Origin of the sequence: Micromonospora sp. NPDC050784 (genome assembly GCF_044456765.1) — a bacterium.
GTDB lineage: Bacteria > Actinomycetota > Actinomycetes > Mycobacteriales > Micromonosporaceae > Micromonospora > Micromonospora foliorum.
The window spans coordinates 1-108689 of sequence record NZ_JBITGG010000025.1 but is presented as its reverse complement, the minus strand read 5'-3'; the positions used below and the strand labels follow the sequence as shown (position 1 = coordinate 108689).

Sequence of the window (108689 nt, the reverse complement as noted above, 5' to 3'; positions counted from 1 at the left end):
CCAACATCGCCGGCACCAGCACCGACACCGACGGCACCACCCACTCCTACGAGGGCGGGCACTACATCAGCGTCGTCGGCTACCGCGACAACGGCGACACGGTGAAGATCGCCGACTCCGCCGACCCGAACACCGCCTCCTACTGGATCAGCACCGAGCACCTCGCGGACTGGATCGCCACCCGCGGGTACGCCACCAGCTGACCCACACCGCACCGCGACGAAGGGCCGGACCCCACCAGGGTCCGGCCCTTCGGCATGACCGGGTCGTTGTCCACCCGCCCTCGGCAGGCTCGAACGACGTCGAGGGGCCAACCGAGCTGGCCATGCCACCCGACCCCGGCAAGCCACCCACCGAACCGAAACACCCGACCAGAGCGGGCTACCGCGCGGACCATGTCACGGGTCCTTTGGAGCTGATGTCGTAGACGAATCAGGGGCATGGCCGACCGAGCCGAGCGGGTGATTCGTTCGCGACATCAGCTCGAAAGGGCGCCGAACTCAGATGCTCAGCCTCCGCGCCGAGGCCGCGTTCGGAAGGGATGTCCGCGGGGCATCTCTGCGCGACCGGCCAAGGGCTCAGCCGCCGGAGTCGTCCATCTCGGCACCCTCGGGGACCGTGTCGTCGTCTCGGCTGGCCAGCCAGCCCTCCGGCAGGGCGACCTTGCCGGGCGAGTTGGTACGACCGCGCGGCTGACCCAGGGCGGTCACCGGGAACGGCTCCGCCGGGTCGAGTTTGCCGAGCAGGTCATCGAGCTGCGCCAGGCTTTCGATCATCGCCAGCGAGCGGCGCAGCTCGCCGCCGACCGGGAAGCCCTTGAGGTACCAGGCGACGTGCTTGCGGAAGTCGGTGCAGCCGTCCCGTTCGCCTCGGGCCGGGTTGCGGGCACCGGCCGAGAACTGGTCGACCAGCAGCTCGGCGTGCCGGCGCATGGTCAGCGCCACCTCGCCGAGGGTGGGCAGCCGCCGCTCCGGCCGACCGTTGAAGGCGGCCTCCAGGTCGGCGAAGAGCCACGGTCGGCCCAGGCAGCCGCGCCCGACGACCACGCCGTCGACGCCGGTGTGGGCCACCATGCGCAGCGCGTCGTCGGCCTCCCAGATGTCGCCGTTGCCGAGCACCGGCACGTCGAGGGCCTGCTTCAGCGTGGCGATCGCGTCCCAGTCGGCGGTGCCCGAGTAGCGCTGCGAGGCCGTGCGCCCGTGCAGGGCCACCGCGGCCACGCCGGCCTCCTGGGCGGCGAGCCCGGCTTCGACGTACGTCAGGTGGTCGTCGTCGATGCCCTTGCGCATCTTGACCGTGACCGGCACCCCGGACGGTGACGCGGCGGCCACCGCAGCCCGCACGAGTCGCGCGAAGAGCCGGCGCCGCCACGGTAGCGCCGCGCCGCCGCCACGCCGGGTGACCTTGGGTACGGGGCAGCCGAAGTTGAGGTCGATGTGATCGGCCAGGTTGCGTTCGACGACGATCCGCACGGCGGCGGCCGTGATCTCCGGATCGGTGCCGTAGAGCTGGAGGCTGCGGGGCTTCTCGTCGTCACCGAACGCGATCATGCGCAGCGTCTTCGGGTTGCGCTCGACCAGCGCCCGAGTGGTGATCATCTCGCAGACGTAGATGCCGCCGCCCTGCTCGCGGCAGAGCCGACGGAACCCGATGTTGGTGATCCCGGCCATCGGCGCGAGCACGACCGGCGGCCACACCTGGTGCTGGCCGAGAGTCAGCGGGCGCAACGCGGGCACGGTCGAGGCAGTCACCGGACAAGTGTACGGGGCCCCGACCGGCGCTTATCGCGTCGGCCGAGGCCCCGTGCGCGGAGTCTCAGCAGCCGGGGAGACGCTCGATCAGGTAGCGCTCGACCTGGTCCAGGGAGACGCGCTCCTGGGCCATGGTGTCCCGGTTGCGCACCGTCACCGCGTTGTCGTCCAGGGTGTCGAAGTCGACGGTGACGCAGAAGGGGGTGCCGATCTCGTCCTGCCGGCGGTAGCGACGCCCGATCGCCTGCGAGTCGTCGAACTCCACCACCCAGCGCTTGCGCAGCAGCGTCGCGAGGTCCTTGGCCTTGGGCGACAGCGCCTCGTTGCGGGACAGCGGCAGCACCGCCACCTTGACCGGGGCGAGCCGCGGGTCGAACCGCATCACGGTGCGCTTGTCCACGCCGCCCTTGGTGTTCGGCGCCTCGTCCTCGTCGTACGCCTCCAACAGGAAGGCGAGCACCGCGCGGGTCAGACCCGCGGCCGGCTCGATGACGTACGGCATCCAGCGCTCACTCTTGCTCTGGTCGAAGTACGACAGGTCGACGCCGGAGTGCTTGCTGTGCGTGGAGAGGTCGAAGTCGGTGCGGTTGGCGACACCCTCCAGCTCGGCGAACTCGGTGCCGCCGAACTGGAAGCGGTACTCGATGTCCACCGTCCGCTTCGAGTAGTGCGACAGCTTCTCCTTGGGGTGCTCGTAGAGACGCAGATTGTCCGCCGAGAGGCCGAGGTCGAGGTACCAGTTCCAGCGCTCCTGGAGCCAGTACTCGTGCCACTGCTCGTCGGTGCCCGGCTCGACGAAGAACTCCATCTCCATCTGCTCGAACTCGCGGGTCCGGAAGATGAAGTTGCCCGGGGTGATCTCGTTGCGAAACGACTTGCCGGTCTGCGCGATGCCGAACGGCGGCTTCTTGCGGGCGACCGTCTCGACGTTCTTGTAGTTGACGAAGATGCCCTGCGCGGTCTCCGGGCGCAGGTAGTGCAGCCCCTCGTCGCTCTCCACCGGGCCCAGGTAGGTCTTCATCAGGCCGTTGAACATCTTCGGCTCGGTGAAGGTGCCCTTGTTGCCGCAGTTGGGGCAGTTCAGCTCCGCCAGGGAGGTCAGCGGCTTGCCGTGCTTCTCGGCGTACGCCTCTTCCAGGTGGTCCGCCCGGAACCGCTTGTGACAGAACTGGCACTCGGTGAGCGGGTCGACGAACTCGGCGATGTGGCCGGACGCCTCCCACACCTTGCGGGCCAGGATTACCGCGGAGTCCAGGCCGACGACGTCGTCGCGCTGCTGGACCATGGTTTTCCACCACTGCCGGCGGACGTTCTCCTTGAGCTCCACGCCGAGCGGGCCGTAGTCCCACGCCGATCGGGTGCCCCCGTAGATCTCACTGGAGGGGAAGACGAAGCCTCGGCGCTTGGCGAGGCTGACGACGGCGTCGATACGGTCGGCTGGCATGTTTCCTCCTACGCCGGCTGGCGGTCGGCGGGGGCGAGATGTGGATGGAACGGTCGGTTCGGGGACAACGGTACGACCACCGTCCCCCCGAGCCCAGCAGAATACCGGGGGCGGGTCAGCTGACCTCGCAGACCTCCACGCCCCCGGTCTGCCCGTCCTGCCCGAGGCTGACCTGCTGCCGCTCCCGGTCGCCGCCGGCGAGCGTCACGTCGACCGGCACGGTCAGGTCGGTCTGGTCCACCTCGCCCACCCGGAACGCGGTCACCTGGGGTTCGGCGGCGGCGCGCCGCTCGAACTCCGGCCGGGACTCACGCCGCTGCGCGTCGTCGCAGAGCTGGTCGTACGCCCGCCCGTAGTTCCGCTCGACCAGCGCCTGGTAGTAGTCGCTGGTCACGGTGCGGGCCTGTTCCCGGATCGCCTGGACTCCGCTGACGGCCAGGCCGACGACGGCGGTGCCACCCCCGCCGCAGCAGAGCACCAGGGCGAGCGCGCCGACGCCGAGGCCGATCCAGAGCCGGTTCCGGCGGCCCTCGGTGGGCGGCGCGGCGAACGGCGGAGCCACGCCGGGACCGGGTGGCGGGGCGGGTGCGGTCATAGGAGCAGCGTAGTGTCCGCCGGCTCAGCGGTAAGGACCCGCAGCCCGATCACTCTCGGCGACGACCACGGCCCCGCCGGGGGCGGCGGTGGCCAGCGCCTCGTAGGCGGACGGCTCGTCGACGGACTCGGCAAGCAGCGGGATGGCGCTGACCTTGACCTCGAAGGCGCCCAGCGCCCGCCGGTACGTGCCGACCGACTCCCATTCGGTGACCAGTGACCAGTGCCGGGGGTCGTCGAGCGCCCGGACCAGTTGGCCGCGCAGGTAGCCGGGTCGGGCGGCCAGCGCGGTGAGGGCGGCGTGCGCCCGTTCGGTGAAGCCGTCGGCGGTATCGACGTCGACCACGAACCGGTTGGTCACCAGCACCGGGGGTTCCTCCTCGTAGAGTCTGTGGGATGCAGCGTACGCAGCGCCCTCTGCTCGCCCGGTTGGCCGGGGCGAACCCGACGTCGGTGTTCCTGCTCACCCTTGTGGTGGTGCTGGTGGCGTTCTTCACGCCCGGGGTGATCGGCGGGCTGTTGACGCTCGCGCTCGCCGGGGTCCTGATCGCCCTGTTGGCGACGACCTGGGCGGTTCAGGCGCCGCAGACCCGGCTGATCCGACTGGTGATGCTGACCCTGCTGGTGACGGTGGGCCTCGCGAAGCTCCTCTGACATGCAATCATGCGTTTTTGACAATCATTATCGTTGCCACGGACAGTTGACGACATGACCAACCGCGCCACGTACCGTGTCCTGGCCGCCGCGACCGCCCTGCTCGCCCTGGGTGCCGGGGCCGGCTGCTCCACAGGTGGTGCCGCCGGCGCCGACCCTCAGCGAGTCGACGTGGTGGCCGCGTTCTACCCCCTGCAGTTCCTGGCCGAGCGGATCGGCGGCGACGCGGTCCGGGTGACCAACCTGGCCAAGCCCGGCGCCGAGCCGCACGACCTGGAGCTCAACCCGAGCCAGGTCGGTGAGGTCAGCGACGCGGAGCTGATCGTCTACCTCAAGGGGTTCCAGCCAGCCGTGGACGACGCCGTGGCCCAGAACGGCGGCGACCGGGCGTTCGACGTGACCAGCGTGCAGCCGCTGCTGGACGCGTCCGCTGGCGGGCACGACCATGAGGGCGAGGAGGGGCACGCCGAGGAGAGCGGCGGCAAGGACCCGCACGTCTGGCTCGACCCGACCCGGCTGGCCGGCATCGGCGACCAGCTCGCCCAGCGGCTGGGCAAGGCCGACCCGGACCACGCCGCCGACTACACCTCCCGGGCCGCGGCCCTGCGCGCCGACCTGACGACCCTGGACGGCGAGTTCAAGAACGGTCTGGCGACCTGCCAGCGGCGGGAGATCGTCACCAGCCACGCCGCGTTCGGCTACCTCGCCGACCGCTACCAGCTCGACCAGGTCGGCATCACCGGGCTGAGCCCGGACGTCGAGCCCTCGCCGCAGCGCCTCGCGCACGTGATCGAGGAGGCGAAGGAGCACCAGGCCAGCACGATCTTCTTCGAGACCCTGGTCAGCCCGAAGGTGGCCGAGACCATCGCCGGTCAGGTCGGCGCGAAGACCGCCGTGCTCGACCCGATCGAAGGGCTCGCCGCCGGCAGCAACGGGGACTACCTTTCGGTGATGCGCACCAACCTGCGGACCCTGCAGACGGCCTTGAGCTGCTCGTGACCTCACCTGTCATCACCGTCGAGCACGGGGTGGTCGGCTACGACGGCCGCCCCGTGCTCCGGGACATCTCGCTCACCGTGACCGCCGGCGAGGTGGTCGCGATTCTCGGCGCCAACGGCTCTGGCAAGTCCACCCTGATCCGCGCCGTGCTCGGCCTGGTGCCGATCAGCGCCGGCTCGGTCGCCCTCTTCGACCGACCGTTGCGCCGGTTCCGGCAGTGGGCACGCATCGGGTACGTCCCGCAGCGCCTGGGCGCCGGCGGCGGCGTGCCGGCCACCGTCCGCGAGGTGGTGGCCTCCGGACGGCTGGCCCGTCGGGGGGTGCTGCGTCCTCCGGGTCGAGCCGACCGGTCCGCCGTCGACGCCGCGCTGCGGGCGGTCGGGCTCGCCGACCGGGCCGGTGACCCGGTGTCCACGCTCTCCGGCGGCCAGCAGCAGCGCACCCTGATCGCCCGCGCCCTGGCCGGCCAACCGGAGCTGCTGGTTCTCGACGAACCCACCGCCGGGGTGGACGCGGCCAGCCAGGAGGCGTTCGCCGGTGCGCTGCGCGACTTCGTCGCCGACGGTGGAACGGTGCTGCTCGTCGCCCACGAACTGGGCCCGCTGCGACCGGTGATCAGCCGGGCCGTCGTCGTCCACGAGGGCCGCATCGTTCACGACGGCGCGGTACCGGACCCGGCCGGCCATCACGCGGAGCCCGACCACGACCACGTGCACCCGCACTGCTACGACGAGCCCGCCGGGCTGTGGAGCAACTGACCCATGGAACTCTTCCAGTACCCCTACATGCAGCGTGCCCTGATCGGGGCGCTGGTGATCGGCCTCGCTGCGCCGGCGCTCGGCATCTACCTGGTGCAGCGCCGGCTGGCGTTGATCGGCGACGGGGTGGGGCACGTGGCACTGACCGGTGTCGGGGCGGGGCTACTGCTCAACCGCTCACCGGTGCTGGTCGCGGTGATCGCCGCCACCATCGGCGCGATCGCCATCGAGATCGTCCGGGCCCGCGGGCGTACCTCCGGTGACCTGGCCCTGGCCCTGCTCTTCTACGGCGGCATCGCGGGCGGCGTACTCCTGGTCGGCCTCTCCGACGCGACCAGCGCGAACCTCAACGCCTACCTGTTCGGGTCGCTGACCACCATCTCGCCCGCCGACCTGACCACCATCGCGGTGCTCGGCGCGGCGATCCTGGTCACGATGATCGCGTTGCGGCCGGCGCTCTTCGCGGTCAGTCACGACGAGGAGTACGCCCGGGTCTCCGGCCTGCCGGTCCGCACGCTGAACCTGCTGATCGCGGTCGCCACCGCGGTCACCGTGACCATCGCCATGCGGGCTGTCGGAGTGCTGCTGATCAGCGCGTTGATGGTGGTGCCGGTCGCCACCGCCCAGCAGGTCACCCGGGGCTTCCGCAGCACGATGGCCGCCGCCATGGCGCTCGGGTTGTTCGCCGCCGGCACGGGTGTCTGGGTGGCGGCCACGGCGGACACCGCGCCGGGCGCCTCGGTGGTGCTGGTGGCGATCGCCTCGTTCCTGGTGGTGGCCGTGGCCGGCGCTGCCTGGCGGGTCGTACGCCGCCGGACGACGCCGACCGCCGCACCGACACCGGAACCCCACGAGGTCGTGCTGAGCTGAGCCTGATCAGCGGGACGTCGGTGGTATTGGTTACCGTTGCAGAATGACCAGCGCGACGGGCTACGACGGGTTCGACGGGGCCAGCGAGTTGCTCCGCGCCCTGTCCGCGCCCATTCGGCTGGCCATCGTCAGTGAGCTGGCCGGCGGCGAGCGGTGCGTGCACGAGTTGGTGGAGAAGCTCGGCGCGGCGCAACCGTTGGTCTCCCAGCACCTGCGGGTGTTGCGCGGGGCGGGCGTGGTGCGCGGCTCCCGCCGGGGCCGGGAGATCGCCTACAGCCTGGTCGACGAGCACGTCGCGCACATCGTGGCGGACGCGGTCAGCCACGCCGGGGAGGGATCATGAGCGAGAGCAGCGCCGCGGTGCGCAACACCCGGCAGCGCTCGGCGGTGAGCGCGCTGCTGGGCGAGATGGAAGGCTTCCACAGCGCTCAGGACCTCCACGCGATGCTGCGGCAGCGCGGCGAACGGGTCGGCCTCACCACCGTCTACCGCACCCTGCAGGGGCTCGCCGACGCCGGTGAGATCGACGTGATGCGTCCGCCAGGCGGCGAGCACCTCTACCGCCGGTGCAGCGAAGGGCACCACCACCACCTGGTCTGCCGGGTGTGCGGGCGTACGGTCGAGGTGGCCGGCCCGGCCGTGGAGAGCTGGGCCGATCGGGTCGCCGCGCAGCACGGCTACGCCGACGTCAGCCACACCCTGGAGATCTTCGGCACCTGCCCGACCTGCCCGCGCTGACCAACCGCGCCCGTCGGTGGCTCCCCGGGCTCACTTCGCGGCTATTCCGAGCGGGGCGTTCGTGGCACGCTGGCCGGCGTGAAAATCTATGCCGATCGGTTTCCGACCGCCGCCCGTCAGTTGCTCACCGACCTGCTCGTCGTCGCCTGGGTGTACGCGGCGATCCGCGGCGCGCTGTGGCTGCACGACCTGGTGCAGAAGCTCGCCGTACCGGGGCAGAAGTTGGAGGGCGCCGGCAGTGGGCTCGCCGACAACCTCGCCGACGCCGGCAGCAAGGTCCGTCGGGTGCCGCTGGTCGGTGACGAGCTGACCGCGCCGTTTCGGCAGGCCGCCGACGCCGCCCGAGGGCTCGCCGACGCCGGCCGCGACCAGCAGCACCTGGTCGACCAGTTGGCCCTCGCCCTCGCCATCGCGGTGCTGATCTTCCCGCTCGGCATCGTGCTGTTCGGTTGGCTGCCGCTGCGGGTCCGCTGGATGCGCCGGGCCGGATCCGCGGCGAAGCTGGCCGCCGGGCCGGCCGGCCGGGACCTGCTCGCCCTGCGCGCGCTGGCCACCCAACCACTGGGCCAGCTGACCCGGATCGGCCCGGACGTCGCCGAGGCGTGGCGGCGCGGTGACGACGCGACAGTAGACGCCCTGGCGGCCCTGGAGCTGCGCCAACTCGGCCTCCGTAACCGGGCCCGCTGAGGTCGCTCGTCGGCGGCCGACCCCCGTCGATCAAGGAGTTGTGGTGCCCGGTTTGGAGTTTGGCGGGCGCTTTGTGACCCACCACAACTCCATGATCGACCAGGCAGGGGGTGGATTGACGAACAGCCGTTCGGCCGGGCGCGGGTTCAGCCTGACGAGGGTGTCGTTAAGGTCGTCGGGTGTTCTACTTCCTCGTCGTCATCGCCGTCCTGCTGCTCGGCTACGCCGCCGTCCTGGTCTCCTTCGTACGCCGGGGCAAGAAGATCCCACCCGCGGCGTACCTGGCCCTGGCCGGGCTCAACGGCCTGATCCTGGCGGGAGTGCTGGCCTGGGCGGTCTCCCGCTGACCGACGCCGCTGACCGCGCCGCCGTCGTTCGCACGGCGGCGCCGGCACGGCGGCCAGGCCCGCGTGGCGAGCCGGCACGGCGACCAGCCCCCGCGCGGCGGCGGCCGGGCCGGGTTAGGGCTTTGGGGGGATGCGGCGGCGGACGTCCTCGGCGGTGGACGGGCCGGGCGACCAGCGGGCCACCCAGGGCAGCTCGTCGGACGGGGTGAGCACGCCCTCCTCCAGGCCCGCGTACCGGCCGGCGAGGATGCGCTTCGCGGCGGCGGTGTCGACCGAGTCGGTGTTGTCCCAGAGTGCGGCGAACAGGGCGTCCACCCGCACCCGCGCCTGCCGGCAGAACAGGTCGGCCAGCTCGACGTTCTCCGGCTGGCTGTCCCGTTCGGCGGTGGCCCGCACGCAGACCGCGGACATCGCGAACAACTCGGCCCCGATGTCGACGATCCGGCCGAGGAACGCCTGCTTGCGCTCCATCTTTCCCTGCCAGCGGGACATCGCGTAGAACGTCGAGCGGGCCAGCTTGCGTGACGAGCGTTCCACCTGGCGCAGGTGGGCGGCGAGCGGGCCGAACTCGGCGTACGCCGAAGGGCTTTGACCCCGGCCCACGGCGAGGGTCGGTAGCCACTTCGCGTAGAAGGCCCCCGCTCGCGCGCCGGCTCGGGCCTTGCGGCCCAGCCCCGCGTCCGGGTCGATGATGTCGCCGGCCACCGACAGGTGGGCGTCGACCGCCTCCCGCGCGATCAGCAGGTGCATGATCTCGGTGGAGCCCTCGAAGATCCGGTTGATCCGCAGGTCGCGCAGCATCTGCTCGACGGCGGCCGGGCGTTCGCCGCGGGCGGCCAGTGACTCGGCCGTCTCGTAGCCACGCCCGCCGCGGACCTGGATCAACTCGTCGGCGATCTTCCAGGCCATCTCGCTGGCGTACAGCTTGACCAGTGCCGCCTCGATCCGGATGTCGTTGCGGTCGTCGTCGGCGAGCAGGCAGCAGAGGTCGAGCATGGTCTCCATGCCGTATGTGGTGGCGGCGATGAAGGAGAGCTTCTGTGCGACAGCCTCGTGCTCCCCCACCGGCCGTCCCCACTGGACCCGGTCGGCGGCCCACCCCCGGGCCACGTTCAACGCCCACTTGCCGGCGCCCACGCACATGGCCGGCAGTGAGAGCCGGCCGGTGTTCAGGGTGGTCAGGGCGATCTTCAGCCCCTTGCCCTCGCCGCCGATGACGTTCTCGGCGGGAACGAACACGTCGTGGAAGCGGGTCAGGCTGTTCTCCAGGCCGCGCAGGCCGACGAACTCGTTGCGCCGCTCGACCGTGATGCCGGGGCTGTCGCCGTCCACCACGAACGCGGTGATCCCGCCGCGACGTCCCTCCGTGGCCGGCACCCGGGCCATCACCACGAGCAGGGTGGCCACGATGCCGTTGGTGGCCCAGAGCTTCACCCCGTTGAGCCGGTAACCCGTGCCGTCCTCGGTCGGCTCGGCGATGGTGGCCAGCCGGGCCGGGTCCGAGCCGACGTCGGGCTCGGTGAGCAGGAACGCGGACACCTCACCGGCGGCGAGCCGGGGCAGGAAGCGTTGCTTCTGCTCGGCGGTGCCGAACATCTTCAGCGGCTGCGGCACACCGATCGACTGGTGTGCCGAGAGCAGCGCGCCGATGGCCGGGCTGACCGAGCCGGCCAGCATGAGCGCCCGGCAGTAGTGCAGGTTGCTCAGCCCGAGCCCGCCGTACTTCCGGTCGATCTTCATGCCGAACGCGCCGAGGTCGGCCAGGCCGTGGAACACCGAGTCGGGTATGGACGCGTCCCGTTCGATGGCCGCGCCGTCCACCTCGGAGGTCAGGAAGGCGCGGAACCGACCAAGGAACTCCTCCGCGCGAGCCACGTCGTCCGGATCCGATTGGGGCCACGGGTCGATCAGGTCGAGCCGGAACCGGCCGAGGAACAGCTCCTTGCCGAAGCTGGGCCGGTCCCAGGTGGACTCGCGGGCGGCCTCGGCGACCTGCCGGGCCTCCTTCTCGGTGACCTGCCCGGCTTCCGCGGGCAGTGGCGCGGCGGCGCCGGCGGTGGTTTCGGAGTCGGGGCCGTCCGGTGCCGGTCGGCCGTCCTGCGTCGTGGTCACGGCTGCCCCCTCGAAGCTCGGTGCGGCTGCGTCGACGTGCGCGACTACCGTCACGCTACCCCCGGTTGTTACCCAGGGGTAGCGCTGCGTGAAGATCGGCGCGGTCAGCGACCGCTGATCGTGTCCGGGTCGTCGTCATCGTCGTCGATGTCGTCCTCACCCCAGTTGCGGCGGGCGAACGGCAGGGCCACCCAGAACATGAGGAACCAGATTCCGGTGAGGGCGCTGAGCACGAACGCGATCGGCCGGTCCAGCACGAAGTCGGTGATCAGCAGCACCGCGCTGACCATCGCGATCAGCATGAAGGCGAGGCCGCCGGTGGCCATCCGGTGGGCGAAGCGGACCAGCTCCGGTTTGCGCCCCTGCCGGAACAGCGCCCGGTGGAACGCCACCGGCGAGATGATCAGTGCGGTGGCGGCGGCGGCCGCGAGCAGCGCCACGATGTAGACGTCCCGCTGGAACTCCGTGGTCTCGGTGAACCCGTTACTGAACGGCAGGGTGAGCAGGAAGGCGAAGAGGATCTGCACGCCGGTCTGGGCGACCCGCAACTCCTGCAGCAGGTCGGCGAAGTTGCGCTGCCAGCGCTGCTTCTCGGTCTCCTTGGACACGCGCTACCTCCGGTGAGACGCTACTGCCGGCGGTCCCGGCCGCCGGCAGCAACGCCAATGCCCCACCCGACGGAGCGCGAAACAGGTTCACGACATCTGCCGTTCATCTCGGTGACGCACGTCGGCCACCGGCACCATGTCAGGACCCGCGTCGGATGCGGCCCGCGTACCGCGCTTCCAGCTCGTTGTTGTGCGCGTCGCCGTCCGGGATGTTCGCCGACAGGTAGACCGGGGGCCGCTCCCCCGCCGCCAGCAACCGCGCCACCACCTCCACGGTCACCTGCTGCGCCAGCAGGGCCGCGGTGATCGAGGAGACCGCGCCGACCGCGCCGCCGCCGGGCAGGGGCAGCGTCGCGTCGCCGTACGGCGCCCCGTTGTCGAGCACCACGTCGGCGATGTCGCTCAGCTTGCGCCCGGACGGGTGCCGGGAGGTCATCCGGCCGGAGTGCTGCGCCGAGGTGATCGCCACCAGCCCGTGACCGCGCTCCTTCACCAGCGTGGCGAACTCCACCATCGCGCCGTTGACCCCGGAGTTCGAGGCGAGCACGAAGACGTCGGTGGGGCGCACCGGGGCCAGCTCGTAGAGGCGGTGCGCGACGGACGGGTCCCGTTCCAGCAGCGGGCCGAGCCGTTCGGCCGGTTCGCCGCCGAGCAGCACCAGGTCGCGCAGCGCGATCCGGTTGGTCGGCACCAGCCCGCCCGCCCGTCCGGCGATCTCCATGGCGAGGGCCTCCGAGTGCCCGGTGCCGAACGCGTGCACCACGCCGTCGGCGCGGACGGCCTCGGCGATCAGGTCGGCGGCCCGCGCCACCGCCTCCCGCTGGCTGGCGGCCACCCGGCCGATCGTCTCGGTCACCACGGCCAGGTAGTCCTGGGCACTCACCGTCATACGTCCTCCGTCGTTCGATTGGGAGCCAGCCAGCCCGTTGGCGTCCACCACCACTCAGGCCGTTCCGCCGACTCGGGCCAGGATCGCCTCGGCGAGCGGGGCCGGCGCCGCGTCCGGGATCCAGTGACTCACCCCGGGCAGCTGTACGAAGCGGTAGTCCCCGGTGACGTTCGCCTCGCACGCCTCGGCGGCGGTCCGGCCGATGGCGACGTCCCGGTCACTCCAGACGTACGTGGTGGGCACCGCGACCGGGCCGACGCCGGCCAGGTCGGCGCGGGACATCGCCCGGTACCAGTTCAGCGCGGCGGTGAGCGCCCCCGGCTCGCGCATCGGGTCGGCGTACCGGTTCACCCGGGCCGTGTCGCCCACCCCGCCGAGCAGCTTGCGCAGCGCGGTGGCGTGCCACGCCAGCAGCACCTTCTCCGCCTTCTCCGGCTTGCGGAACAGCGCGATGTACGACGAGCGGGCCTTCTGCTGGGCGTCGGTGCTCAGGGCGTGCGCCATGGCCGCCGGATGCGGCACGGACACCGCCGTCAGCGTGCGGACCCGCTCGGGGTGCCGGGCGGCGACCGCCCAGGCCACGATCGCGCCCCAGTCGTGGCCGACCAGGTGCACGGCATCCAGCCCGAGCGCGTCGAGCACCGCCACCACGTCGGTGACGAGCTCGGGGATCCGGTAGTCGGCCACCACCGTGGGCCGGGCGCCCGGTGAGTAACCGCGCTGGTCCAGCGCGTACGTGCGCAGCCCACCCGTCTGCAGCGTCGGCACCACGTCGTCCCACTCGCCGCTGTGCTGGGGGAAACCGTGCAGCAGCAGGACGGGTGCGCCGTCCGTCGGACCGTCGACGGTCACCTCGAACGTGAAGCCTCGCGCGTCAACCCGCATGATCGGAAGCGTACCCAGCCGGCGGCGGGCCGGCCTCTCCCGCAGGTCAGGCGGATGCCCTGCTGGGCCCGCGCCCCAGGTCGGTGTTAGCGTCAGCGAGACAACTTCATATCCGACAGGGGAGCGCACAGCGCTGAGAGTGCGGGCACGCCCGCAGACCCTCGAACCTGATCTGGGTAATGCCAGCGCAGGGAGTTCGGTCGACCTCCAGCCGCGCCGCAGTCCGGTGCCACCGGACGCGGCGTGCGTCTTCTCCTGGTTCGCACTCACGAACTGGGAGCAACACATGAAATCCACCACCGACACACACCGTTGGCGCACCATCGACATCGTGGTCGCCTCGGTGATCGCGGTCGCCTTCGGCGTCATCTTCTGGGCCTGGGGCCTGGTCTGGAGCGCCACCGAGGGCGCGTTCGCCTTCTTCCCGCCGGCGCAGACGCTGCTCTACGGCGTCTGGCTGATGCCGGCGGTGATCGGTGGGCTGGTCATCCGTAAGCCCGGCGCCGCGCTCTACTGCGAGACGGTGGCCGCGGTCCTGTCCGCGCTGCTGGGCAGCCAGTGGGCCGGCACGGTGATCCCGCAGGGCATCGTGCAGGGCATCGGCGCCGAGCTGGCCTTCGCCGCCTTCCGGTACCGGTCGTTCCGGCTGCCGACCGCGGTGTTCGCCGGCGCGCTGACCGGCCTGAGCGCGGCGCTGTTCGACTTCTTCGTCTGGAACGTCGACTACGCGCTGACCGACTACCGCATCCCGTACGCGCTGCTCACCATCGTCAGCGCCACCGTGATCGCCGGCGTGGGCGGCTGGCTGCTCACGAAGGCCCTGGCCAACACCGGCGTCCTGGACCGCTTCCCGGCAGGCCGAAACCGAGCCCTGATCTGACCCCCTGGACGATGATGTTGATCAAGAGGTTTGCGTCAACAGGAGGCGATCTCCTGACGCAAACCTCTTGATCAACCGGGGATAGGCGCGGGCGCGCGGCCCGGAGGGGGTGGGTTTGGTGGGCGGGGTACTGCTGCGGGGGTTCGGGTGGCGGCACGCTGGACGGCGCGCTTGGGCGGTGCGCGGGGTTGACCTGCGGGTTGAGGCTGGGGAGCGGGTTCTGCTGCTCGGGCCCTCCGGGGCCGGGAAGAGCACCCTGCTCAGCGCGCTGGCCGGGCTGCTTCCCGAGGACTCCGGCGAGCAGGAGGGCACCGTCGAGATCGACGGGCTCGACCCGCGCAAGGGGCGGGAACGGGTCGGCATCGTCTTCCAGGACCCGGAGACCCAACTGGTGATGGCGCGCTGCGGCGACGACGTCGCGTTCGGGCTGGAGAACCGGGGCGTGCCGGCCGACGAGATCTGGCCCAGGGTGGACGAGGCGCTGCACCGGGTCGGCTTCCCGTACTCCCGGGACCGCCACACCGCGGCGCTCTCCGGCGGCGAGCAGCAACGCCTCGCCCTGGCCGGCGCGCTGGCCCTGCGCCCCGCCCTGCTGCTGCTCGACGAGCCGACCGCCAACCTCGACCCGGCCGGGGCCGACCTGGTCCGGCACGCGGTGGCCGGCGCGTTGGACTCCGACACCACGCTGATCCTGGTCGAGCACCGGGTGGCCGAGGCGCTGCCGCTGGTCGACCGGGTGGTCGTCCTGGAACCGGGTGGCGGCGTCCGCGCCGACGGCACACCCGAGGCGGTTTTCGCCGCCCACGGTGCCGCCCTGGCCGCCGAGGGGGTGTGGGTGCCCGGTCACCCCATCGCGCCCCGGGCGGCCACCGCCGGCCCCGGGGAGCTGTTGCTCACCGCCGATCGGCTCGGCCTGCCGCCCCGGCTGGGCTCCACCGACCTGGCGGTACACGCCGGTGAGGCACTCGCCATCCGCGGACCCAACGGCGCCGGCAAGTCCACCCTGGCGTTGCTGCTCGGCGGTCTGCTCCGGCCGGGCAGCGGGCGGGTCACCGCGTCCGCCGAGTTGGCCGGCGCGGACCACCGCACTCCCCCACACCGGTGGCGGGCGCCCGCGCTGGCCCGGCGGATCGGGTCGGTCTTCCAGGATCCGGAGCACCAGTTCGTCACCAGCACGGTCTTCGACGAGTTGGCGCTCGGCCCGCGCCGCACCGGCCAACCCGAGGCGGCCGTCAAGGAGACAGTGGCCGGGCTGCTGGAACGGCTGCGGCTGGCCCGGCTCGCCGCCGCCAACCCGTACACCCTCTCAGGTGGTGAGGCGCGGCGGCTGAGCGTGGCGACCGCCCTGGCCACCGCGCCACGCCTGCTGATCTGCGACGAACCCACCTTCGGCCAGGACCGGCGGACCTGGCGAGAGTTGGTCGACCTCTTCGCCGACCTACGCGACGCCGGGCACGGCGTGGTCACGGTCACCCACGACGCGGACTTCGTGGCCGCGCTGGCCGACCGCACCGTCACCCTGCACCGCGCCCCGGACGACCAGCGATGATCAGCATCGAGCCGGTCGCCGCGCCGGACGCGCCGTTGGCCCGCCGCAACCCGGTGGCGAAGGTCGCCGCCGCACTGGTCTTCTCGTTCACCCTGCTGGCGACCCTGGACCCGGTGGCCCCGGCGATCGCCATCGCCCTCGAACTGGCCGTCCTGCCGCTGTTCGGCATCCGCTACCGCGTGCTGGCCCGCAGGGCCTGGCCACTGCTGCTCAGCGCCGCCGGCATCCTGGTCACCCTGGTGCTGTTCGCGGCCGACCGGTCCGGCCGGGTCCTGCTCGACGCGGGACCGGTGCTGGTGAGCACCGGCGTGCTGCTCACCGCGCTCGGCCTGGTGCTGCGGGTGTTCGCGGTGGCGCTGCCCGGTGTGATCGTCTTCGCGACCACCGACCCCACCGACCTGGCCGACGCGTTGATCCAGAACGCGAAGGCGCCGGCCCGGTTCGCCATCGGGGCGCTGGCCGCGTTCCGGCTGGTGCCGCTGCTCGGCCAGGAGTGGCAGATGATCAGCATGGCTCGCCGCGCACGGGGCGTCGACGCGGGCCGCAACCCGGTGGCGAAGCTGCGGCTCTTCGCCTCCACCGCGTTCGCGCTGCTGGTGGGGGCGATCCGTCGCGGCACCCGACTGGCGGTGGCGATGGACGCGCGTGGCTTCGACGCCGGCACACCCCGCACCGTCGCCCGCCGGCAGCACTTCACCCGCGCCGACGCGTTCCTCATCGCCGGGTCCGTGGTACTGGCCGGAGCCGCCCTCACCACGAGCGTCCTCCTGGGCACCTTCCGCCCCCTGATCAGCTGACCCAGCCCGCCGCGCACGGCGCACCGCGCACCGCCAAGATCCGCACAACATCAGGGATGTAGTGGTCTCCCTGGCGACGGAGGCCACTACTTCCCTGATGTTGCTGTCACCGCCCAGCGCCCAGCGCCCAGTCGCACCCCGTCGATCTTGCGGTTTCTGTCGCCGATTCAACCTGAATGTCGGTGATGCGAGGACAGAAAGTGCAAGATCGACGGGCCGGGGCCGGGGCGGGGCGGGTGGGGGCTGGCTCACGCGGGCCGGGGCGGGACGGGACGGGGTGGCTCGGTCAGCTGCGGCGGAAGGCGTAGCGGCGGGCCTGCCCGGCCTGTTGGCTGCGGCCGCCGGAGCGGTTGCCGCCGCCCTGCGGTGGCCCGGCCGTCGGCGCCTTCGGTCGGCCGGTCGGCTTCGGCAGATCGCCCATCGAAGGCGCGTCGACAACCGCTGGCACATCGACCGCTGCCGGCATCGCCACCTCGTCCGGGACGGCCGCAGGCAGCGCCGGCTCCACCAGTGCCGCAGGCAGCGCCGGCTCCACCAGCGCCGCAGGCAGCGCCGGCTCGGCCCGCAGTGCCGGCTCGACGAGCACCGCCGGCAGGGCTGGGTTGACCGCGAGGTCGAGGGTGGGTGGGAGCGGGCCGTGGTCGGCCGCCGGGTCGACGCCGAGCGGAGCCGTTCTCGGGGTACGGGTCTTCTTCGGGTTACGCCTGGCAGGCATCCGGGCCTCCTTCAGTGCCGACCGGCACGGCCGGTCCCGCGCTGCGGCGGTCGGTCGGATCGGCTGGTGACCGCCGTTGCGCGACGGTCGAGTGGGGAAGGGACTGCTCACCGGGGTCAGCCAGGGCCTTCGCCGCCGAACGGCGGGAGGGAGTGCGGGACGCCCGGGAGCGCACGGACCGCGACGCGGGACGGCGGGCCGGCTCGGAAGTGGGGCGTCAGTTACGCATGTTCGTAACCTAGCCACCGCCCGACCGACGCGCATCCGTTTTTACTGGCACGATCGGCACATGCTGATCGCGTTCTCGATCACCCCGCTCGGCGGTGACGACTCCGTGGGTGACCTGGTCGCCGAGGCGGTACGGGTGGTCCGTGCGTCCGGCCTGCCCAACCGGACCGATGCCATGTTCACCACAGTCGAGGGCGAGTGGGACGAGGTGATGGCGGTGGTGAAGCGGGCGGTCGACGTGGTCGCCGCGCAGGCGCCCCGGGTGAGTGTGGTGCTCAAGGCGGACGTCCGGCCCGGGGTGACCGACGCGCTGACCGGGAAGATCGCCCGAATCGAAGCCCGTCTCGCCGAAGGCTGACGCGGGCGGTACGGGATGACGACAGGTTTCCCTGCGCCGGGCTCACCGACCACTGCCGAGGGCCCGAGCCGTCACCGGCAACGTCCACATCACGTGCAGTAACGGGACGTCGGTCACTGGTCCGTATCGGCTCACATCACGGTAAGTTTCCAAACGCTGATAGTGGTGTGACGAGAGGTGGCGGCACGAATGGCTGATCAGGCGAGGGCACAAATCGGTGTGACCGGGCTGGCGGTGATGGGCCGCAACGTGGCCCGCAACCTGGCCCGCAACGGCTTCACGGTGGCAGTGCACAACCGCTCGCCGGAGCGCACCCGCAGCCTGGTCGCCGAGCACGGCGACGAGGGCACGTTCGTGCCGGGCGAGACGATGGCCGATTTCGTGGCGTCACTGGAACGACCCCGCGCGGTCATCGTCATGGTCAAGGCCGGCGCGCCGACCGACGCGGTGATCGACGAGTTGGTGCCGCTGCTCGACGAGGGCGACATCATCGTCGACTGCGGCAACGCCCACTTCGCCGACACCCGCCGTCGCGAGGAGGCGCTGCGGGCGCAGGGGCTGCACTTCAGCGGCACCGGCGTCTCCGGCGGCGAGGAGGGCGCGCTGCGCGGGCCGAGCATCATGCCGGGTGGCTCCGCCGAGTCGTACGCGAAGCTCGGGCCGATGTTCGAGAAGATCGCCGCCCAGGTGGACGGCGTGCCGTGCTGCACGCACGTCGGGCCGGACGGCGCCGGGCACTTCGTCAAGATGGTGCACAACGGCATCGAGTACGCCGACATGCAGCTCATCGCGGAGGCGTACGACCTGCTCCGGGCCGGCCTGGACGCGACGCCGGCCGAGATCGCGGAGATCTTCCGCGAGTGGAACAACGGCGAGCTGGAGTCGTTCCTCATCGAGATCACCGCGGACGTGCTCGCGCACACCGACGCGGCGACCGGCCGGTCCTTCGTGGACATCGTGCAGGACCGGGCCGAGCAGAAGGGCACCGGCCGGTGGACCGTGCAGAGTGCCCTGGACCTGGGCATCCCGATCACCGGGATCGCCGAGGCGACCTTCGCCCGCTCGCTCTCCGGGCACGTCGACCAGCGCGAGGCGGCCCGCCGGGCGTTCCCCGACGCGGGTGAGAAGTGGCAGGTCACCGACCGGGAGACGTTCGTCGAGGACGTCCGCCGGGCACTGCTCGCTTCCAAGATCGTCGCGTACGCGCAGGGCTTCGACCACATCCGCGCGGGGAGCCAGGAATACAACTGGGACATCGACCTGGGTGGCACCGCGACGATCTGGCGGGGCGGCTGCATCATCCGGGCCCGCTTCCTCAACCGGATCCGCGAGGCGTACGACGAGCAGCCGGACCTGCCGACGTTGCTGGTGGCGCCGTACTTCGCCGAGGCGGTCAGCGCTGGCGTGCCGAGCTGGCGTCGGGTGGTGGCCGATGCGACCCGGGCCGGGGTGCCGACGCCCGCGTTCTCGTCGTCGCTGGCGTACTTCGACGCGTTGCGCGCGGAGCGGCTGCCGGCCGCGCTGATCCAGGGTCTGCGGGACAACTTCGGCGCGCACACCTACCAGCGGGTGGACCGCGAGGGCTCGTTCCACACCACCTGGGCCGCCGACCGCACCGAGTCCCCGGCGTAGCCGGGGCGGCGCCCTGCGCGCCGCCGTGATCGTGCTCGATCCCTGATGTAGTGGTCTCCCCGGCGGGGAGGCCACTACATCCATGTTCGGGCGAAATCATGGGGAAGGCCTCGCGGGTGGCGGTCAGGCGACCGTGGCGTGCATCTCCCAGACAAGGATCTCGGCCGGTTCGTCGGCGGTGACCCGCCGGCCGCCGGTCATCGTGAGCCGGGCGGCGTCGCCGCTGCCGAGCGGGCCGCTGCCCTCCAGGGTCACCGTGCCGTCGGGCACGTAGACGTGCACGTAGGGCGCGTCGGGGATGGTGACCTCGTCGCCGGGGGCGAGACGGGCGGCGTGCAGGGTCGCGTACCGGTTGCGGATCCGGATCGCCGACGCGCCGTCGTAGCGGTCCATCCCGGAGGCGATCGGCACCAGGCCCCCGCGGAGCAGCTCGTCCTCGATCTCCAACTGCTCGTAGCCGGGGTCGACGCCCTGCTCGTCGGGGAGCACCCACATCTGCACGAAGTGCACCGGGTCGCTGTGCGGCTCCTGGTCGTTGAGCCGCCAGGCGTCGTTCTTCTCCGAGTGCAGGATGCCGGTGCCGGCGCTCATCCGCTGGGCCAGCCCCGGGTAGATCACCCCGGAGTGCCCGGTGGAGTCCTGGTGCACCAGGGAACCGCGCAGCACCCAGGTCACGATCTCCATGTCCTGGTGTGGGTGGGTCTCGAAGCCGGCCCCCGGTCGGACCACGTCGTCGTTGTTGACCAGCAGCAGGCCGTGGTGGGTGTTGGCCGGGTCGTAGTGCCGGGAGAACGAGAAGGAGTGCTTGGAGTCCAGCCAGGAGATCCGGGTGGCGAAGCGGTCATCGGCACGACGGATGTCGACCGCGGGCGCGGGAGCGGTCACCACGCACGCTGCCCGGCGTCGGGGGTGGATGGCGCCCAGGTCAGGGCCGGCTCACCGGTGGCCAGTTCGGCGATCTCACCGGTCCGCAGCTGCGGTGTGTGGCCGAACTCGGCGCAGTGCTGCTCGGCGATCTCGGCACAGATCTCGGCCACCTGCTCGCAGATCGGGTCACCCAGATCGGCGGCGTTCAACGCCATGATCATCTTGAATCGGAGATCCCGCATTTCCCCCCCAACCGCCGTCGTCCCACCACCTCCGGACCCTACCCGCCGCCCTCGCGCAGCACCCCGAAACGACCGCACCCCAACCCACCTCGGCACGACCCGCGCCAACCCCAACCAAGCACCGCAACCCCCGGCCTGCGCATCCCACCCCCGGCCTGCGCATCCCACCCCCGGCCTGCTCCCACCCCCGGCCGCGCCGATCATGGAGTTGTGGTGGTGAACACAAGCCGCAAAAGCTGCTGATCCGGCCACCACAACTCCATGATCGACCGGGGCGGGGGCGGCGGGGTGGGGGTGGGGCAGGGCGGGGCGGGGGCGGGGGCGGGGCAGGGCGGGGTGGGGGATGTGACGGCGCCGCCCACACCGGGGGGTGCGGGCGGCGCCGGGGAGAGCTGGGGGTTGGTCAGAAGAAGCGGCGGCGCTTGGCCTTCTGCGGACGCATCAGGTCGGCACCCTTGGTCAGCAATCGGGTCGCCCCGGAGGGACCACGCCGGGCCTCCAGGGTGTGGCTGAGCCGACGGGCGCCGGCCGCGGCCAGCGGCACCGCGATCGCCATCACCGCCCACTGGGCAATGCGCTTCTGGATCATGTGGGTTCACCTCCGTCAGTGGCTTCTGACGTCTCTGATACCCAGAGTGACGGGCGGGTAAGCGCGTCGGCTCAGATAACCGGGGCGACCGGGTTGGGCAGCGCGCCACCGAAGCGGCGGTCCCGCTGGGCGTACAGCTCGCACGCGTACCAGAGGTGACGGCGGTCGAAGTCCGGCCAGAGCGTGTCCAGGAAGACCAACTCGGCGTACGCGGTCTGCCAGAGCAGGAAGTTGGAGATCCGCTCCTCCCCGGAGGGACGCAGGAACAGGTCCACCTCCGGGATCTCCGGGTGGTAGAGGTACTTCGCCACGGTCTTCTCGGTGACCTTCGCCGGGTCCAGCCGGCCGGCCGCCACGTCCCGTGCGATCGCGGCGGCGGCGTCACCGATCTCGGCCTGCCCGCCGTAGTTGACGCAGAACTGCAGGGTCAGCGTCGAGTTGTCACGGGACATCTCCTCGGCGGTCTGCAACTCGGAGATGACGCTCTTCCACAGCCGACCGGGCCGGCCCGACCACACCACCCGTACGCCGAGGTCGACCAGCTGGTCACGGCGGCGACGGATCACGTCCCGGTTGAACCCCATCAGGAACCGGACCTCGTCGGGCGAGCGCCGCCAGTTCTCGGTGGAGAACGCGTACGCCGACAGGTACGGGATGCCCATCTCGATGGCGCCCTCGATGGTGTCGAAGAGGCTGTGCTCCCCCGCCTCGTGCCCCTTGGTGCGGGGCAGCCCGCGGTCCTTGGCCCAGCGGCCGTTGCCGTCCATCACCACCGCCACGTGCCTCGGCACCGCGTCGGTGGGCAGCGCCGGCGGTCGGGCCCCGGACGGGTGTGGCACCGGCGGCGTCGGCTCGCGCCGGCCGGCCTTCTTCGATCGGATCACTCGGTCACTCCCTGTTCGCGCCGTCCGCCCCGGCCTCGACGTCGCCACGTGGCCGGAGCACCACGGCCCCGGTGCCTTCCGGCGGCGAGGCCGCGCCGGCCGCCGAGGAACCCCGGTCGACCAGCGGCAGCGAGCGTAGCGCGCGCTCCAGGTGCCACTGCAGGTGAGCCGCGACCAGCCCACTGCACTCCCGACGTACGGCGGCGTCGGTGGCGTCGGCGACCACCCAGTCGCCGGTGGTCAGCGCGGACATCAGATCGATGGTGGCCGGCGCGGGATGCGCCGCCCCGGGTGGCCGACAATCCGGGCAGACCGCGCCGCCGGCCGGCACCGAGAACGCCCGGTGCCGCCCGGGTGTGCCGCAGACCGCGCAGGCGACCAGCGCCGGTGCCCAGCCGGCCAGGGACATCCCGCGCAGCAGGTACGCGTCGAGCACCAGGGTGGTGGCGTGCTCGCCCCGGGACAGCGCCTTCAGCGCGCCGATGGTGAGCTGGAACAGCCGCAGCGACGGCTCCCGTTCCACCGGGGTCAGCCGCTCGGCGGTCTCGGCGATCGCGCTGGCCGCCGTGTAGCGCGGATAGTCACCGAGGAACCGTTTGCCGTACAGGTCGATGCCCTCGACCTGGCTGACGGTGTGCAGTGAGCTGCCGTGGTTGCCCTTCGGGTCACCGGCGAGTTGGAGGTCGACGTGCCCGAACGGCTCCAGTCGGGCGCCGAACTTGCTGGTGGTGCGGCGGATCCCTCGCGCCACCGCGCGCAGCCGGCCGTGCCGACGGGTGAGCAGGGTGATGATCCGGTCGGACTCGCCGAGCTTCTGCACACGCAGGACCACCGCGTCGTCGCGGTAGAGCTGTCGGCGATACCCGGCCATCGGGCCATTCTCCCTCGGGGTGTGAAATCAGGGTTGGTTCGGGGTGCAAGCGCGGATGAACCCCGATGCGGCCGACTCGTGCTCGGTCGTAGCGTGCTGGTCATGGCACTGCAGCTGACCACCACCCCGCGCCGTCGTCGCGTCGTCGCTCCCGTCGCGCTCGGGCTCGCCACCACCCTCATCGTGCTCGCCGGGTGCGACAACCTGGCCATGCGCCGGCTCGACTACGACGACACCGAGGCGGTGAAGGTCACCACCATCCGGGTGTTGCCGGGCTCCGGTGACGTGATCGTCCGCGGCAGTGGCACCGCCGCCGAGGCGCGGATCAAGCGGGTGGTGCGCTACCAGGGCGGTGAGCCAAAGGCCCGGTACGAGATCAAGGGCAGCGAGTTGGTGCTGGACACCGACTGTGGTGACCGGTGCAGCGTCTCCTACGAGGTGGCCGTACCGGAGGGCGTGACCCTTCAGGGCGAGTCCGGTTCCGGGGACGTCGAGCTGAGCCGCGTCGGCGCGGTGGAGCTGCGGCTGGGTTCCGGCGACGTTCGGATCACCGGCGCATCCGGTGCGGTCGGGGTGGAGACCGGCTCCGGGAACATCGAGGTGAGCGAGGCCAACGGGGCGATCCGCCTGCGCACGGGCTCCGGGGACATCATGGCGCGCCGCCTCGGTGGCGCGGCGGACGCCGAAGCCGGTTCCGGCGACGTCACCGTCGAGCTGGACAAGCCCGCCTCGGCCCGGGCGCACGCCTCCAGCGGCGACGTCACGATGCTCGTACCGGCGGGCAGGTATCAGGTGCGCTCCAGCACCGGTTCCGGCGACGCACGGATCACCGTCGCGCACGACCCCGCCGCGACCGATGTGCTCGACGGTTCGGCCGGCAGCGGCGACGTCACGATCAGCCAGCGCTGACGTCGCTCCGTGCCACCGCGGCCCGCTGCCGTGGCACCACCCGCCCGAGCGCCCCGATCGGCTCCCCGTCGGGATGGCCGCGCCGCTCGGTGTCGGGCCGGCCGACCGGCTCGGCGGCCCGGACCGGGCCACCCCGGCCGGTGCCCGGCCCAGCACGATCAGGATGAACGCGGCCGACCAGAGGGCGTTGCCCAGCGGGTTGTCGTTCAGGTCGTACCCTCGCGGGCCGGGATGCCCGACGATCCAGGCGCCGCCGCCCACGGCGAGGGCGAGCGCCACCGGGTACAGCAGCCGCCCGGCAAGTCGGCGCAGCATCCCGGCGTGGTGGGCGAAGCCGAGCAGCCAGGCGCCGAAGTAGAGCCCGAACTCGCGCAGCACCGGCGGCGCCGGGTAGATCCCCACCTCGATCGTCACCAGCAGGAGGTACGGGGCGAGCAGGGTCAGCAACGGGGCACGCCGGAACAGCCAGTACGCGACCGGCGAGGCGAGCACGAACCAGAGGTAGTCGCGCAGGTACCAGATGATGCTCAGCGCCAGTGCGCCCCAGTGGTTGGCCGGCGGGTCGGCGATCGGGAACAGCCACAGCAGCACCCGGGGGCTCACCGTCAACCCGGTGAACAGCATGGCCGGTACGAAGACCACCGCGAGGACCCACAGCGACGGCAACAGCCGACGTAGCCGACGCCCGACCGCCGCCGGTCCGGAGCGGGTCAGCGACGCGGCCATCAGCGAGCCCGCCAGCGCGAACATCACCGACATGGCGGGGAAGACGAGGGTGAGGGTCGCCCATCCGGTGACGTGGTAGACCACCACTCGAACGATGGCCAGGGAACGGAGGAGATCGAGGTACCTGTTGCGCATCAGCCTGCATCTGGGTTGGGGACGCCGGGCACAACATCCCTACCCTGCGTGCCGTCCGCACCAAACGACGGCGACCTCAACCGAACGTGAACATCCTCCGCTGCCCGACCGAGGGCGATCATGCCGCCGGTCGGGCGCCGCCGACGAGGTGGGTCAGAAGCCCAGCTTGCGCAGTTGCCTCGGGTCGCGCTGCCAATCCTTCGCGACCCGCACGTGCAGGTCGAGGTAGACCCGGCTGCCGAGCAACTCCTCGATCTGCTTGCGGGCCTGGGTGCCGACCTCCTTGAGCCGACTCGCCTTGTGCCCGAGCACGATGGCCTTCTGGCTGGGCCGCTCCACGTACAGGTCGGCGTAGATCTTCATGACCTGACCCTCGGGGATCATCTCCTCCACCACCACGGCGATGGAGTGCGGCAGTTCGTCGCGGACCCCCTCCAGGGCGGCCTCCCGGATCAGCTCGGCGACCAGCACCTGCTCGGGATCGTCGGTGAGCATGTCGTCCGGGTAGAGCTGCGGCGACGGCGGCAGGTACTTGGTCATCACGTCGACGAGGGTGTCCACCTGGTGCCCGGACACCGCGCTCACCGGCACGATCTCGGCGAACTCTCCCATCTTGCTGACCGCGAGCAGCTGCTCCGCGAGGCGACGCTTGTCCACCAGGTCGGTCTTGGTGACCACCGCCAGCACGGTCGCCTTCAACTCGGCCAGCTCGCCGGTGATGAACCGGTCACCGCGCCCGACCGGCTCGTCGGCCGGGATGCACAGGCCGATCACGTCGACCTCGGTCCAGGTGGACCGGACCAGGTCGTTGAGACGTTCGCCGAGCAGCGTACGGGGGCGGTGCAGGCCCGGTGTGTCGACGAGGACCAGCTGCGACTCCGGTCGGTGCAGCACCGCCCGGATGACGTGCCGGGTGGTCTGCGGCTTGTTCGAGGTGATGGCGATCTTGGTGCCGACGATGGCGTTGGTCAGCGTCGACTTGCCGGCGTTGGGACGGCCGACGAAGCAGCCGAACCCGGCCCGGTACGGTCGCGCCTCCGGATCCTGCACGGGGCTCACTGGGTCACCGTGCCGAGGACCGTGCCGTCCGGAGCGGCCACGTGGACCGGTGCGTCCGCCGCGAGGTCTCGTACCGCCGCGTGCCCGGCGCCGTCCAGCGTCGACGCCTCGGTCACCACCACCGCGGCCTCCAACCGACTCGCCCCGGCCGCCACGGCCGAGGCGACTGCCAACTGCAACGCGGTGAGCGTCAGCGACGGCAGCGCGACACTGGCCGCCGCGTACGTCCGGCCGTCCTGGTCGCGGACCGCGGCGCCCTCCACGGCGCCGACCCGCGCGCGGGCTCCCCGGGCCAGGACGACGAGCTTGCCGTCCTCGGCGCTCAGCGCGCCAGACGCGGTGGGGGTGGGCCGGGCGGCAGGCGCGGCGGGTGTGTCAGGCATCGGCGGGTTGCCTCTCGTCGTCTCGATAGTTGTCCGTGTCGTCCCCGGGGCCGGCGTGCTCGCCGCGCCCCGCGCTGTCCTGCTCATGGCCCGGCTCCACCCGGCTGACCAGGACGGTGTCGATCCGGTTGCGCCGGCCGGTGGTGCCCTCGGCGACCAGACGGAGACCGGCGACCTCGGCCTCGGCACCCGGGATCGGCACCCGCCCCAGCGACTGGGCGAGCAGGCCGCCGACCGTCTCCACCTCGTCGGTGGGCAGGTCGGTGTCGAACATCTCGCCGAGGTTCTCCACCGGCAGACGAGCGGTCACCCGCACCGAGGAGTCCGCCAGACGTTCGACGGGCGGGCGCTCGACATCGTACTCGTCGGTGATCTCACCGACGATCTCCTCCAGGATGTCCTCGATGGTGACCAGACCGCCGGTGCCGCCGTACTCGTCGACCACGATGACCAGGTGGTTGCGGGCCGCCTGCATCTCGGACAGCAGGTCGTCGACCGGCTTGGACTCGGGTACGAAGGTCGCCGGGCGCATCAGCTCGGCCACCGGCAACTGCTCGGCCCTCGGGTCCCCGCCACGGGAGCGCCGGATGAGGTCCTTGAGGTAGAGCACCCCCAGCACGTCGTCGACGCTCTCCCCGATCACCGGGATGCGGGAGAAACCGGACCGCAGGAAGAGCGCCAGCGCCTGCGCGAGCGTCTTGCCCTCCTCGATCCACACCATCTCCGTACGCGGCACCATCACCTCACGGGCGATGGTGTCGCCGAGCGCGAAGACGGAGTGGATCATCTGGCGCTCGCCGTGCTCGACCACGCCACGCTGCTCGGCCAGGTCGACCAGCTCCCGCAGCTCCACCTGGCTGGCGAACGGGCCCTCCCGGAAGCCGCGCCCCGGGGTGACCGCGTTGCCGATCAGGATCAGCAACGACGCGAGCGGGTTGAGCGCCCGGCCCAGCCAGCGGACCAGCGGCGCCACCGCACGACCCACGGCGTAGGCGTGCTGCCGGCCGATGGTGCGTGGGGCGACGCCCACCACCACGAAGCTGACCACTGTCATCGCGCCGGCGGTCACCAGCGCGGCCCGCCAGCCGGCGCCGAAGCTGTCCACCGCCACGAGCGCCACCAGCGTGGTGGCGGTCAACTCGGCGAGCAGCCGCAACAGCAGGAGCAGGTTGAGGTGCCGGACGACGTCGCCGGCGACGACCTGGAGGGTGCGGGCACCGCGCACGCCGTCGCGGGCCAGCTCGGCGGCTCGGGCCGGTGAGACCGCGGCGAGGGCCGCCTCGGTCATCGCGATCAGGCCGGCCAACACCACCAGGCCGGCCGCGAAGACGATCAGCTGGAAGTCGGGAAGGCCGGCGGTGGCGCCGGCCGCCAGTAACGGAGGAGTGGACATCACTGGGTGCGGGTCGACCGCCAGCTCGCCAGCAGCCGAGCCTGGAGTGCGAACATCTCCCGCTCCTCCTCCGGCTCGGCGTGGTCGTAGCCGAGCAGGTGCAGCACCCCGTGCACGGTGAGCAGGTGCAGCTCGTCGGCCGGTGCGTGCCCGGCGGTCGCCGCCTGTTTGGCCGCCACCTCCGGGCAGAGCACGATGTCGCCGAGCAGGGCGGGCTCGCCGCCGGCCGGCGCGGACTCACCCGGGCCGTGGTCGACGCTGCCCTCGTCCATGGGGAAGGCGAGCACGTCGGTCGGGCCGTCGCCACCCATCCAGCGGTGGTTCAGCTCGGTCATGTAGTCGATGTCGACCAGCAGCACGGACAGCTCGGCGAGGGGGTTGACCCCCATCTCGTCGAGGGCGTGCCGGGCGACGGCGAGCACGGCGTCGGTGTCGACGTCGACACCGGACTCGTTGGCGATCTCGATGGACAACTGCTTTCCTCTGCTTTAGCGGCGGCGGCTGGCCCGGCCGCCCTGGGCGGGTCGCCCAGGCACGGCGTGAACGCCCTGCGCCTGCTGGTTCTCCCGCTCGGCGTCCCAGCGGGCGTACGCGTCGACGATCTCCCCGACCAGCTGGTGGCGGACCACGTCGGAGCTGGACAACTGGGAGAAGTGCACGTCATCGACGTTTTCCAGGATCTCCCGAACCACCCGCAGGCCGCTGCTCGTCCCGCCGGGAAGGTCCACCTGGGTGATGTCACCGGTCACGACGATCTTGGAGTTGAAGCCGAGTCGGGTGAGGAACATCTTCATCTGCTCGGGCGTCGTGTTCTGCGCCTCGTCCAGGATGATGAACGCGTCGTTGAGCGTCCGACCCCGCATGTAGGCGAGGGGGGCGACCTCGATCGTGCCGGCGGCCATCAGCTTCGGGATGGTCTCCGGGTCGAGCATGTCGTGCAGCGCGTCGTAGAGCGGGCGCAGGTACGGGTCGATCTTCTCGTTGAGCGTGCCGGGCAGGAAGCCCAGTCGCTCGCCAGCCTCGACCGCCGGCCGGGTGAGGATGATCCGGTTGACCTGCTTGGCCTGCAACGCCTGGACGGCCTTCGCCATCGCCAGGTAGGTCTTTCCGGTGCCGGCCGGGCCGATGCCGAAGACGATGGTGTGGGTGTCGATCGCGTCGACGTACTTCTTCTGCCCGAGAGTCTTGGGGCGGATGGTGCGCCCGCGCCGGGAGAGGATGTTGAGGGTCAGGACCTCGGCGGGCCGCTCGGCGCTGCCCTGCTCGAGCATGCCGACGGTACGCCGGACGGCGTCACTGGTCAGGGTCTCGCCTTTCTCGATGAGTTCGAGGAGCTCGCTGAAGACCCGCTCGGCGAGGGCGTTGTCCGCGGGGTCACCGGTGATGGTGATCTCGTTGCCGCGGACGTGCACGTCACTGGAGACCGAGCGTTCGACGAGTCTGAGGATCTCGTCGCCTGCGCCGAGCAGATTGACCATGATCTTCGGGTCGGGCACGGTGATCCTGGTCTGCACCCGGGGCGGGCCGGGAGGTGGGGTGCCGGTCATAGGTTGGGCCGAAGGGCCCTGCGCCACCTGCTCTCGATCTCGGCGCCGGCCTGCTGGCCTGGCGTGCGGACGTTACACCCATCGTATCGGTTCAACGCGGGCCGCATCGCGCCCATTTCCGCTGGCCGCGATCAACTCCCGGCCCGGAAGTCGTACCGGTCGAAGGTCTCCTGATGGCGGGTGAACCGGTACGTCGCCCAGTGCATTCGGACCACCGCGCCGGCCTCGTCCCGGGTCAGCCGCAGCAGCTCACCGGCCTCCCGACCGGAGACCACCCGGAACACGTCCGGCTGGTCCGCCAGCGGGGTGAAGATCGCCGGCGGACGTCCGGCCGGGTCACCGACCCCGCGCGCCCGCAGGGTGCCGTCGTGCCAGGAGAAGACGTACTCGGAGCCCTCGCCCCACCAGCGGCCGAGCGCACCCCGCAGGGCCGCCGGCGCGGGCGCGCCGGGCCGCCAGGGCTCGATCTCGGCCGGGTCGTGCTCGACCGCCGCGGCGAGCAGCCGGTGCGACAGGTCGAACAACTCGGTCGCCGTGCCGGACGAGCCGAGCACCGCTGCGCCCATCGCGCCGGCCGTGCCGTCGCCGCCGCGCCGGCCGTACACCCCGGCGAGGAACCCGGGCATCGCTCCGTCGTGCCCCACGTGCATCACCCGTTCCCCCTGTGGGATCAGGATCAGCCCGAGCCCGAAGCCCGCCGCCCAGAGCGTCTCGTCGGTGGTGGTCAGCGGCCAGCGCATCTCGTCCAGGGTGGCCGGGGCGAGGACCGCGCCGGCCGGGTCCAGCGCCGCCGGGTCGGCCAGGAACGCCGCCCAGCGGGCCATGTCGGTCGCGGTGCTCCAGAGCTGGGCGGCCGGGCCGACCGCGCCGAAGTCGGTCGGTGGTTCCGGGTGCGCCTCGTCGGAGTACGCGTCGACCAGGAACCCGGTGGCCGCCGTCGGCCGTGGGGTCACCGTGGTGTCGGTCAGCCCCAGCGGCGTCAGGATCCGCTCGGTGAGCGCCTGGGCCCAACTGCCGCCCCGGAGCCGGGCGACGAGTTGCCCGAGTACGGCCAGGCCCAGGTTGGAGTAGTGGAACCGACGGCCGGTCGGCAGCACCCGCTCGGCCCGGTCCAGCTCGGCGACCAGTTGGTCGGCGTCCGGTGCGCGCAGGCTGTCCCACACATCGCCGAACGGCTCGCGTTGCAGGCCGGCGGTGTGCGACAGCAACCGACGCACGGTCAGCTCGCCGTGCGCCGGGAGGTCCAGGTGCCGGCCCACCGGGTCGTCCAGGTCCAACAGCCCGTCGTCGCGGCACTGGAGGACCAGCACCGCGGTGAACGTCTTGGTGACCGAACCGATCCGGAACTGGGTGCCCGGCCCGAGCGGGCTGTCGGTGCCGGTCTCGCCGACGGTGCAGCTCCAGAGCGGTCGGTCGGCCCGGTGCAGCGCCGCCGACACCGCCGGCACCCGGGCCTCGGCCTGCACCCGCCGCACCAACCGGTCCAGGTGCTCGTTGCCGCGACTGTCGGGACCGCGCTCGCTCACGCCGCCGCTCCGCTTCGCTGCGCGCCGGCGTGAGGCGCCGCGCTACTGAGCCTGCTGGTTCGCTCGGTGCGCTCGCTCACGCCAGGTCCCGGGCGAGCATCGGGCCGAGCGGCGCACCACCGAGCAGGTGCGCATGCACGTGGAACACCTCCTGCCCGCCGTACGCGCCGGTGTTGAACATCAGCCGGAAACCGTCGCCGAGAAGGCCCTCGTCCTCGGCCACGGCGGCGGACGTCGCCAGCACGTCGGCGGCCAGCGCCGGGTCACCCTGCGCGAGCGTGGCGACGTCGGCGTAGTGCTCCTTGGGGATGACCAGGACGTGCACCGGCGCCTTCGGGTCGATGTCGCGGAAGGCGAGGGTGGTGTCGGTCTCCCGGACCACGGTGGCCGGGATCTCCCCGGCGACGATGCGGCAGAACAGGCAGTCGGATCCCATCGGGGCAGTGTAAGGACTAACGGGTCGGGGGCGCTCCCGCGCAGCATGCGCCGCCGGCCCGTTCGCAGGGAAGGTACGGCTGAGGCAGGATGGCCGGCATGACGGATCGGGCGGTACTCGTGACCGGGGCCTCGCGCGGGATCGGCCGCGCGGTGGCGATGGCGTTCGCGGCCAGCGGCGACCGGGTGGCGATCCACCACCGGGACTCCGCCGACGCGGCCGAGCAGCTACGCGCGCAACTCCCCGGCGACGGGCACGTGGTGGTCCGCGCCGACCTCACCGATCCGGACGCGGTCCGGGTCATGGTCGACCGGGCCGCCGAGCTGCTCGGCGGGCTGGACGTGCTGGTCAACAACGCCGGGACGTACGGCGACCGCGACGACCCGCACCCGATCTTCGGCGCCTCGTACGAGGAGTGGCAGAAGCGCTGGCGGCAGGTGCTGGAGACCAACCTGACCGGCGCCGGCAACGTCACCTGGTGCGCCGCCCAGCACATGCGCGAACGCGGCGGGCGGATCGTCAACGTCTCGTCCCGTGGCGCGTTCCGCGGCGAGCCGGAGCAGCCGGCGTACGGCGCCAGCAAGGCGGGGCTGAACGCGCTGGGCCAGTCCCTCGCCGTGGCGCTCGCGCCGTACGGCATCACGGTCGCCACCGTCGCGCCGGGCTTCGTGGCGACCGACATGACCACCGAGCACCTGCGCGGCGAGCGGGGCGCGGCCATCCGGGCGCAGAGCCCGTTCGACCGGGTGGGCCGACCGGAGGAGATCGCCGCCGCCGTGCACTGGTTGGCCTCGCCGCAGGCGGAGTGGGCCTCCGGCACCATCGTCGACCTCAACGGCGCCTCCTACCTGCGCAGCTGAGGTCGACGCCGCCGGCACATCACCCGGCCGGGGAGGTGGTTGGCGGTTCGCGTGCGGGTAAGTCCCACCGACATGGCCGACTCCGCGCTGCTGGACCTCACCGCCGACTACCGGGTGGCCGATGGCCACGACGACGACCCCGTCCTGCTCCGCCCCGACGGCACCCCCGTCGAGACCTGGCGCGAGGACTACCCGTACGACGAGCGGCTGGACCGCGACGAGTACGACCGCGACAAGCGGCTGCTCCAGATCGAGCTGCTGAAACTCCAGGACTGGATCAAGGAGTCCGGCGAGCGTCTGGTGATCCTCTTCGAGGGCCGGGACGCGGCCGGCAAGGGCGGCACCATCAAACGCTTCATGGAGCACCTCAACCCGCGTGGCGCGTCGGTGGTGGCGCTCGCCAAGCCGGACGAGCGGGAAGCCGCCCAGTGGTACTTCCAACGGTGGCTGGCGCACCTGCCGGCGGCCGGTGAGATCGTGCTGTTCGACCGTTCCTGGTACAACCGGGCCGGCGTGGAGCGGGTGATGGGCTTCTGTAGCCGCAAGGAGTACCTGGAGTTCCTGCGGCAGGCCCCGGAGCTGGAACGGATGCTGGTGCGCTCGGGCATCCGGCTGGTCAAGTTCTGGTTCTCCGTCTCGCAGAACGAGCAACGCACCCGGTTCGCGATCCGCCAGGTCGACCCGGTCCGGCAGTGGAAGCTGTCCCCCATGGACATCGCCTCGCTCGACCGGTGGGACGAGTACACCGAGGCCAAGGAGGCGATGTTCTTCTGGACCGACACGGCCGACGCGCCGTGGACGGTGGTGAAGAGCAACGACAAGAAGCGGGCCCGCCTCGAGGCGATTCGGCACGTGCTGCACCGCTTCGACTACACCGGCAAGGACCCCGAGGTGGTCGGCACGCCGGACCCGCAGATCATCGGGCCGGCCGGGCTGGACCTGGGGCCGGAGGAAGAGGTGGTGCCGGTCTTTCCCCGCCCCTGACCGAGCCCGACGATCACCAGCGGCCGAGGCGGGTGGCGAGCACGCTGAGGGCCGCCACCCCGGCGGTGGAGGTGCGCAGCACGGCCGGCCCGAGGCGTACGGGTCGCCCGCCGGCCTCGACGAAGGCGGTCAGCTCGGCCGGGGCGATGCCACCCTCCGGGCCGACGACCAGGACGATCTCGCCGATGGAGGGCAGCTCGGCGGTGGTGAGCCGGTCCTCGGCCTCCTCGTGCAGCACGAACCCGGCGGCGGCACCGGCGATCCGGCGGGCCACCGTGGCGGTGGACTCGTCGGGCGCGCCGGCCACCACCGGCAGCCACGGCCGGCGGGCCTGCTTGGCCGCCTCCCGGGCGGTGGCCACCCACTTCTCCCGGGCGCGTACGCCCCGGTCGCCGCGCCACTGGGTCACCGAGCGCGAGGCGGCCCAGGGCACGATCTCGTCCACCCCGACCTCGGTCATCGCCTGCACGGCCAGCTCGCCCCGGTCGCCCTTGGCGATGCCCTGCACCACCGCGATCCGGGGGACCGGCGCGTCCGCGTACCCCCGGGAGGTGACGGTGACCTCCAGGCTGCCCCGGCCGACGGCCGTGACCACGGCGGCGGCCGTGCCACCCCGCCCGTCGGCGAGCAGCAGCTCCTCGCCGACGCGCAGTCGTTGCACGGTGGCGGCGTGGTGCCCCTCCGGGCCGTCCAGGGTCAGCGCGTCACCGGTGGGCAGCGCCTCGACCAGGAACAGCGGTGCGGACACCTCAGGCGTGCCCGTTGAACGCGTCGCGCATCCGGGAGAAGAAGCCGCCCTGCTTGGATAACTCGGCGACCTCCTCACCACGGGTCTTGGCGAAGTCGCGCAGCATCTTCTCCTGGTCCGGGTCGAGCTTGGTCGGCGTCCGCACGTCCAGGTGCACGTAGAGGTCGCCCCGGCCGGTGCCGCGCAGGTGCGGCACGCCCCGGGCGCGCAGTCGCAGCGTGCTGGCCGGCTGGGTGCCGGCCTTGACGTCGACGGTCTCCTCGCTGTCCAGCGTCTTGATGGTCAGCCGGGTGCCCAGCGCCGCCGCCGTCATCGGCACGGTGACCCGGCAGTGCAGGTCGTCGCCCTTGCGGGAGTACACGTCGTGCGGGCGCTCGTGGATCTCCACGTAGAGGTCACCGGCGGTGCCGCCACCGGGGCCCACCTCGCCCTGCTGGGCCAGTCGGATCCGCATGCCGTCCTCGACGCCGGCCGGGATCTTGACGGTCAGCGAGCGGCGGGTCCGCACCCGGCCGTCGCCGGCGCAGGTGGGGCAGGGGTGCGGGATGGTCGTGCCGTAGCCCTGGCACACGGTGCACGGCCGGGCGGAGACCACCTGACCGAGGAAGGTGCGCTGCACCGACTGCACCTCGCCCCGACCGCCGCACGCCTCGCAGGTCGCCAGGTGCGTGCCGGCGGCCGTACCGGCGCCGGAGCAGGTGGTGCAGAGCACGGCGGTGTCGACGGTGATCGGGGCCTCGACGCCGAACGCCGTCTCGTGCAGGTCAAGTTCGAGTCGCAGGATCGCGTCCGCGCCCGGGCGGGTACGCGGCCGTGGGCCACGGGCGCCACCGCCGGCGCCGCCGAAGAACGCGTCCATGATGTCCTGGAAACCGACGAACGGGCCGGCGCCTCCGGGGCCGCCCGGGCCTCCGGCGCCGCCGCCACCCGGGGCGAGCGGGTCGCCGCCCAGGTCGACGATCTGCCGCTTCCGGTCGTCCGAGAGGACCTCGTACGCGGCGTTGATGTCCTTGAACTTCTCCTGAGCCTCCGGGTCCGGATTGACGTCCGGGTGGAACTGGCGCGCCAGCTTGCGGTAGGCGCGCTTGATCTCGTCATCGGAGGCTTCCCGGCTCACACCGAGAATGCCGTAGTAGTCCCTGGCCACTGCGTTCCGTGTCCTCATGTTCGTCTCGCGTTGCGCCGGTCGGCGGCCGCAGCCGGCCGCGTCGGCCCTGACCAATCAGTTCTGGGCCAGCAACTCGCCCACGTAGCGTGCCACGGCGCGCACCGTGGCGATGTTGCCGGGGTAGTCCATCCGGGTGGGCCCCAGCACCCCCAGACCGCCCACGATGGTGGTGCCCGGGCCGTACCCGGTGCTGACCACCGAGGCGGCGCGCAGGTTGTCGAACTCGTTCTCGTCGCCGATCAGCACCCGGGTCGTGCTCGGCTCGGTCTCACCGATGAGCTTGAGCAGCACGACCTCCTCCTCCAGCGCCTCGAGGATCGGCCGCAGCGAGCCCTGGAAGTCGAGCAGGCCGCCCCGGGTGAGGTTCGCGGTGCCGGCGAGGGCGATCCGTTCCTCGTGCCGTTCGACAAGCGTCTCCAGCAGGACGGTGGCGAGCGTGGTCATGGTCGGACGCAGCCCGGTCGGCGCTTCCTCGACCAGCGCCTGCACCAGCGGCGGCGTCTCGGACAGCCGGGCGTTGGCGAGCTTCTCGTTGATCAGTCGGCGCAGGTCGGTGACGTCGTCGGCGGGCACCGGCCCGGGCAGCTCCACGAGTCGCTGCTCCACCCGCCCGGTGTCGGCGATCATGACGAGCATCAGCCGGGTGGTGGAGATCGGCACCAGCTCCAGGTGACGTACCGAGGAGCGGGCCAGGCTCGGGTACTGCACGACGGCGACCTGTCGGGTCAGTTGGGCGAGCAACCGCACCGTGCGGTGCACCACGTCGTCGAGGTCGACCGCGCCGACCAGGAAGCGCTCGATGGCCCGGCGCTCGGCCGGGCTGAGCGGCTTGACCCGGGACAACCGGTCGACGAAGAGGCGGTAGCCGCGGTCGGTGGGCACCCGGCCGGCACTGGTGTGCGGCTGCCGGATGTAGCCCTCCTCCTCCAGCACGGCCATGTCGTTGCGGACCGTGGCCGGGGAGACCCCGAGCTGGTGCCGCTCGACCAGCGCCTTGCTGCCGACCGGCTCCTGGGTGGAGACGTAGTCCTCGACGATGGCGCGGAGCACGGCGAGTTTCCGGTCGTCGAGACCCATCCTCCGCACCTCCTGTCGCACGTCGGCCGCCGGCCCTGCGGGCCGGCCAGGCCGTCCTGGCACTCGACTGTAACGAGTGCCAGTCTACGTCGGCGGGCCCGCCGACGCGATGATCAACGGCCACCCGTCGGTGCGGCCCACGCCACCCCGCCGGGCCGATCGGCCCGCACCGCCAGGCGGTGTCGCTCTGGTGCGGCGTTGCCACCGGCCCCTACCGTGACATCCATGACTGAACCTCCTCGCCCACCCGGGTCGGGCGACTCCGGCAACTACCCGCCGGAGCCCACCTCGCCGGGCCCGTTCCCGTCGGCCGAGCCACCCACCGCACCACTCTCCGGGGCGCCCGGCCCGGCCGGGTATCCCCCGGCCGGTGGCTATCCGCCGCCCACCGGTGACCAACCGCCGTCGGGCGGCTACCCTCCGGCAGGCGGCTACCCCCCGCCCGGGGGCTATCCGCCACCCGGGGGCTACCCGGCCGGTGGGGCCTACGGCGGTCCCGGCGGCGGCTACGCCAACAACGAGGACAAGACCTGGGCGCTTGTCGCGCACTTCGGCGGCGCCCTCGGCGCGCTGGTCAGCTTCGGTCCGCTGGGCTTCGTCGCCCCGCTCATCGCCTACCTGGCCCGCGGCCAGCAGTCGCCGACCGTGCGGGCGCACGCCCTCGCCGCCCTGAACTTCCAGATCCTCTGGTCGATCATCGCGTTCGTGCTGCTCTTCGTGAGCTGGTGCCTGCTCTTCCTGCCCAGCATCGCCGTCGTGGTGATCCAGATCCTGTTCGGGATCATCGCCGGCATCAAGGCCAACGAGGGCACCCCGTACCGCTATCCGATGACTGCCAACTTCATCAAGTGAACCGGGCCGGCCGCTCCCCCGGCCGGACCGGTTCGCCGCGGCCCCCGTCCGAGGGCGGCGGGCCGCTCAGGGCAGCAGATCGCGGACCACGGCGTCGGCGAGCAACCGCCCGCGCAGGGTGAGCACCGCCCGGCCGGCGGCGTACTCGTCGGCGGCCAGCAGGCCGCCGGCCAGCGCCCGCTCGGCGCCGGCCCGGCCGGTGGCGTCGAGCACCGCCAGCGGGAGGCCACTGGCCAGCCGCAGCCGGAGCATCACGTTCTCCATGTGCGCCTCGTCGACCGTGAGCACCTCCCGGGCCAGACCGGGAGACGCACCGGCGGCGAGCCGCTGAGCGTACGCCGAGGGGTGCTTGACGTTCCACCAGCGCACCCCGCCGACGTGGCTGTGCGCCCCCGGCCCCAGCCCCCACCAGTCCGCGCCGGTCCAGTAGAGCAGGTTGTGCCGGCAGCGGGCCTCCTCGGTGCGGGCCCAGTTGGAGACCTCGTACCAGGAGAGCCCGGCCGCGTCGAGCGCGGCCTCCGCGGCCAGGTAGCAGTCCGCGGCCACGTCGTCACTGGGGTACGCCAGCTCGCCGCGCCGCATCCGGGCGGCGAGCCGGGTGCCGTCCTCGACGATCAGGGCGTACGCGCTGACGTGGTCCACCCCGGCGGCGACGACCTGCTCCAGCGAGGCGGCGAAGTCCTCCGCCCGCTCCCCCGGGGTGCCGTAGATCAGGTCCAGGTTGACGTGCTCGAACCCGGCGTCGCGCGCCTCCAGGGCGGCGGCGGTGGCCCGGCCGGCGCTGTGTTTGCGGTCCAGGATCGCCAGCACCCCCGGGGAGGCGGACTGCATGCCCAGCGAGATCCGGGTGTAGCCGGCCGTCCGCAGCAGCTTCAACGATTCCGGGGTGACCGACTCGGGGTTGGCCTCGGTGGTCACCTCGGCGTCGGCGGCCAGCCCCCAGGTGCGGTCGATGCCGTCGAGGATGCGGGCCAGATCGTCGGCGGGGAGCAGGGTGGGCGTGCCGCCGCCGACGAAGACGGTGTCGACCCGAGGTGGCGGGCTGTCGCCGAGCACCCGGGCGGCGAGCGTCAGCTCGGCCAGGACGGTGTCGGCGTACCCCTCGCGGCTGGCGCCGCCGCCCAACTCGGACGCCGTGTAGGTGTTGAAGTCGCAGTAGCCGCAGCGGCTGGCGCAGAACGGCACGTGCACGTACACGCCGAAGCCGCGCGCGCCGACCGCCGTGGTGGCGGTGGCGGGCAACGATCCGTCGACGGGGACGGTCTCACCATCTGGAAGGACGCCGGGCATGGCCACTAGTGTGCCCGGCATGACCTCTCCCGACGTCCTCGTGCGGGTCGCCACGGCCCGTGGGGTGACCACCCTCACCCTGGACAGCCCGCACAACCGCAACGCGCTCTCCACCGGCCTGATGACCCAGCTGCTGGCCGGGCTGGCGGACGCGGTCGCCGACGAGGCGGTCCGAGTGATCGTGCTGGACCACACCGGCCCGGTCTTCTGCTCAGGGGCGGACCTGAAGGAGACCGCCGCGGCGTACGCCAGCGGGACGGTGCCGGCCAGCATGCTGGGCGACGTGCTCGCGGCGCTCTGGGAGTGCCCGAAGCCGGTGCTGGCCCGGGTCGGCGGGCCGGCACGGGCCGGTGGGCTGGGCCTGATCGCCGCCGCCGACCTGGCGGTCTGCGCCCACGAGGCGACGTTCGCGTTCACCGAGGTACGCATCGGGGTGATCCCGGCGGTGATCTCGGCGACCGTGCTGCCCCGGCTGCACCCCCGCGCCGCCGCCGAGCTGTACCTGACCGGGGACACCTTCGACGGCCGCCGGGCCGCCGAGATCGGCCTGGTCACGGCCTCGGTCCCGGCGGACGGGCTGGACGACGCGGTACGGGGCTACTGCGACTCGCTGGTGCGCGGCGCGCCCGGGGCGCTGGCCGGCGCGAAGGAGCTGCTGCGCCGACCGGGCACCGCCGAGTTGCGCGCCGACCTGGCCCGACTCTCCGCCGTCTCGACCGGCTACTTCCTCTCCGACGAGGGGCGCGAGGGGGTCACCGCGTTCCGGGAAAAGCGACCGGCGCGCTGGGTGCCCGCCCTCGACGACTGACGGTCGGGGCGCCACCGGGAGCGGCGGCGCCCCAACGTCGGGTCACCAGGCGGTCGCGCCACCGTCGACCGGGTAGTTCGCCCCGGTGATGTACGACGCCCGGTCGGACGCGAGGAAGACCACCAGCTCGACGACCTCCTCGGGGCGCGCGAAGCGCTTGAGCAGTGTCTTGGCGGTGATGGCGTCCCGCGCCTCCTGGTTGTCACCGAGGTCGCGTTCGCTGGCCGGGGTGAGGGTGGGCCCGGGGCTGATCGCCACCGCGCGGATCCCGTGCGGCGCGCCTTCGAGCGCGAGCTGTCGCGTCATGCCGATGATGCCGGCGTTCGCGGCGGTGTGACCGACCATCGGCGGGACGTGGCCGCCGATCATGCCGGCCATGGAGGCGGCGCTGATGATGACACCCCCGCCGCGTTGGACCAGGTGCGGCCAGGCGAACTTCGACACGAAGTACGGGATGTCGAGTTCTCCGGTGATGGTGTAGCGCCAGTCCTCCACTGAGAAGTCGGGCATCGGGCCAAAGCGGAGCGCGGCCGCGTTGTTGTAGACCACGTCGAGCCCGCCATAGGCGGCGGCAGCGTCGTCGACGAGCTTGCGTACCTGCTCGGGGTCGGTGAGGTCGACCGGCGCGATGCCGGTCATCTCGCCGCCGGCGGTGCGGACGAGCTCGACCGTCTCGTCGTTACCGGCGACCTGGAGGTCGGCCCCGACGACCTTCGCGCCCTCGCGCGCGAAGGTCAGTGCCGCCACGCGACCCAGACCACCGCCGGTGCCGGTGATCAGTACGACCTTGCCATCGAGCGTTCCCACGGAACTCCTCCTCGTTCGGCGACCAACGCGCCCGGGTATGGGTGGTAGGTCGGGTTGACATGTCAACTGGGGTAAGTCCTTGACAGGTCAATCGCTTCCCGATTTCGCATACCCGGTGACACCACAACAGCCCTGCACTGCGACGGGGTGACCGAACGACCCGGCAGGTGAGATCCCGACCGGAGCGGGAACGTCGCCAACCGGTACGCGACATCGGAGCCGACCCCGAACCGGTCGGAGCCGGCCAGGTCAGGCCCAAACCGCTCGGACTACCCGGGAAGGGCCGGCGGGGACGTACGCTTGTCAGACTGTCGATCTGGGGGTGTGGGTGCGAACTCGGGCAACCGTGGCGGGTGGAGTGGTGCTCATCCTCGTCGCCGTGATCGCTATCTGGCTCGTCGTACGGCAGGTCGGCGACAACCTCACGTTGCCGCTGATGGCACGGAAGTGCACCGTGCAGGCCGACGGACGGGTCGCGTTGGACGCCGACCAGATGGCCAACGCGGCGACCATCGCGGCGATCGGCGCGAAGCGCGGTATGCCAGAGCGGGCCGTCGTGGTCGCACTCGCCACCGCGTACCAGGAGTCCGGGCTGCGCAACCTCGCCGACGGCGACCGCGACTCGGTTGGCCTGTTCCAGCAACGACCGAGCCAGGGTTGGGGCACTCCGGCGCAGATCCGCGACCCCCGCTACGCGGCCAACCGGTTCTACGCCTCCCTCAAGAAGGTGCGCGGCTGGGAGAAGATGCGCGTCACCGATGCCGCCCAGCGGGTGCAGCGCTCGGCGTTTCCCGAGGCGTACCAGAAGTGGGCCGACGACTCCGAGGTGCTCAGCCGGGCCCTGCTCGGCGACGCCAGCGGCGCGGTCGCCTGCACGGTGGGGCGTACCCCGGCGATGCACGGCGCGGCGGCGGCCGCGCAACTGACCCGCAACCTCGTGCTCGACTGGGGGTTGGAGGGCACCGACCCGACCGACCCGACCGGGCTGGCGGTGACTCCGGGCGACCAACGCGACGGCTGGCGGTACGCGCACTGGCTGGTGTCGCACGCCCAGGACCACGGGGTGAAGCGGGTCCGCTTCGGCGACCTGGAGTGGACCGCCCGCGACGGCTCGTGGGGCCGGGTGGACGGCCGGCAGAGCCCCGCCGGCCAGGTGGTGGCCGAGGTCTTCAACGAGGGTTGACCGACCCGGATCTCTTAACCGGCAGTCACCGCACAATCCGGCAATGTGCGTCAAATCGCGCTATTGATCGCTCATATCTCACTCTGTGCGCTTCTCTCGCTGCGTGGGGTCCCACGGCGGCCCAATCCCGCACCACACCCTCCCCGACGCCGGGGCCACCGCGTTACGATCGGCGGCCTGTGCCAGAAAAGGTTTCACCTCATGGGGAGGGGTACGACGCGGTGTTCGATTACGGCGACCGGACCGGTTACGAACCGATCAGCGACACTGACCGCAAGGAGTTCCACGAGCAGGGCTTCCTCCTGCTGCGCAACGTCCTGACGGAGGAACACCGGGCGGCGCTGGAGGCGGCGGTCGACCGCGTCTACGCGGAGGAGCAGGCGAAGGGCACCACCAAGAAGGACGGCACCCTGCACCTGCTGGGCTTCCTGGAGCGGGACGAGCTCTTCGGTGAGCTGCTGACCCACCCGATCGCCTTCCCGTACATGTGGGGGCTGGCCGGCTGGAACATCTACACCCACCACAACCACCTGGACGTCACCCCGCCGGCCGCCGAGCCGGAGAAGCCGTACTGGGGTTGGCACCAGGACGGGTACCGGCAGAACTCCGACCCGGAGACGATGGACCCGAACCTGCCTCGGCCGATGTTCTCGCTGAAGGTCGCGTACGTGCTGTCGGACCTCTCCGAGACCGGCCGCGGCGCCACCAAGGTCATCCCGGGCAGCCACCTCAAGAACTCGCTGCCCCGGCCGGCGGACCTCACCGTGCAGAACCCCGACCCGGAGGGCACGGTGGAGATCACCGCCAACCCGGGCGACGCCTTCATCTTCGACCGCCGGCAGTGGCACTCGCGGTCGACGAACCTGTCGACGATCACCCGCAAGATGCTCTTCGTCGGCTACACCTACCGGTGGATCCGTCCGCTGGACGAGCTGCACCCCGACGTGAACGGCGAGTGGTACCGCAACCGCACCCCCGTGCAGCGCCAGCTGATCGGCGAGGGCACCCACACCGCCAACTACTGGGGCATCAACTGGGACGGGTACGTCGACGACGAGATCCCGCTGCGCAAGGAGCTCAAGGAGCGCGGTCTGCTCGACCGCAACATCCCCTGGCTCCGCTGACCCCTCCTGTCTGTAGGACGGCCCCCCGCCGACGCTCAGCGTTGGCGGGGGGCCGTTCCACGTCTGCGGACCCGACCGCTCGGGCCGAGCCCGTTCCTCACCACCGGGGACGGCACTGTCGGTAGCGTGGCGGGTGCGCAGGTCGGGGCGCGGCGCCCAGGGCGTGGGGTGGCACAGGAGGCAGCGCAGTGACATCCGCTCCGCTCCCCCGGATCCTCCGCCGCCGCGGCGAGCCGGAGTACCCGACGTTCCTGGAACTCTTCTTCGACCTGGTCTACATCTTCATGTTCTCCCGGCTCGCCGCCAGCCTGGCCGAGAACCTCACCCTTCGGGGCGCGGCGCAGACCGCCGTCCTGCTGCTGGCCGCCTGGTGGGTCTGGGTGCTGACCGCCTGGCTCACCGACCTGTTCAACCCCCGCCTGCCGATCATCCAGGCGACCACCCTGCTGGTCATGCTCGGCACCCTGCTGATGGCGATCGCGACGCCGTTCGCCTTCGGTCGGTACGGTTGGCTCTTCGTCGCGGCGTACTTCGGCATTCACCTGGTCCGGGACGCCGTCCTGATCCCCGGCACCCGCGTGAACCGTCCGATCCAGGCCAGGAGCATCCGGGTCTTCTTCTGGTTCGGCATCACCGTGACGCCCTGGGTGGCCGGAGTGTTCGTGGACGAGAACGCTCGACTGGTGCTCTGGTCGCTCGCGGCGGCGGTCGACCTCGGCTCGGCCCGGATCGGCTGGCCGACGCCGGGGCTGGGGCGTACCGAGCTTGCCAGCCAGATCTTCACCGGGGTGCACCTCTCCGAGCGGCACCGGGCGATCTTCATCGTCGCGCTCGGCGAGTTGATCCTGAACACCGGCACAGGGCTGGCCGGCAGCGGATTCACGGCCGGCGCGGTGGCCACCGGCGCGGTCGCGTTCCTCAGCGCGGTCCTCCTGTTCCAGCTCTACTTCCAGCGGGTCCAGCGGATCCTGGCGCCACCGAGCGTCGCGACTGTGGAACGGGTCCGCTCCGGCACCTCCACCTCGTACACCCATCTGGTCATGGTCGCCGGGGTGGTGCTGGTCTCGACCGGCACGTCGCTGGTCATCGACCGGCCGTTCGGCCGCGCCCCGGTCGAGCTGATGGTCGCCATCCTCGGCGGACCGCTCCTGTTCCTGCTCGGCACCGTCCTGTTCGATGCCGTGGTGACCGGCCGGGTCCTCTGGTCCCGGGTGCTGGCGATCGTGGTGTTGGGTGCCCTGATGGCACCCGCCACTCTCCTACTTCCACCCCTGGCCGCCCTGATGCTGGCGAACCTGGTCCTGCTGATCACCCTGGTCGGCGAAGGGCTGGCCGCGCGCAGTCGCCCGGTCGGGGCCGCCGCGCCAGCATGATGAGGGGCCGCCGTACGAGTCAGCGCAGCATCGGCGGCGCCGGCGTACGCGCGTGCCGCCGGGTGCTCACCAGGTTCGCCGCGGCGATCAGCGCCAGCACGGTCATTGCGAGCAGCGCGACAAGCAGCGGCGGCAGCAGGGGCGTGGCCGGCGCCACGCACGCCAGCAGCACCAGCCCGGCCGACCGGGACCGCGAGATCCGCCCGAACACGGTGAAGTCGAGTACGCCCCGTCCGACCAGGTACAACGCGGGGCCACCGAGGATGACCGCAGCCCACGACGGCGGGGTCTCACCCCACGGGCGGCCCACCACGAGGTGACTGGTGACCGCCGCGCCGACGATCCCGGCCACCATGATCAGATGGGTGACCGCCGCGGACTGGATGAGCACCGCCGGGTTGGACGACCGGGCGATCGCCTCGGTCAGCAGCTCACCGGCCCGGTAGATGTAGATACGCCACATCAACACCACGGTGGTGAACACCACGAGCAGTGCCCAGGCTCGCTGCAGCGTGTACTCGCTCATGCTGAAGGTCGTTCCGGTCACGAAGATCGAGACACCGAGCGCGACGATGACGAACTGCCGGTAACGCTCGGCCACCCGTTCTCCGGCCAGCCGCCAGTCGCGCGCTCGTGAGTGCCCGATCCTCGGCACCGGCCAGCCGAAACCGGCTGCCGAGTATTCGACGACGACCGTGAGCGCCCAGATCGGCAACTGGCCCGAACCGCCGACGAGCGCCCCACCGATCCAGCCGACACCGGCGACGCCCTCCCAGATCTGGATCCGGATGAGGCTGGGAAGCAGGGTCTTGCTGGGGGCGACAAGGGAGTAGTAGACGGAGGTGCTGGCGTGGATGAGCACGTACGTGACCGCGAAGAGCACCGCGTGATCGCCGTACGCATCGGCCGCGGCCGCGGCCAACAGCAGGCTGGCCGCCGCCACCCAGATGAGCTGCCCCTGCCCGGACGGGCGTTCCAGGTCGAGGCTGTCCGCCCCCCACACGGTCAGCGCCCAGATCATCGTGAACGCGAGCAGCAGCACCAGCGTCTCGGCGCCGCCGGTCCAGGTCAGGTTCTCGGCCAACGTGGTCGCCAAGGTGACCAGCGCGAAGACGTAGACCAGGTCGAAGAAGAGTTCCAGGAACGCCGGACGCTTGAAGTCCGGATCGGTGGGTGACGCCGCCGGGGCACCGCCCTCCGTTGCCATCGACATCGCGCTCCACCCCGGTCCCCCGCCGCAGGCCCTCGATGGGGACAATACGGGCAACCGTCCGCGGTTGGTCCCGTCCTTCGGTTCTTGTCGGCTGCCAGCTACCCGACCCGGACAGGATGCCGCGTGTCGGCGCGGCAGCGCGGTCAGCCGCGGGAGGCAAGGCGGCGGCGGGCCTTTTCCCGGATCTGCTCCGGCAGGCCGTCCGCGTCGAGCAACCGAGGCAACAACTCCGGCTCCAGGCTGGTCGCCCGGAACACCTCACCGATGGTCACACCGTGCGCCGGCCGGTCCACCACCTCGACCGGGTCGCCCGCGCCGACCTCCCCCTCGCGGAGCACCCGAAGGTAGGCCCCAGGGGATGCCCGGACGGTGAACCGCTTGATCAGATCCGGCACGCCCCAGAACCCGGCGAAGGTGGTGCAGGGGGTGCGCGGCTTGGTGACCTGGAGCAGGGCGGAACCGACCTGCCACTGCTCACCGATCACCGCACCCGTCACGTCGACCGCGTAGGTGGTCAGGTTCTCGCCGAAGCCGCCGGGCGGTATGGCGCGGCCCAGTTCGACCACCCACCAGGCGGCGTCCTCCTCCGCGTAGGCGTAGACGGCCTGGTCAGGGCCACCGTGATGGGCCCGCTCGCCGATGAAATCGCCCGCCAGGCCGCCGGTGAGCAGCGACACCGGGCCGTCCACCGGCCGCTTGTCGATGCCGCTGCGACCGCTCGCGTCGCCGGCCCACCCCGCCTCGGTCACGATGCCGAGGTTCACCGCTGCCACCCTGCCCGTCATGACCGTCAGCCTAGTGGCGGTCCGACGCCGGCCAACCCTCCCGGCGCGGGGCCCAGCGCCGGCGTCGGCCCTCGCGGCGCGGGGTCAGCCCTTGACGGCTCCGGCCACCAGGCCGGAGACCATCCGACGCTGCACCAGCAGGAAGAAGATGATGACCGGCAGGGTGAACAGGGTGGACGCGGCCATCACCGGCCCCCAGTTGGTGTCGTCCCGACCGAAGAAGAAGGTCATCGCCACCGGCAGGGTGTAGCTGCCCTGATCGTTGATGAACGTCAACGCGAAGATCAGCTCGTTCCACGCCGTGATGAAGGAGAAGATGCTGGTTGCCACCAGGCCGGGCGCGACCAGCGGGAAGAGCACCCGGCGGAAGGTCTGGGCCCGGCTGGCCCCGTCGATCGCCGCCGCCTCCTCCAGTTCCTTCGGCACCGCGGCCACGAAGCCGCGCAGCATCCAGACCGCGAACGGCAGCGAGAAACCGAGGTACGTGAGGATCAGGCTGGGCAAAGTGTTGTAGAGCCCCAGCCGCTGGATCATCAGGAACAGCGGGATGACCAGCGCCTCCAGCGGGATCATCTGCACCACCAGCAGCATGATCAGGAAGCTGGTCCGCAGCTTGAAGCGGAACCGCGCCACCGCCGTCGCTGCCAGCAGGGCCACCAGTCCACTGAGCACCACCGTGGAGACGGCGACCAGCGCGCTGTTGAGGAAGAAGTCGAGGAAGCTGACGCCGGGGATCAGGTTGCCGGTCAGGATCTCCCGGTAGTGCGCCAAGGTCGGATGGGTCGGCACCGGCTGCGGGGTGGCCGAGAAGATCTCGTTGCTCGGCTTCAGCGAGGTGGAGATCATCCAGTAGACCGGGAACGCCGCGAAGAGCGCGACCAGCAGCCCGGCGCCGTTGAGGGCTACCTTCTTCACGACTCGTCCTCCTGCCTGAGCACCATCCGTACGTAGAAGCCGGTGACCACCAGCAGGATCAGCGTGAGGATCACCGCGATGGCCGCGCCAAGTCCGTACTTGGGCGGCGGTGAGAAGGCTTCGGCGTACGAGTAGATGGCGAGCATGAACGTCGGCCGGTCCTGGGTGCCGCCGGCCAGCACGAACTGCTGGGTGAAGACCTTGAAGTCCCAGATCGTGGAGAGCACGATCAGGATCCCGAAGACCGGTCGCAGCAACGGGAAGGTGATCTTCCAGAAGACCCGCCACGGGCTGGCGCCGTCCACCCGGGCCGCCTCGTGCAGCTCACTCGGCACGCTCTTGAGACCCGCCAGCACGCTCACCGCGATGAACGGGAACGAGTGCCAGACCACGACCAGGGTGAGGATGGCGAAGAAGAGCAGTGGTGAGTTGAACCACCCGTACCCGGTCCAGTCACTGCGCCCGAACAGGCTGTTCGAGAGCCCGTCCGGCAACGCGTTGAACAGCCAGGTGACCAGGCCGCTCGTGTCGTCGAAGATCCATTTCCAGACGATGGTGCCGGTCAACGCCGGCGTGGCCCAGGCGAGCATCACGCAGCTCGCCACGAACGTCGCCATCTTGCGCCCGAGCCGGTTGAGCAGCAGCCCCACCAGGGTGCCGAGCACCATGGTGAGCAGCACGTTGGCCGCGGCGAACAGAACCGTGTTGCGCAGCACGGTCAGGAAGAACGGGTCGGAGAGGATGTCGGTGTAGTTGCCGAGCCCCACCCACGGCCACTCCCGATCGCCGCGCAGTTGCCGGACGCTGTTCAGGCGGTAGAAGGACATCACCACGACCTGGCCGAGCGGCCAGAGCAGCAGCACCCCGATGATCAGCAGTGCGGGCAGGAGCAGCAGGTAGGGCAGGCGGTCCACCCGGCGACGCCGCCGGGCGGGGGTCTCCCGCGCGGCGGCCGCCTCCGGGCTTTTTGTCTGTGAGCTCACTTGCTGTTCAAAATGCCTTCCATCTCACTGGCCGCGTCGGCGGTAGCCTTCTCGACCGTCTTCTGACCCTTCATGACCGAGCTGTTCATCGCCTGGGTCACCGTCTTGGTCCGGCTGACCTCCACCCACTTCGGGGTGAGCGGCGTGAGCTTGGTGTTCTGCATGGTGGTGGCGAACGACGCCATCACCTTGTCGTTCGCGTACGCGTCACCGGAGACCAGGTCCTGGTAGACCGGGAAGAAGCCGAGGCTGCTCGCGAAGCTCTGCGCGTTCTTCTTGTTCAGCAGCACGGTCAGGTAGTCCCAGGCCAGGTCCTGCCGCTCGCTGTCCTTCCAGATCGCCACGTCCGAGCCGCCCGCGAAACCGGGCGCCGCCTTGCCGTCCGGGCCGGGGATCGGGAACGTACCCCAGACCTTCTCGATCTCGGGGTTGTCCTTCTTGATGGCGCCCTGCTGCCAGCTACCGGCGAAGGCCATCGCGGCCTTGCCGGTGGCGAACTGGGTACGCGCGTCGATCTCGTTCCAACCCGCCGCGGCCGGCGGGGCGACCTTGTGCACGGTCACCAGGTCGGTCCAGAACTTGACGGCCCGCTGCGCCTCGGGCGTGGTGTAGCCGGACTTCCAGGTGCCGCCCTGGTTACTGGCGATCTCGCCGCCCGCACCCCAGAGGAAGGAGTAGAAGGGCAGCTCGGAGTTGCCGGGAAGCGCGATGCCGTAGGTGCCCTTCTTCTTCGCCTGCACGGCCTTGGCCACCGTGACCAGGTCGTCCCAGGTCTTCGGGGGCTGCACGCCGGCCTCGGCGAACCAGTCGGTGCGGTAGTAGATCGCACGCACACCCGCGTACCAGGGCACGCCGTACTGCTTGCCGTCGAGCTGCGCGTTGCGCACCAGGTCGGGCAGCAGATCCTTGCCGTCGGCCCAGCCGCCCATCCGACCACTCACGTCGGCGAGCGCCTCCTGGGCGGCCCAACCCTGAGTCTCGGTGTTGCCCAGCTCGGTGATGTCCGGACCCTCACCCCCGGCGAGCGCGGCCTGGAACTTCTTGGGCGCCTCCAGCCAGGGGATGTACTGCACGACCACGTCGGTGTCGGGGTGCTTCTGGCGGAACTCGGTCTCGACCCCGTCGAGGAAGGAGTTCTGTGCGTCCCCGCCCTCACCCATCATCCAGACCGTGAGCTTGCTGTCGTCGGCCGCGTCATCGCCGGAGCCTCCACAGCCGGTCAGCACCATCGCGGCCGAGGCCACCATGGCGGTGACCGGGGCCAGCCGCTTCCACCTGTTCACGCCACTTCTCCCCTCGCGCCACTTGGAACTAACCTTCTCCGCCGCACCCTAGTACGGAGAATTCCTTTACGACAGTGGGCGGAACTGGCCGAAGCGTGGCGACCGTACCGCAGCGGCCCGACGACCGGCGCTCCGGCATCGGGCCAAAGTCGGGCACTTCAGCACGAAAGAGCGCCCGGCTCTTGGCCGGGCGCTCTTTCAGTCGTGCTGTCCTAAGCAGTGGTGCTGTGTCGCCAGATGATGCCGGGTCGTTATCGGGTGACGCTGCGGCGGCGACCCACACCGGCCACCAGCGCGACCGCGATCGCGGCCACCACGACCTGCACCAGCAGCTCGCCCCAGTCGACACCGTTCGTCTCGGTCGCGATGCCGATGGCCCGCGCCAGAACCGTGCCCAGCAGCGCAGCGCCGACACCGATCAGCAGGTGCAGCCAGATCGGCATGTTCTGCCGGCCCGGGACGACCAGGCGGCCGAGCGCGCCGACGATGAGACCAACAACGATCGCAGTGATGATGCCCCACACGGTGAGCTCCACGGCCACCCTCCTTCAAAGAATGTCTGACACACGGTGCGTGTGCTTCCTGTCGTGACCGTTAATTGCCCGACCCACCTAAATTCCAAACCGACTTCACTCACGAAACGATCACGACTTGGCCGACAAGAACACGTTCCGCCGCAGCCCACCAGCGCACCGGCCACCGAGTGCGCGCCTATCGAGGCGGCCTGGACCGGGTGGAACCGGCGATGGCCGGCGCGGTGGGCGGAACGCCGATGGGCGCCCGACCTGTCGGTCGGGCGCCCATCGGCGGTGGTACGGGTTGGTGCGCGGTGCTGTTACCGGGTCACGCGGCGGCGGCCACCCACACCGGCCACCAGCGCGACAGCGATCGCGGCCACCACGACCTGGACCAGCAGCTCGCCCCAGTCGACGCCGTTCGTCTCGGTCGCGATGCCGATGGCCCGCGCCAGGACGGTGCCCAGCAGGGCCGCGCCAATACCGATCAGCATGTGCAGCCAGATCGGCATGTTCTGCCGGCCCGGGACGACCAGACGGCCGAGCGCGCCGACGATGAGACCGACAACGATCGCAGTGATGATGCCCCACACGGTGAACTCCACGGTCGCCCTCCTTCTAAAGAATGTCTGACACACGAGGTGTGTGTGCTTCCTGTCGTGACCGCTAAGTGCCCGACCCACCGAAAGCCCAAACCGACTCACCGCAAGGGACAACGTCAGTCGTCGATGCTCCAGCGGTGCGTCGGTTGGCGCGTGAGGACGTCCACACAGGTGGGAGGCCATCTCGTCGACCCGCCGACCGCATGACAGCGACAGAAAAATTTTCCACGCCCGGCGGTTGCCTCGCCGCACCGCAGTGCTCGGCCGCCAATCACGCGAGTACGCGAGACGCCGGGAAACGCGACGCGCCCGGGCGCGGTTGGCACCCGGGCGCGTACGGCGTCGCGACCTACTTCTTGCCGGCGGCCTTGCCGTCGCCGGAGTCGGAGGAGAGGGCGGCGATGAAGGCCTCCTGCGGCACCTCGACCCGGCCGACCATCTTCATCCGCTTCTTGCCTTCCTTCTGCTTCTCCAGCAGCTTGCGCTTACGGCTGATGTCGCCGCCGTAGCACTTGGCGAGAACGTCCTTGCGGATCGCCCGGATGGTTTCCCGGGCGATGACCCGGCTGCCGATGGCCGCCTGGATCGGCACCTCGAACTGCTGGCGCGGGATCAGGGTGCGCAGCTTGGCGGCGATGGTGACGCCGTAGTTGTACGCCTTGTCCTTGTGCACGATGGCGCTGAACGCGTCCACCGGCTCGCCGTGCAGCAGGATGTCCACCTTCACCAGGTCGGACGCCTGCTCGCCGGAGGGCTCGTAGTCGAGCGAGGCGTAGCCCTTCGTACGGCTCTTCAGCTGGTCGAAGAAGTCGTAGATGATCTCCGCGAGGGGCAGCGTGTAGCGCAGCTCCACCCGGTCGGCGGAGAGGTAGTCCATGCCGAGCAGGGTGCCGCGCCGGCCCTGGCAGAGCTCCATGACCGCGCCCACGTAGTCGTTCGGCGTCAACACGGTGGCCCGGACCACCGGCTCGTACACCTCGGCGATCTTGCCGGTGGGGTACTCGCTCGGGTTGGTGACGACGATCTCCTCGCCGTCGTCCGTGATCGCCCGGTAGACGACGTTGGGCGCGGTGGAGATCAGGTCGAGGTTGTACTCGCGCTCCAGCCGTTCCCGGATGATCTCCAGGTGGAGCAGGCCGAGGAAGCCGCAGCGGAAGCCGAAGCCGAGCGCGCCGGAAGTCTCCGGCTCGTAGTCCAGGGCGGCGTCGTTGAGCTTGAGCTTGTCCAACGCCTCGCGCAGGTTCGGGTAGTCGGATCCGTCGATCGGGTAGAGGCCGGAGTAGACCATCGGCTTCGGGTCCTTGTAGCCACCCAACGCCTCGGCCGCCGGTCGACTGTTGATGGTGACCGTGTCACCGACCCGGGACTGCCGCACGTCCTTCACGCCGGTGATCAGGTAGCCGACCTCGCCGACGCCGAGCGCCTCTGCCTTGACCATCTCGGGCGAGATGACGCCGATCTCCAGCAGTTCGTGCACCGCCCCGGTGGACATCATCTTGATCCGGTCGCGGGCGCTGATCCGGCCGTCGATGACCCGGACGTACGTGACGACACCGCGGTAGACGTCGTACACCGAATCGAAGATCATCGCCCGGGCGGGCGCCTCGGCGTCACCGACGGGTGGGATGAACTGCCGGACGATCTCGTCGAGCAGGTACGGGACGCCCTCGCCGGTCTTGCCGGAGACCCGGATGCAGTCGGCGGGGTCGCCACCGATGAGGTGGGCCAACTCCTCGGCGTACTTCTCCGGCTGCGCGGCCGGCAGGTCGATCTTGTTGAGCACCGGGATGATGCGCAGGTCGTTCTCGAGAGCCAGGTAGAGGTTGGCCAGGGTCTGTGCCTCGATGCCCTGCGCGGCGTCGACCAGCAGCACGGCACCCTCGCAGGCGGCCAGCGACCGGGACACCTCGTAGGTGAAGTCCACGTGCCCCGGGGTGTCGATCATGTTGAGCACCGCGTGCTCACCGGCCCGCTCACCCTCGCGGATGGTCCACGGCATGCGGACGGCCTGGCTCTTGATGGTGATGCCGCGCTCGCGCTCGATGTCCATCCGGTCCAGGTACTGCGCGCGCATCTGCCGCGGGTCGACCACGCCGGTGAGCTGCAACATCCGGTCGGCCAGGGTCGACTTCCCGTGGTCGATGTGGGCGATGATGCCGAAGTTCCGGATGCGACCGGGGTCGGTGGCACCAGGGGCGTTCGCGCCGGGATCGAGCTTCGGTGGCACAGCGGTCCGTTCTGGTCGGCTGACGTGAACAGGCCGGCGCGCCGCCGACCCCCTCTATGTTCCCACGCCGCCGGGGTGCGCCCGCTGCGCGGGCGATGGATCGACCCGAGGACCCCTCACTCCATCGGCGGCTCGACGAAGAGCGCGGCCAGCCGGGGCAGCCGCCGACGCGCCTCGTCCTCGTCGTCGAAGTCCCAGAAGTCGTTGAGGTCCGGCGTCCGCACCGGGTCGCGGTCCGCCGGCAGTTCGGTCGCGGTGGCCTTGCGGTACGCGTCCCAGGGCACCGAGAGCATCTGCTCGGCGGAGAACTCCTCGCCGCTGAGCGAGGCCGCCCGCACCTGGGGCAGTTCGGCCAGCGAGTCCGGTTCGGTGACCGCCCGGGCGAAGACGGCACGCCCCTGGGTCATCAGCCAACCCCGGAAGTGTTCGAAGCCGTCGGCCGAGGCGCCACCGTTGATCAGGTACGCCGCACCCCACAGGTCCGCCTTGTGCGAGGCGGCCAGCACCCGCGTCTGGTGTCGCGCGTACCCGATGATGTCCTCCGGGTCGCGCGCGGCGAGCAGCGCGACGGCCCGCGCGGCGACCGGGCCGGGCTCACCCCCGCCGCCAGCCCGCGCCTCGTCGATCAGCTGCCAGAAGTCCTCGGTCCTCATGGCTTGGCAGTCTGGCAGTGTCGCCGTGCGTCGCGCACGTACCCCGGGGCAGCATGGTGGGGTGTCCGCTCCCCTACTGCCGCCGGTGCCGTACCACGCGAGCGCCCTGCGCCCGTCGTGGCCGGCGTTGCCGGCGGCGCTGCGGGCCGCGGTCGCCGAACGGCTCGGCGCGCCGGTGGTCGCCGCCCGGGTCGCGGGCGCGGGCTTCACCCGGGGGTTCGCCGCCGTGCTCGACACCGCCGACGGTGGTCGGGCCTTCGTCAAGGCCGCACCCGCCGCCGAGCAACCGCACCTGACCGAGTGGTACGCCCGAGAGGCCGCGATCCTCGATCGGCTGCCGGTGGACCTGCCGGCGCCCCGCCCCCGGTGGACCCTCGCCGCGGCCGGCTGGTTCGTGCTCTGCACCGACGCCGTCGACGGGCACACCCCGCGCCTGCCCTGGGTGCCCGCCGAGCTGGACGCCACCCTCGCCGGGTACGCGCAGGTCGCCGCCGCCCTGGCCGACCCGCCGGCCGAGCTGACCGGGCTGGGTTTGCCGCACCTGGCCGACCTGGCCCGGTCGGACATCCTCTGGTGGGAGGAGGTCGCCGCCGGTCGCGAGCCCACCCCACCACTGCCCGCGCCGCTGCTGGACCGGCTGCCCGAGCTGGTGGAGCTGGAGTCCCTCCTCCCCCGGTATGCCGCCGGGGCGACCGGCCTGATCCACGGCGACCTGCGGGTCGACAACGTGCTGATCGACTCGGAGGGCCGCGCCTGGTTCTGCGACTGGACCTGGGTCTGCTCCGGTCCGGCCTGGTTCGACCTGGCCGGCCTGCTGCTCACCGCGTACGCCAGCGGGCTGGACGCGGACCGGCTCTTCGCCGCGCACCCGGCCACCGTCGGCGCTCCCCCGGACGCGCTGGACGCGACACTGGCCGCGTTGGCCGGCTACTACCTCACCGGCGCCGCGGCGGCACCGCCGACGGCCTCGCCGCACCTGCCCGCCCACCAGCGATGGAGCGGCGAACAGTCGCTCGACTGGCTGGCCCGCCGCCAGGGCTGGCGGTGACACGGACCGGCCTGGGCGGGCTGGGGCGGGGCTGGCTGGCCGGTGGCGCGGACCGGCCTGCCGTCGGGGTTGGCGGTGAGCCGCCGCCATGGCCGAGGGCGTAACCTGGTCCCCGACGGGCCGGGTCCGTCCGCGCGAAGGCCGAGCCGTTTTGGCTCGTCCCGGGCGACCTGGTAACCTGGCTCTTCGCGCAGCGATGACGCATGTTCGTCATCACGCGCAATAAGCTGACCAACCCGAGCTATCAAGACGAGGCTGTCGCGTGGCGAACATCAAGTCCCAGATCAAGCGCAACCGGCAGAACGAGAAGGCCCGGCTGCGCAACAAGTCGGTCAAGTCGTCGCTGAAGACCGCCGTCCGGAAGTTCCACGAGGCTGCCGAGGCCGGTGACGTCGAGAAGGCGACCGCGCTCATGCTGGACGCCTCTCGCAAGCTGGACAAGGCCGTCAGCAAGGGCGTGATCCACTCCAACCAGGCCGCGAACCGCAAGTCCGCGATCGCGAAGCGCGTGGTGTCGCTCTCCGCCTGACGACTTCACCGTCAGACTGATTCGGAAAACCCCGGGCCCAGGCCCGGGGTTTCCGTGTGTCCAGAGGCCGGCCGGATTTCTCCGGGCCGGCCCGTTCTGTGCGTCATGCCGGCCGTGTTCTCCGGGTCGGCGGCTCTGTGCGGTGCCCGACCGTGTTCTCCGGCTGGCGGTTCTGCGCGTTGCCCCGACCGTTTCTCCGGCCGGCGGTTCTGTGCGCTGCCCCGGCGGGTCGGCGCTCAGTCCGACGGGTTGGCGCGCCGGGGTGGTGGCACGGGGTCGGCGGTGATCACCACGCCGGTAACGCTGTGCGAGACCCACTCCACCCGGGCTCGGCCGACCACCGGTTCCATCTGCCGGCGAAACCGATCCCGTTCCTGCTCAGGCACGAGAGCGGCCGAGCGGACCACGATCGCGGCCACCATGTCGTTGAGCTTCACCATGGCCGCCACCACGACCGGCAGCACCAGCACCGCCCACCAACTGACCAACTCGGCGAGGGCGAGCAGCACCGCCAGGGCGATGGCACCCTCGAAGAAGAGGAAGCACAGCACGCCTCCGGGGTTGACGAACCGCAGGCCGAGGAGCCGGGCGTAGAGCGGCCGGTAACGCTCCTCGTCCACGGGAATGGTGGCCCACGCTGGGCGGTTCGCCCCCGTCACCTGGTGCTGCCCTGCCGGGCCGCCGCGACCGAGAAGACCGCACGTTCCAGGGCGTACGCCCGGTCGTCGGAGCCGCCCTTGACGGCCGCGTTGCACTCGGCGGCGACCTGCATGGCCCGAACCAGGCCCTCCGGCGTCCAGCCCCGCCCCTGCCGCTGCGCCCGCTCGACCTTCCAGGAGGGCATTCCGAGGCTGCTGGCGAGTTGGTACGCGTTACCCCGCCCGGCCGACGCCACCCGGGCCACCGTGCGCACCCCGTCGGCCAGGGCGTCGGCGATGGGCACCGGGTCGACTCCGACGTGCAGGGCCCACCGCAGTGCCTCAAGTGCTGCCGGCACGTCGCCGACCATGGTGGCGTCCGCCACCGTGAAGCCGGTCACCTCGACCCGACCCCGGTAGTAGCGAGAGACGGTCTCGGCGCTGATCCGCCCATCGGTGTCGGCGATCAGCTGGGAGCAGGCGGCGGCCAACTCCCGCAAGTCGTTGCCGACCGCCGCGATGAGCGCCTCGGCGGCGTCGTCGGTGCACTTTCCGCCAGCCCGGCGAATCTCGTCGCGGACGAAGGCCACCCGGTCGCGGTGCCCCTTGAGCTTGGCGGCCGGGACGACAGTCGCGCCGGCCGCCCGCAGACCGTCGGCGAACGCCTTGCCCTTAGCACCACCCAGGTGCAGCACCAGCAGTTGGACGTCCGGGTCGGGGTTCTTCGCGTACGCCAACAGCGCGGCAACCAGGTCCTTGCGGGCATCCTGGCCGGACCGCAGGATCAGCAGCCGCCGTCCGCCGAAGAGCGAGGGGCTGAGCATCTCGGCGATCTCGCCGACGGTGAGCGCACTGGCCTGGTATTCGCGGACGTCCACCTCGGGGTCGACGGCGCGAACCTTCGCGACAGCTTCGGTGACCGCGCGCGTGGCGAGCAGTTCCTCGTCACCGAGGACGAGCAGAATGGGGGCGAGGCTGGCGGCGGTCACGCCGCCCATATTCGCACGGCCTGCGGCGGGATCGTGCCTGCTCATTCGCTGCTTGGTCGGCGCAGCCCGCACACAGTGCAAATCCCGACATCCACCTCAATTGCTTGCTTAATCCGCAAGTCGCCCACCCAATCGGAAGCCGCTGTGCTGACCGGCAGCTCAGGGCCGTCGGCCTGCGGGCACACCTCTCCGAGCTACCGCCAGACCGTCGCCCGTTCGGACCGCCGCCACGTCTCCGTCCGTGTCGGTGCGCAGCACCCGCACGCCGCCCCTGCTCAGTCGGGCGAGCAGGCCCGCACTCGGGTGTCCGTAGGTGTTGCCCGTGCCCACCGGCACGAGCGCCACCGACGGCCGCACCGCGTCGAGGAAACCCAGGTCCTGATACGCCGAACCGTGATGCGCGACCTTCAGCACGTCCGCCCGTAACTGGCCGGGGGCCGCCCGCGCCACCATCGCGTGCTGCTCCTCGGTCTCCGCGTCGCCGGCCAGCAGGATCCGTACCCCGGCCACCGTGGCGCGCAGCACCAGCGAGTTGTTGTTCGGGTCGGACCTGGTGCCGGCCAGCGGGTACGGCGGGCCGAGCACCAGCAGGTCGACCCCGCCCACGGGGTGGCGAGCGCCGGCCACGGTGGTCAACAGCGCGGCCCGCCCGCCGGTGGCCGACGCCCGCACCAACTCCCGGCCGCTCTCCGGGTCGGTCGACGACGGCGTCAGCACGGCACCCACCCGCCGCCCCCGGAACACCCCGGCGACCCCGCCCACGTGGTCCACGTGGAAGTGGCTGATCACGAGCAGGGGCACCTCCCGTACGCCGAGCCGACGCAGGCAACCGTCCACCGCTCCCGGTTCCGGCCCGGCGTCCACCACCACGGCCCGGCCGGGGTCGACCGGGAGCACCAGCGCGTCGCCCTGGCCCACCGCGCAGGCCACCACCACCCAACCGGCCGGCGGCCAGCCGGCGGCCACCAGCCGAACCGGCATGGCACCCAGCACGGCGGCGACCCCCACCACCGCCACCAGCCGGCGTACGAGGGGTCGGCGCACCGCGATCAGCAGCGCGACGGTCAGCCCGGTCAGCAGCAGGGCACCGGGCACCCCGCCCGGCCACGGCAGGGTGCCACCCGGCAGTCGGGCACCCTGGCGGGCGATGACCACCAACCACCAGGCCGGCCAACTCGCCAGCCATGCCACGAACTCGGCGCCGGCCGGCCAGATCGGCGACACCATGGCCGCCAGCACGCCCAGCACGGTCGCTGGAGCGATGGCCGGCACCGCCAGTAGGTTGGCGGGCACCGCCACCAGGCTCACCGTGCCGGAGATCCCGGCGACGACCGGGCCGCAGGCAAGTTGGGCGGCCGCCGGCACGGCCAACGCCTCGGCCAGCCCCGGCGGGACGCCTCGCCGACGCAGCCCGTCCCGCCAGCGCGGCGCGAGCAGCAGAAGGCCACCGGTGGCCAGCACGGAGAGGGCGAACCCGGGATCCCCGGCCAGCTCGGGGTCGACGAGCACCAGCACGGTCACCGCGGTGGCCAGCGCGGGCAGCGCCGCCCGGGGACGACCGGCAGCCAGGGCGGCGAGCCCGATCGCTCCCATCGTGGCGGCGCGTACGACGCTCGGCGACGGGCGGACCAGGATGACGAACCCCACCAGCGCCACCCCACACAGCGCGGCGGCGAGCCACGGGCCGGCCCTCGACCAACGGGCCAGCAACAACACCGCACCCACCACGATCGCCACGTTGGAGCCCGAAACCGCGTTGAGGTGGGTCATTCCGGTGGCCTGGAAGTCCTGTTCGACGGCGGGTGGCAGTCGGCTGGTGTCGCCCACCACCAGACCGGGCAGCAGCCCACCGGGGTCGTCGGGCAGCGGCGCGCAGGCCCGTTGTAGGCCGGTACGCAACGTCCCGGCGGCGCGCTGCGCCCAGGACGGCGCGCCGTGTCGCTGCGGTGGGTCGTTGGTGCTGAGCACCGCCGCGGTGAGGTCGCCGCCGCGCGGAACGCCGAGCCGGCCGTCGGCGGTGAGGCGCTGCCCGGGGAGCAGACCCTGCCACGCCGGGTCGGTCGCCAGGACGAGCAGCCGCACGGAGGCGTGGATTCGTCGACCGTCCGGGTCGGTGAGTCGGACCAGTTCGGTCGACACCAGCAACATGCCGGGCCGCCCGGCGCTCCGGATCGGGCGCGGGTCGTCCCGGACGACGAGGTCGGCGGTGATCGGAGCGCGGTGCTCGGCGAGGGCACGGATCGCGGGCGCGTCACGAACGGCGAGCCGGGCGGCGGTGGCCGCACCGCCGCAGACCACTCCCAGGCCGACCGCCACGGCCACCCAGCCGTAGCGCCGCACCACGGCTCGGGGACGGCCGAGGCGGCCGAGCAGATGCACGGCACCAACCGCGGTCAGAGCGGCCGCCGTGCCGGCCACCAGCACGACAGTGCGGCTGCCGAGGTGCAGGCCGGCGAGCGCGGTGAGCCAGGCCGCCACGGCGAGCCCGGCCAGTCGCAGATCCGGCGGCTCGGACCGGGCCTGGCCGGCCGATGGCGAGGGCTGCACCGGCCCAGCCAACGGCTTGGGCCGGCCGGCCGGTGGTGGGGATGCGCCGACGGCGGACTCGGTCATACCGTCACCAGATCCTTGAGCTGCTCGTAGCGGGCATCGCCGATCCCGTCGACCTGGCGCAGGTCGCCAACGGACTTGAACCCGCCGTGCTGCTCCCGGTGGGTGAGGATGCGTTGGGCGAGCACCGGCCCCACCCCGGGCAGCGCGTCGAGCTGCGCCAGTGTGGCGGTGTTGAGGTTCAGTGGGCCGGTGGCGGGAGCCGCGCCGCCCGCCGCCGGCCCGGCCAGACCGCCCGGCATCGGCGGTGGCGTCACCCCGACCACGATCAGCTCGCCGTCGGTGACCTTTCGGGCGGGGTTGAGCAGCGCCACGTCGACCCCGGGCAGCGCGCCGCCGGCCGCCTGCACCGCGTCGGCGAGACGGGAACCGGCCGGCAGGCGTACCAGACCGGGTTTTCGGACCTTGCCCGCGACCGCCACCACCACCTCGCCGGAGCCGGACGCGCTGGGGTCAGCCGCGGGGGCGGCCGACGCGGTCTCACTGACCAGCGGGGCGACGGGCTCCGACTGCGGCCGGGCCCGCCAGGCCCAACCTGCCGCGCCCACGACCACCACCACGGCGACCACCGCCAACGCCCGCACACCGCGCCGCCCGGGGTCGAACGCCCCTGGGCCGGGCAACCGCGACTCAAGGCCCCCCGAGGCCGGCTCCGCGACCGGCGTGGTGGACCGGTCCGCAGGCTGCACGCCGACGACCAGGGACGACGGGGGTACGCCCGCGAGCGGCGCCTCCGACCGGGGCGGCGGTGCGACAGCCGCCTCGGTCAGCCGGCGCAGGCGCTGGCGTACCTCTGTCTCCTCGTCGTGCGACACAGCGCGACGCTATGGCGGCGGCCGGGACGGTGGAGGGGGACGGCGTCGGCCTGTGGACAACCAACGCCCTTGTGGACAACGCCCTGATCATGCCCGAATCTGCTATGCGGGAGTCGGACGTGGGCGCGTGACCTGGGAAAATGCGAAGTAGAGTACATATTGTCGATCTTCGGGTCCGACAACGGAGGTGGCGCAGATGCGGGCTCGACTACGGCAGATACACGTCGACGGGCACACCTTCACGTGGCGCGCGGCGCTGCACAGCGTGCAGGTCGACGGTTTCCACCACCGAGCCGTCTACGTTCGCGCCTGGGGATCCGGCGGCAAGAACAACCAGAAACTCGAAGCGGATCTGGTGTCGGCACCCGGGCCGTACGTTGTCGACGACGGCTACCCCACACCCGCCGACGTGCGGGCGGTCATCGTCTGCGGCCTGAAGAGTGGCTGGCAGCCGGAGCAGCGGGGCGGAACCTTCGTGCTGTCCGATCGTGAGCATGGGGCCAACTTCGCGGCGTCGGGGTTCCGGCTGACTAATCCCGTACGCCCGGGCGAGAGCGCGACCCCACCACCCACGAGGCTCAGCAGCGAGGCTGACGGCCGGTGGGGCAACCACGCCCGACCGGCCGTCGGGCCTGCTACAGGTACGGGCGGGTGATGATCTCGATGGCGTGGCCGGCCGGGTCGAAGAAGTAGAAGCCCCGACCACCGTGCTCGGTGTTGGTCTCCCCCTCCCGCTTCAGCTGCGGGTCGGCCCAGTACGTGATGCCACGGCCCTCGACGAACGCCAGACACCGCCCGAACAACTCGTCGTCGACGAGGAACGCGTAGTGCTGCATCTGGATGTCCACCGGCGGCTCGGCGAACTGGAGCAACACACCCTCGTCCAGCTGGACGTTGGCGAACGGCCCCCACGAAGGCGCCTCCGGCAGCTCGAACAGCTCCCGGTAGAACGCGGCCGAGGCGCTCTTGTCCTTGCTGGCGATGATGGTGTGGTTGAACGTGACAGTCATGCGTACCGTCTTCTTCCCGGTCGATCCGAAGACCCGACCGGAGGCCCACAGCGTTCACCCAGCCACGCAGATGACAAAGCCCCGAGGGCACCGACGCCCCGGATCCCGCACGAGAGACGCGTACGTCGCGTCGATCTCGGCGTGGTGGCTCAAGTAGCCAGAACCTCCGGGGGGGTAGGCCCATCTGGGGCGCGCACGGAGGCTAACACAGCGGCCCGGAGCAACTACGCGACGGTCAGCGGGCCTCTGGGTCGAGGCCGAGCACGGCCCGTCCGCCGTCCACCGGCAACGTCACGCCGTTGATGAAGCTCGCCGCGGGCGACAGCAGGTACGCGACCGCCTCGGCCACCTCCTCGGCCCGCCCGATGCGGCCCACCGGGTGCAGCCGGGTCAGCTCGGCGTCGATCCACTGGGCCTGGGTGGGCTCCTGGGTGGCGAGGAATTCGGCGTGCCGCTCGGTGGCGATCGAGCCGAGCGCGACCGCGTTGGCGCGGATGCCGTGCCGCCCGTACTCGACGGCCAGCGCCCGGGTCAGCCCTTCCACGGCGGCCTTCGCTGTCGCGTACGGCAGGGCACCGGACACCGGTCGACGGGCCTGGTGCGACGAGACGTTGACGATCGCGCCGCCAGCGGCGCGGGCCAGGAAGCGGCGGACGGCGACCGAGGCGCCCACCACGGCCGGGCGCAGGTTCAGCCCGATCAGGTCCAGCACCGTGTCGGCAGACGCGGTGTGCAGCGCGGCGTCGCGGAACACCGCTGCGTTGTTCACCCAGCCGGTCAGCGGCGCGGCGCGGTCCGCCAGCTCGGCGGCGCGCTCGGCCACCTGCTCGTCGGCGGCGTCGCCGACCACCGCTACGAGCCGGTCGGCGGCCGGGTGGCCGGCCAGCCAGTCGACCGCGTCGGCGTCGCGTTCCAGGACGACGATGGTGGCACCGGTCGCCACCAGCCGTTCCACCACGGCCCGGCCGACACCGCGACCACCCCCGGTCACCACGCACGACGTGGCCACGGCTCAGGCCTCCGGTCGGCGGTGGACGACCACGCAGGCCAGGCCCGGCCCGGCGTGCGCGGCGACGACGGCACCCGCCTCGGAGACGTACGTGTCGTGCAGCCGGTCACCGAACCGCTCGGTCAGCGCGGCCCGCAACGCCTCGGCCCGTTGTGGCGCGGCCAGGTGGTGCACCCCGAGGTCCACGTCGTCGTCGCCGGCCACCTCGACGGCCAGGTCCACGAGCCGGGCCACTCCCCGGCTGGCGGTGCGGACCTTCTCGCGCAGCACGATCGCCCCGTCCGGCATGTGCATGATCGGCTTGACGGACAGCGCGGTGCCGACCAGCGCCTCGGCGGCGTTGATCCGGCCGCCCCGGCGGAGGAACTCCAGCGTGTCGACGTAGAACCAGACGGTGGTGCGGGCGATGGCGGCGAGCGCCGCGTCGCGTACACCGGCAAGGTCTGCGCCGGCCTCGGCGGCGGTGGCGGCGGCGATGGCCGGAAAGCCCAGGCCCATGCCCGTCGAGCGGCTGTCCACGACCTCGACCCGGCCGTCCAGGTCGGCGGCGGCCAGCCGGGCGGCCTCCACCGTGCCGGACAGCGCGGCGGAGATGTGCACCGAGACGATCCCGTCGGCGCCGGCGTCGAGGAGTCGGCGGTACGTCCGGGCGAACTGTTCGGGTGCCGGGCGGGAGGTGGTCGCCGTGACCCGGCGGGCGCTCAGTGCCAGGGTCGCGTCGGCCGGCTGGGTCTCCACCCCCTCCAGCCCCTCCGCGCCGTTGAGCACGACGGTCAACGGCACGACGGTCAGCCGGTGCGCCTGCACCAGCTCGGGCGGAAGGTAGGCGGTGGAGTCGATGACAACCGCGACGGGCATGCCCGGCACGCTAGCCGATCGGGGCGGCGAACGCCGAGGCGCGAGTGCTCAGACCGCGTCGACGGCGACCGGGGCGGTGATCAGGCCGACGTTGTGCGCCCGCAACTGCCACCCGCGGACGTCGTCGTGGCGCAGCTCGGTCCAGTGGCAGTTGGCCAGCGACCCGATGGTGCGCAGCACGGAAGTGTCCCAGCCGAGCAGGCGACCGATGCCCTGCCGGGAGCCGCCACCGTGAGTGGCGATCACCACGGTGCCGCCCGATGCCAGGTCGGCTGCCTCCTGTAGCGCGGCACCCACCCGCTCGCCGAGGTCGTGCAGGGGCTCCAGGTCCGCTCCCGGGTCGGGGTCACCGGCCCGCCAGCGCGCGTACTCCTCCGGGAAGCGCTCGGCGACCTCGGTGAGGTACAGACCCTGCCACTGGCCGAAGTGCCGCTCGCGCAGCCTCGCGTCGGTGCGTACCGGCAGCCCCGTGAGCGCGGCGAGCGCGTCGGCGGTCTCCGCGGCGCGGCTCAGGTCGCTGGCCACGATGGCGTCGGGCCGCCGCGCCGCGAGCAGCGGGGCGGCGGCACGGGCCTGGTCACGGCCAAGCTCGTTGAGGGGTACGTCGAGCTGCCCCTGAACACGGTTGGCGGCGTTCCAGTCGGTGTTGCCGTGCCGCCAGACGATCAGTCGGGTCATTCGGCGGCGGCGGACCCGCTGGCGTCGGCCTCGACCAGGTCGCGATCGACGAACGGGATGGTGGGGCAGTCCTTCCAGAGGCGGTCGAGCCCGTAGAACTCCCGCTCCTCGGTGTGCTGGACGTGCACCACGATGTCGACGTAGTCGAGCAGCACCCAGCGACCACCACGCTCGCCCTCGCGCCGCACCGGCTTCGCCTTCTCCGGCAGCTCCAGCAGGCTCTCCTCGATGGCGTCGACGATGGCCAGCACCTGACGCTCGTTGGGGGCAGCAGCGAGCACGAACGCGTCGGTGATGGCGAGCTGGTCGCCGACGTCGATGATCGTGATGTCCTGCGCCTTCTTGTCGGCGGCGGCCTGGGCGGCCGCGATAGCCAGCTCGTGAGCGCGTTCGGAAACTGTCACCGTTCTCCTTCGATCAAGCGTGCGATCCTCCAAGCGTCTCATACCCGGCGGCACCCCGATCGTGCAGTTCTGGTCGGTTAGGTGCATGAACCTGGGCATAGCGGGTGCGCTCAGCGCTGATAGAGGCTCCGCTTGGCGATGTACTGCACCACACCGTCGGGCACCAGATACCAAACCGGCTCACCCCTGGCGACCCGAGCGCGACAGTCGGTCGACGAGATCGACATCGCGGGCACCTGGATCAGGCTGACAGTATCCGCCGGGAGGTGCTCGTCGGTCAGCGGGAAACCCGGCCGGGTCACGCCGATGAAGTGGGCCAGTTCGAAGATCTCGTCCAGGTCTTTCCAGGACAGGATGCGTTGCAGGGCGTCCGCACCGGTGATGAAGAACAACTGCACCTTCGGGCCGTACTCAGCGTGCAGGTCACGCAACGTGTCGACCGTGTAGGTCGGCCCACTTCGGTCGATGTCGACCCGGCTGACCTGGAAGCGGGGGTTGGAGGCGGTGGCGATCACGGTCATCAGGTACCGGTCCTCGGCCGGGCTCACCGGCTCGTCGGCCTTCTGCCAGGGCTGCCCGGTGGGGACGAAGACCACCTCGTCCAGCCCGAACCGGTCCGCCACCTCGCTGGCCGCCACGAGGTGCCCGTGGTGGATCGGGTCGAAGGTGCCACCCATGATCCCGATCCGCCGGATATCTTCCTCCACCCAATGATCGTAGGCCGAGCGTCCTGGCCGACCGTCCCGGCCCGGGCAGCGCAGCACGTCGAAGGGCTGCCGCACGGGGGCGGCTTCAGAAGACGCGGCGCGACAGGGGGGTCGCGGCGTCCTCGACCGTCGGCGTATATTCGTTGACGAGTAACCGTCGACGAGCGAGGGGAATCATCGTGCCGAAGCGGCGCAAGGTCGGCAATCTGCTGGCGCTGGCCGTGCTGTCCGCCCTGGCCCAGCGGCCGATGCACCCGTACGAGATCGCCACCGCACTGCGCGCCTGGGGCAAGGACCAGGACATGGAGTTCAAGTGGGGGTCCTTCTACACGGTGATCGGCAACCTGGACAAACACCACCTGATCGAGGCGGTGGAGAGCGTGCGCGAGGGCCGACGCCCGGAACGCACCGTCTACCGGATCACCGACGCGGGGCGGGCGGAGCTGGTCGACTGGGCCCGCGAGCTGGTTTCCACCCCGATGACGGAGCATCCCCGTTTCCGGGCCGGGTTGTCCGTGCTCGCCGCGCTGCATCCCGACGAGGCCACCGACCTGCTGCGGCAACGGCTCGATCTGCTGGAGGTCGCGATCCGGCAGGACCGCGAAGTGCTCGACGCGCACCTGCGGGAGATTCCGCGGCTGTTCCTGGTCGAGTCGGAGTACGACCTCGCCATGCGGGACGCGGAGGCGGCCTGGCTGCGGGCACTGATCGCGGAGCTGACCTCGGGGAGCTACCCCGGGTTGGACACCTGGCGGACCTTCCACGAGACCGGCGAGATGCCGGCGGAGCTGACCGAGTTGGCCGAGCGAACGAACGCCAGCAGCCGGAGAACCGACACCACCGGCTGAAGAACGGCCCCGGCGAGGTGCGCCAACACCTCACCGGGGCCCTGACCCCGAACCGACGCCTGGGAAGGCACCCGGCCCGAAGCGGCAACCACGAGGATAACCGGGCTTCCTCCCAGGTCCGCGCGCCCGCGCACCGACCACACCAGGTCCGCGCGCCGTGCACCGACCACACCAGGGAGAGAGCATGACCACGGTACGAACCGCGATCGTCATCGGCGGTGGCATCGCCGGGCCGGTGACAGCGCTCGCGCTGCGCCGCGCCGGCATCACCGCAACCGTCTACGAGGCGTACCCGACCACGGCCAGCGGCATCGGCGGCACCCTCGCCCTCGCGCCCAACGGCGTGGCGGCTCTGCGTACGGTCGACGCCCACGAGGCGGTGACGGCGATCGCCACCCCGATCGGACGCAGCGCTCTGGCCGTCGGCCGCCGCCGCATCGACATGCCCACACTGACCGGGGTGCCGCCGCTGCACGTGGTGCATCGGGCCGAGCTGTACCAGGTGCTGCACGACCAGGCATTCGCCGAGGGCGTGCCGTTCACGTACGGCAAGCGGCTGGTCGGCGCCGAGCAGACCGGCGACGGCGTGACCGCACGTTTCGAGGACGGCAGCACCGCGACCGCCGACATCCTCGTCGGCGCGGACGGGATCCGCTCGACGGTCCGGGGTCTCATCGACCCCGCCGCACCCGGTCCCCGGTTCACCGGGCTGCTCGGCTTCGAGGCGGTCGCCCGACACGAGGTGGACGCCGAGCCGGGCACGATGACGTTCGCGTTCGGGCGACGCGGCTACTACCTGTACTGGCCGGAGCCCGGCGGCGGCACCCGGTGGGGGGCCAACCTGCCGCAGCAGCGGCCGATGAGCCTCGTCGAGGCCCGGTCGGTGCCGGCGGAGCAGTGGCTGGACACGCTGCGCGCCACCTACGGCGACGACGACCCGGGCCGGGAACTGGTCGCGACCAGCACCGCCGACGAGCTTCAGGTGGTCGGGTCGTTGCAGATCATGCCGCCCGTGCCGCACTGGCATCGGGGCCGGATGGTGCTGGTCGGCGATGCGGCGCACGCGCCGTCGAACAGTTCGGGGCAGGGCGCGTCACTAGCCATCGAGAGCGCGGTGCAGCTCGCCCGCTGCCTGCGCGACCTGCCGGACGTCCAGGCGGCGTTCGCCGCGTACGTGCGGCTGCGTCGTACCCGGGTGGAGAAGGTCGCTGCCCGCGCGGCCCGGATCAACCATGCGAAGGCCCCGGGTGCGGTCGCGCGGACGCTGATGCCGTTGCTGATGCCGCTGATGGTGCGCACGGTGCTGGACCCGGAGAAGACCGTCGCCGACGAGCAGCGCTACGTCATCGACTGGGACGCGCCGGTCACAGCGGAGCCCGCCCTGCGCTGAACTGTGGCCGCGCGGGGTGGCCAACCAGCCACCCCGCGCTGCCCGCGTTCAGGCCGAGGCGGCGGCCACCGCCGTCCGGGCGACCAGCGCGCGGCGCAGGTCGTCGTCGGCGTCGGTCACCACCCGGCGCAGGCCGGGAGTCAGGTCGTCGCGGGCCAGCAGCGCCGCGGCCGCCTCCCGGGTGGGCTGCGCCACGGCGTAGCGGGGGAACGCCAGGGTCGCCATCCGGTCGGCCGTCCAGGCGGTACGCCGGTGCGCCGCGGCCGGCATCTCCGCGAAGTACCGATCGACGTACGCGGCGGTCAGGTCGGCCTGTTCGGGTTGCCAGAACCCCTCGGCGGTCGCCTCCAACAACCGGGTGGACAACTCGGTGTCCCGCATGATGATTTCCCAGGCTGCCTGCTTGGCTGCCGGGTCGGGCAGGGCCGCTCGGCAGCGGGCGGCCCACTCGGCGCCGGTGGAGCTGTTGTCGGCGGCCACCTCGATGGCGATCTCCGCCTCGCCGGCGACACCCAGCACCACCAGTCGGCTCAGGACCGCCCAACGCAGCTCGGCGTCGACCTTCAGACCGGCCGGTGCGTCGCGGCCGGCGAGCCAACCGACGAGCAGGTCGGCGTCGGTGGTGGCGGCGATCCAGCCCCGCGCGGCGGCGAGCTGCAACGACTCACCGGCCGGCGCGCCGTCGAGCAGCCGCTGGCATGACGCGGCGACCCGGGCCAGGGCCGTGGAGCGGGCCAGCGGGTCGAGGTAGCGGTCGACGAGTGACCGGCTGAGCGTCAGCACGTCCTCCGCGATGATCACCTCGGTCTCGGCGGGGAGCGCGGCGACCATCAGGTCGACCAGGCCGGTGACCGGCCGCTCTCCGTCCTTCGTCGCGTCCAGTGCCTCGCCCCAGAGCACCGCCCTCGCCAGCGGGTCGGTCAGACCGGGCAGCACCAGCGGGACAGCGCTCGCGGAGGCCGGGTCGAGGCGCACCTTGGCGAACGTGAGGTCACCGTCGTTGAGCAGCAGCAGCCGGGCTGCCGGCGCGCCGGTCAGCGCACCGAGCACCGTCCGGCCTCCCTCGGCGGTCGGGTCGATGTCGACCTCGTCGCGTCGCACGGTGCCGTCCGCCGAGTAGCGGCCCACGCCGAGCCGGTGCGGGCGCAACACCGGGTGAGAATCGGGCGCGGTCTGCACCACGGCCACCTCGGTGTAGTTTCCGTCGCTGTCCACGGCGACCTCGGCGCGCAGCGTGTTGACCTGCGGTCGGCGCAACCACGACTCGGCCCAGTCGGAGAGGTCCCGTTCACTGCTGGCGGAGAGGCTGGCCAGCAGGTCGGCGAGGGTGGCGTTGCCGAAGCGGTGCGCGGCGAAGTGCGCGTTCAGGCCGGCGAGGAACGCCTCGTCACCGAGCCACGCGACCAGTTGCCGCAGCACGCTGGCGCCCTTGGCGTACGAGATGCCGTCGAAGTTGAGCAGGCCCTCGTCGGTGTCGGCCACCTCCTCCGGGGCGACCGGGTGGGTGGAGGGGCGCTGGTCGGCGGTGTACCCCCAGGCCTTGCGGCGCATGGCGAAGGTGGTCCACGCCTGGGCGAAGCGGGTGGCCTCGGCGGTGACCCGGGTGCCCAGGTACTCCGCGAAGGACTCGTTCAGCCACAGGTCGTCCCACCAGCGCATGGTGACCAGGTCACCGAACCACATGTGCGCCATCTCGTGCGCGATGGTGGTGGCCCGCAGCTCGCGCTGGGTGTCGGTGACCGCCGAGCGGAACACGTAGTCGTCGCGGAAGGTGACGAGGCCCGGGTTTTCCATCGCACCGGCGTTGAACTCGGGCACGAACGCCTGGTCGTACTTGCCGAACGGGTAGCGCTCGGTGAAGAGCTGATGGAACCGGTCCAGGCACTGGCGGGTGACGGTGAAGATCTCCTCGGCGTCAGCGTCCAGGTGCTCGGCGAGCGACCGACGGCAGTAGATGCCCAGCGGTACGCCGTCGTGCTCGGCGCGCCGGACGTGGTACGGCCCGGCGATCAGCGAGAAGAAGTAGGTGGCCAGGGGTGCGCTCGGGGCGAACTCCCAGCGCCCGGGGGCCGGGTTGGCGGCCACCTCGGCGTTGGCGGCGACGGTCCACTGCGGCGGCGCGGTGACCGAGAGGGTGAACGGAGCCTTGAGGTCGGGCTGGTCGAAGGCGGCGAAGATGCGCGGCGCGTTGTCGAGGAAGGACTCGGCGTAGAGGTAGGTCTCGCCGTCGGCCGGGTCGACGAAGCGGTGCATCCCCTCCCCCGTCTTGGAGTACGCCATCTCGGCCTCGACGACCAGCGTGTTGTCGTCGGCCAGGTCGTCGAGCGGCAGCCGGTTGTCGGTGAGCAGGTCGGGATCGAGGTCGCGGTCGTTGAGGCGTACGCCAAGCAGTTTGGCGGGCTTGACCTCGGCGAAGGTCGCGGCGCCGGCGGTGGCCCGGAACCGGATCTCGACGCGGGAGCGGAACAGGTCGCCGTCGCCGGTCAGGTCGAGGTCCACCTGATAGGACTCGACAGTAATCGCCGCGCCACGCGCGGTCGCCTCTACACGGGTCAGGCTCGGCATCCGCTTATCCTGCCCGATGGGGATCGGCACCCGGTCACCACACGACCCTCGGCACTGGAGGAAAGAACCATGGCGCAGCACCCCAAGGGCGACTTCGACCTCTCTCGGGCGGTCTGGCAGCGGGCCGAGGGGGACACCTCCGACAGCGCCGTCGAGGTCGCCTTCGTCGACGACCTGATCGGGATGCGCAACTCGGCCGAGCCGGACGGGCCGGTGCTGGTCTTCACCCAGGCCGAGTGGGACGCCTTCGTGGCCGGCGCGCAGGACGGCGAGTTCGACCTGGACTGATCGTGCCCGTCGACCCGTCGGCGGTGGATGGCCGTGCCGGTGCCCGTGGTCGGGACACCGGCACGGCCACGCGGGCGGGCCGGCCGGCGCACTTCCGGATCGACCACCCGGGGCTGGTGGTCAACCATCGCCGGGACCGTCGCCGTCGCCCCAGCCGAGCCCACCGGGGCCTGGGGCGTGGTGGAAGCCCGGATGGCCGGCCACGTCGACGCAGCGCTCCCCGTCCGGGCCGACCGCGCCGCAGAACAGCCGCTCGGCCCGCTGCCAGGCGTCCGCCGGTGACAGGGCCGCCGCCCCGAGTGCCACCTCCGAGCGGAGCAGGCTCAGCGCCTCGGCGTACGCCACGGCCAACTCGCGCGCCTCGTCCGGGCCCGGCGCGGTGAAGCCCAGGTGCACCGTGAAGAACCGGTGCGGACGGGTGGGCCGCCGCGGCGGCCCGATCAGCGACCGGCCGTCACGGCCTCCGCCCAGTGCTGCGGCCGCTCGCCGCTGCCGCCAGTGCGGCGATCTGTTGTCGCGCATCCGCCCTCCCCGTGGTTGTCCCACCAGCAGCCAACCAGGTTCCGCCGCCCCTGGGAGGGGCCAGCCGGGCGGGATTCAGCGGCGTCGACGGGGGTAAGCGCGGTGGTCTACGCGACCAGCCGCACCTGCGTGTGAGGAGACCCGATGGCGACCATGCCGGCCGACCGCAGCCCGGACAGCACCCTCGCGATGCTCCGCACCGGTTACCGGTTCGTGAGCGAGCGCTGCGAGCGGTACGGCAGCGACATCTTCCGGACCCGGATCCTGCTCGCCCCGACCATCTGCCTGCGCGGCCGACCGGCGGCGGAGCTGTTCTACGACACCGACCGCTTCCAGCGCGCCACCGCGATGCCGCTGCGGGTGCAGCGGACGCTGACCGGTCGGGGTGGGGTGCAGGGGCTGGACGGGTCGGAGCACTCCGACCGCAAGGCCATGTTCATGTCGATCATGACACCGGCGGCGATCCAGCGGCTCGGTCAACTCTTCGACGACGAGTGGCGGGCCCGGATCACCGCCTGGGAGGGCGCCGGCCCGGTGTCGCTCTACGACGAGCTGGGTCGGTTGCTGACCCGGGTGGTCTGCGCCTGGGCCGGGGTGCCGCTGCCCGCGTCGCAGGTCGAGCGCCGCGCCGTCGAGCTGCACGCCATGATCGAGGCTCCGGCGGTGATCGGCCCCCGGCACTGGCGGGGACGGCTGGCCCGGTACCGGGCCGAACGCTGGCTCGGCGACCTCATCGAACGGAGCCGGGTCGGTCTCGCCCCGCCGCCGGCCGGCAGCGCCCTGGCCGTGATCGCGGAACAACGCGACGGGCACGGCAACCTCCTGCCCCGGCGGATCGCGGCCGTGGAGCTGCTCAACCTGCTGCGCCCGGTGGTCGCCGTCGACCAGTACATCGCCTTCGCCGCGCTCGCCCTGCACGACCATCCGTCCTGGCGGGAACGGGTCCGTGACGACGACGAGGCCACCGAGCACTTCGTCCAGGAAGTGCGCCGCTACTACCCGTTCTTCCCGATGGCGGCGGCCCGGGTCCGGCGGTCCTTCGACTGGCAGGGCCACCACTTTCCGAAGGGCCGACGGGTGCTGCTCGACCTCTACGGCACCAACCACCACCCGACGCTCTGGCCCCAACCGGAGCTGTTTCGCCCGGAACGGTTCGCCGGCCGGCGGGTGGACCCGTTCGAGCTGATCCCGCAGGGCGGCGGCGACCACTGGACCGGGCACCGCTGCCCCGGCGAGTGGATCACCATCGACCTGATGAAGCGGGCGGTCACCAACCTGACCGCCGCCATGCGCTACGACGTTCCCGTCCAGAACCTGGCCCTGGACCTGCACCGGATGCCCGCGCTGCCGCCTCTCGGCCTCACCCTCACCAACGTCCGCCGCACCGGCTGACCCCCGCCCCGCCGACCGCAGTGACCGGCGAGGCGGGTGCGTCCCCGGCCCGTCAGGGATGCAGGACGCTGCGCAGACAGCCGTCTTCCTTCTTCTCGAACAGCTCGTACCCCTGGGCGCCCTGTTCCAGGGAGAGCGGGTGGGTGGCCAGATAGCCGGGGTCGATCTCGCCGGCGGCGAGCCGGTCGAGCAGCATCGGGATGTAGCGCTGCGCGTGCATCTGCCCCATCCGCAGCACCAGGGCCTTGTTCATGGCCGCGCCGAGCGGAAACTTGTCGACCAGACCGGCGTACACACCGACGATGCTCACCGTGCCGCCCTTGCGGCAGGCCATGATCGCCTGGCGGACCGAGGTCGGACGGTCGGTCTGCAACCGCGCCGCCTGCTTCACCCGGTCGTACGCGTAGGTCGGCCCCACGTCGTGCGACTCCATCCCGACGGCCTCGATGCAGGCGTCCGGCCCACGCCCGGCGGTCAGCTCGCGCAGCGCCTCCAGCACGTCGGTCTCCGCGTAGTTGATCGTCTCGACCCCGATCCGTTCGGTGGCGGTGGCGAGCCGATCCGGAAATCGGTCGATCATGATGACCCGCTCGGCGCCCAGGAGTTGCGCCGAACGGGCCGCCATCTGACCGACGCCACCGGCACCCCAGACGGCCACCACCTCGCCGCCGGTGAGCCCGCAGAAGTCCGCCGCCATCCACCCGGTGGGCATCGCGTCGGAGGCGAACACCACCGAGTCGTCCGGCACCCCGTCGGGTACGGCGAAGGCGCCGATGTCGCCGAACGGCACCCGGATGTACTCGGCGTGTGATCCGGCGTAACCACCGGCGGCGTGCGAGTAGCCCAGAATGCCGGCCGGCGAGTGCCCCCACAGCTTCTCGGTGAACACCGGCTGCGGATTGGAGTTGTCGCAGAGCGAGTACTGCTCGGTCCGGCAGTACCAACAGCCACCGCAGGCGACCACCGACCCCACCACCACCCGGTCGCCGACCCGGTGCCGTCGTACGCCGGGGCCGGTCTCCACCACCTCGCCCATGAACTCGTGGCCGAGGATGTCCCCCTCCCGCATCGCCGGCAGGTACCCGTTGATCAGGTGCAGGTCGGAGCCGCAGACGCTGCTGGCCCGGACCCGGACGATGATGTTTCCCTCGGCGCGGATCTGAGGCTCCGGCACGTCGCGGACCGCCAGCTTGCCGACGCCTTCCCAGCAGAGCGCCCTCACGCCCGCCCTCCCGTCATCAACGTCTCCCGTACCTTGTCGGTCGCCTTCTCCTGGCCAGGGCTCCGACCGGACGGGTCGTCCCGGGTGTCCACCACCTGGCCACACTCGATCAGCGCCTTCACCCGCCGCAGCGCGTCCCGCAGCGCCAGGTCCGGCTCGTCGCCGCCGACCAGGCCGGCCAACCGACGCACCGGACCGGAGCGGTAGCGCAGCTCGGCCCGGATCTCGGTGCCCCGGCCCAGCGGGGCTTCGGCCAACTCGATCCGCCCCAGCTGCGGCATCGGCCCGTCCTCTACCCGCCACCGCAGGGTGCCCGCCCCCTCCACGGTGATCTCGGCCCGCCACTGCGTCTCACCGTCGGCCCGGTCGCGGGCCACGCACTGCCAACGCCGCTCGTCGAGCTGCTGCAGCGTGGCCCACCCGGCCAGCGCGCGGTCCAGCCGTTCGCGGTCGGTCCAGAAGCCGATCACCTCGTCCCGGGACCGGTCCACGGTCACCCCGCGACGCACCACGTACCAGCCGTCCTGCCGCTCCGGCTGATGCCGGCGCCGTCGGCGGGCCGCCGCCCGGCCCACGCCGACCGCCGTCGCCGCGGTGACGCCGAGCAGCGCCCACCTGGTTCCGTTGTTGGTCATGACGTCTCTCTCCTCCACCCGGACACCCGGGCATGGACAGCTCTTACGGGCAGCGCTACCCGGGGTCCGGCAGTCGAAACGACCCGCTGTTTGATCGACGGAAATGCGGGCAGATGCTGCTCAACACCGACCGCGATCCTGTCCGCCACGGAGCTGTCATGTCCTCGTTCAGCCCTACTGGAGACGCCCGGCCCACCACCCGCCGGTGGGAGGTCGAGCACGAGGGCGCCGGCACGTCGCCGGTCCGCCTACCGATGACGTACGTGCTGCCGCTGCGCTGGCACACCGACACCGGCCTGGCCGAGCTGACCGACTACCTGCGCTGGCTGGGTGACCGGGTCGAGGTGCTGGTGGTCGACGGCTCACCCCCGGACCTCTTCGCCCGGCACGCCGAGGCGTGGCGGGGGCTGGTCCGGCACCTCCCACCGGACCCGAGCGAGCGCGGGCTCAACGGCAAGGTGCTCGGCGTACACACCGGCGTCCGGGCGGCCGGCCACGAGCACGTGGTGATCGCCGACGACGACGTCCGGTACGACGAGGCCGCGCTGTCCGCGGTACACCGGTTGCTCGACCGGGCCGATTTGGTACGACCCCAGAACTACTTCGACCCGCTGCCCTGGCACGCCTGGTGGGACACCGGCCGCACGCTGCTCAACCGGGCGCTCGGGGCGGACTACCCAGGCACCCTCGCCGTGCGGCGCGGCACCTTCCTCGCCATGGGCGGGTACGACCCGGACGTGCTCTTCGAGAACCTGGAGCTGATCCGTACGGTGCGCGCCCACCGTGGCACCGAGGCCGCCCCGGCCTGGCTGTACGTCCGTCGGCTGCCTCCGGACACCGCGCATTTCCGTGGCCAACGGGTCCGTCAGGCGTACGACGACCTGGCTCAGCCGGCTCGCCTGCTGACCGCGCTCGCGGTGCTGCCGGCACTGGCGGCGGCGGTCGCGTCGCGCCGGCCCAGGGTGCTGCTCGGCGCGGTGGCCGGGGTCGTCGCCCTGGCCGAGACGGGTCGCCGCCGTGCCGGCGGTGGCCGGGTGTTCCCGCCGACCACGGCGCTGGCGGCCCCGCTCTGGCTGCTGGAACGCGGTGTGTGCGGCTGGCTCGCGGTCGCCCAACGCTTCCTGCTCGGCGGCGTCCGCTATGGCGACACCCGAATCCGCCGAGCCGCCAACCCCGCCCGGCGCAACCCCCGGACCCGCGCGATCCTGCACTCCCGGTCGGGGCAGGACGGCCGGTAGACCCACCGATCGGCGCTCACCCACACGACAGCTCGCGGTCACCGGCGGTGGCCGCGAGCTGTCGTGCTGCGTTTTGGAGTGAGGTCAGGAGGTGGCGTGGTGCTTCGCCTGGTCCTTGACGTCCTGGGCGGCGGACTTCGTGTCGTCCTTGACCGCGTGCACGGCGTCCTGAGCGGTGGACTTCACCGACTCGGCGGCCTGCTGGGCCGGCTCGCGCAGCTCGCTGGCCACCTCGCCCAGCTTCTCCTTCACCGCCCCGCTGTGCTCGCTGACCTTGGCCTTGACCTGGGTGGCGGCCTGCTGCTCGCGGCGGGAGGCCGGGATCAGCGACGAGGCCAGCCAGCCGACCCCGAACGCGATCAGGCCGGCGGCGAGAGGGTTGCCCTGGGACTTCTGCCGGATCACCCGCGGCGCGCTGTGCGCGGCGTCGCTGACAGTGGTCGCCGCCGAGTGCGCGGCGTCGCTGACGCTGGAGGCCGCCGACGAGGCGCGGTCACCCACCGAGTGGGCGGCCTGGCCGGTGCCGTGGCCGAGGTCAGACGCGGTTCCCATGACCTTGTCCCTCACATTCTGCAGAGCGGAACGGGCCCGCTGCTTACGGTCGTCGACGATGCGGCTGGGGCTGACCTTGTACGCCAGCGCGTCCACATCGGAGCTGAGGCTGTTACGGGTGGCTTCGATCTCCCGGCGGATCTGATCGGGATCGGTGCTCATCGGGTGACTCCCTCCGGGTGCGGCTTGAGCGCGTCGGGGATCCGCTGCACGCTGTCGTTGGTCTGCTTGAGCCCGCGTACGTGCTGGGCGTTCTTCTTGGCCATCGAGTAGAGGACCGCGGCGACCACGGCCCAGATCACGGCCACGATCAACGCGGCCAGGCCGGAGTCCATGACGTTGTCCAGGAACTGCCACACGGCGATGGACACGAAGAGCGCCACCATGTAGCCGCCGAAGCCGGCACCGCCGAAGAGGCCTGCGGCCTTGCCGGCCTTCTTGCCCTCCTGGCGGATCTCGGCCTTCGCCAGCTCGACCTCCTGGCGCATCAGCGTCGACAGGTCGGTGGTGACCTGACGCATCAGGTCACCCAGCGAACTGCCCTTCACCTCCGACGCGGTGTGCGGGGCACCCGCGTCGGGGTGGTAACCGGAGTCCAGTCCGGACCCCTGCGTCGGCATGCTCATGCCGTCGTCTCCCTTCGGATGACTCGGCGGCTCACGGGCGGGGGTTGCCGCTGGACGGCACGCCCGGCAGCGGGTCGGTCTGGGTCACCGGCGGCAGCGGCTGACCGGTGCCGGAGTGCTCCGGGTAGTCACCCTGGCCGGGCGTCGGGTCGGCGTAGGTGCCGGGCGTCGGGTCGAGGTAGCCGCCCGGCGGGACGGCGTCCGGCACCGCGCGGGGCGCCGGCGGCGGCGTCGGGATCACCGCGGTCTGCTCCGGGTCGTACGCCCCGGCGCCCCGGTAGGACGAGGAACCGTTGCCGGAGTCGTCGCCAGCGGCCGAGATGCCTCGCGTCAGCCGGCCGGCCAGCACACCGAGGACCGCAGCGCCGACCAGGAAGGTGCCCGGGTTACGCCGCGCGTAGTCGCGTACCTCGGTGATCAGGTCGCCGGGCTCGCGCTCTTCGAGCCAGCCGGCGACGCCGTGCACCCGGTCGGCGGCCTGGCGGGCCAGCTCGCTCACCGGGCCGGCCTGGCCACCCTGCTCGGCCATCGAGCGCATCTCGTCGGCGAGCGAACGCAGCCCACCGGCGGCTCGGCGCTGCTGCTCACCGGTCTGGCTGGCGAGCTGGCTGCGGGCCTCGCCGTACAGGTTGCGGGCCTGTCGGGCCGCCTCACGCCCGACCTCGACGCCCTGCTCCTTGGCGGTCTGGGCGACGGCGCCGCCAGCCTGGGCGGCCTCCGACCCGACCTGGCGCGCCTGGTCGCGGACGCCACCGCCATTGGTCGACTGCTGCCCGTACGTGGAGGAGGTAGATGAAAGATCGTAAGTCATGATGTCCCTTCCGCTCAGAAAGTCGTCGCGGTTGTGCTGGGGGGATGCGGCGCGTTGCCGCCGCCGCTGACCATTCACCTACCCTGCGTTCTGCCTTCCATACCTCTTCGTGCATTTCTCTGCGCGACCCGCCGGATGGACTTCAAAATGGAGGATCGTCGGGCTGCGTCACGTCGCCGCTGCGGACAGTGAGGTTCGCGAAGGCCGGCAGATCCACGAAGGGGGCAGCGATGGCACGAGACGCACGGGGCGGCCGAGCGGCCCGCCCCCGACCCCGGGTCCAACTGGCCGCGCTGGTCGTGGCCGCGGTCTTCCTGCTGATCGGCGTCCTCGGCTTCATCCCCGGCATCACCACCGACTACGGCGAGCTGCGGTTCGCCGGGCACCACTCGGACGCGCACCTACTCGGGCTGTTCCAGGTGTCGATCCTGCACAACGCGGTGCACCTGCTCTTCGGGCTGGTCGGCCTGGTGCTGGCCCGCAGCGTCGCCGGCGCCCGCGTGTTCCTGGCCGGCGGTGGCGCGACCTACCTCGCCCTCTGGCTGTACGGCCTGGCGATCGAGGCGGTCAACCCGGAGGGCGGGGCGAACATCCTGCCGATCAACGACGCCGACAACTGGCTGCACCTCGCGCTCGGCTTCGGGATGCTCGCGCTCGGGCTGCTGCTGTCGAACCAGGCGGGCACCGGCGGACGCCTGGACAACCCCGCCGACCGGCACTGAACTGGACTTTTGTGGTTTCGCGGTCACGCCCACAGGGGTAATCGACCGGCGAAGGAGGTGCGATCATGCCTCGTTGGCTGCGGGACAACGCCCTGGCTGTCGCCATGCTGGGGGCGTTCTTGGTCTTTCTGGTGTTGCAGAGCGTCTTCGGTTGGCAGACCCACAATGAGGAGCTGACCGAGTTCGGGGCCGCGCCACTGAGCTGGCCGGCGTACCTGACCAGTGGGCACTTCGCCGAGTCGGTCTTCGAGAACTGGGAGTCGGAGTTCCTCCAGATGGGCGGGTACGTGCTGCTCACCGCGTACCTGGTGCAGCGGGGCTCGGCCGAGTCGAAGCCGATCGACCAGACCGACCGACCGGAGGACGACGAGCGGCGGGCGACCCCGCAGTCACCCTGGCCGGTACGCGTCGGCGGCCTGCCGCTGGTGATCTACCGGAACAGCCTCTCCCTCGCGCTGCTGCTGATCTTCGCCGGTTCGTTCGTCGGTCACCTGCTCGGTGGCACCGCCGCGTACAACCAGGAGCAGGCGCTGCAAAGCGGCGCGCCGCCGATCGGGGCGTGGGAGTTCCTCGGCACCAGCGACTTCTGGTTCCAGTCCATGCAGAACTGGCAGAGCGAGTTCCTCGCGGTCGGCGCGCTGATCCTGCTGAGCATCGTGCTGCGCCAGCACGCCTCACCGGAGTCGAAGCCGGTGACCGTCGAGCACGCCAGCACCGGCGCCTGAACCGGCGATGCGGCGGCGACGGGGCCGTCAGGCCGCGACCGGCAACCGTTTGGCGAAACAGACGCTGTACGGGTTGCCCACGTACTCGCCGTAGACCGGGATCGGCTGGTAGCCGCACGAGGTGTACAAGGCGATCGCGGCCGGCAGGTAGGTGCCGGTCTCCAGGCAGACCACCGAGTGCCCCTGCCGGAACGCGCACTCCTCCAGCGCGGCGAGCAACTGACGACCGATCCCCCGCCCCCGGTACGCGGGCCGGACGTACATCCGCTTGACCTCGCCGGTCTCGGCATCGATCGCCTGGAGCCCACCACAGGCGACCGCCCGACCGTTCACCACCACCGCCAGGTAGCGGACGTCGTCATGGGGGACGAAGACCTGCCCGTCCAACCCGCCATCGGCCTCGCGCAGCTCACGCTGCTGCGCGGTGACCATGGCGGCGATCTCCGGATCGATGGCAGGACGGGACTCGATCAGCATCACCCCACGCTAGGACGGGTGGATTTCGGGGAGGTTTCCGGAAATCAACCCCATCACGGAGCGCAACGAACTACTCGGCGTCGTCCTCATCGTCGATGTCGGCGTCGAGGTCGTCGGACGCGTCCGCGCCCACCTCGTCCGCCGACCGCACCCGGCGGGCCTTCCGGGCGGCGAGCCGGTCCGCGGCGGAAGCCCGGTTCGACTTCTCCTCCAGGCGGACGTCGGTGCCCCGGTTGCCGGGTACGAAGTCCACGCCGGCGAAGAGCGTCGGCTGCCAGTCGAACTCGCGCGCGCCGATCCGGACCAGATCACCGGGCTGCGCGCCGGCCTTGGCCAGCTTGTCCTCCACCCCGAGCCGGGCCAGTCGGTCAGCCAGGTAGCCGACCGCCTCGTCGTTGTCGAAGTTGGTCTGCTTGACCCAGCGTTCCGGCCGGACACCGCGGACGGTGAACGAGCCGTCCGCCTCGGCCGTGATGGTGAAACCGTCGTCGTCCACCGCCATCGGGCGGATGACGATCCGGGTCGGCTCGGCGGGCGGAGCGGCCTTACGCTCCGCGTCGACCAGCTCGGCCATCGCGTAGGTCAGCTCCTTGAGCCCCTCGCGGGTGGCCGCGGAGACCTCGAACACCTGGTAACCGCGCTCCTCCAGGTCGGGGCGCACGATCTCGGCGAGGTCGCGGCCGTCCGGCACGTCGACCTTGTTGATGGCGACCAGCCGTGGGCGGTCGGCCAGACCGCCGTACTGGCTCAGCTCGGCCTCGATGGCGTCGATGTCGGCCACCGGGTCACGGCCGGGCTCCAGGGTCGCCGAGTCGATGACGTGCACCAGCACGGCGCAGCGCTCGATGTGCCGCAGGAACTCCAGGCCCAAGCCCTTGCCGGTGGCCGCGCCGGGGATCAGGCCCGGCACGTCCGCGACGGTGAAGGTGTGGTTGTCCATCCGGACCACGCCGAGGTTGGGCACCAGGGTGGTGAACGGGTAGTCGGCGATCTTCGGCTTCGCGGCGGAGATCACCGAGATCAGCGACGACTTGCCGGCGGACGGGAAGCCCACCAGGCCCACATCGGCGACGCTCTTCAGCTCCAGCACGATGTCCAGTTGGTCGCCGGGCTCCCCCAGCTCGGCGAAGCCGGGCGCCTTGCGCTTGGCGTTGGCCAGCGAGGCGTTGCCCCGCCCGCCGCGCCCGCCGCGGGCGACCTCGAAGGTGGTGCCGGCGCCGACCATGTCGGCCAGCACGGTGCCGTCGGAGGTCTGCACCACGGTGCCGTTGGGCACCTTCAGCACCAGGTTGTGGCCGTTGGCCCCGTCCCGGTTCGAGCCGGCGCCGCCCTTGCCGTTGTCGGCCTTGACGTGCGGGTGGAAGTGGAAGTCGAGCAGCGTGGTCACCTGCGGGTCGACCACCAGGGACACGCTGCCCCCGTGCCCACCGTTGCCGCCGTCCGGCCCACCGAAGGGCTTGAACTTCTCGCGGTGGATCGAGGCACAACCGTGCCCGCCATCGCCGGCCTGCAGATGCAGAACGACCCGGTCAACGAATGTTGCCACGGCGTCAATCCTTCCAGCGAGGCTCGACCTCGCACTTCGAAAAAGGCTAAGCGGGCCGGGACCCGGAGGTCCGCGGCCCGCTTAGCCCGAGAACTACTGCTGCGGAACGATGCTGACGGTCTTGCGACCGCGCTTGGTGCCGAACAGGACCGCACCGGCCGACAGCGCGAACAGCGTGTCGTCGCCGCCACGGCCGACCAGGTCACCGGGGTGGAACTTGGTGCCACGCTGCCGGATGATGATCTCACCGGCGCTGACAACCTGACCACCGAAGCGCTTCACGCCGAGTCGCTGGGCCGCGGAGTCACGACCGTTACGCGAGCTGGACGCACCCTTTTTGTGAGCCATTGGAGGACGACCTACTTCCCGCTGGAGATGCCGGTCACCTTGACCTGGGTCAACGGCTGGCGGTGACCCTGGCGCTTGTGGTAGCCGGTCTTGTTCTTGAACTTGTGGATCCGGATCTTCGGGCCCTTGGTGTGCGCGGCGATTTCGCCGGACACCGCGACCTCGGCAAGCTTCGCCGCGTCGGTCACCAGGTCGTCACCGTCGACGAGGAGCACCGCGGTGAGCTTCACCGCGTCACCGGGGGCACCGGTGAGCTTCTCGACCTCGATCACGTCGCCCTCGGCGACCTTGTACTGCTTGCCGCCGGTCTTGACGATCGCGTACATCGGAGGCGGACTCCCTGTCGTTGAGGCTGCTGGCGGTCGTCCCCGCGGCGGCTCGCCGGGTAGCAGTGCACGGCGGCGCGGGCACACGGGAACTCGGCACACCAAAGGTGGGCCGCAGGCAAGAGTACGCCATTGCTGGCCCGGACCCCAAACCGGCCCGCCCTGGTCAGCCCGCGCAGAGCTGGTCGAGGCGCTGCTGGAGCCGGTCGAGTTCGGTCTCGTCGATCGACTCGACGTCGGCGCCGAGCGCGGAAACCTCGGTCCCGATGTCGGTGAGCAGAGTCTTGAGCTGCGGATCGTTGGTCCGCCCCGACTGCTCCCGGAGCACGGTCCGCCAGTCGGCAAGCGCCGACTCGGCCCGACCCCGGGCGGCTTCGGCCGTTCGGCTGTCCCCGGCGCCCACCGCCGCGAGCATGTGGCCCAGCTCCGCCACGTACGTCCGGACGGCGGTGGCGCTGGCCTCCTGCGCGGCGGTGCAGACCTCGGTGGCGTTGCCACCCGCCACCCCACCGCTGGCCGGCATGCCGGTCGGCCCGGACGAGGCACCAGCGGCCGACGAGCCGGCGGCCTCGGCTGCACCACCGGTGGGCCCGTCGGTGGAGCAGCCGGCCGCGCCGGAGAGCATGGTGAGCAGCGCGGTGACGACGAGCAGACGGCGCATCTTCTTCTCCTGAACTGGGACGGCCGATCGAGGGCCGGGTGGCCACAGCGGCGAGGTCCCTCCCCCGTCACATTGCCGGGAGAGGGACCTCGTCAAACACGTGGCCGGTCAGGCGCTCAGGGGCGGGTCCGCCGACGGGCGCCACCGCGACGCGACCGGCGTCGGCCGCCACCACCCTCGGTGGTCTCCTCGTCGCCCTCACCGTCGGCGAGCGCGTCCGGGTCGTCCGCCGCGGCCAGCCGAGCCGACTCACCCTGCTGAGCGTCGGAGATCGCCGGTGCGGCGGCGGTGTCCGACTCGTAGCGGGACAGGTCGTAGCCCATGGTGTCCTGGTAGTCGGTGACCGGTTCGGCGGTGGTGTCGGTGTCGACGACCTCCACGACGGCCCGCTCGGCCGGCGCGCTCTTGCGTGCCCGGCGGCGGGACGAGGTGGCAGCCGGCTCGGCCGCCGGAGCGGGAACCACCGCCGAGGCGACCGCCTTGACCTTCTCCCCCGCACCGGCGGGGCGCGGCTTCTCCGGCACCGGCTCGGTGTGGATGATGACGCCCCGGCCCTTGCAGCACTCGCAGGTCTCGCTGAACGCCTCCAGCAGGCCCGCGCCGATCCGCTTACGGGTCATCTGCACCAGGCCGAGCGACGTGATCTCGGTGACCTGGTGCTTGGTGCGGTCCCGGCCCAGGCACTCGGTGAGCCGGCGCAGCACCAGCTCACGGTTCGACTCCAGCACCATGTCGATGAAGTCGATCACCACGATGCCGCCGATGTCGCGCAACCGGAGCTGACGGACGATCTCCTCCGCCGCCTCCAGGTTGTTGCGGGTGACGGTCTCCTCCAGGTTGCCCCCGGAGCCGGTGTACTTGCCGGTGTTGACGTCGACGACGGTCATCGCCTCGGTGCGGTCGATCACCAGCGAGCCGCCGGAGGGCAGGAAGACCTTGCGGTCCAGGCCCTTGATGATCTGCTCGTCGATCCGGTACTCGGCGAAGACGTCGCTCGTGCCGACGTGCCGGCGCACCCGGTCCACCAGGTCCGGGGAGACGTGCGACAGGTACGACTCGACGATGTCGTACGACTGCTCGCCCTCGATCACCAGCTCGCGGAAGTCCTCGTTGAACAGGTCCCGGACCACCCGGATGACCAGGTCGGGCTCCCCGTAGAGCAGCGCCGGGGCGCCACCCTCGGCGGCCTTGGCCTGGATGTCCTCCCACTGCGCCTGGAGCCGCTTGACGTCACGGGCCAGTTCGTCCTCGGTGGCGCCCTCGGCAGCCGTCCGGACGATCACGCCCGCACCGTCCGGAACCAGCTTCTTGAGCACGTCCCGCAGCCGCTTGCGCTCGTTGTCCGGCAGCTTGCGGCTGATCCCGGAGGCGTTGCCGTTGGGCACGTAGACCAGGTGTCGGCCCGAGAGCGCGATGTGGCTGGTCAGCCGGGCGCCCTTGTGCCCGATCGGGTCCTTGGTGACCTGGACCAGCACCGAGTCGCCGGAGCGCAGCGCCTGCTCGATCGAGCGGGCCCGCCCCTCCAGCCCGGAGGTGTCCCAGTTGACCTCACCGGCGTACAGCACCGCGTTGCGGCCCCGGCCAACGTCGACGAACGCGGCCTCCATGCTCGGCAGCACGTTCTGCACCTTGCCCAGGTACACGTTGCCGGCCATCGTCCCGGAGGAGTTGCGGGTGACGTAGTGCTCGACCAGCACGCCGTCCTCCAGAACGGCGATCTGGGTGCGGTCACCGCGCTGGCGAACCGCCATCACCCGGTCGACGGCCTCCCGGCGCGCCAGGAACTCCGACTCGCTCAGGATCGGCGGCCGGGTACGGCGCTGCTCCCGACCGTCCCGGCGGCGCTGGCGCTTGGCCTCCAGCCGGGTCGAGCCGGACACACCCTGCACCTCGTCGACGGTCCGACGCGGCTCGCGGATCTTCACCACGGTCGGCACGCCGTCGTCGGCCGCGCCCTCGGTGTCACCGGCGCCCCGACGGCGGCGGCGGCGACGACGACGGGTCAGGCCGTCCCCGCCCTCGGACTCCTCATCCTCGTCGCCCTCGGCCTCAGCCTCGGCGGTCTCTTCCTCGTCGGCCTGCGCCGCCTCCTCGGACTCCTCGTCCTCGGCGTCGTCGGCCCCGCCCTTGCCCCGGCCCCGGCCCCGGCGACCACGCCGGCGGCGGCGGCGCGCGGCGGCGCTGTCCTCGTCGTCCTCATCCGCCTCGGCGGCCTCGTCGGCCTCCTCGGTCGGCTCCTCCTCGGCCTCGATCGCCTCGACGGGCTCCACCGGCTCCACCGGCTCCACCTCGCGGCGACCACGCCGACGACGGCGGGACGGCTCGGCGGCTTCCTCGACGGCCGGCTCCTCGGTCGCCGCAACGGGCTCCACCGGTCGGGTCACCGGCACAGCGTCCGGCTGGGGGGCCATGAACAGCACGGTGGGCGCGGAGAGCGCAGCCCGCCGACGACGGGTACGCGGCTGCTCCGGCTCGATCTCGGCCGGCTCAGCCGTCACGTTGGAGACGGCCGCACCCGGTGACACCTCGCCGGAACGCTCCTGCGCCCCGCTGCTCCAGGCCAGCTCGGCGGCGGAGGCGCTCGGGAGTGCCTCGGAGTCGTTCAGCTCGGCCTCGGCCTCACGCAGGTCGGACTCCGCCGGCTCCTCGACGACCGGCTCCTCGGCCGGCTCCTCGACGGCGGGCAGCTCGTCGGCGGCGGCCGGCTGCTCGGTGGCGGGCGGCTCCTCGACGGCAGCCGGCGTGGCCTTCTTGCGCCGGGTACGGGTCACCTTGACCGGCGGAACCACCTCGCCCGAGGCCGCCTCCGCGGAGGCGGCGACCAGCGGCTCCTCGGCGGTCGTCTCGACGGGGGTTGCCTTGCGGCGACGCCGGGGGGTCTTCGGGGCGACGTCCAGGTCACCGGAGATCGGGGCGAAGACCTCCGCCTGCGGCGACTCGACGCTGCCGGCCCCACCGGTGGACGCCTCGGCCGGGGCATCGGTCTGCTCCGGCTGGTTGAGCGGGGCAGCCCGACGACGGGTCGCCCGGGTACGCCGCACCGGCGCGGCCGGCTCGGCGGTCTCACCGGGAGCGCTCTCCGCACCGGCCGGTTCCACCGAGGCCGAACCGACCGCGGTGGTGGAGGTCTCGACGGCGGCGCCGTCGGCCGTGGTGCTCTGGTCGGCGGTCTCGCTGGCCGGCTGTGAACCGGTCCGTTCGCCGCCCTCGGGCTCGTTCTCGAGCATGGACGTTCTCCAGTTCTGGCTAGCCCGGGCGCGGGTGAGCGCTGCCACGCAGGGTCGCCGCAAAAGTGTTTCCGCCGGGCGCGCGTGGTGCGCGACCGCCGAAGTCTGCCTGCCAGAACACCGACCGTCGGTCAGTGCCCAACGATGGCTGCCCCGTCGCGGTCCGCATCCAACGGATCCACGATCGCACCCTGCGCGGTCAACGTGCCCTGAGCCAGCCGGGTCACCCTCGGCGAAACCGGCGGCTCCAGGTCGGCCACCACGCGGAGGCCGGAAAGGACGTCATCGGGCCGTACGGACGGGGTGACCTGCCGCACGACCAGTTCGAGTATCGCACACGGTACGGCCGGCGCCCCGGAAGGCGTCGGCGTAGGCGGTAGGACATCGATCGACATCACGGCGGCACGAGCGTCGAAAGTGCGTCGACCCTGCTTGGTCATCCGCTCGACCAGCACCTCCTCGGCCGCGACGAAGGCGTCCACCGCGGCGCGCAGCACCGCTGTGTCGACCTCGGGCAACTCGATGTGCCAGTGCGACGCCTCGATCCGGTCCGGCAGGTTGCCGCCCTCGGCGATCACGGCGTCCAGGACGTCCAGCCCCGGCGAGAGCGCGGCGTCCAACGCGGCGCGTAGCGCCTCCGGGTCCACCTCGGCCTGAAGGGCGATTTCCAGGTACTCCGCCTCGCTCGCCACCCCGGTGGGCGCGGCGCTGGCGTAGGAGATCTTCGGGTGCGGGTGGAAACCCTGGGAGAAGGCGACCGGCACAGCGGCCCGGCGTAGCGCGCGCTCGAACGCCCGGGCGAAGTCCCGGTGCGAGGTGAATCGCAGCGGCCCGCGCTTGGCGTACCGGATGCGGACGCGCTGGACGACCGGTGCCTGGCCGCCCTCGGGTTGAGGCTTTCTGGCGATCGTGGGCTCCTCGGGTGTACCTGCGTGTCCGCCCATCCTGGCGCAGGGCTCGTGACGGTACGCAGCCGGGGCGGTCGAATGGCCCCGGCAGACGGGTACAAACCGGTCGTCAGGGCCACGACCACCGCGTCGGTGGCGGCCCACAGGCCCTCCAGCCGGCCGTCGCGAAAAGCCGATGGCCGGCCGATGACCCGGAGGTCACCAGCCGGCCACCATGATCGAGACCGGTTACCGCTCTCTCGGCGGGGCGGGCGGCGCCCCACCCGGCGGGCCGTAACCGGGCGGCGGGCCGTAACCGGAGGGCGCGCCACCGGAGGGCGGGCCGTAATTGGAAGGGGGGCCGTAACCGGAGGGCGGGCCACCGGAGGGCGGGCCGTAACCGGGCGGCGGCGGGTAGCCGGGAGGCGGGGCGTAAGCGGCGTCCGGCGACGGGTACGTGCCGGCGGCCGCTCGGTCGAGCACCTCGTCCGGGATGTCGGCGGCCCGGGCCGCCTCCCGCCGGTACCGACGGCGGTTCCAGATGAGGAACACCGCCAGCCCCAGCAGCAACACCAGTACCACGGCGATGCCGATGCCCACCACCATGACCTGCTGGTCGGTCGGACCACCGCGATCGCCGTGCTGGGTGACGTCGAACTCCTCGTCCGCGCCACCGGTGCGGGCCGGGCCCGGGTCGGTCGCCGCGGCCGGATCGAGCAGCGGGTTGGCGGAGACCGGCGGCACGTTCGCGGTCAGCGCCCGCATCGGGTCGATCACCCCGAAGCCGTACTGCGGGTCCCGGCCGGACGGGCCCGCATCCCGGGCGGTCCGGATGATCCGGTTGATCACGTTGGGAGCGCTGAGGTCCGGATACTTCGATCGGATCAGCGCGGCGAGACCGGAGACGATCGCGGTGGAGTCGGAGGTTCCGTCGCCCCAGCCGTAGCCCGCCTCGTTGAGGACGTTGTAGATGCCGTCGCCCGGAGCGGCGACCACCGCTTCCGGCCCCTGGACGGAGCCGGACCAGAACGCGCCACCCCGGGTCGTCCCGGTCACCGCGATCACACCCGGGGTGTTGGCAGGGCTGTCCACGGCGACGCTGCCCCTGGCGGTGTTGCCGGCAGCGGCCACCACGACGACGTCACGGTCCAACGCGTACTTGATCGCGTCCTGCTCCACCGGGTTGGCGAGGCCCGGCCCCCCGATGGACATGTTGATCACCTTGGCGCCGCCGTCGACGGCCATCCGGATGCCCCGGGCAACCCCGGTGTCGCTGTAGGCCCCGCCGTCCTTGCGCATCTTGATGGGCAGGATCTTCACACCGGGGGCGACGCCGGCCACCCCGTCGCTGCTGGGTTTCGCCGCGATGATGCCGGCCATGTGCGTGCCGTGCCCGTCGTCGTCGGACCGACCGTCTCCGGAGGTGCCATAGCTGCGACCACCGGCGAGCACCTGACCGCGCAGGTCCGGATGGCTGGCCTCGACGCCACTGTCGATGACAGCCACGACCACGCCCCGCCCGGTCGAGATCTCGTGCGCCTGCTCGATCCGGAGCTCGTCCAGATACCACTGCTCGGCGCGTCGGGGCGCGGCGGCCGCCGGCTGGGCGGCCCCCACCACCAGGAACCCCGCCAGCAGGCAGGCGACCACCGGCCGGAGGCTTCCGACGTTCACCCTCATGCGTCCGTCCTCATCGAAGGATGCCCGGGGACGCCCCGTCACCAGGGCCCCACGGATCGTCGTCCTCAGTCAACCACGACGAGTGCTCGGAGCCGGTGTTACCACCACCGTGCCCGGCGCCACCGGCGCCGCCCATCATGCCGCCGCCCATCATTCCGGCGCCGCCGACGCCGGCACCACGCGCGCCGCCCGCCATCCCGGCGCCGCCGGCGCCAGCGGCGGTGCGCAGCGCGTTCGCCGCGCTCGTCATCGGCGGCAGCTTTCCGTTGCCGCCGCCCACCATGCCGGGGATGCCGCCCACGCCGATGCCGCCGCCCGCGCCCAGGCCACCGCCGGCGCCGATCCCGCCGGCCGAGCCGACGCCGGCCCCGCCGCCGAAACCACCGCCAGCGCCACCGAGGCCTGCGCTGCCGACCCCGCCGCCGCCGATGCCTCCACCAAGACCGCCGACGCCACTCGGGCTGGCGCCAGCCAGGCCGCTGCTGTAGCCGGCGTCGTCGTCCGGGTAACCCGGGTAGCTGGAGCCCGTCGACGGGGGCGTGAACTGATCGGTGCCGCCGGAGGGCGAGCCATCGCCGATCCCACCGGGCTTGGTCGGGGAGAACGGGTCGACGGTGGACGTCGGACCGCCCGTGTCGCCGATGCCCGGCGGCCGACTGCCGATCGTGGGGCCGCCACCACCGATGTCGGGCTTCCCGCCGAAATCGCCCCCACCGGTGTCGGGCCGCCCCGTCGGCGGGACCCGGGGGTCCCGTTCGATGTCGTTGGAGCCCTCGGTGCCATCCGGCCGGTTCACGGTGAGCTTGGGACGCTCGGTGTAGACCGCCTGGGGCAGCGGCGCCATCGCGGTGTTGGCGGCCTGCTGGTTGTCCCGGTACCAGTTGTCCAGGTGGGCCTTGGTGTCCCACCAGCCGCCCCGCTTGTTGTCGCCGGCCTGGCCGTCGACCTTCATGGTCGCCTCCAGGTCGTCGGCCTTGTCGCGGAACGCGCCGTCGGCGTACGAGCCGGGGTTGCTCTGGTAGTCCTTGCGCAGCGCGGCGAGGAAACCCGACGAACTCTCGCCGTCGCGGGCATCGTCGAGCTCGGTGCCGTTGGGCAGGCTCCACTCGTTGAACCCGAAGTCGTCCATCAGTGGGATCGGGATCGTGGAGACCGACTTGCGGATGTCGCCCTCGATCCGCGTCAACGCGCCGCTGACGTTTGTCGCGTCGGTGATCAGATCCTCGATCTGCTTGCCGATCTTGCCCAGGTGCTCGCGGTACGCGTCACCACCGCTGCCCTTCCAACCGGCGAGCATCCCGGGCAGGCCGCCGACGTGCGGGCGCTCCTGCCCCGTCGCGATCGGGCCGACGAACGATCGACCGACGAGCGCGTCCCGCAGCTGTTGCAGGCCACTGGAGAGATTGCTCCAGCCCGCTCCGACCGATCCGACCGTCTCCGGGTCCGCGGAGAGCGTCACCTCGCGGACGCACCGCTCCCAGGTTCCTCCAGCCATGACGTCCCCCTCAGGCCGTGTACGGGTAGGTGGGTGCGCCGCTGGCAGTGGGCGGCGGCGCCGCAGACTCCAGCAGCCGCTCGATCTCCTTGCCGTTGGCGCCGTTACGCGCCTCGGTGTCGCGGAACGCCTTGGCGATCTCCTCGGTGCCCTCCTTGAGCGCGGCGAGCTTCTGGGAGAGCGTCGTGAGGTGCGCTTCCATGTTCACCGTTGACGTCTCCAGGGCCCGCCACTGCATGCGGGCGTCCTCGTACGCGCCGAAGGGCGTGCCGTTGGGAACGGTCTGGGCGTTGTTGCTGTCGCCCTTCATCCGCTCCTTGATGCGTTCCATCTCGTACTTGAGGGTGTCGTCGATGTACTGCCTGAGCCGCTCGACGTACGTGGCGGCGGCGTCCAGGTCTTCGACGCTGACGTGCAGGTCGCCGATGCTCGGCGGCGGGATGTTCCCCATGCGCTTCCTCCCCCGTCCCCGACCCGCCGGGTCGGTCCATGTCAGACGCAGCGTATCGAGTCTGACCTAGTCGGGGCAGCCCCAGCCACCACCGCCTGGTACAGATGGCGGCCGATCTCGGGGAACGTCCGGTGCGGGCCCACCGCGCGGCCAGGCCTGAACAGCGCAACGGGCCCGCGAGACGCGGACCCGTTGGGCGACATGTCGGATGTGGAGGGTGGTGGGGCACCACCAGCCGGCGCTGCGCGAAGGCAGCCCGGTCAGGGGTGGGAGTGGCCGCCCGAGGGGACCTTCATGCCGTTGCCGCCCAGCGGGGTGAGCGGCAGCAGCTTCTTGCCGGTGGGGCCGATCTGGATCTCGGTGTCCATGGATGGGCAGACGCCACAGTCGAAGCAGGGCGTCCACCGGCAGTCGTCCTGCTCGAACTCGCTGAACGAGTCCTGCCAGTCCTGCCAGAGCCAGTCCTTGTCCAGGCCCGAGTCGAGGTGGTCCCAGGGCAGGACCTCCAGCTCGTCGCGCTGACGGGTGGTGTACCAGTCGAGGTCCACCCCGAACGCGGGCAGCGTCTCGGCCGCCGCGTCCACCCAGCGCTGGTACGAGAAGTGCTCGCTCCACCCGTCGAACCGGCCGCCGTTCTCCCAGACCTTGCGGATGACCGAGCCGACCCGGCGGTCACCCCGGGAGAGCAGCCCTTCGATGAGCGACGGCTCGCCGTCGTGGTAGCGGTAGCCGATGGCCCGACCCAGCGAGCGGTCCGCGTTGATGGCCTGCTTGAGGATCTTCAGCCGATGGTCGATGACCTCCGGACGATCCATCGCGGCCCACTGGAACGGGGTGTGCGGCTTCGGCACGAACCCGCCGATGGAGACCGTGCAGCGGATGTCCTTGGAGCCGGTCGCGGCCCGGCCGGCCCGGATCACCTCGTGCGCCATCTCGGCGATCTCGAGGACGTCCTCGTCGGTCTCGGTGGGCAGGCCGCACATGAAGTAGAGCTTCACCTGCCGCCACCCGTTGGTGTACGCGGTGACGACCGTACGGATCAGGTCTTCCTTCGACACCATCTTGTTGATGACCTTGCGGATCCGCTCCGACCCGCCCTCCGGGGCGAAGGTCAGACCGGTACGCCGCCCGTTGCGGGACAGCTCCTGCGCGAGGTCGATGTTGAAGGCGTCCACCCGGGTCGACGGCAGCGACAGCGAGACGTTCGTGCCCTCGTACTGCTGGGCGAGGCCCGAGCACATGTCGCCGATCTCGGAGTGGTCCGCCGAGGAGAGCGACAGCAGACCGACCTCGGAGAAGCCGGAGAACTCCAGACCCTCGCGGACCATCTGCGCGACCGTGGTGATCGACCGCTCCCGCACCGGTCGGGTGATCATCCCGGCCTGGCAGAACCGGCAACCACGGGTGCAGCCCCGGAAGATCTCCACGGCGTACCGCTCGTGCACCGTCTCGGCCAGCGGAACGAGGGGCTTCTTCGGGTACGGCCAGGCGTCCAGGTCCATCGTCGTGCGCTTGTGCACCCGGAACGGCACGTCCGCCCGGTTCGGCACGACCCGCTGGATCCGGCCGTCCGGCAGGTAGTCGACGTCGTAGAAGCGCGGCACGTAGACGCTCTCGGTGCGGGCCAGCCGCAGCAGCAGCTCGTCGCGGCCGCCCGGCGAGCCCTCGGCCTTCCACTCCCGGACGATCGCGGTGATCTCCAGGACCGCCTCCTCGCCGTCACCGAGCACCGCGGCGTCGATGAAGTCGGCGATCGGCTCCGGGTTGAACGCGGCGTGCCCGCCGGCCACGATCACCGGGTCGGCGTCGGTGCGGTCGGCGGCCAGCATCGGGATGCCGGCCAGGTCGATCGCGGTGAGCATGTTGGTGTAACCCAGCTCGGTGGAGAAGGAGATGCCGAACAGGTCGAACCCGCGCACCGCCCGGTGCGCGTCGACGGTGAACTGCGGCACGCCGTGCGTGCGCATCAGCGTCTCCAGGTCCGGCCAGACCGCGTACGTCCGCTCGGCGAGCGTGTCGGGCAGCTCGTTGAGCACCTCGTAGAGGATCTGCACGCCCTGGTTGGGCAGGCCCACCTCGTACGCGTCGGGATACATCAGCGCCCAGCGCACGGTCGCCGAGTCCCAGTCCTTCGTCACCGCACCCAACTCGCCCCCCACGTACTGGATGGGCTTGGAGACCTGGGGTAGCAGCGGCTCGAGCTGGGACCACACGGAGTTGGTCGCGGCCGCGCGCGGCGTCGTGGACGGGGCACTCATGATGCCCAAGGGTACGCGTTCGTCCGGCGGCGATCGCGCGCACGCCCGATCGGCGGTGGTGGCGGCGCGGTACTAACCTCGGATCGGCGCGAGAGGAGATTGCCGCGATGCCGGAGCCCCAGCCGGGAGCACGGCCGGCCGACGGGAGCACCCCGGGCGCGGAGCCGGAGCGGGACCGGGCGGTCGCCGACGAGCCGACCTCCCCACCCGTACCCCCGGACCAGCCGGACCCCTCGGACCAGCCCGACCCACCGGACGAGCCGGAACCCGCCGCGACCGCGGAGGTCCCGGCGCCGAGGTGGAGCGGTTCGGCCCCGGTGCCGCCGCCGCTGCCCCGCCGGTCCGCCTGGGGCGAGTCGGCCGAGCCGACCCCTCCCCCGCCGGTCTCCGTCGGGCCGCCGGAGCACCAGACGCCGGTCGACCCGTGGGCTGGCGTGGACACCGGCGGCTGGGACCTGCCCTCCGCCGAACTGCCCCCGCTGCCGCCGACGATGCCGTACCCAACGCCGCCGGCCACCCGGCAGTGGTCCGGGCCGCCCGCTCCCCCGGCCGGGTCGCACCCGGTGCCGCCGCCGGCTGCCCCGAGCGCACCGCGGGCCATCGGACCCGTGCCACCGGCCCGACCGATGTCGCCACCCGCGCCGACGAAGGTGCCGAAGGTGCCGAAGCAGCGCCGGGGCCGGCGGTCCAGCGCGCCACCGCCGGCACCGCCGACGCCGCCCGGATGGCAGGCCCCCAAGGGGTACGTGCCGGTCCCGGTCCGCCGGCGACGCCGCTGGCCGTGGCTGCTGCTGCTCACGCTTGCCTGCTGCTGTGGCTGCCCCGCCTACTACGGGTTCCCGATCTCGGCCCAGTACCCGGCGCGCGCGGCACTGCCCGCCCAGGTGGACGACCTCAGCCTGCGGCAGGACACCCGGAGCACGGAGACCGCCCGGACGTTGGAGAGCGAGGTACGCAAGGAGCACTGGCTGGCCGAGGACACGTTCGCCGGCGTCTACGCCACGACGAGCGGCAAGCGGGTGACCGTCTTCGGTGGCACCGGTTTCCGGCTGAGTCCGGAGTCGGACGCGGAGGCCGAGATCAGCCGGCTCACCGAGCGGTACGCGCTGGACGCCCCGGAGAGCGTGGACACCGGTGTGCGGGGCAGGCACGAACGGTGCGCGGTGGGCAGCGCCGACGGCAGTGACGTGGTGGTCTGCACGTCGGTCGACCACGGCAGCATCGCCACCGGCGTGTTCACCCGACTCTCCGTCGCCGACAGTGCCGAACTGCTGGCCACCCTGCGCGCCCAGATCGTCCAGCCCGAGCGGGGCTGAGCCGCCCGCCGGGCCGTCGGCCGGCGCGGTGCGCGCACTGGCGGCGGCAGTCGTGACGCAGCGTCACATCGCGCCGAGCGGACGCAGCAGAAGGCGGTATGCCTCTGAGTCATATTTATGACTCAGAGGCATACCGCCTTTGAGAGCGAGTGCTTCTCGACCGGGGCTCGCGGGCCGAGAGACCGGGCCGCAGGCCAGCATGCGCCCGTCGGGTCAGGCGTCGCGGGTCGGGTCCGGGTGGGCGCGCGGCGGGGCGTAGCGGGGCACGTACTCCTGGCCGGTGAGTTTCTGGATCTCGCTCATCAGCTCGTCGGTCATCTGCCGCAGTGAGGTGCGGTCGTCCGGTCGGCCGGTGAAGTCCAGCGGCTTGCCGAATCGAACCGTGATCTTGGCAGTGCCCGGCCGGGGCACCCGGGCACCGATCGGCTGCGCCTTGTCCGTGCCGATCATGCCGACCGGAATGATCGGCACGCCGGCCGAGATCGCCAGCCGCGCCGCGCCGGTCCGCCCACGGTAGAGCTTGCCGTCCGGCGAGCGGGTGCCCTCCGGGTAGACCACCACCAGGTCACCGCCCTTGAGCGCCGGGATCGCCGCGTCGAACGCGGACAGCGCCGCCCGGCCACCGGCCCGCTCGACCGGGATCGCGCCCAGGCCGGTGAGGACGAACTTGGAGATCGCACCCTTCACGCCGGTGCCCTTGAAATATTCCGACTTGGCCCAGAACGCCAGGTGCCGGGGCACGACCGTGCCGAGGAACAGTTCGTCGGCCACCGAGAGGTGATTGCCGGCGAAGACCGCGCCACCGATCTCCGGCACGTGTTCCAGCCCCTCCACGGTCGGGCGGAACGCCAACCGCAGCGTGGGCGCCACGGTGAGCTTGCCGATGGTGTAGAGCAGGGGCACTGGTCCTCCGGCAGATCAGGTGCGAACAGGCGGTGTCACGGTAGCGGACGCCTCCACACCTCCCGGACGGAGGTGGTGAGGCGTCCGCACCCTGGCGATGGTCCGTTATACCCGGCGGACGACCACCGTTACCCGCTCACCGTCGCCGACCTCGCCAGCGAAGCCGTCCAGACCCTCGGCGAAGTCCACCGAGTCGGCCAGCACCTCCGCGGAGACGAAGTCGACGTACGCGGCCACCGCCGCGCGTACCTCGTCGGACGCCGACACCGACACCACGATCCGGTCCGAGACGTCCAGGTCGGCGTCCCGGCGGGCCTGCTGCACCACCCGCACCACGTCGCGGGCCAGCCCCTCGGCGGCCAACTCCGGGGTGACGTCGGTGTCCAGCACCACCACGCCCTCGCCGCCGGGCAGCGGCGCGGAGTGCTCGGCGTCGGCGGCGACCAGGCGCAGCTCGTACTCACCCTCGGCGAGGGTGACGCCGGCGGCCACCGGGGCGCCGTCGACCAACTCCCAGTCGCCCGCCTTGACCGCCTTGATCACCTGCTGTACCTGCTTGCCGACCCGCGGGCCGAGCGCCCGGGGCACCACAGTCAACACCTGCTCGCAGTACGCGGACAGCTCCGCGCTGAACTCCACCGCCTTCACGTTGACCTCGTCGGCGACCAGGTCGGCGAACGGTCGCAACTGCTCCGCCACCGGCGAGGCCACGGTGAGCTTCGACAGCGGCAGTCGTACCCGCAGCCCCTTGGCCTTGCGCAGCGACAGCGCCGCCGAGGCGACCGCCCGCACGTTGTCCATCGCGGCGACCAGGTCGTGGTCGGCCGGGAACTCGCTCGCCTCCGGCCAGTCGGTCAGGTGCACCGACCGCTCCCCGGTCAGCCCGCGCCAGATCTCCTCCGCGGTCAGCGGCGCGAGCGGCGCCACCACCCGGCAGAGCGTCTCCAGCACCGTCGACAGGGTGTCGAAGGCGTTGGCGTCACCGGACCAGAACCGGTCCCGGGACCGGCGCACGTACCAGTTGGTCAACGCGTCCAGGTAGGACCGGACGGTGACGCAGGCACCGGAGATGTCGTACGCGTCCATCTGCGCGCCGACCGTCGACACCAGCTCGTTCGTCTTCGCCAGCACGTACCGGTCGAGCAGGTGGGTGGAGTCGGTGCGCCGCCGCGCCTGGTACCCGTCGGCGTTGGCGTAGAGCGTGAAGAAGTACCACACGTTCCACAGCGGCAGCAGCACCTGCCGGACGGCGTCGCGGATGCCCGCCTCGGTGACCGCCATGTCCCCACCGCGCAGCACCGGCGAGGACATCAGCATCCAGCGCATCGCGTCCGAGCCGTACGAGTCGAAGACGTGGTAGACGTCCGGGTAGTTGCGCAGGCTCTTGGACATCTTGCGCCCGTCCGAGCCGAGCAGGATGCCGTGGCTCAGGCAGTTGCGGAACGCCGGCCGGTCGAACAGCGCGGTGGCCAGCACGTGCATCGTGTAGAACCAGCCGCGGGTCTGCCCGATGTACTCGACGATGAAGTCACCCGGGTAGTGGTGCTCGAACCAGTCCGCGTTCTCGAACGGGTAGTGCACCTGGGCGAACGGCATCGACCCGGACTCGAACCAGCAGTCCAGCACCTCCGGCACCCGACGCATCATCGACTGACCGGTCGGGTCGTCCGGGTTGGGGCGGACCAGATCGTCCACCGCCGGCCGGTGCAGGTCGGTCAGGCGTACGCCGAAGTCCCGCTCGATGTCGGCGAGCGAGCCGTAGACGTCCAGGCGCGGGTAGTTCGGGTCGTCGGACTTCCACGCCGGGATGGGCGAGCCCCAGAACCGGTTGCGGCTGATCGACCAGTCCCGGGCGTTGGCCAGCCACTTGCCGAACGAGCCGTCCTTGATGTGGCCGGGCGTCCAGTTGATCTCCTGGTTCAGCTCGACCATCCGGTCCCGGAACTGGGTCACCGCGACGAACCACGACGACACCGCCTTGTAGACGAGCGGGGTGTCGCAGCGCCAGCAGTGCGGGTAGGAGTGGGTGTAGGTGTCCTGCTTGAGCACCACCCCCCGGTCCTTCAGCTCCCGGATCACCGGCTTGTTGACGTCGAAGACCTGCTCACCCTGGTACGGCGGGACCAGCGCGGTGAACCGGGTGTGGTCGTCCACCGTGACGATGGTGGGGATGCCTGCGGCGTTGCAGACGTTCTGGTCGTCCTCACCGAACGCCGGTGCCAGGTGCACGATCCCGGTGCCGTCCTCGGTGGTGACGAACTCCGCGCCGAGCACCTGGTAGGCGTTCTCCCCGGCCTGCTCGACGAGGAAGTCGAACAGCGGCGTGTAGCGGCGCCCGACCAGGTCCCGGCCGTACACCGTGCCGACCTGCTCGTAGCCGTCCAGTTCCTTGGCGTACGCGGCCAGCCGCGCCGCCCCCACCAGGTAGCGGTCCCCGTCGCGCTCCAGCACCGCGTACTCGATGTCGGGGCCGACGGCGAGCGCCAGGTTCGACGGCAGGGTCCACGGCGTGGTGGTCCAGACGCCCAGCTTGACCGGCCCACGCACCAGCTCCGGGGCGGACTCGTCGGCGGTCAGGCCGAACCACACCGACAGGGTGGGGTCGTGCCGGTCCCGGTAGACGTCGTCCATCCGGGTCTCGGTGTTCGACAGCGGCGTCTCGCAGCGCCAGCAGTACGCCAGGACCCGGAAGCCCTCGTAGATCAGACCCTTGTCGTGCAGGGTCTTGAAGGCCCACATGACGCTTTCCATGTAGTCCAGGTCGAGGGTCTTGTAGTCGTTGTCGAAGTCGACCCAGCGGGCCTGCCGGTTGATGTACCGCTCCCAGTCCTGGGTGAACTCCAGCACCGAGGTACGGCAGGCCTCGTTGAACCGGGCCACGCCCAGGTCGATGATCTCCGCCTTGCTGGTGATGCCGAGCTGCTTCTCGGCCACCACCTCGGCGGGCAGGCCGTGGCAGTCCCAGCCGAAGCGCCGCTCGACGTGCCGGCCGCGCATGGTCTGGTAACGCGGCACGACGTCCTTGACGTAGCCGGTGAAGAGGTGACCGTAATGCGGCAGGCCGTTGGCGAAGGGCGGGCCGTCGTAGAAGACGTACTCGTTCTTGCCGTCGGTGCCGGCGGGACGGGCCTCGATGCTGGCCTCGAAGGTCTTGTCGGCCGTCCAGTGCTCCAGCACCCGGCGCTCGACCGCGGGCAGGTCCGGGCTCGCCGGTACACCGGCGGCGGTCGGGTCGTGCAACGGATAGGCCATCGGGGGTCGCTCTCCTCATGCAGCTCACTCAACGTGGGTCTGCGAGGACGAACCTTCCGGGTACGCCTGAAACGGCGCTCCCGGGTGGCCCGCGGTACCACCCCGCTTGACGGTCAGGATCGACCGCCCGCTCATTGCCGGCTGTGACGGGCCGCACCCGTCCGGTTCTACTGGGCCGGTTGCCCGGCTGTTCTTCCGGAGGCTCACCGGTGATGGCCGGGTCATCGCCTTACGGTGTCCAACGATACTCGACGCGCCCACCGCCGCGCCTCCGAGTAACGGCGAACGTGACCAGCGGCGGGAGAGCCGCCTTGACGCGTTGTGTGCCGCTCCCCAGAATTCAGCGGTGGCCACGATAAGTTACGCCGAATACCGCGCGATGCGCCGGTTCCCCGCCCTCGACGGGCTCCGTGCGATCGCCGCGGTGATCGTCGTCGCCTTCCACTTCGGGGGGCCGCGATGGACCTGGCTGTCCGGCTGGGTCGGCGTCCAACTGTTCTTCGTGCTGTCCGGCTTCCTGATCACCACGCTGATGCTGCGCGAGGAGGAGTCGCGGGGACGGGTGTCGTTGCGGTCCTTCTACGTCCGGCGCATCTTCCGGATCCTGCCGGTCTACCTGGTGGTGGTCGCCGCCACGTACGCCCTCGCGCACCTCAACGGCGCCAGCGGGAAGCTCCGCGAGTCGATGCCGTACTACCTGCTCATGGTCAACGAGTTCGCACCGAACCAGGCGTTTCCGCACTCCTGGACGATCGCGATCGAGTGGAAGTTCTACCTGATCTGGCCGATGCTCGCCTTCGCGTTCGTCACCGCCGCGTTCCTGCGCCGGATGGCGGTGACGGTGCTGGCCATCGCCGCGCTCGTCGCGCTGATCCCGTTCGAGAAGGACTGGCCGTACTGGCCGATCCACTACGTGTCGATCCTGATCGGCTGCCTGCTGGCGGTCGTCATGCACCACCCGCGGGGGTACGCGCTGTTCCGGCCGTTGACCCGTCCCGTGGCGTCCCTCGCCGTGCTCGCCGGGTTCGTCGCCGTGCACCTGTCGCTGCCGTACTGGCCACCCGCCGAGGACGGCCACTCGGAGTTGATGATCGGCGTGTACGCGGTGGCGGTGGCGCTGCTGCTCCCCGCCATGCTGGCCCCCGGTCTGCCGACGAAACTGCTCTCCTGGCGACCACTGGTCTTCGTGGGCGAACGCTCCTACTCGCTCTACCTGGTGCAGTACCTCGCCATGACGACGGTGATCGCGCTGGTCCCGTCGTACGCCGGGCACAGCACCCGGTTGTTCGTGGCCACCACCGTGGTCGGCCTGCTCGCCGCCGACCTGCTCTACCGCTGGGTGGAGCAGCCGATGATCGGGGTGGGACGTCGGTTCTCCGGGCGGGGCAAGGTGGTCCCCCCGGTGCCGGCCGTCGAGCCGCCGTCGAACGCCCCCGCCGAGCCGGCCGCCCCCTCGGCGCGGACGGTACCCGGCATGCCGACCCCCGCGAACCGGCCGGAACCGTCCCCGCCGCTCAGCGACGACACAGTGGTGCTGACCAGCGTCCCCGACCGCCGCTGATCATGAGGTTGACGGGGCGGTGGGCCGCCATTCCGCCCGCCAACCTCATGATCAACGAGCTGGGGTCAGGGAGCCGGCAGGGTGGTGCTCCACAGCGAGGCGCCGTCGCGGTCGCGCAGGTGCACCGTCAGGGCCTCGGACTCGCCGTCGATGGTGACCTCGCCGAAGTGCTGGAAGCCACCCGCCGGGCCCGTGTTGGCCACCGGCGGCGCGTGCACGAAGGCCGCCTGCGGCCCGAACGTGCCGTCCAGCGCGTTCGGGCCGAACGCACCGGCGTGCGCCGGCCCGGAGACGAACTCCCAGAACGGGGTGAAGTCGCCGACCGCCGCCCGGGCCGGGTCGTAGTGGTGCGCGGCGGAGTAGTGCACGTCGGCGGTCAGGAAGACCATGCCGGTCACCCCGGCCCGGTGGGTGGCCCGCAGCACCTCGGCGAACTCCAACTCCCGGCCCGCCGGCGCACCCGGGTCGCCCTGCGCGACACCCTCCTGCGCGCCGGGACCGTCCGGCACCACCACGCCGATCGGCAGGTCGTTGGCGATCACCTTCCAGGTCGCCGTGGAGCGCTTCAGCTCCCGGATCAGCCACTCCCGCTGCTGCCGGCCGAGCAGACCACGCTTCGGGTCGGCGTACGTGTTGCCGTCGTTCGGGTCCTTGTGGGTGCGCATGTCGAGTACGAAAACGTCCAGCGACGGCCCGTACGACAGCCTCCGGTACATCGGCCCGTCGACGGGCACCGGTAGCCACTCGTTGAACGCCTGCCGGGCCCGGGCGGCGAGCACGTCCACCCGCCGCTCGGTGTAGCGCGGGTCGTCCAGGATCTCACCCGGGTACCAGTTGTTCAGAACCTCGTGGTCGTCCCACTGGTTGATCTGCGGCACCGCCGCGGCGAACTCCCGCAGGTGTTCGTCGAGCAGGTTGTACGCGAACTGCCCGCGGTACTCGGCCAGCGTCTCGGCGACCTTGCTCTTCTCCGGGGTGACCAGGTTGCGCCAGATCCGCCCGTCGGGCAGCGTCACCGACTCGACCAGCGGGCCGTCGGCGTACACGGTGTCGCCGCTGCACAGGAAGAAGTCCGGCCGGGTCTGCCGCATGGCCCGGAAGATCGACATGCCTCCGAAGTTCGGGTCGATCCCCCAGCCCTGCCCGACCACGTCGCCGGTCCAGACGAACTTCACGTCGCGTCGCCGGTGCCGCCCCGGCGCGGTGGTCAGCGTCCCGGTCAGCGGCTCGCTGACCACCCCGTGCCGATCCAGGCTCTCCACCCGCACCCGGTAGTGCAGCCGCTCGGAGTCCGGCAGGCCCCGCAGCCGGACCTTCCCGGTGAAGTCGCCGTCCGGGGTGAGCACCGGGCCGCGCAGCGTACGCGCCCCCCGGAAGTCCGGCCGACGGCTCACCTCGACCAGCATCCGGCCCGCCCGGTCGGCCCGTGTCCAGACCAGCGCCGAGTCCGCGGTCACGTCGCCGCTCTGCACACCGTGGGTGAGCACCGGGCGCGCCGCCGGGCGCCAGGCCGGGGCGGCGTTCGCACCGGCACCGCCCAGCAGGGCGCCGCCGGCGGCTCCGGCACCGACCACCAGGCCGGTCCGCAGCAGGGTACGTCGATCAAGCTCGGTCATGCTTCCTCCCGATCATGGGTTGACCCCGTGGGTCTATCGGGTGGAGATGACCGTGAGCGGCGGCCCGGGTGACGCGAACGCGAACGCCGGTCGTCGGTCGCTGGTGGCTTGCCGCCCACCCCGGTCGCTTCGACGGCATGAGCGGGGTCACAGCCGCGGTTGTCACGACCGACCCCGCCTCATTCGTCGTCAAGGTGTCGGACCGATCAGGAGGTAGTCGTGCAACGGATGAACCCGGCCGAGGTCGCACCGCAGGCGTACAAGGCCGTCTTGGGGTTGGAGAAGTACGTCCAGACGAACGTCGACCACACCGTGCTGGAGCTGGTGAAGCTGCGGGCGTCGATGATCAACGGGTGCGCGTACTGCGTGGACATGCACAGCCGGGACGCGCTCGCCGGCGGCGAGTCGAGCCAGCGGCTGTTCGCGGTCGCCACCTGGCGGGAGGCGCCCTTCTTCGACGAGCGGGAGCGGGCCGCGCTGGCCCTCACCGACGCGGTGACCAAGCTCGGTGAGCACGGGGTGCCGGACGAGGTGTGGGATGAGGCCGCGAAGGTCTGGTCGGAGAAGGAACTGGCCGACCTCGTCATCGCGATTGCCACAATCAACGTGTGGAATCGGATCGGGGTGACGATGCGGCTGGAGCCTCCGGCCCAGGCGTGACCACCAAGGCGGCAGCAGAGGCGGCCGGTGCGCTCGAGGCGCACCGGCCGATGCTGCTTGGGCTCGCGTACCGCCTGCTCGGCAGTCGGCACGACGCGGAGGACGTGCTCCAGGAGGCGTACCTGCGCTGGCTGGGTGTGGACCGGGCCCGGGTCGACGAGCCGCGCCGGTACCTGTCCCGGGTGGTCACCCGGTTGGCCCTGGACCGACTGCGCGCCCGACAGGCGGCCCGTGAGACGTACGTCGGGACGTGGCTGCCCGAGCCGGTCCCGACCGCGCCCTCGCCGTTCGGGCCGTTGGACCGGGTGGAGCTACGCGACTCGCTCTCCACCGCGTTGCTGCACGTCCTGGAGCGGCTCACCCCGCCGGAGCGGGCGGTGTACGTCCTGCACACGGCCTTCGACCTGCCGTACGCGGAGATCGCCGAGATCCTGGACCGGTCCGCCGCCGACTGTCGGCAGCTGTACCACCGGGCGTCCGAGCGGGTACGGCAGGAACAACGCCGGTTCACCGCCAGCCGCCCGGAGCGGGAGCGGCTGTTGGACGCGTTCCTCGCCGCCGCCCGCGACGGCGACCTGGCGAGGCTCACCGACCTGGTGGCCGCCGACGCCACCGCGTGGAACGACGGTGGCGGTCGGGTGCGGGCCGCCCTCAACCCGGTCACCGGCGCGGACCGGATCGCCCGGTTCTACGCCGGTGTCTACGGCCCGCGTCACCGGGTCACCATGGATCCGATCGAACTCAACGGGGAACCCGCGATGCTGATCACCCGCGCGAACGGCAGTCGGTACACGTTGACCATCGCGGCGGCCGACGGGCGGATCACCGAAATCTACGTGGTCGGCAACCCGGCGAAGGTGCCGGCGATCGGCTGAACCCGGGTGTCGTCGGTCGGCCCCGGGCGGAGGGGGCGTCAGCCCAGCTCGGGGAACCAGAGCGCGATCTCGCGCTTGGCGCTGTCCGTCGAGTCGGAGGCGTGCACCAGGTTCTCCCGGTTGGACAGCGACAGGTCACCCCGGATGGTGCCGGCGGCGGCCTTGCGCCCGTCGGTGGCGCCGACCAGCCCGCGGACCACGTCGATGACCTGATCACCGGAGAGCACCAGGGCGACCAGCGGGCCGCCGGTCATGAAGTCCTTCAACGGCGGGTAGAACGCCTTGTCGACGTGCTCGGCGTAGTGCTCGTCGGCGAGCGCGGCGTCCATCGTCCGGTGCACCATCGCGTCGATCCGCAGCCCCTTGCGCTCGAAGCGGGAGAGGACCTCGCCGACCAGGCCGCGGCGAACCGCGTCGGGCTTGATCAGAACGAGGCTGCGCTCATCCGGGCTGTTGCTGGACACGCTGGGTTCCTCCTGTACGCGCTGAACGCTCGGGATCGGTACGGTCAGCCTAGCGACCCGGTCCCGGCGCCGGCGCGGCGGCCGGTCTTTCCCCCGGTGGCCGATCCGGCCTAGCCTGGCCCTGACCCCCGGGAGGTCCACTGTGGCGAATGGCGGGAACCGACCCATCGCGCCGGTACGCAAGCTGATCGGCACGGTGCTGGGCACCGTGGCCACGTTCGTCGTCCTGTTCGGGCTGGGCATGACCAGTTGGGCCATCGTGGCTCTCGGCGTCGCCCTGCTGGTGCTGGCCATCGCGCTGGCGACCGTACGCGGCGGCGGTCGCACGTGGGTCGTAGGTGTCGGGCACGTGCACAGCGCCTCCGAACCACCCACCCAGTACGCGTTCGGCCGTTGCGAACTGCAACTGGTGATCGACGCTCCTGGGCTACCGCCGCGATCCAAGAAGATCATCGAGCCGAGGGTGCCGGTCTCCAAGTGGCCCTCGCTGGGCCAGACCCTGCCGATCCGGGTCGCGTTGGACGACCAGCGGCACGTCAAGGTGCTCTGGGACGAGGTGCCGACCCACGCCGAGACCGCCGCTGCCGTCGCCGATCTCCCGCCGGAGTTCGCCGACGCGGAGGCGATGGACGAGCTGCTGATCCAGCAGGACGCGCCACCGTGGGCCGACCGGGCACCCGACGACGAATTCCGCGACGACTTCCGGGACCCGGTCGGTGACCCGTTCCGGGACCCGCTCGGCGACCCCCTGCGCACCGACCCTTCGCGGACCGATCCCCGGCGCGACGACCTGCGCCGTGACGACCTGCGACGTGACGACCCGCGCCGTGACGACCCGGGTGTCGTGCCCGAGGAGCGCGAGCCCGTGGTGATGCACCAGAGCCCGGGTGGCCCGGTGGTGTTGGAGGGTGTCGTCGTCGAACCGCAGGCCGGTGGGCTGCCCCGGCGGGCAACCCCGGCGCCGCGCCCGCCCGCCGAGGAGCGCTTCGACGAGCCCGCCGCCGACCGATTCGACGCGGCGGCGGAGGACGGCACGACCATCCCGCCCACCGAGGACCCCGTCGACCCGCTCACCGCACACCGCTCCGACCCACCGCCCAACGCGCAGCGCTCCGACCAGCCCAGCACGCAGCGCTCCGACCAGCCCAGCGCAGAGCGCTCCGACCAGCCCAGCACGCAGCGCTTCGACCCACCGCCCGCGCAGCGGTCCGGTCCCGGCGCGGCCGACCCACTGGACCCACTCGACCTTCCGCTGGACGATCCCTCCCCGGCCGGGGCCGCACGGGCGACCGTCACCGACGAGGAACTGGACCAGGCGATCTTCGGGTTCGATGCCGGCTCGGCAGCGGACCCGGCCGCTCCGATCAGCGGGGTGGGCCTCACCCTGCTGGTCACCGACCTGCCCCGGTCGCTCGGCTTCTACCGCGACGTGCTCGGCTTCAGCGAGGTCGACCAGGGCGCGCACAACGCCGTCCTCGCCTCCGGGACGACCCGGCTCGTGCTGCGCGAGGTGACCGGGGCAGCGCCCATCAGCCGCCGGTTGGTGCACGTCAACCTCGAGGTGAACGACATCGAGGCGGCGTACGAGCGGCTGCGCGGGTCGGGCGTCCGATTCACGTACGCGCCCCGGGTGGTCAACCGGGGCACCAAGCTGGAGGTGTGGGCGGCGGCCTTCCGCGACCCCGACGGCCACGGCGTCGCGCTCACCCAGTGGCGCGAACGCGCCGACGCCTGACCCGGCCCGAGTCCCGCCTTCGCACGCCGCCAGGGACGGCACTCGCCCTCGGACGCCGCCGACCGGGGACGGCGCTCGCCATCGGACGCCGCCGACCGGGTCGGCGTCAGCCGAGAATGACGCGGCGCACGTGCAACGCGTACGCCCAGACCAGGGCGAAGATGATGCCCAGCCCGAGCAGCGACCAGTGCAGCAGACCGCCCAGCAACAGCAGACCCTGGAGCACGGTGCCGGCGTTCCAGGCCCAGGGGCGGCGCATCATGCCGGCGAGCACCACGGCGGCCACCGCCAGTGCCACCACCGCACCGATCGCGGCGCCGCCGAGGTCACCGCCGACCACCCGGATCGGCTGGATCGCCAGCAGCAGCACCAGCGCCTCGAGGCTGAGGGTGCCAGCACCGAGACCGCGTACCGCCCGCTCCGGGTCGCGCAACCCGGAGCGTCGCGGCTGCCCGGCCGTGGGCTCCTCCCCCACCGGCTGCTCGACCGGCGGGCCGGTCGGGTCCTCGGTGGGGCGCGGGTCCCGCTCCGGGCCGGTCATCGCTTCAGCAGCCGGCGCGCGTCGGCGACCGTCACCACGGAACCCGTGACCAGCACCCCGACCCCGCTCAACTCACCGGGGACGTCCTCCTCGGCCATCGCCACCGCCAGCTCGATCGCATCCGGCATCTCCTCGGCCGAAGCCACCCGCTCCTCGCCGAAGATCTCGGCGGCCAGCGCCGCGAGTTCCTCCGTCGGCATGGCCCGTGGCGAGCTGTTACGGGTGACCACCACCTGGTCGACCACCGGCTCCAGCAGCTCCAGCAGCCCCTCCGCGTCCTTGTCGGCCAGTACGCCGATCACGGCCACCAGCTTGCTGAACGCGAACTCCTCCTGGAGCGCGGTGACGGTGGCCTTCATGCCGTGCGGGTTGTGCGCACCGTCGAGCAGGATGGTCGGGGCGTTACGCACCCGCTCCAGCCGACCCGGGGAACTGGTCGAGGCGAAGCCCTCCCGGACCGCCTCGATGTCCAGCTGACGTCGAGCCCCCGCACCCAGGAACGCCTCCACGGCGGCGAGCGCCATCGCCGCATTCTGCGCCTGATGGGCACCGTGCAGCGGAATGAACACGTCGTCGTACACGCCGCCCAGCCCTTGCAGGGTGAGCACCTGACCGCCGACCGCGACCGCCCGACCCAGCACGCCGAACTCGCCGCCCTCCCGGGCGAGCGTGGCCCCGACCTCGGCGCAGCGTTCGAGGAGGGGGCCAGCGGCCTCCTCCTCCTGGGCTGCCGAGATCACGGTGGCCCCCGGGTGGATGATGCCGGCCTTGGCCAGCGCGATGTCCTGAATCGTGTCGCCGAGCCACTCGGTGTGGTCCAGCCCGATCGGGGTGATCACACAGACCCCGGCCTGGAGAACGTTGGTGGCGTCCTCGGCACCGCCGAGGCCGACCTCGACCACGGCGATGTCGACCGGCGCGTCGGCGAAGGTGGCGAACGCCAACGCCGTGGTCATGTCGAAGTACGTCAGCGGTTCGTCCGACCGCGCGTCGACAAGCTCGGCCAGCGGTTTGATCTCCCGGTACACCGCCGCGAACCGCTCCTCGCTGACCGGCTCCCCGTCCAGGCTGATCCGCTCCCGGACGGTCTCCAGGTGCGGGCTGGTGTACCGGCCGGTGTGCAGCCCGAACGCCCGCAGTAGCGAGTCGATCATCCGCGCGGTGGAGGTCTTGCCGTTGGTGCCGGTCAGGTGGATCGCGGGGTACGCCCGCTGTGGGCTGCCGAGCAAGTCGAGCAGCGACTCGATCCGGTCCAGCTCGAAAACCATGCGGGTGAAACCACGGGCGTTCAGCTCGGCTTCGACGGCGGCGAAATCGGTACGGTCGGTCACGAGGGCAGTGTCTCCAGAGCAGCGTCGATCCGGACCAGGTCGGCCTCGGCGGTGGCGAGCCGGTCGCGGATCTTCGCGACCACCGGCTCGGGGGCCTTGCCGATGAAGGCAGGGTTGTCGAGCTTCGCCCGGGCCTGCGCGACCTCTTTCTCAGCCGCCGCGCGGTCCTTCGTCAACCGGGCCCGCTCGGCGGCCACGTCGATCGAGCCCCGGGTGTCCAACGCGACACCGACCGCGCCGGGCATGGCCAGCGTGGCGCTTGCCTGGAAGTCGTCCCCGGCCGGATCCAGCCGGACCAGCGAACGGATCAGCGGCTCGTGGGCCGCGATACCCGCGCCGGACAGCCCGTCCAGGCGGGCAGCCACCCGCTGCGTCGGGCGCAGCCCCTGGTCGGAACGGAACCGGCGGATCTCGGTGACCACCCGCTGCACACCGACCAGCTCGGCCTCTGCGGCGTCGTCGACCAGCGACCGGTCGGCCACCGGCCAGGCAGCGGCCTGCACCGTCTCGCCGCCGGTCAGCGCGAGCCACAACTCCTCGGTGACGAACGGGATGACCGGGTGCAGCAACCGCAGCAACTGGTCGAGCACGTGCCCGAGCACCCGGCGGCTGGCCTCCGCGCGCTCACCGCCCTCGGCGAGCACCGGCTTACTCAGCTCGACGTACCAGTCGCAGACGTCGTCCCATGCGAAGTGGTACAGCAGGTCGCACACCTTGGCGAACTCGTACGCCTCGAACTGCTCGTCGACCTCGGCGGTGACGTGCGCCAACCGGGACAGGATCCACCGGTCGACGGTGGAGAGCTGCTCGGTGGGGGGCAGGTCGCCGGTGGTGTGCGCGCCGTTCATCAGGGCGAACCGGGTGGCGTTCCAGAGCTTGTTGCAGAAGTTGCGGGAGCCCTGGCACCACTCCTCGCTGACCGGGACGTCCTGGCCGGGGTTGGCGCCCCGGGCCAGGGTGAACCGGGTGGCGTCGGCGCCGTACCTGTCGATCCAGTCCAGCGGGTCGACCACGTTGCCGAACGACTTCGACATCTTCTTGCCGAACTGGTCGCGCACCATCCCGTGCAGGGCGACCACGTCGAAGGGCGGCCGGCCGTCCATCGCGTACAGGCCGAACATCATCATCCGGGCGACCCAGAAGAACAGGATGTCGTACCCGGTGACCAGCACGCTGGTCGGGTAGAACTTCGCCAGGTCCGGGGTCTGCTCGGGCCAGCCCAGAGTGGAGAACGGCCACAGGCCGCTGGAGAACCAGGTGTCCAGGACGTCCTCGTCCTGGTGCCAGCCCTCGCCGCTCGGCGGCTCCTCGTCGGGGCCGACGCAGACGATCTCGCCCGCGGGGCCGTACCAGACCGGGATGCGGTGCCCCCACCACAGCTGGCGGGAGATGCACCAGTCGTGCATGTTGTCGACCCAGGCGAAGTAGCGTTTGGCCAGCTCGGCAGGCTCGATGCGGACCCGGCCGTCACGCACCGCGTCACCCGCGGCCTGGGCCAGCGGGGCGGTGTTGACGAACCACTGCAGCGACAGCCGTGGCTCGACCGTGGTCTTGCAGCGCGAGCAGTGCCCGACGGCGTGCACGTACGGGCGCTTCTCGGCGACGATCCGGCCCTGCTCCCGCAGCGCGGCCACGATCGCGGGCCGCGCCTCGAACCGGTCCAACCCCTCGAACGGGCCGGGCACGGTGATCACGCCGCGCTCGTCCATCACGGTCAGCGCGGGCAGGTCGTGCCGCTGGCCGATCTCGAAGTCGTTCGGGTCGTGGGCGGGCGTCACCTTGACCATGCCGGTGCCGAAGGACGGGTCGACGTGCGTGTCGGCGACGATCGGGATCCGACGGCCGGTCAACGGCAGCTCGACCTCGGTGCCGATCAGGTGCTGGTAGCGCTCGTCGTCGGGGTGCACCGCCACGGCGGTGTCGCCGAGCATCGTCTCGGCCCGGGTGGTGGCCACCACGACCTCGTCGCTGTAGCGGATCGAGATCAGCTCGCCGTCGTCGTCGGTGTGCTCGACCTCGATGTCGGAGAGCGCCGTGAGGCAGCGCGGACACCAGTTGATGATCCGGTTGGCCCGGTAGATCAGGCCGTCGTCGAAGAGCTTCTTGAAGATCGTCTGGACGGCGCGGGTCAGCCCCTTATCCATGGTGAAGCGCTCGCGGTCCCAGTCGACGGAGTCGCCGAGGCGGCGCATCTGGCCGAGGATGGCGCCACCGGACTCGGCCTTCCACTGCCAGACCCGCTCGACGAACTTCTCCCGGCCGAGATCGTGCCGGGAAAGCCCCTCGGCGGCGAGCTGCCGCTCGACCAGGTTCTGGGTCGCGATGCCGGCGTGGTCCATGCCCGGCAGCCACAGCGCCTCGAAGCCCTGCATCCGCTTACGCCGGGTCAACGCGTCCATCAGCGTGTGCTCGAACGCGTGGCCCATGTGCAGCGAGCCGGTGACGTTCGGCGGCGGGATGACGATGGTGAAGGGGGGCTTGTCGCTGTCGGCGGAGGCCCGGAAGTGCCCGCCGGCTACCCACTGCTCGTACCGTCGCTGCTCTACCTCACCGGGCTGATACTGGCCGGCAAGGGTCGGGGCGTCGGGGCGTCGGGCATCCAGTCTCTCGGTCACCGGACAAGTCTACGGAGGGCTTCCGCAGACCTGACGTGCGCCACCTGCCGTTCGCGTACGGTGTCGGCTATGTCCGACGCACATCTCACCGAGCGGTCGCGCGACGGCGGTCGCGAGCCGGTCGAGCTGACCGAAGAGCCGATCCAGCTGAGCACCCGGGACTCCGGAGGCGACCCCGACGAGCGGTCCGGCGGCTGGTCACGCCGCCGCAAGATCGGTTGGACGGCCGCACTCGTGGTCGGCCTCGCCGGCGCCGCGGTGCTCGGTGTCGGTGGGTTGCGGGTGGCGCAGCAGAAGGACACCCAACTGACCTCACCCGATCAGGTGGCGGGTCTGACCCGCGACGACAGCGAGCGGGCGAAGAGTACGGCCGACTACCTGCGCAGCGGCCTGGCGGCGAACATCGAGCTGGACCGCAGTTTCGGCACGGTCTACCGCGACCCGGCCGACGACAAGCGCTCGGTCCTCATCTTCGGGGGCACCACCCTGCTGTGGCAGCCGGAACGGGACCTGGACAGCCTCTTCCGCCTCATGTCGGACGAGACCGGCGCGGTGAACGGTCTGCGCGAGCTGCCCGCGGGCGGCCTCGGCGGAGTTCTGAAGTGCGGCAGCACCAGCGGCGAGGGCGGGGACTTCGCGGTGTGCGGCTGGGCCGACCACGGCAGCGTGGTCATGGCGATGTTCCCGGGCCGGTCGGTCAGCGACGCCGGCGGCCTGCTGCGCAGCCTCCGCGACGGCATGCAGACCCGAGACTGACCAAGCACCGCATCCGCGCCCTCCCCCGTCCCCCGCCGCACGCCGCCGCCCGCCGCCCGAGGCCGCAGACCGCCCCCGCAGGCGCCAAGGTCACGCAACATCCTGGTTGCAGTGGTGTCACCCCGCCGGACAGGCCACTACATCCTGGTTCGAGCGTGACCTTGACCGATTCCAGCCCGCAGACCGAGCCCAGCCCCAGCCCTCCGGCCGGACTGTGTGCACGGCGGTGCGGCGGTCGCACCAGTCCTGTACCGGGACACGCGGGTCGACCGCGCGCGGGTGCGGACGTTCGTCAGGGAACGCAGAAAAGGCCACCCCGTTAGGGGTGGCCTTTTCTGGAAGATTGTCCGGCGGCGTCCTACTCT

Annotated in this window: 107 protein-coding genes, 2 pseudogenes and 1 riboswitch; of the genes and pseudogenes, 38 read left to right on the top strand and 71 right to left on the bottom strand. The window is 71.7% G+C overall.

The features are described 5' to 3' along the window. A pseudogene (locus ACIBD9_RS28020) lies at positions 1–203 on the top strand (phytochelatin synthase); the annotation flags it as partial. 375 nt (positions 204–578) lie between these two features. Here ACIBD9_RS28020 and dusB read toward each other — a convergent pair. The 4 genes from dusB to ACIBD9_RS28000 all read right to left on the bottom strand — a co-directional run bounded on the left by dusB (position 579) and on the right by ACIBD9_RS28000 (position 4156). Next, entirely contained in the window at positions 579–1751 is a 1173-nt protein-coding gene (dusB, locus tag ACIBD9_RS28015) for a tRNA dihydrouridine synthase DusB (protein ID WP_396722106.1), read from the bottom strand. 64 nt (positions 1752–1815) lie between these two features. Then, positions 1816–3195 carry a glycine--tRNA ligase gene (locus ACIBD9_RS28010; protein WP_203150767.1) on the bottom strand — a complete coding sequence of 460 codons (1380 nt, stop codon included), beginning with the start codon at positions 3193–3195 and terminating at the stop codon, positions 1816–1818. Positions 3196–3310: 115 nt separating this feature from the next. Next, the gene (locus ACIBD9_RS28005; RefSeq protein ID WP_387172088.1) at positions 3311–3790 is read right to left on the bottom strand and encodes a hypothetical protein; all 480 of its coding nucleotides are present in this window, start codon (positions 3788–3790) and stop codon (positions 3311–3313) included. Positions 3791–3814: 24 nt separating this feature from the next. Beyond that, a complete protein-coding gene (locus ACIBD9_RS28000; protein WP_396722104.1) occupies positions 3815–4156 on the bottom strand; it encodes an antibiotic biosynthesis monooxygenase family protein in 342 nt (113 codons plus the stop codon). Between the two features lie 29 nt (positions 4157–4185). Here ACIBD9_RS28000 and ACIBD9_RS27995 point away from each other — a divergent pair, with 29 nt between their 5' ends. The 8 genes from ACIBD9_RS27995 (at position 4186) to ACIBD9_RS27960 (ending at position 8842) form a co-directional block, all read left to right on the top strand. Next, positions 4186–4443, top strand: a complete 258-nt coding sequence (locus ACIBD9_RS27995) for a hypothetical protein (RefSeq protein ID WP_030338196.1) — start codon at positions 4186–4188, stop codon at positions 4441–4443. A gap of 54 nt (positions 4444–4497) precedes the next feature. Beyond that, positions 4498–5442: a metal ABC transporter substrate-binding protein gene (locus tag ACIBD9_RS27990; protein ID WP_396722102.1), complete on the top strand. Its 945-nt coding sequence runs from the start codon at positions 4498–4500 to the stop codon at positions 5440–5442. Further along, positions 5439–6200 (top strand): metal ABC transporter ATP-binding protein, encoded by a 762-nt coding sequence (locus ACIBD9_RS27985; RefSeq protein ID WP_396722101.1) that lies wholly within the window; start codon positions 5439–5441, stop codon positions 6198–6200. The genes ACIBD9_RS27990 and ACIBD9_RS27985 overlap by 4 nt, the downstream gene beginning before the upstream one ends. Positions 6201–6203: 3 nt before the next feature. Further along, complete coding sequence (locus ACIBD9_RS27980) at positions 6204–7070, top strand: metal ABC transporter permease (RefSeq protein ID WP_387172094.1); 867 nt, start codon at positions 6204–6206, stop codon at positions 7068–7070. A gap of 43 nt (positions 7071–7113) precedes the next feature. Further along, positions 7114–7413: a metalloregulator ArsR/SmtB family transcription factor gene (locus ACIBD9_RS27975; protein WP_030338189.1), complete on the top strand. Its 300-nt coding sequence runs from the start codon at positions 7114–7116 to the stop codon at positions 7411–7413. Next, the gene (locus ACIBD9_RS27970; protein ID WP_091409697.1) at positions 7410–7808 is read left to right on the top strand and encodes a Fur family transcriptional regulator; all 399 of its coding nucleotides are present in this window, start codon (positions 7410–7412) and stop codon (positions 7806–7808) included. Before ACIBD9_RS27975 ends, ACIBD9_RS27970 begins: the two co-directional genes overlap by 4 nt. A 78-nt stretch (positions 7809–7886) precedes the next feature. Then, positions 7887–8495, top strand: coding sequence for a hypothetical protein (locus ACIBD9_RS27965; protein WP_396722099.1), 609 nt, complete (start codon positions 7887–7889; stop codon positions 8493–8495). Between the two features lie 179 nt (positions 8496–8674). Next, positions 8675–8842 carry a hypothetical protein gene (locus tag ACIBD9_RS27960; RefSeq protein WP_167337361.1) on the top strand — a complete coding sequence of 56 codons (168 nt, stop codon included), beginning with the start codon at positions 8675–8677 and terminating at the stop codon, positions 8840–8842. Between the two features lie 114 nt (positions 8843–8956). Here the strand turns inward: ACIBD9_RS27960 and ACIBD9_RS27955 are convergent, their stop codons facing one another. The 4 genes from ACIBD9_RS27955 to ACIBD9_RS27940 form a co-directional block, all read right to left on the bottom strand. After that, positions 8957–10954, bottom strand: a complete 1998-nt coding sequence (locus tag ACIBD9_RS27955) for an acyl-CoA dehydrogenase family protein (RefSeq protein ID WP_396722097.1) — start codon at positions 10952–10954, stop codon at positions 8957–8959. A 104-nt stretch (positions 10955–11058) separates the two neighbouring features. After that, positions 11059–11562, bottom strand: coding sequence for a DUF6328 family protein (locus ACIBD9_RS27950; protein ID WP_387172103.1), 504 nt, complete (start codon positions 11560–11562; stop codon positions 11059–11061). Between the two features lie 139 nt (positions 11563–11701). Then, the gene (locus ACIBD9_RS27945; RefSeq protein ID WP_396722095.1) at positions 11702–12451 is read right to left on the bottom strand and encodes a sugar isomerase domain-containing protein; all 750 of its coding nucleotides are present in this window, start codon (positions 12449–12451) and stop codon (positions 11702–11704) included. 54 nt (positions 12452–12505) lie between these two features. Continuing rightward, entirely contained in the window at positions 12506–13336 is an 831-nt protein-coding gene (locus ACIBD9_RS27940; RefSeq protein WP_396722093.1) for an alpha/beta fold hydrolase, read from the bottom strand. Between the two features lie 107 nt (positions 13337–13443). Further along, positions 13444–13548, top strand: a riboswitch (TPP riboswitch). A gap of 74 nt (positions 13549–13622) precedes the next feature. On the opposite strand from ACIBD9_RS27940, the gene ACIBD9_RS27935 reads away from it, so the two are divergent. The 3 genes from ACIBD9_RS27935 to ACIBD9_RS27925 all read left to right on the top strand — a co-directional run bounded on the left by ACIBD9_RS27935 (position 13623) and on the right by ACIBD9_RS27925 (position 16562). After that, positions 13623–14216 (top strand): ECF transporter S component, encoded by a 594-nt coding sequence (locus tag ACIBD9_RS27935; RefSeq protein WP_396722091.1) that lies wholly within the window; start codon positions 13623–13625, stop codon positions 14214–14216. A 118-nt stretch (positions 14217–14334) separates the two neighbouring features. Further along, positions 14335–15765 carry an ABC transporter ATP-binding protein gene (locus tag ACIBD9_RS27930; RefSeq protein WP_396722090.1) on the top strand — a complete coding sequence of 477 codons (1431 nt, stop codon included), beginning with the start codon at positions 14335–14337 and terminating at the stop codon, positions 15763–15765. After that, the gene (locus ACIBD9_RS27925; protein WP_396722088.1) at positions 15762–16562 is read left to right on the top strand and encodes an energy-coupling factor transporter transmembrane component T family protein; all 801 of its coding nucleotides are present in this window, start codon (positions 15762–15764) and stop codon (positions 16560–16562) included. The genes ACIBD9_RS27930 and ACIBD9_RS27925 overlap by 4 nt, the downstream gene beginning before the upstream one ends. A 286-nt stretch (positions 16563–16848) precedes the next feature. On the opposite strand, the gene ACIBD9_RS27920 is transcribed toward ACIBD9_RS27925, so the two are convergent. Next, positions 16849–17277: a hypothetical protein gene (locus ACIBD9_RS27920; protein ID WP_396722086.1), complete on the bottom strand. Its 429-nt coding sequence runs from the start codon at positions 17275–17277 to the stop codon at positions 16849–16851. 289 nt (positions 17278–17566) lie between these two features. Here ACIBD9_RS27920 and ACIBD9_RS27915 point away from each other — a divergent pair, with 289 nt between their 5' ends. Together ACIBD9_RS27915 and gndA are read left to right on the top strand one after the other, a co-directional pair. Beyond that, positions 17567–17863: a thiamine-binding protein gene (locus tag ACIBD9_RS27915; RefSeq protein WP_196929949.1), complete on the top strand. Its 297-nt coding sequence runs from the start codon at positions 17567–17569 to the stop codon at positions 17861–17863. A gap of 189 nt (positions 17864–18052) precedes the next feature. Next, positions 18053–19495 carry an NADP-dependent phosphogluconate dehydrogenase gene (gene gndA / locus ACIBD9_RS27910; protein WP_354948593.1) on the top strand — a complete coding sequence of 481 codons (1443 nt, stop codon included), beginning with the start codon at positions 18053–18055 and terminating at the stop codon, positions 19493–19495. A gap of 123 nt (positions 19496–19618) precedes the next feature. On the opposite strand, the gene ACIBD9_RS27905 is transcribed toward gndA, so the two are convergent. The 5 genes from ACIBD9_RS27905 to recO form a co-directional block, all read right to left on the bottom strand. Next, on the bottom strand, positions 19619–20383 hold the full coding sequence (locus tag ACIBD9_RS27905; RefSeq protein ID WP_396722084.1) for a pirin family protein: 765 nt from the start codon (positions 20381–20383) through the stop codon (positions 19619–19621). Beyond that, positions 20377–20604 carry a thioredoxin reductase gene (locus ACIBD9_RS27900; protein WP_091409742.1) on the bottom strand — a complete coding sequence of 76 codons (228 nt, stop codon included), beginning with the start codon at positions 20602–20604 and terminating at the stop codon, positions 20377–20379. The genes ACIBD9_RS27905 and ACIBD9_RS27900 overlap by 7 nt, the downstream gene beginning before the upstream one ends. Before the next feature lie 403 nt (positions 20605–21007). Then, entirely contained in the window at positions 21008–21193 is a 186-nt protein-coding gene (locus tag ACIBD9_RS27895) for a hypothetical protein (protein ID WP_238660698.1), read from the bottom strand. Positions 21194–21264: 71 nt separating this feature from the next. After that, entirely contained in the window at positions 21265–22077 is an 813-nt protein-coding gene (locus tag ACIBD9_RS27890) for an isoprenyl transferase (RefSeq protein ID WP_387172120.1), read from the bottom strand. Positions 22078–22081: 4 nt separating this feature from the next. Continuing rightward, positions 22082–22948 carry a DNA repair protein RecO gene (gene recO, locus ACIBD9_RS27885; RefSeq protein WP_387172122.1) on the bottom strand — a complete coding sequence of 289 codons (867 nt, stop codon included), beginning with the start codon at positions 22946–22948 and terminating at the stop codon, positions 22082–22084. 102 nt (positions 22949–23050) lie between these two features. Between recO and ACIBD9_RS27880 the strand changes: the two genes are divergently transcribed. After that, positions 23051–23857: a DUF4097 family beta strand repeat-containing protein gene (locus ACIBD9_RS27880; RefSeq protein ID WP_396722081.1), complete on the top strand. Its 807-nt coding sequence runs from the start codon at positions 23051–23053 to the stop codon at positions 23855–23857. A gap of 126 nt (positions 23858–23983) precedes the next feature. Here the strand turns inward: ACIBD9_RS27880 and ACIBD9_RS27875 are convergent. The 8 genes and pseudogenes from ACIBD9_RS27875 to ACIBD9_RS27840 all read right to left on the bottom strand — a co-directional run. Beyond that, positions 23984–24718: pseudogene (locus ACIBD9_RS27875) on the bottom strand (acyltransferase family protein); the annotation flags it as partial. Positions 24719–24871: 153 nt separating this feature from the next. Then, positions 24872–25768 carry a GTPase Era gene (gene era / locus ACIBD9_RS27870; protein ID WP_387172259.1) on the bottom strand — a complete coding sequence of 299 codons (897 nt, stop codon included), beginning with the start codon at positions 25766–25768 and terminating at the stop codon, positions 24872–24874. Positions 25769–25773: 5 nt separating this feature from the next. After that, positions 25774–26160 carry a cytidine deaminase gene (locus ACIBD9_RS27865; RefSeq protein WP_112619633.1) on the bottom strand — a complete coding sequence of 129 codons (387 nt, stop codon included), beginning with the start codon at positions 26158–26160 and terminating at the stop codon, positions 25774–25776. Continuing rightward, positions 26153–27577, bottom strand: a complete 1425-nt coding sequence (locus ACIBD9_RS27860; protein ID WP_396722112.1) for a hemolysin family protein — start codon at positions 27575–27577, stop codon at positions 26153–26155. Before ACIBD9_RS27860 ends, ACIBD9_RS27865 begins: the two co-directional genes overlap by 8 nt. Beyond that, a complete protein-coding gene (gene ybeY / locus ACIBD9_RS27855; RefSeq protein WP_030491788.1) occupies positions 27553–28026 on the bottom strand; it encodes an rRNA maturation RNase YbeY in 474 nt (157 codons plus the stop codon). The genes ACIBD9_RS27860 and ybeY overlap by 25 nt, the downstream gene beginning before the upstream one ends. Positions 28027–28041: 15 nt before the next feature. Beyond that, the gene (locus ACIBD9_RS27850; protein ID WP_238660692.1) at positions 28042–29100 is read right to left on the bottom strand and encodes a PhoH family protein; all 1059 of its coding nucleotides are present in this window, start codon (positions 29098–29100) and stop codon (positions 28042–28044) included. Between the two features lie 131 nt (positions 29101–29231). Beyond that, complete coding sequence (locus tag ACIBD9_RS27845) at positions 29232–30626, bottom strand: serine hydrolase domain-containing protein (RefSeq protein WP_396722079.1); 1395 nt, start codon at positions 30624–30626, stop codon at positions 29232–29234. 76 nt (positions 30627–30702) lie between these two features. Then, positions 30703–31062 (bottom strand): histidine triad nucleotide-binding protein, encoded by a 360-nt coding sequence (locus ACIBD9_RS27840; RefSeq protein ID WP_088988083.1) that lies wholly within the window; start codon positions 31060–31062, stop codon positions 30703–30705. Between the two features lie 98 nt (positions 31063–31160). Between ACIBD9_RS27840 and ACIBD9_RS27835 the strand changes: the two genes are divergently transcribed. Together ACIBD9_RS27835 and ppk2 are read left to right on the top strand one after the other, a co-directional pair. Next, complete coding sequence (locus ACIBD9_RS27835) at positions 31161–31922, top strand: SDR family NAD(P)-dependent oxidoreductase (protein WP_396722077.1); 762 nt, start codon at positions 31161–31163, stop codon at positions 31920–31922. A gap of 51 nt (positions 31923–31973) precedes the next feature. Next, positions 31974–32906: a polyphosphate kinase 2 gene (gene ppk2, locus ACIBD9_RS27830; protein WP_396722075.1), complete on the top strand. Its 933-nt coding sequence runs from the start codon at positions 31974–31976 to the stop codon at positions 32904–32906. 13 nt (positions 32907–32919) lie between these two features. On the opposite strand, the gene ACIBD9_RS27825 is transcribed toward ppk2, so the two are convergent. The 3 genes from ACIBD9_RS27825 to hrcA all read right to left on the bottom strand — a co-directional run bounded on the left by ACIBD9_RS27825 (position 32920) and on the right by hrcA (position 35899). Next, positions 32920–33654, bottom strand: coding sequence for a 16S rRNA (uracil(1498)-N(3))-methyltransferase (locus tag ACIBD9_RS27825; protein WP_396722073.1), 735 nt, complete (start codon positions 33652–33654; stop codon positions 32920–32922). Position 33655: 1 nt separating this feature from the next. Beyond that, positions 33656–34801 carry a molecular chaperone DnaJ gene (gene dnaJ, locus ACIBD9_RS27820; protein ID WP_181518639.1) on the bottom strand — a complete coding sequence of 382 codons (1146 nt, stop codon included), beginning with the start codon at positions 34799–34801 and terminating at the stop codon, positions 33656–33658. Between the two features lie 75 nt (positions 34802–34876). After that, positions 34877–35899, bottom strand: a complete 1023-nt coding sequence (gene hrcA, locus ACIBD9_RS27815) for a heat-inducible transcriptional repressor HrcA (RefSeq protein WP_091409786.1) — start codon at positions 35897–35899, stop codon at positions 34877–34879. Between the two features lie 225 nt (positions 35900–36124). On the opposite strand from hrcA, the gene ACIBD9_RS27810 reads away from it, so the two are divergent. Then, positions 36125–36751: a DUF4870 domain-containing protein gene (locus ACIBD9_RS27810; RefSeq protein ID WP_387172140.1), complete on the top strand. Its 627-nt coding sequence runs from the start codon at positions 36125–36127 to the stop codon at positions 36749–36751. Positions 36752–36817: 66 nt separating this feature from the next. Here the strand turns inward: ACIBD9_RS27810 and hemW are convergent, their stop codons facing one another. Continuing rightward, entirely contained in the window at positions 36818–38041 is a 1224-nt protein-coding gene (gene hemW / locus ACIBD9_RS27805; RefSeq protein WP_396722110.1) for a radical SAM family heme chaperone HemW, read from the bottom strand. 19 nt (positions 38042–38060) lie between these two features. On the opposite strand from hemW, the gene ACIBD9_RS27800 reads away from it, so the two are divergent. After that, positions 38061–38849 (top strand): enoyl-CoA hydratase-related protein, encoded by a 789-nt coding sequence (locus tag ACIBD9_RS27800; protein ID WP_396722071.1) that lies wholly within the window; start codon positions 38061–38063, stop codon positions 38847–38849. Positions 38850–38891: 42 nt separating this feature from the next. Here ACIBD9_RS27800 and ACIBD9_RS27795 read toward each other — a convergent pair whose 3' ends face one another. After that, positions 38892–39656, bottom strand: a complete 765-nt coding sequence (locus ACIBD9_RS27795) for an SDR family NAD(P)-dependent oxidoreductase (protein WP_396722069.1) — start codon at positions 39654–39656, stop codon at positions 38892–38894. A gap of 322 nt (positions 39657–39978) precedes the next feature. On the opposite strand from ACIBD9_RS27795, the gene ACIBD9_RS27790 reads away from it, so the two are divergent. From ACIBD9_RS27790 to ACIBD9_RS27780, 3 genes are all read left to right on the top strand, one after another. After that, complete coding sequence (locus tag ACIBD9_RS27790; protein ID WP_396722068.1) at positions 39979–40839, top strand: hypothetical protein; 861 nt, start codon at positions 39979–39981, stop codon at positions 40837–40839. A 221-nt stretch (positions 40840–41060) separates the two neighbouring features. Further along, positions 41061–41963: a phytanoyl-CoA dioxygenase family protein gene (locus ACIBD9_RS27785; protein ID WP_396722066.1), complete on the top strand. Its 903-nt coding sequence runs from the start codon at positions 41061–41063 to the stop codon at positions 41961–41963. Positions 41964–42151: 188 nt separating this feature from the next. Further along, entirely contained in the window at positions 42152–43336 is a 1185-nt protein-coding gene (locus tag ACIBD9_RS27780; RefSeq protein WP_396722064.1) for a low temperature requirement protein A, read from the top strand. A gap of 19 nt (positions 43337–43355) precedes the next feature. Here the strand turns inward: ACIBD9_RS27780 and ACIBD9_RS27775 are convergent, their stop codons facing one another. The 9 genes from ACIBD9_RS27775 to ACIBD9_RS27735 form a co-directional block, all read right to left on the bottom strand. Beyond that, complete coding sequence (locus ACIBD9_RS27775) at positions 43356–44549, bottom strand: low temperature requirement protein A (RefSeq protein ID WP_396722062.1); 1194 nt, start codon at positions 44547–44549, stop codon at positions 43356–43358. A gap of 143 nt (positions 44550–44692) precedes the next feature. Then, entirely contained in the window at positions 44693–45334 is a 642-nt protein-coding gene (locus ACIBD9_RS27770) for an MOSC domain-containing protein (protein ID WP_396722060.1), read from the bottom strand. An 84-nt stretch (positions 45335–45418) separates the two neighbouring features. Beyond that, on the bottom strand, positions 45419–46249 hold the full coding sequence (locus ACIBD9_RS27765; protein ID WP_387172154.1) for a carbohydrate ABC transporter permease: 831 nt from the start codon (positions 46247–46249) through the stop codon (positions 45419–45421). Then, a complete protein-coding gene (locus tag ACIBD9_RS27760; RefSeq protein WP_396722058.1) occupies positions 46246–47232 on the bottom strand; it encodes a carbohydrate ABC transporter permease in 987 nt (328 codons plus the stop codon). The genes ACIBD9_RS27765 and ACIBD9_RS27760 overlap by 4 nt, the downstream gene beginning before the upstream one ends. After that, positions 47229–48515 carry a sugar ABC transporter substrate-binding protein gene (locus tag ACIBD9_RS27755; protein ID WP_396722057.1) on the bottom strand — a complete coding sequence of 429 codons (1287 nt, stop codon included), beginning with the start codon at positions 48513–48515 and terminating at the stop codon, positions 47229–47231. The genes ACIBD9_RS27760 and ACIBD9_RS27755 overlap by 4 nt, the downstream gene beginning before the upstream one ends. 251 nt (positions 48516–48766) lie before the next feature. Then, a complete protein-coding gene (locus ACIBD9_RS27750; protein WP_179780540.1) occupies positions 48767–49051 on the bottom strand; it encodes a GlsB/YeaQ/YmgE family stress response membrane protein in 285 nt (94 codons plus the stop codon). A 299-nt stretch (positions 49052–49350) separates the two neighbouring features. Beyond that, positions 49351–49635, bottom strand: coding sequence for a GlsB/YeaQ/YmgE family stress response membrane protein (locus tag ACIBD9_RS27745; protein ID WP_124820451.1), 285 nt, complete (start codon positions 49633–49635; stop codon positions 49351–49353). 346 nt (positions 49636–49981) lie between these two features. Then, entirely contained in the window at positions 49982–51859 is a 1878-nt protein-coding gene (gene lepA, locus ACIBD9_RS27740; protein WP_396722055.1) for a translation elongation factor 4, read from the bottom strand. Positions 51860–51975: 116 nt separating this feature from the next. After that, a complete protein-coding gene (locus ACIBD9_RS27735; protein ID WP_387172159.1) occupies positions 51976–52512 on the bottom strand; it encodes a DUF4240 domain-containing protein in 537 nt (178 codons plus the stop codon). 61 nt (positions 52513–52573) lie between these two features. Between ACIBD9_RS27735 and ACIBD9_RS27730 the strand changes: the two genes are divergently transcribed. After that, positions 52574–53560 carry an aminoglycoside phosphotransferase family protein gene (locus tag ACIBD9_RS27730; protein WP_396722053.1) on the top strand — a complete coding sequence of 329 codons (987 nt, stop codon included), beginning with the start codon at positions 52574–52576 and terminating at the stop codon, positions 53558–53560. A 262-nt stretch (positions 53561–53822) separates the two neighbouring features. Then, positions 53823–54089, top strand: a complete 267-nt coding sequence (gene rpsT / locus ACIBD9_RS27725) for a 30S ribosomal protein S20 (protein WP_030491765.1) — start codon at positions 53823–53825, stop codon at positions 54087–54089. A 236-nt stretch (positions 54090–54325) separates the two neighbouring features. Here rpsT and ACIBD9_RS27720 read toward each other — a convergent pair whose 3' ends face one another. The 4 genes from ACIBD9_RS27720 to ACIBD9_RS27705 all read right to left on the bottom strand — a co-directional run bounded on the left by ACIBD9_RS27720 (position 54326) and on the right by ACIBD9_RS27705 (position 59141). Then, the gene (locus ACIBD9_RS27720) at positions 54326–54748 is read right to left on the bottom strand and encodes a hypothetical protein (protein WP_396722051.1); all 423 of its coding nucleotides are present in this window, start codon (positions 54746–54748) and stop codon (positions 54326–54328) included. Then, the gene (holA, locus tag ACIBD9_RS27715) at positions 54745–55725 is read right to left on the bottom strand and encodes a DNA polymerase III subunit delta (RefSeq protein ID WP_387172266.1); all 981 of its coding nucleotides are present in this window, start codon (positions 55723–55725) and stop codon (positions 54745–54747) included. The genes ACIBD9_RS27720 and holA overlap by 4 nt, the downstream gene beginning before the upstream one ends. Before the next feature lie 150 nt (positions 55726–55875). Then, entirely contained in the window at positions 55876–58329 is a 2454-nt protein-coding gene (locus ACIBD9_RS27710) for a ComEC/Rec2 family competence protein (RefSeq protein ID WP_396722049.1), read from the bottom strand. Then, the gene (locus ACIBD9_RS27705) at positions 58326–59141 is read right to left on the bottom strand and encodes a helix-hairpin-helix domain-containing protein (RefSeq protein ID WP_396722048.1); all 816 of its coding nucleotides are present in this window, start codon (positions 59139–59141) and stop codon (positions 58326–58328) included. Before ACIBD9_RS27705 ends, ACIBD9_RS27710 begins: the two co-directional genes overlap by 4 nt. A 196-nt stretch (positions 59142–59337) precedes the next feature. On the opposite strand from ACIBD9_RS27705, the gene ACIBD9_RS27700 reads away from it, so the two are divergent. Continuing rightward, the gene (locus ACIBD9_RS27700) at positions 59338–59796 is read left to right on the top strand and encodes an integrase (protein ID WP_396722047.1); all 459 of its coding nucleotides are present in this window, start codon (positions 59338–59340) and stop codon (positions 59794–59796) included. On the opposite strand, the gene ACIBD9_RS27695 is transcribed toward ACIBD9_RS27700, so the two are convergent. The 6 genes from ACIBD9_RS27695 to nadD all read right to left on the bottom strand — a co-directional run bounded on the left by ACIBD9_RS27695 (position 59777) and on the right by nadD (position 63807). Further along, on the bottom strand, positions 59777–60151 hold the full coding sequence (locus tag ACIBD9_RS27695) for a VOC family protein (protein WP_396722046.1): 375 nt from the start codon (positions 60149–60151) through the stop codon (positions 59777–59779). The genes ACIBD9_RS27700 and ACIBD9_RS27695 overlap by 20 nt on opposite strands. A 235-nt stretch (positions 60152–60386) precedes the next feature. Next, positions 60387–61160, bottom strand: a complete 774-nt coding sequence (locus tag ACIBD9_RS27690) for an SDR family NAD(P)-dependent oxidoreductase (RefSeq protein WP_396722044.1) — start codon at positions 61158–61160, stop codon at positions 60387–60389. 3 nt (positions 61161–61163) lie between these two features. Then, complete coding sequence (locus tag ACIBD9_RS27685; protein WP_396722043.1) at positions 61164–62018, bottom strand: DegV family protein; 855 nt, start codon at positions 62016–62018, stop codon at positions 61164–61166. Between the two features lie 48 nt (positions 62019–62066). Further along, positions 62067–62696 carry a histidine phosphatase family protein gene (locus tag ACIBD9_RS27680; RefSeq protein ID WP_396722041.1) on the bottom strand — a complete coding sequence of 210 codons (630 nt, stop codon included), beginning with the start codon at positions 62694–62696 and terminating at the stop codon, positions 62067–62069. Then, positions 62693–63100, bottom strand: coding sequence for a ribosome silencing factor (rsfS, locus tag ACIBD9_RS27675; RefSeq protein WP_030336526.1), 408 nt, complete (start codon positions 63098–63100; stop codon positions 62693–62695). Before rsfS ends, ACIBD9_RS27680 begins: the two co-directional genes overlap by 4 nt. 110 nt (positions 63101–63210) lie before the next feature. Continuing rightward, a complete protein-coding gene (gene nadD / locus ACIBD9_RS27670; RefSeq protein ID WP_387172177.1) occupies positions 63211–63807 on the bottom strand; it encodes a nicotinate-nucleotide adenylyltransferase in 597 nt (198 codons plus the stop codon). Between the two features lie 179 nt (positions 63808–63986). On the opposite strand from nadD, the gene ACIBD9_RS27665 reads away from it, so the two are divergent. Together ACIBD9_RS27665 and ACIBD9_RS27660 are read left to right on the top strand one after the other, a co-directional pair. Beyond that, complete coding sequence (locus tag ACIBD9_RS27665) at positions 63987–64655, top strand: PadR family transcriptional regulator (protein WP_396722039.1); 669 nt, start codon at positions 63987–63989, stop codon at positions 64653–64655. Positions 64656–64839: 184 nt separating this feature from the next. Beyond that, positions 64840–66045 carry an FAD-dependent oxidoreductase gene (locus tag ACIBD9_RS27660; protein WP_396722037.1) on the top strand — a complete coding sequence of 402 codons (1206 nt, stop codon included), beginning with the start codon at positions 64840–64842 and terminating at the stop codon, positions 66043–66045. Between the two features lie 48 nt (positions 66046–66093). Here the strand turns inward: ACIBD9_RS27660 and pepN are convergent, their stop codons facing one another. Continuing rightward, positions 66094–68610: an aminopeptidase N gene (gene pepN, locus ACIBD9_RS27655; protein ID WP_396722035.1), complete on the bottom strand. Its 2517-nt coding sequence runs from the start codon at positions 68608–68610 to the stop codon at positions 66094–66096. 69 nt (positions 68611–68679) lie between these two features. Here pepN and ACIBD9_RS27650 point away from each other — a divergent pair, with 69 nt between their 5' ends. After that, positions 68680–68898 (top strand): DUF397 domain-containing protein, encoded by a 219-nt coding sequence (locus ACIBD9_RS27650; protein WP_030336536.1) that lies wholly within the window; start codon positions 68680–68682, stop codon positions 68896–68898. Positions 68899–69018: 120 nt separating this feature from the next. Here the strand turns inward: ACIBD9_RS27650 and ACIBD9_RS27645 are convergent, their stop codons facing one another. Next, the gene (locus ACIBD9_RS27645) at positions 69019–69420 is read right to left on the bottom strand and encodes a hypothetical protein (RefSeq protein WP_396722033.1); all 402 of its coding nucleotides are present in this window, start codon (positions 69418–69420) and stop codon (positions 69019–69021) included. Positions 69421–69564: 144 nt separating this feature from the next. Between ACIBD9_RS27645 and ACIBD9_RS27640 the strand changes: the two genes are divergently transcribed. Beyond that, complete coding sequence (locus ACIBD9_RS27640) at positions 69565–70812, top strand: cytochrome P450 (RefSeq protein WP_396722031.1); 1248 nt, start codon at positions 69565–69567, stop codon at positions 70810–70812. Positions 70813–70864: 52 nt separating this feature from the next. On the opposite strand, the gene ACIBD9_RS27635 is transcribed toward ACIBD9_RS27640, so the two are convergent. Together ACIBD9_RS27635 and ACIBD9_RS27630 are read right to left on the bottom strand one after the other, a co-directional pair. Beyond that, on the bottom strand, positions 70865–72034 hold the full coding sequence (locus ACIBD9_RS27635) for a zinc-dependent alcohol dehydrogenase (RefSeq protein WP_396722029.1): 1170 nt from the start codon (positions 72032–72034) through the stop codon (positions 70865–70867). Beyond that, positions 72031–72669: a cyclase gene (locus tag ACIBD9_RS27630; protein WP_396722028.1), complete on the bottom strand. Its 639-nt coding sequence runs from the start codon at positions 72667–72669 to the stop codon at positions 72031–72033. The genes ACIBD9_RS27635 and ACIBD9_RS27630 overlap by 4 nt, the downstream gene beginning before the upstream one ends. Positions 72670–72827: 158 nt before the next feature. On the opposite strand from ACIBD9_RS27630, the gene ACIBD9_RS27625 reads away from it, so the two are divergent. Continuing rightward, positions 72828–73907, top strand: a complete 1080-nt coding sequence (locus ACIBD9_RS27625; RefSeq protein WP_396722026.1) for a glycosyltransferase — start codon at positions 72828–72830, stop codon at positions 73905–73907. Between the two features lie 84 nt (positions 73908–73991). Here ACIBD9_RS27625 and ACIBD9_RS27620 read toward each other — a convergent pair whose 3' ends face one another. Genes ACIBD9_RS27620 through ACIBD9_RS27610 form a run of 3 tightly spaced genes read right to left on the bottom strand, consistent with a single transcriptional unit; the run spans position 73992 to position 75896 of the window. After that, positions 73992–74621 (bottom strand): DUF3618 domain-containing protein, encoded by a 630-nt coding sequence (locus tag ACIBD9_RS27620; protein WP_396722024.1) that lies wholly within the window; start codon positions 74619–74621, stop codon positions 73992–73994. Beyond that, positions 74618–75085 carry a phage holin family protein gene (locus tag ACIBD9_RS27615; protein WP_196919305.1) on the bottom strand — a complete coding sequence of 156 codons (468 nt, stop codon included), beginning with the start codon at positions 75083–75085 and terminating at the stop codon, positions 74618–74620. Before ACIBD9_RS27615 ends, ACIBD9_RS27620 begins: the two co-directional genes overlap by 4 nt. A 31-nt stretch (positions 75086–75116) precedes the next feature. Further along, positions 75117–75896 carry a hypothetical protein gene (locus tag ACIBD9_RS27610; RefSeq protein WP_396722023.1) on the bottom strand — a complete coding sequence of 260 codons (780 nt, stop codon included), beginning with the start codon at positions 75894–75896 and terminating at the stop codon, positions 75117–75119. 230 nt (positions 75897–76126) lie between these two features. On the opposite strand from ACIBD9_RS27610, the gene ACIBD9_RS27605 reads away from it, so the two are divergent. Together ACIBD9_RS27605 and ACIBD9_RS27600 are read left to right on the top strand one after the other, a co-directional pair. Next, entirely contained in the window at positions 76127–76618 is a 492-nt protein-coding gene (locus ACIBD9_RS27605) for a DUF4383 domain-containing protein (protein ID WP_396722022.1), read from the top strand. Between the two features lie 65 nt (positions 76619–76683). Beyond that, positions 76684–77343, top strand: a complete 660-nt coding sequence (locus ACIBD9_RS27600; RefSeq protein WP_396722021.1) for a DUF6766 family protein — start codon at positions 76684–76686, stop codon at positions 77341–77343. Between the two features lie 27 nt (positions 77344–77370). Here ACIBD9_RS27600 and ACIBD9_RS27595 read toward each other — a convergent pair whose 3' ends face one another. From ACIBD9_RS27595 to ACIBD9_RS27545, 11 genes are all read right to left on the bottom strand, one after another. Then, positions 77371–77820, bottom strand: a complete 450-nt coding sequence (locus ACIBD9_RS27595) for a GNAT family N-acetyltransferase (protein WP_396722019.1) — start codon at positions 77818–77820, stop codon at positions 77371–77373. A 70-nt stretch (positions 77821–77890) separates the two neighbouring features. After that, positions 77891–79366 (bottom strand): GTPase ObgE, encoded by a 1476-nt coding sequence (gene obgE / locus ACIBD9_RS27590; protein ID WP_396722018.1) that lies wholly within the window; start codon positions 79364–79366, stop codon positions 77891–77893. Between the two features lie 93 nt (positions 79367–79459). After that, a complete protein-coding gene (gene rpmA, locus ACIBD9_RS27585) occupies positions 79460–79714 on the bottom strand; it encodes a 50S ribosomal protein L27 (protein WP_007464062.1) in 255 nt (84 codons plus the stop codon). Positions 79715–79725: 11 nt separating this feature from the next. After that, positions 79726–80040 carry a 50S ribosomal protein L21 gene (rplU, locus tag ACIBD9_RS27580; protein WP_007464063.1) on the bottom strand — a complete coding sequence of 105 codons (315 nt, stop codon included), beginning with the start codon at positions 80038–80040 and terminating at the stop codon, positions 79726–79728. A 166-nt stretch (positions 80041–80206) separates the two neighbouring features. Next, complete coding sequence (locus ACIBD9_RS27575) at positions 80207–80701, bottom strand: hypothetical protein (protein ID WP_396722017.1); 495 nt, start codon at positions 80699–80701, stop codon at positions 80207–80209. A 116-nt stretch (positions 80702–80817) separates the two neighbouring features. Next, a complete protein-coding gene (locus tag ACIBD9_RS27570; protein WP_396722015.1) occupies positions 80818–83928 on the bottom strand; it encodes an Rne/Rng family ribonuclease in 3111 nt (1036 codons plus the stop codon). A 131-nt stretch (positions 83929–84059) separates the two neighbouring features. Continuing rightward, positions 84060–84872: a TIGR03936 family radical SAM-associated protein gene (locus ACIBD9_RS27565; protein WP_396722013.1), complete on the bottom strand. Its 813-nt coding sequence runs from the start codon at positions 84870–84872 to the stop codon at positions 84060–84062. Between the two features lie 192 nt (positions 84873–85064). Further along, the gene (mycP, locus tag ACIBD9_RS27560; RefSeq protein WP_396722011.1) at positions 85065–86495 is read right to left on the bottom strand and encodes a type VII secretion-associated serine protease mycosin; all 1431 of its coding nucleotides are present in this window, start codon (positions 86493–86495) and stop codon (positions 85065–85067) included. 10 nt (positions 86496–86505) lie between these two features. Then, positions 86506–87990 (bottom strand): WXG100 family type VII secretion target, encoded by a 1485-nt coding sequence (locus ACIBD9_RS27555; protein WP_396722010.1) that lies wholly within the window; start codon positions 87988–87990, stop codon positions 86506–86508. Between the two features lie 10 nt (positions 87991–88000). Further along, on the bottom strand, positions 88001–88441 hold the full coding sequence (locus ACIBD9_RS27550; RefSeq protein WP_396722008.1) for a hypothetical protein: 441 nt from the start codon (positions 88439–88441) through the stop codon (positions 88001–88003). A gap of 260 nt (positions 88442–88701) precedes the next feature. Then, the gene (locus ACIBD9_RS27545) at positions 88702–90699 is read right to left on the bottom strand and encodes a TIGR03960 family B12-binding radical SAM protein (protein ID WP_238661667.1); all 1998 of its coding nucleotides are present in this window, start codon (positions 90697–90699) and stop codon (positions 88702–88704) included. Positions 90700–90806: 107 nt separating this feature from the next. Here ACIBD9_RS27545 and ACIBD9_RS27540 point away from each other — a divergent pair, with 107 nt between their 5' ends. Next, positions 90807–92015, top strand: a complete 1209-nt coding sequence (locus ACIBD9_RS27540; protein ID WP_396722006.1) for a hypothetical protein — start codon at positions 90807–90809, stop codon at positions 92013–92015. A 213-nt stretch (positions 92016–92228) separates the two neighbouring features. On the opposite strand, the gene ACIBD9_RS27535 is transcribed toward ACIBD9_RS27540, so the two are convergent. Both ACIBD9_RS27535 and ileS read right to left on the bottom strand, forming a co-directional pair. Continuing rightward, a complete protein-coding gene (locus ACIBD9_RS27535; protein WP_091409949.1) occupies positions 92229–92918 on the bottom strand; it encodes a 1-acyl-sn-glycerol-3-phosphate acyltransferase in 690 nt (229 codons plus the stop codon). 105 nt (positions 92919–93023) lie between these two features. Then, on the bottom strand, positions 93024–96170 hold the full coding sequence (gene ileS, locus ACIBD9_RS27530) for an isoleucine--tRNA ligase (protein ID WP_396722004.1): 3147 nt from the start codon (positions 96168–96170) through the stop codon (positions 93024–93026). A gap of 346 nt (positions 96171–96516) precedes the next feature. Between ileS and ACIBD9_RS27525 the strand changes: the two genes are divergently transcribed. After that, complete coding sequence (locus tag ACIBD9_RS27525; protein WP_396722003.1) at positions 96517–97731, top strand: acyltransferase family protein; 1215 nt, start codon at positions 96517–96519, stop codon at positions 97729–97731. Positions 97732–97796: 65 nt separating this feature from the next. Here the strand turns inward: ACIBD9_RS27525 and ACIBD9_RS27520 are convergent, their stop codons facing one another. Beyond that, on the bottom strand, positions 97797–99347 hold the full coding sequence (locus tag ACIBD9_RS27520) for an alkaline phosphatase D family protein (protein ID WP_396722001.1): 1551 nt from the start codon (positions 99345–99347) through the stop codon (positions 97797–97799). Between the two features lie 228 nt (positions 99348–99575). On the opposite strand from ACIBD9_RS27520, the gene ACIBD9_RS27515 reads away from it, so the two are divergent. Further along, on the top strand, positions 99576–100007 hold the full coding sequence (locus ACIBD9_RS27515; protein WP_396722108.1) for a carboxymuconolactone decarboxylase family protein: 432 nt from the start codon (positions 99576–99578) through the stop codon (positions 100005–100007). After that, positions 100004–100882 carry an RNA polymerase sigma factor SigJ gene (sigJ, locus tag ACIBD9_RS27510; protein WP_396722000.1) on the top strand — a complete coding sequence of 293 codons (879 nt, stop codon included), beginning with the start codon at positions 100004–100006 and terminating at the stop codon, positions 100880–100882. Before ACIBD9_RS27515 ends, sigJ begins: the two co-directional genes overlap by 4 nt. Positions 100883–100920: 38 nt before the next feature. Here sigJ and ndk read toward each other — a convergent pair whose 3' ends face one another. Next, entirely contained in the window at positions 100921–101346 is a 426-nt protein-coding gene (ndk, locus tag ACIBD9_RS27505) for a nucleoside-diphosphate kinase (RefSeq protein WP_091409968.1), read from the bottom strand. Between the two features lie 142 nt (positions 101347–101488). On the opposite strand from ndk, the gene ACIBD9_RS27500 reads away from it, so the two are divergent. After that, positions 101489–103081 (top strand): VOC family protein, encoded by a 1593-nt coding sequence (locus tag ACIBD9_RS27500; RefSeq protein ID WP_396721998.1) that lies wholly within the window; start codon positions 101489–101491, stop codon positions 103079–103081. Positions 103082–103187: 106 nt separating this feature from the next. Here ACIBD9_RS27500 and ACIBD9_RS27495 read toward each other — a convergent pair whose 3' ends face one another. The 3 genes from ACIBD9_RS27495 to ACIBD9_RS27485 are packed head-to-tail and all read right to left on the bottom strand — an operon-like array spanning position 103188 to position 107568. Continuing rightward, entirely contained in the window at positions 103188–103622 is a 435-nt protein-coding gene (locus ACIBD9_RS27495; protein WP_396721996.1) for a DUF4233 domain-containing protein, read from the bottom strand. Then, positions 103619–104953, bottom strand: coding sequence for a bifunctional folylpolyglutamate synthase/dihydrofolate synthase (locus ACIBD9_RS27490; RefSeq protein WP_396721995.1), 1335 nt, complete (start codon positions 104951–104953; stop codon positions 103619–103621). Before ACIBD9_RS27490 ends, ACIBD9_RS27495 begins: the two co-directional genes overlap by 4 nt. Further along, positions 104950–107568 (bottom strand): valine--tRNA ligase, encoded by a 2619-nt coding sequence (locus ACIBD9_RS27485; protein ID WP_396721994.1) that lies wholly within the window; start codon positions 107566–107568, stop codon positions 104950–104952. Before ACIBD9_RS27485 ends, ACIBD9_RS27490 begins: the two co-directional genes overlap by 4 nt. Positions 107569–107637: 69 nt before the next feature. Between ACIBD9_RS27485 and ACIBD9_RS27480 the strand changes: the two genes are divergently transcribed. Continuing rightward, entirely contained in the window at positions 107638–108324 is a 687-nt protein-coding gene (locus tag ACIBD9_RS27480; RefSeq protein ID WP_387172237.1) for a hypothetical protein, read from the top strand. Positions 108325–108689: the final 365 nt, after the last annotated feature.

Coding starts and splice junctions, on each gene's coding strand:
- ACIBD9_RS27895 (WP_238660698.1), bottom strand. CDS start 21,193: ATGATCCAGAAGCGCATTGCCCAGTGGGCGGTGATGGCGATCGCGGTG.
- ACIBD9_RS27610 (WP_396722023.1), bottom strand. CDS start 75,896: ATGACTTACGATCTTTCATCTACCTCCTCCACGTACGGGCAGCAGTCG.
- ACIBD9_RS27695 (WP_396722046.1), bottom strand. CDS start 60,151: ATGACTGTCACGTTCAACCACACCATCATCGCCAGCAAGGACAAGAGC.
- ACIBD9_RS27595 (WP_396722019.1), bottom strand. CDS start 77,820: ATGCTGATCGAGTCCCGTCCTGCCATCGATCCGGAGATCGCCGCCATG.
- ileS (WP_396722004.1), bottom strand. CDS start 96,170: ATGGCCTATCCGTTGCACGACCCGACCGCCGCCGGTGTACCGGCGAGC.
- ACIBD9_RS27915 (WP_196929949.1), top strand. CDS start 17,567: ATGCTGATCGCGTTCTCGATCACCCCGCTCGGCGGTGACGACTCCGTG.
- ACIBD9_RS27625 (WP_396722026.1), top strand. CDS start 72,828: ATGTCCTCGTTCAGCCCTACTGGAGACGCCCGGCCCACCACCCGCCGG.
- ACIBD9_RS27940 (WP_396722093.1), bottom strand. CDS start 13,336: ATGCGGGTTGACGCGCGAGGCTTCACGTTCGAGGTGACCGTCGACGGT.
- gndA (WP_354948593.1), top strand. CDS start 18,053: ATGGCTGATCAGGCGAGGGCACAAATCGGTGTGACCGGGCTGGCGGTG.
- ACIBD9_RS27810 (WP_387172140.1), top strand. CDS start 36,125: ATGACTGAACCTCCTCGCCCACCCGGGTCGGGCGACTCCGGCAACTAC.
- rpmA (WP_007464062.1), bottom strand. CDS start 79,714: ATGGCTCACAAAAAGGGTGCGTCCAGCTCGCGTAACGGTCGTGACTCC.
- hemW (WP_396722110.1), bottom strand. CDS start 38,041: ATGCCCGGCGTCCTTCCAGATGGTGAGACCGTCCCCGTCGACGGATCG.
- ACIBD9_RS27495 (WP_396721996.1), bottom strand. CDS start 103,622: ATGACCGGCCCGGAGCGGGACCCGCGCCCCACCGAGGACCCGACCGGC.
- ACIBD9_RS27520 (WP_396722001.1), bottom strand. CDS start 99,347: ATGACCGAGCTTGATCGACGTACCCTGCTGCGGACCGGCCTGGTGGTC.
- ACIBD9_RS27735 (WP_387172159.1), bottom strand. CDS start 52,512: ATGAGGACCGAGGACTTCTGGCAGCTGATCGACGAGGCGCGGGCTGGC.
- ACIBD9_RS27700 (WP_396722047.1), top strand. CDS start 59,338: ATGCGGGCTCGACTACGGCAGATACACGTCGACGGGCACACCTTCACG.
- ACIBD9_RS28010 (WP_203150767.1), bottom strand. CDS start 3,195: ATGCCAGCCGACCGTATCGACGCCGTCGTCAGCCTCGCCAAGCGCCGA.
- ACIBD9_RS27620 (WP_396722024.1), bottom strand. CDS start 74,621: ATGAGCACCGATCCCGATCAGATCCGCCGGGAGATCGAAGCCACCCGT.
- ACIBD9_RS27650 (WP_030336536.1), top strand. CDS start 68,680: ATGGCGCAGCACCCCAAGGGCGACTTCGACCTCTCTCGGGCGGTCTGG.
- ACIBD9_RS27680 (WP_396722041.1), bottom strand. CDS start 62,696: ATGACCCGACTGATCGTCTGGCGGCACGGCAACACCGACTGGAACGCC.
- ACIBD9_RS27545 (WP_238661667.1), bottom strand. CDS start 90,699: ATGAGTGCCCCGTCCACGACGCCGCGCGCGGCCGCGACCAACTCCGTG.
- ACIBD9_RS27555 (WP_396722010.1), bottom strand. CDS start 87,990: ATGGCTGGAGGAACCTGGGAGCGGTGCGTCCGCGAGGTGACGCTCTCC.
- ACIBD9_RS27515 (WP_396722108.1), top strand. CDS start 99,576: ATGAACCCGGCCGAGGTCGCACCGCAGGCGTACAAGGCCGTCTTGGGG.
- ACIBD9_RS27640 (WP_396722031.1), top strand. CDS start 69,565: ATGGCGACCATGCCGGCCGACCGCAGCCCGGACAGCACCCTCGCGATG.
- ACIBD9_RS27600 (WP_396722021.1), top strand. CDS start 76,684: ATGCCTCGTTGGCTGCGGGACAACGCCCTGGCTGTCGCCATGCTGGGG.
- ACIBD9_RS27800 (WP_396722071.1), top strand. CDS start 38,061: ATGACCTCTCCCGACGTCCTCGTGCGGGTCGCCACGGCCCGTGGGGTG.
- ACIBD9_RS27995 (WP_030338196.1), top strand. CDS start 4,186: ATGCAGCGTACGCAGCGCCCTCTGCTCGCCCGGTTGGCCGGGGCGAAC.
- ACIBD9_RS27980 (WP_387172094.1), top strand. CDS start 6,204: ATGGAACTCTTCCAGTACCCCTACATGCAGCGTGCCCTGATCGGGGCG.
- ACIBD9_RS27775 (WP_396722062.1), bottom strand. CDS start 44,549: ATGTCGATGGCAACGGAGGGCGGTGCCCCGGCGGCGTCACCCACCGAT.
- recO (WP_387172122.1), bottom strand. CDS start 22,948: ATGGCCGGGTATCGCCGACAGCTCTACCGCGACGACGCGGTGGTCCTG.
- ACIBD9_RS27970 (WP_091409697.1), top strand. CDS start 7,410: ATGAGCGAGAGCAGCGCCGCGGTGCGCAACACCCGGCAGCGCTCGGCG.
- rplU (WP_007464063.1), bottom strand. CDS start 80,040: ATGTACGCGATCGTCAAGACCGGCGGCAAGCAGTACAAGGTCGCCGAG.
- ACIBD9_RS27835 (WP_396722077.1), top strand. CDS start 31,161: ATGACGGATCGGGCGGTACTCGTGACCGGGGCCTCGCGCGGGATCGGC.
- ACIBD9_RS27660 (WP_396722037.1), top strand. CDS start 64,840: ATGACCACGGTACGAACCGCGATCGTCATCGGCGGTGGCATCGCCGGG.
- ACIBD9_RS27920 (WP_396722086.1), bottom strand. CDS start 17,277: ATGCCTGCCAGGCGTAACCCGAAGAAGACCCGTACCCCGAGAACGGCT.
- ACIBD9_RS27975 (WP_030338189.1), top strand. CDS start 7,114: ATGACCAGCGCGACGGGCTACGACGGGTTCGACGGGGCCAGCGAGTTG.
- ACIBD9_RS27550 (WP_396722008.1), bottom strand. CDS start 88,441: ATGGGGAACATCCCGCCGCCGAGCATCGGCGACCTGCACGTCAGCGTC.
- ACIBD9_RS27570 (WP_396722015.1), bottom strand. CDS start 83,928: ATGCTCGAGAACGAGCCCGAGGGCGGCGAACGGACCGGTTCACAGCCG.
- hrcA (WP_091409786.1), bottom strand. CDS start 35,899: ATGGGTCTCGACGACCGGAAACTCGCCGTGCTCCGCGCCATCGTCGAG.
- ACIBD9_RS27630 (WP_396722028.1), bottom strand. CDS start 72,669: ATGACCAACAACGGAACCAGGTGGGCGCTGCTCGGCGTCACCGCGGCG.
- pepN (WP_396722035.1), bottom strand. CDS start 68,610: ATGCCGAGCCTGACCCGTGTAGAGGCGACCGCGCGTGGCGCGGCGATT.
- ACIBD9_RS27480 (WP_387172237.1), top strand. CDS start 107,638: ATGTCCGACGCACATCTCACCGAGCGGTCGCGCGACGGCGGTCGCGAG.
- ACIBD9_RS27770 (WP_396722060.1), bottom strand. CDS start 45,334: ATGACGGGCAGGGTGGCAGCGGTGAACCTCGGCATCGTGACCGAGGCG.
- ACIBD9_RS27925 (WP_396722088.1), top strand. CDS start 15,762: ATGATCAGCATCGAGCCGGTCGCCGCGCCGGACGCGCCGTTGGCCCGC.
- ACIBD9_RS27880 (WP_396722081.1), top strand. CDS start 23,051: ATGGCACTGCAGCTGACCACCACCCCGCGCCGTCGTCGCGTCGTCGCT.
- ACIBD9_RS27840 (WP_088988083.1), bottom strand. CDS start 31,062: ATGGGATCCGACTGCCTGTTCTGCCGCATCGTCGCCGGGGAGATCCCG.
- ACIBD9_RS27605 (WP_396722022.1), top strand. CDS start 76,127: ATGGCACGAGACGCACGGGGCGGCCGAGCGGCCCGCCCCCGACCCCGG.
- ACIBD9_RS27685 (WP_396722043.1), bottom strand. CDS start 62,018: ATGCCCGTCGCGGTTGTCATCGACTCCACCGCCTACCTTCCGCCCGAG.
- ACIBD9_RS27565 (WP_396722013.1), bottom strand. CDS start 84,872: ATGGGCGGACACGCAGGTACACCCGAGGAGCCCACGATCGCCAGAAAG.
- ACIBD9_RS27575 (WP_396722017.1), bottom strand. CDS start 80,701: ATGCGCCGTCTGCTCGTCGTCACCGCGCTGCTCACCATGCTCTCCGGC.
- ACIBD9_RS27540 (WP_396722006.1), top strand. CDS start 90,807: ATGCCGGAGCCCCAGCCGGGAGCACGGCCGGCCGACGGGAGCACCCCG.
- ACIBD9_RS27865 (WP_112619633.1), bottom strand. CDS start 26,160: ATGCCTGACACACCCGCCGCGCCTGCCGCCCGGCCCACCCCCACCGCG.
- ACIBD9_RS27850 (WP_238660692.1), bottom strand. CDS start 29,100: ATGACCGGCACCCCACCTCCCGGCCCGCCCCGGGTGCAGACCAGGATC.
- ACIBD9_RS27990 (WP_396722102.1), top strand. CDS start 4,498: ATGACCAACCGCGCCACGTACCGTGTCCTGGCCGCCGCGACCGCCCTG.
- holA (WP_387172266.1), bottom strand. CDS start 55,725: ATGGGCGGCGTGACCGCCGCCAGCCTCGCCCCCATTCTGCTCGTCCTC.
- ACIBD9_RS27645 (WP_396722033.1), bottom strand. CDS start 69,420: ATGCGCGACAACAGATCGCCGCACTGGCGGCAGCGGCGAGCGGCCGCA.
- mycP (WP_396722011.1), bottom strand. CDS start 86,495: ATGAGGGTGAACGTCGGAAGCCTCCGGCCGGTGGTCGCCTGCCTGCTG.
- ACIBD9_RS28005 (WP_387172088.1), bottom strand. CDS start 3,790: ATGACCGCACCCGCCCCGCCACCCGGTCCCGGCGTGGCTCCGCCGTTC.
- ACIBD9_RS27615 (WP_196919305.1), bottom strand. CDS start 75,085: ATGAGCATGCCGACGCAGGGGTCCGGACTGGACTCCGGTTACCACCCC.
- ACIBD9_RS27945 (WP_396722095.1), bottom strand. CDS start 12,451: ATGACGGTGAGTGCCCAGGACTACCTGGCCGTGGTGACCGAGACGATC.
- ACIBD9_RS27900 (WP_091409742.1), bottom strand. CDS start 20,604: ATGCGGGATCTCCGATTCAAGATGATCATGGCGTTGAACGCCGCCGAT.
- ACIBD9_RS27710 (WP_396722049.1), bottom strand. CDS start 58,329: ATGACCGAGTCCGCCGTCGGCGCATCCCCACCACCGGCCGGCCGGCCC.
- ACIBD9_RS27935 (WP_396722091.1), top strand. CDS start 13,623: ATGAAATCCACCACCGACACACACCGTTGGCGCACCATCGACATCGTG.